Here is a 113,309-nt window from a genome sequence, read left to right as displayed (position 1 = left end):
CACCCCCGAAAAAATGTCGGGGGTGGTCGGCATGATGTCCGGGTGCAGGTGATCGCGGGACGGGAGGAGGACGGCAGCTTCACCGTGCACACGCCGTCGGACACGGTGTCCGGCCTGGACGAGGCGGCTTTCGCGGGGCTGGCGCGGGAGCTGGAGGCGTCCCTGGCGCCGCGGTGGGTGTTCCCCTCGGTGGAACGGCTCTACCCGGTGCTGGTGGCGGCCGGGCTGCGGGTGCGCCGCTGCTACGACCTCGAGCTGGCCGAGGGGCTGCTGCTGGCGTACGAGGGCGCGGAAGCGGAGTCGCGGAGCCTGCGCGCGGCCTGGGCCAGGGCGAACGGCGAGGAACCGCCACCGGACGCGGCGGCCGTCGAGCTGGCGCAGCCGACGCTGTTCGAGACGCGGGTGCCGACGCTGCCCGCGGGCGTGACGGTCGTCACGGCGGTGCGGCGCGTCCTCGCCGAGCAGGAGCGGCGGGTGGCGGCGGTCGAGCACCCGGACCGGATGCGGCTGCTGCTGGCCGCGGAGTCGGCGAGCGCGCTGGCCGCCGCGGAGATGTCGGCCGACGGCCTGCCCTGGCGCGCCGACGTGCACGAGGAGCTGCTGGCGGCGCGGCTGGGCCCGCGCGTGCCGGCCGGGCAGCGGCCGAAGGCGCTGGTCGAGCTGGCGGCGAAGATCAGCGAGGCGTTCGGCGGGCGGCCGGTCAACCCGGACTCGCCGCCGAGCGTGGTCCGGGCGCTGGCCCGAGAGGGGATCGAGGTGCCGGCGGCGCGGAAGTACCTGCTCCGCGGCATCGACCACCCCGCGGTCGGGCCGTTGCTGGAGTACAAGGAGCTGTCGCGGCTGTTCACCGCGAACGGCTGGGCGTGGCTCGAGGAATGGGTCAGCGACGGCCGGTTCCGGCCGCACTACGTCGTCGGCGGGGTGGTGTCCGGGCGGTGGGCCAGCCGCGGCGGCGGGGCGCTGCAGATCCCGAAGGTGCTGCGGACGTGCGTCCGGGCAGACCCGGGCTGGAAGCTCGTGGTGGCCGACGCGGCCCAGCTGGAGCCGCGGGTGCTGACGGCGTTGTCGGGCGACCGGCGGCTGGCGGGCGTCGCGGCGGCGACGGACCTGTACGCGCGGCTGGGCGAGGCGCTGTTCTCGGGCGCCCGCTGGGTCCCGGCCACCGGCGACGACCGCGACGACCGGGCGCGCGCGAAGATCGCGATGCTGTCGGCGATGTACGGCGGCACGTCCGGCGAGGCGGGGCCGCTGCTGGGGCTGCTGCGCCAGCGGTTCCCGGACGCGGTGTCCTATGTGGAGCGTGCGGCGCAGGCGGGCGAGCGCGGCGAGCGGGTCCGGTCCCGGCTGGGCCGGACGTCCCCGGCACCCTCGGCGGCCTGGCGCGCGCTGACCGGCGGGTCGGCCGCCGACGAAGCGGCGGAGCTCAAGGCCCGCCGCGCCTCCCGCGGCTGGGGCCGGTTCACCCGCAACTTCGTGGTCCAGGCGAGCGCGGCGGACATGACGGCGGTCATGCTGGCCACCCTGCGCACCCGCCTGCCCGCCCCGGCCCACCTGGTGTTCTTCCAGCACGACGAGGTCATCGTCCACACCCCGGCCGCCCTGGCCGCCGAGGTCTCGGCGGCGATCACGGACTCGGTGACGGAGGCGGCCCGGATGCTGTTCGGCCCGGCCTGCCCGGTCCGCTTCCCCATGCAAACCGCAGCCGTCGACACCTACGCCGACGCCAAGTAACCCGACGCAGACGGACGACACGCGTACCCGGAAGGACGACACGCGTACGCAGCCGGACGACACGGCGCAGGCCGGGGGCCAGGTCGTGTCGTCCGGCGGGGTACGCGTGTCGTCCGGAGGGGCTACGGGAACATCGGCAGGGACTGCGTTCCGACGTCCTGGTTCGGCAACGTCCGGCCCGGGTTGCCGCGGAAGTCCGTCCAGACCGGGTGCAGGCGGAAGTCCGCGCCCACCGCGGCCGCCGTGTAGTCGCCGATGAACACGCCCTGGAGCTCCTTGCCCGTCTCCGCTCCGGTCGAGACGAACTGGACCTGCGGGTTCGCCGTCTGCGTCGTGATCCGGCGCAGCGGGGACAAGCGGTCGCCCCAGCCGGTGGCGTACGCGTAGTCCAGGCCGATGCCGTTCGGGTCGTACGCGCGGGTGTACGACGTGACCGCGACCCGCCCGGCGAACGCCGCGACCGCCGGGAACACCTCGTCGGCGCCCGTGCCGACCTTCACCGGTGCCGACCAGCCGTGCCGGCCGTCCGACCCGCTCAGGAACGCGTCGCCGTTCGTCTTCACCGACTCGCCGTCGCGGTACGTTCCGTTGCGGTCGTCGGCCCAGGTCACCCACAGGTGGTCCGTCACGCGGTCGTAGGTCAGCTGCGGGAAGCTGTTGACCCGGAAGTTCTCGCCGGTCAGCGCGTTGTTGGCGACGTCTTCGTCCACCGGGAAGTCGAAGTCGAGCCCCACCTCCGCGTGCCGGAACGTCCGGCCGCCGTCGCGCGAGGTCGCCACGACCACCGCGTCGTGGTCGGCGGGCTGGTCGCACGCGGCCGTCGCGCACACCGACGTTTCGTAGGCGACCTGGAGCGTCCCGTCGCGGGTGACCACCGGGTTCGAGCCGCTGCCGAACGGCGTGATCCCGCCGGGGAAGCCGGTCAGCGACGGCGAAATCCGGCGCATCGGCGACCACGTCCGGCCGAAATCGCGGGACTTCGACAGCACGATCGGCGATTCGGTGAACGCGCCGGCCGCGTCGTAGGTGAACTGCGTCCAGGTCACGTAGACGTCGCCGGACACCGGGTCGGCGGCGATCCACTCCTTGTCGTTGAAGATCCTCGTCGGCGTCGGCGTGCCGGCCGGGGTGACGCCGTCGAGGTGCAGGATCGCCGGGTCACCGAAGCTGCGGCCGCCGTCGTGGGACACCGACACCGCGATGCCGCTGGCGAGCTGCTGGTCGTCCGGCACCGCGGCCCGGCTGAACACGAGCGTCGCGTAGTACACGGTGTTGTGCGGCCCGAAGGCGATCGCCGGGTCGCCGGCGGCGTCCATGTAGGACAGTGGGGCGGCCGCACCGGTCGGGAAGTCCAGGTGCGGCAGCTGGACGTTCGCCCACGTCCGGCCGCCGTCGAACGAGGTGTAGGCGAAGCCGCCGGAGTCGTTGCGCGCCTCCCGCGTGTTGTACAGCCGGTAGTCGTTCGACCCGGCGACGATGTTGCGCGGGTTCTCCGGGTTGACGGCGACGGTCGTCTCGTTCTGGGCCGTGCTGCAGCCGGTCTGGCTGCCGGTGGGCACGATGGTGTCGCCGTCGATGACGTCGGTGTTGGGCGCGAGCGGCCGGTACGGGTTCGGCTTGCCGATGTAGGTCTGGCAGAGCGCGGACAGCGCGGGATCGTCGCCCTCCTCGTCCTCCCCCTCCGCGAACTGCTCCTTGAGCAGCGGATTCGGGACGTTGTGCCGGGCCTCGGCCGCGTGCGCGGCGGGCGTGAGGACGAACGGCAAGAGCAGCGCGGCGCAGGCGGCGACGATTCGCCGTCTTGCGGACGAAACACCCAAGGACATCGGATAGTCCTTTCCCAGAAGGTCTCCAGCCGACCCAGGCTTGTCCCGCCGGGCAACGCGGTCAACCGACGGAAGTTCGAAGCCGGACATTCCGGTTTTTCGTTACTTGGCAACAATGATCGACTACGGCTGGAGCTAGGCCAAAGCGTCGTCGATGGCCTTCGTGATCCGCTTCAGCGACACCGGATGGGCCGTCCCCAGCGTCTGCGCGAAGAACGACACCCGCAGTTCCTCGATCATCCACCGCACTTCGCGCAACGCCGGTGACGACGTTCCCGGCGGCAGCGAAGCCAAGGCATCGGCGTACTCGCGGGTGATCCAGGCGATGTCCGCCGTGCGCTGGAGGTCGCGGGTCGGCTCGGAGGCCAGCTTTTCCAGCCGCCGGGAGATCCCCTGCAGGTACCGCACCACGTGACGCAGCCGCGGGGCGCCCGTCTCCGTCACGAAACCGGGGTACACCAGCGAAGACAGCTGGGCGCGGATGTCCGCCAGCGACTCCGCCGGGCCGCGCGCCGACGACAGCTGCACCTCGACGTCGTTGGCCGCGCGGAGGATCTTCTCCACATCCGTCAGCACCGCCAGCACTTCAGGGTGCAGGCCGGCCCGGACCTTCTCCAGCAGCACCTTGAAGCCGGTCTCGTCGAACACCGGGCCGCCGCCCGCGGCCATCAAGGCGTCCACCGCGCAGTCGACGCAGTCCTCGAGCAGCGCCGCCACGCTGCCGTGCGGATTCCGGTTCAGCACCAGCTTCGAGGAGTTGGACAGCGAGCGCGTGATGAACTTCATCGGCGAGTTCAGGTTCAGCCGCAGCATCCGCCGCGTGCCGGCCCACATCGCGTGTTCCTGCTGGGCCGGGGTGTCCAGCAGCCGCACCGCCACCGAAGCACCCTCGTCGACCAGCGCCGGGTACGCCTTGACGTCGTGGCCGCGTTGCTTCGACTCGAAAACGGGGGGCAGCGACCCGAACGACGGCTTCGTCAGGCCCGCTTTCTCCAGCGTGTTGGCCGCCTTCGAAATCGTCTCGCGGACCTTCGGGGCCAGCCGCCGCTGCAGGGCCTCGACGTCCTTGCCCTCCGCGACCTTCTTGCCGCGTTCGTCGACCACGCGGAACGTCATCTTCAGGTGGTCCGGCACCGAAGCCAGGTCCCAGTCCGCGTACGGCACGGTGATCCCGCGCAGGGCCCGTAGCTCGCGGCCGAGCACCTCCAACAGCGGACCGTCCGCAGGCGACACTCGCGAAAGGACATCGCGGGCGGTGTCCGGCGCCGGGACGAAGTTGCGGCGCAACGCCTTCGGCAGCGACTTGATCAGCTGCGTCACCAGCTCCGCCCGCAGGCCCGGGACCTGCCAGTCGAAGCCGTCCGGGGTCACCTGGTTCAGCACCGGCAGCGGGACGTGCACGGTGACGCCGTCGGCGTCCGCGCCCGGCTCGAACTGGTAGGTCAGCTTGAAGACCTGCGTGCCCTGCGTCCACGAGTCCGGGTAGTCGCCCTCGCGGACGCTGCCCGCGGACTCGTTGATGAGCATGGACTTCTCGAACGACAGCAGGTCGGGATCGGTGTGGCGGGCCTTCTTCCACCAGCTGTCGAAGTGCCGCACCGAAACGACGTCGGCGGGCACCCGGGCGTCGTAGAACTCGTACAGCGTCTGGTCGTCGACCAGGATGTCCCGCCGCCGCGCCCGGTTTTCGAGGTCCTCGACCTCTTCCAGCAGCGCGCGGTTCTCGGCGAAGAAGTGGTGGCGCGTCTGCCAGTCGCCCTCGACCAGGGCGTGCCGGATGAACAGCGCCCGCGACAGCTCCGGATCGATCCGGCCGTAGTTGACGCGGCGGTCGGCGATCAGCGGGACGCCGTACAGCGTCACCTTCTCGGTCGCGATCACCGCGCCCTGCTTGCGTTCCCAGTGCGGCTCGGAATACGACCGCTTCACGACGTGCTGGGCCAGCGGCTCGACCCACTCGGGCTCGATGCGCGCGTTGACCCGCGCCCACAGCCGGGACGTTTCGACCAGCTCCGCCGACATCACCCAGCGCGGCTGCTTCTTGAACAGCGCCGAGCCCGGGAAGACGCCGAAGCGGGCTCCGCGCGCCCCCAGGTAGTCGCCCTTGGCCGGGTCCTTGAGCCCGATGTGCGAGAGCAGACCGGCGATCAGCGACGTGTGCACGCGCTGCGGGTCCACCGGGGACGCGTTCGTGTTCAGGGAGATGCCCAGCGGCTTGGCCAGCTGACGCAGCTGGCTGAAGATGTCCTGCCACTCGCGCAGCCGCAGGTAGTTCAGGTACTCGGTCCGGCACATGCGGCGGAACTGGTTGCCGGACAACGCCTTCTGCTGCTCGGCGACGTACTCCCAGAGGTTCAGGTAGGCGAGGAAGTCCGACGTCGGGTCGGCGAACCGCGCGTGCTGGGCGTCGGCCGCCTGCTGCTTGTCGGCCGGCCGCTCGCGCGGGTCCTGGATGGACAGTGCGGCCGCGATGATCATGACCTCGCGGACGCAGCCGTTCTTCGCCGCCTCCAGGACCATCCGGCCCATCCGCGGGTCGACGGGCAGCTGCGCGAGCTTGCGGCCGATGTCGGTGAGGTCGCGGTCGGACCCGGTCGAGGAGAACGCGCCCAGCTCCTGCAGCAGGCCGATACCGTCGCTGACCTGGCGGCGGTCCGGCGGCTCGACGAACGGGAACGCGGCGATGTCCCCGAGCCCCAGCGACGTCATCTGCAGGATGACCGAGGCGAGGTTGGTCCGCAGGATCTCGGGATCGGTGAACTCGGGCCGGCTTTCGAAGTCCTCTTCGGAGTAGAGCCGGATGCAGATGCCGTCCGACGTGCGGCCGCAGCGCCCCTTGCGCTGGTTCGCCGACGCCTGCGACACCGGCTCGATCGGCAGCCGCTGCACCTTCGTGCGGTGGCTGTAGCGGGAGATCCGCGCGGTGCCCGGGTCGACGACGTACTTGATGCCCGGCACGGTCAGCGACGTCTCGGCGACGTTCGTCGCGAGCACGACCCGCCGCCCGGTGTGCGACTGGAAGATGCGCTGCTGCTCGGCCGAGGACAGCCGCGCGTACAGCGGCAGGACCTCGGTGTTGCGCAGGTTCGCCCGGTTCAGCACGTCGGCGGTGTCGCGGATCTCGCGCTCGCCGGACAGGAAGACCAGGATGTCGCCGGGGCCTTCCGCGCACAGCTCCTCGACGGCGTCGAGGATGCCCTGCGTCTGGTCGCGCTCGTCGGCGTCCTCGGCGGGATCGTCGGGGTCGACGAGCGGCCGGTAGCGCACCTCGACCGGGTACGTCCGGCCGGAGACCTCGACGATCGGCGCGTCGTCGAAGTGCTTCGAGAACCGCTCGGGGTCGATGGTCGCCGAGGTGATGATGACCTTGAGGTCGGGGCGGCGCGGCAGCAGCTGCTTGAGGTAGCCGAGGATGAAGTCGATGTTGAGGCTGCGCTCGTGGGCCTCGTCGATGATCAGCGTGTCGTACTGGCGCAGCGACCGGTCGGTCTGGATCTCGGCCAGCAGGATGCCGTCGGTCATCAGCTTGACCAGGGTGTCCTGGCCGGACTGGTCGGTGAACCGGACCTTGTAGCCGACGGCGTCGCCGAGTTCGGTCTTCAGCTCACTCGCGATCCGGTCGGCGACCGTGCGCGCGGCCAGCCGCCGCGGCTGGGTGTGCCCGATCTGGCCGCGGATGCCGCGGCCGAGCTCCAGGCAGATCTTCGGCAGCTGGGTGGTCTTGCCCGAGCCGGTCTCCCCCGCGACGATCACGACCTGGTGCTTGTCGATGGCCGCGGCGATCTCGTCCTTGAGCCTGCTGACCGGCAGCTCTTCGGGATACTCGATCTTGGGCACGCTCGCCCGCCGCGACTCGACGCGCAGCTCGGCCTTCTCGACGTCGGCGGCGATCTGCGCGAGGACGGAATCGCGGTTGCGGGCTTTGCGGGCGCCTTCGAGCCGCCGGCGCAGCCGCTGCTCGTCGCGCGGCATCAGCTCGGGCAGGCGCGCTCGCAGCGCGGTGAAGGGGGATGGCTCGGACATTCTTGGTCCCAGGATAGCCGTGCGTGACGAACCGGGCCTCCGAATATCCCCGGTACGTGACCGACCGGACACCGGACCCCCGGTCGTCCGGCCCTCACGCCCGCTGCAGCGACTCCGGGCCCAGGTCGGCGAGGGTGCGGTGGCCGGACAGCCCCATGGTCAGGTCGAAGTCCGCCAGCAGGCTGCGCAGGACGTGCCGGACGCCGTCCTCACCCGCGTGGGCCAGGCCGTACACCCACGGGCGCCCCACCAGCACCGCCCGCGCGCCCAGCGCCAGCGCCTTCAGCACGTCCGCGCCGGTGCGGACGCCCGAGTCGAACAGCACCTCCAGGCGGTCGCCGACCGCCGCGACGATGCCCGGCAGGGCCTCCAGCGCGCCGATTGCGCCGTCGACCTGGCGGCCGCCGTGGTTGGACACCACGATGCCGTCCATGCCGGCCTCGGCCGCGCGGCGCGCGTCGGCGACGTGCTGGATGCCCTTCAGGACGATCGGGCCGTCCCAGTGCTCGCGCAGGAACGGCAGCTGGTCCCAGGTCCGGTCGGTGCCGGTGAGCATGCCGATCCAGCGCAGGATCGCCATGTTCGGGTCCTCTTCCGGCGTCTTCTCCAGCAGGCCGCGGAACACCGGGTCGGTGAACGGGACCGCGCAGCCCTCGCCCTTGAGGAACGGCAGGTACGCCTGGTCCAGATCGGACGGCCGCCAGGCCAGCGTCCACGTGTCGAGCGTGACGACCAGCGCGGTGTAGCCGGCGTTCTTCGCCCGCGTCAGCAGGCTCGCGCAGACGTCGTTGTCGCCGGGCCAGTACAGCTGGAACCAGCGCGGGCCGTCGCCGTTGGCCGCGGCGACGTCCTCGATGCCGGTCGACGACGCCGTGGACAGGATGAACGGCAGCCCCACCGAGGCGGCGGCGCGGGCGGTCGCGGACTCCGCGTCCGGGTGGACGATCGACTGGACGCCGACCGGCGCCACCGCCACCGGGGCGGGCAGCCGGCTGCCGAGCACCGTCGTGGCCAGGTCGCGGTCGGTGGCGCCGGTCAGCATCCGCGGCACGACGCGCCAGCGGTCGAACGCCTCGCGGTTGGCGCGGGCGGTCGCGCCGGAGCCGGCCGCGCCCGCGACGTAGGAGAACGGCCCGGGCGCCATGACCTCGCGGGCCGACGCTTCGAGCTTCGTCGCGTCGGTCGAGCACGGCGGCAGCTGACCCCCGAGTCCCTGCAGGTAGATCTCGTTCTGGTAGCTGCCGAAGCGTTCGGTCACGGTTGCCTCCTCGCGTTCGAGGGGGCACTGTACCCGCCGGTAGTTCGCCCGGCGCCGGGAAGTGACCGACGGGTAACCTGAGCCCGACGTCCCTCGAAGGAGCAGTCATGCGCGCGTACGACGTGGTCCTGTTCGGTGCCACCGGGTTCACCGGCGGCCTGACCGCGGAATACCTGGCCCGGCACGCGCCCGCGGACCTGCGCTGGGCCCTGGCCGGGCGCAGCCGCGGCAGGCTCGAGGCCGTCCGGGCGCGGCTGGCGGAGGCCGACGACCGGTTCGGCGCACTGGACCTGCTCGTCGCCGACTCCGGCGACCCGGCGTCGCTGCGGGCCGTCGCGGAGGCCACGAAGGTCGTGATCACGACCGTCGGGCCGTACCTGGCACACGGCGAGCCGCTGGTCGCCGCGTGCGCCGAGGCGGGCACCGACTACGTCGACCTGACCGGCGAACCCGAGTTCGTCGACCGGATGTACCTCGCGCACGACCGGCGCGCCCGCGAGACCGGCGCGCGGCTGGTGCACGCGTGCGGGTTCGACTCCATCCCGCACGACCTCGGCGCGTGGTTCACCGTGCAGCAGCTGCCGGAGGGCGTGCCGCTGCAGGTGGACGGCTACGTCCGGGCCGGCGGGATGCCCTCGGGCGGCACGGTGCTCAGCGCGCTCACCATCATGTCCCGGCTGCCGGCCGGGGCCCGGGTGGCCCGCGAGCGGGCGGCGGCCGAGCCGCGGCCGGCCGGGCGGTTCGCGCGCGCCCCGCTCGGGCGCCCGCACCGGGTCGCCGCCGCGGGCTGGTGGGCGGTGCCGCTGCCGACGATCGACCCGGAGATCGTCCGCCGGTCGGCGGCCGCGTCCGAGCGCTACGGGCCGGACTTCACCTACCGGCACTTCGCCGCGGTCAAGCACCTGCCGGTGCTGGCCGGCGGCGTCGCCGGGACGGGGGCGCTGCTCGCCGCGGCCCAGGTCCCGCCGGCCCGGCGGGCGCTCTCGCGGCTGCTGGCGCCCGGCAGCGGGCCGAGCCCGCAGCGGCGCGCGCGGTCGTGGTTTTCGGTGCGGTTCTTCGGCGAGGGCGGCGGCTCGCGCGTGGTGACGGAGGTGTCCGGCGGCGACCCGGGCTACGACGAGACGGCGAAGATGCTGGCGGAATCGGCGTTGTGCCTCGCGACCGACGACCTGCCCGAAACCGCGGGCCAGGTGACCACGGCGACCGCGATGGGCGGCGCCCTCGTCGAGAGGCTCACCGCAGCCGGTATCCGTTTCACGACTCTTTGACCCTGTGCCGGGAGTGGGTCCGAACGACCTCGTAGTCGGCTTCGCGGAACGCACCCACCTGCGACCGCAGCCGCCCGGTCGAGAACGGCCAGCTGAAACTGTTGCGCCCGTTGACATCCGTGTAGTAGCTCGAACAGCCGCCCGCCTGGTACACCGTCCCGGGCAGGGCCGCCTGGACCTCCGCGTTGAACGCCGCCTGGGCCTCCGGGCGGACCGACAGCACCGTCCCTTCCGAACGCAGTGTCCGCGTCACCGCCGCCACCGTGTGGCGCAGCTGGGCCTCCAGGATCATGAACGCCGACGAATGCCCGGTGCCGAGGCTGGGGCCCAGCAGCAGGTACAGGTTCGGGAACCCGGCCACCGTCGTCCCCGCGTACGCCTGCGGGCTGCCCTTCCAGTGGTCGGCGAGACTGCGGCCGTCGCCGTCGAACACCCGGGACGACACCGGCATGTCGAGGACGTGGAAGCCGGTGCCGAAGATGATCGCGTCGACCTCGGCGCTTGAACCGTCCGCGCCCAGCACGCGCGAGCCCCGGACCGAACGCACCGCCGTCGGGTGCACGTCCACATGGGACTGCGTCAGGGACCGGTAGTACGTGTTCGACATGAGCAAGCGCTTGCAGCCCAGCGTGTAGTCCGGCGTCAGCGCGCGGCGCAGTGCCGGATCCCGCACCGCGAGCCGCAGGTGGGCGAGGCCGATCTTCTGCACCTGCCGCAGCAGCCACGGGTGCCGGAAACCGAAGCCGAGCGCCTCCATCGCGCCGTACTCCGCACTGCGCAGGGCTCGCTGCAGGGCCGGAAAGCGGCGCAGGAGGAGCCGTTCGACGCCCGGGACGGGGTGGTCCGGCTTCGGCAGGACCCACTGCGCGGTGCGCTGGAACAGGTGCAGCCGCCCCACCCGCGGCACGATCTCCGGGACGAACTGCACCGCCGACGCGCCGGTGCCGATCACCGCGACCCGCTTGCCCGCCAGGTCGTAGCCGTGGTTCCAGCGCGCGGAGTGGAAGACCTCGCCGGGGAAGCCGCCGAGCCCGGGCAGGTCCGGGATCAGCGGTTCGTGCCAGGGACCGGTGCCGGCGACCAGGACCCGGGCGCGGTACGGGCCCTGTGACGTCTCCAGCTCCCAGCGCGCGTCCCGGGCGTTCCACTGCGCCCGCGTCACCTCCACGCCGTAGCGGATCTTCGAGGTGACCCCGAACCGGGAGGCCGTGTCGCGGAGGTAGGCCCGGATTTCGGCTTGGCCCGCGAAGGCGCGCGTCCACTCCGGATTGGGGGCGAAGGAGTAGGAGTACAACGCGGACGGGACGTCGCACGCGCAGCCGGGGTAGGTGTTGTCGCGCCAGGTGCCGCCGAGCGTGTCCGCCTTCTCGAGGACGGCGAGGTCGGCGACCCCGGCCTGGCCGAGGCGGATGGCGGCGCCCAGCCCCGAGGCCCCGGCGCCGACGACGAGGACCGCGAACTCACGTTGTTCCATTTTTCGGAGACTAACAGTATTCGAATACTTGTGGTACCCCGATCCCGGGTCTCGCTAGAGTGGCCGCCATGCCCCGACTCACCCGCGCGGAAAGCCAGGCCCGCACCCGCGAGCAGCTCGTCGAGACCGCCAAGCTGCTCTTCCTGCGCGACGGCTACTCGGTGACGTCGCTGGAGAAGGTCGCCGACGAGGCCGGGTACTCGAAGGGCGCGGTGTATTCGAACTTCCGCAGCAAGGACGAGCTCTGCCTCACCGTGCTCGACCGGATCCACGACGAGCAGGTCGCCCTGGTCGCCGAGGCACTGGCCGGCGCCGAGGGGATGGAGGGCCTGCTCACGGCGTTCCAGAGCTGGGCCGAGCGGAGCATCGGCGACGAGGCGTGGACGGCCTTGGAGGTCGAGTTCGCCACGAACGCCCGCCGCGACCCGCACGTGCGGGCGGAGCTGGCGGCGCGGGACAAGGCCATCCGCGACACGATCGCCGGCCTGCTCACCGGATACGCCGAGCGGTTCGGGATCACTCTCCCGATGTCGGCCGACGACGCCGCGACGGCGCTGCTGTCGCTGGGCATCGGGCTCGGCGTCCAGCGGGCGATCGACCCGACGATCCCGGTGTCCGTGCTGCCGGACGTCATCCGGCTCTTCGCCGGGGGCCGCTGACCGTCCTCTGAGGACTTGCCGCGGTGGTCTGGACCGTTCACGAACATGAACGAATTCCGCCTCTTGTGGAGCCTGCTGACCCTTCGCTACCGTGTCGTTACGCCGCAGCTCCACCTCATCACCCGTAACGCCGTGATCCGACGGCGCATCCCGCGGAAAGGGTCCCCTCCCCATGAGCAAGAAGTTGCGGCCGGTCCTCGTCGGCACGCTCGGCGCGGCCTCCGTCGCCGCCCTCGTGATCACCACGCCGGCCCTCTCTTCGGCCGCCCCCGCGCCGCTGGCCGCGAGCAGCGCTTCCGTACTGGCCACCGGCGACCTCTCGGCCCCGGCCAAGAAGGAAATCGCGATGAAGCTGGTGTCCAGCGCGGAGAACTCGTCGCTGGACTGGAAGGCACAGTACAAGTACATCGAGGACATCGGTGACGGCCGCGGCTACACGGCGGGCATCATCGGGTTCTGTTCGGGCACCGGCGACATGCTCGAACTCGTCGAGGCGTACACGGATTCGGTCCCGAACAACCCGCTGGCGAAGTTCCTTCCCGCGCTGCGCAAGGTGAACGGCACGGATTCGCACGCGGGCCTCGGGTCGGCGTTCGAGAGCGCGTGGAAGCAGGCCGCGGCGACGACGGCGTTCCAGACGGCGCAGAACAACGAGCGCGACCGCGTCTACTTCAACCCGGCGGTGAACCAGGGCAAGGCGGACGGCCTGAGCAACCTCGGCCAGTTCGCCTACTACGACGCGATCGTGATGCACGGCCCGGGCGACAGCAGCGACAGCTTCGGCGGCATCCGCAAGGCCGCGATGAAGAAGGCCAAGACCCCGGCCCAGGGCGGCGACGAAACGACGTACCTCAAGGCGTTCTTCGTGGCCCGCAAGGTGATCATGAAGCAGGAGGAGGCCCACGCGGACACCTCCCGCGTCGACACCGAGCAGGCGAAGTTCCTCAGCGAAGGGAACTTCGACCTGCACACGCCGCTGAAGTGGAAGGTGTACGGGGACTCGTACACGATCAACTGACGCCGGTCATCGGGTCAGGAGCGCATCCGCCGTGCGGGTGTTGAGGATGCGCTCCGGCCCGATGCCCGCCTTGATCGCGCGCTCGCAGCCGTACCCCAGCCAATCCAGCTGGCCCGGCGCGTGCGCGTCGCTGTCGATCGTGAAGTCACAGCCGATCTCCGCGGCCAGGCGAAGCAACCTCATCGGCGGGTCCAGCCGCTCCGGGCGGGAATTGATCTCCACCGCCACGCCGTTCTCGCGGCACGCCGTGAACACCTTCTCCGCGTCGAACTCCGACTCCGGACGCCCGCGCCCCACCACCAGCCGGCCCGTGCAGTGGCCCAGGACCCGGACGTGCGGGTTGCGCACCGCCGCCACCATCCGGCGGGTCATGTCGCGCGCGGGCATCCGCAGCTTCGAGTGGACGCTCGCCACCACGAAGTCCAGCTGCCCCAGCAGCTCCTCCTCCTGGTCCAGCGAGCCGTCGTCGAGGATGTCGACCTCGATGCCGTGCAGCAGGCGGAACGGCGCCATCAGCTCGTTCGCCTTCGCGACGATCTGCATCTGCGTCCGGAGCCGGTCCGGGGACAGCCCGTTCGCGACCGTCAGCCGCGGCGAGTGGTCGGTCAGGACCATGTACTCGTGGCCGAGGTCGCGGCCCGCCACCGCCATCTCGCCGATCGAACTGCCCCCGTCCGACCAATCCGAATGGGTGTGGCAGTCCCCGCGCAACGCCGAGCGCAACGGCTCTCCGCTCGGCAGTTCCTTCGCGACGATCTTCCCCCGGTACGCCGGGTCACGACCGGCCAGCGCGTCCTCGATGACTCCCGCGGTCGCCTTCCCGATGCCCGGCAAGGACGTCAGGGTGCCGTTCTCCGCCAGCTGCGCCAGCTGCTCGGCGCCGGTCTTGTCGACCGTCGCCGCCGCGTTCCGGAACGCCCGGACGCGGTAGGTCGGTTCGCCCGCGCGTTCGAGCTGGAACGCGATCTCCCGCAACGCCCATGCCGGATCCATGGGACCTGTCTACCCCCTCCGGGGCAGTCGGTGCAGCTCGACGTCCACCAAGGCGCCGTCTTCGACGCGGCAGGTCTGGTACGTGCAGTACGGCTGGCGACGGCGGTCCGTCGGCGACCCCGGGTTGAGCAGCCGCAGTCCCGACGGCGCCACCGTGTCCCACGGGATGTGGCTGTGCCCGAAGACCAGCACGTCGGTGTCCGGGAACTGCGCGTCGCACCGCTGCTCGCGGCCCTGCTTCGCGCCGGTCTCGTGGATGACGGCCAGGCGCACGCCGCCGAGCTCCGCGCGGGCGACCTCCGGCAGCCGGGCCCGCAGCGCCGGGCCGTCGTTGTTGCCGTACACCCCGATCAGCCGCTTGCTGCGCGCCTCGAGCTCGTCCAGCAGGGCGACGTCGACCCAGTCGCCGGCGTGCACGACGACGTCGGCGGCCGCCACCTCGGCCCACACCTGCGGCGGCAGCTCGCGGGCGCGGGCCGGCAGGTGGGTGTCCGAGATCAGCAGCAGCCTCATCCGATGGCCTTCAGCACCCGGTCCAGGAACCCGCCGATGTGGTCGCGCAGCAGGGCGGCCGCGCCCTCGGCGTCGCCCTTCTTCGCCGCCGCCAGCACCGCCTTGTGCTCGGTCCACTCCCTCTTCCAGCTGGGGTTGGCCTCCCAGCCGACGACGCTGATCAGCGCCGCGCGGTCCTTGAGGTCGTCGAGGATGCTGACCAGCAGCGGGTTGCCGCAGCCGGAGTAGAGGGCGCGGTGGAAGCGGCGGTTCAGCAGGCTGAGCGCGGCCTGGTCCTTGTCCGCGATGGCCGTCGACGCCTCCTTCAGCGCCTCGGCCGCGTCCTCCAGCAGCTCCGGGTCGCGCCGCTCGACGGTCCGCCGGACGGCCTCGGGTTCGAGCACCATCCGCACGTCGTAGACGGACTTCGCGAGCTCGGCGTCGACGGTGATCACGGACGCGCCCTTGTACGGGCTGAACGCCACCAGCCCGGAGTTCGACAGCACCTTGAGGGCCTCGCGCACCGGCGTCTTGGACACGCCGAGCCGCGCGGCCAGCTCCGCCTCGACGAGCGGCTGGCCGGGCACCAGCTCCCGGGTCAGGATGCCGCGGCGGATCTCCTCCAGGACCACTTCGGTCCGGGAGGCGGGCAGGCTGAACGTCCCGGTCATGGCGCGCTCCCTCGATCTGTGAACCCCAATTCAACCAAACCCACCGATCGTATATCAGATGCCATACTGGACGGCATGAAGCGACCCGAGGAACTCCGCAGCCACCGGTGGTTCGGCGGCGACGAACTGCGCAACTTCAGCCACCGCGCCCGCAGCCGCCAGCTCGGCTACAACCCGGAAGAGCACCTCGGCAAACCGGTCATCGGCATCCTCAACACCTGGTCGGACATCAACCCCTGCCACATGCACCTGCGCGAACGCGCCGAGCAGGTCAAGCGCGGGGTCTGGCAGGCAGGCGGGTTCCCGCTGGAGTTCCCGGTCGCCACGCTGTCGGAGACCTACCAGAAGCCGACGCCGATGCTCTACCGCAACCTGCTGGCCATGGAGACCGAGGAGATCCTCCGCTCCTACCCGATCGACGGCGCCGTCCTGATGGGCGGCTGCGACAAGACCACGCCGGCGCTGCTGATGGGCGCGGCCAGCGCGGGCCTGCCGGCGATCTTCGTCCCGGCCGGGCCGATGCTGCGCGGGCACTGGCGCAACGAGGTCCTCGGCAGCGGCACCGACATGTGGAAGTACTGGGACGACAAGCGCGCCGGGCTGATCGGCGACGCCGAAATGTCCGAACTGGAGCGCGGGCTGGCCCGGTCACCGGGGCACTGCATGACGATGGGGACGGCGTCCACCATGACCTCGGCCGCCGAGGTGCTCGGCGTGACGCTGCCGGGCGCCGCGTCGATCCCCGCCGTCGACTCGGCGCACCACCGGATGGCCGCGGCCAGCGGCGCGCGGATCGTGGACATGGTCCGGGAAGACCTGACCATCACCCAGGTCCTGGACAAGCGGGCGTACGAAGACGCCATCACCACCGTGCTCGCGCTCGGCGGCTCGACCAACGCCGTGATCCACCTGATCGCGATGGCCGGCCGCAGCGGGATCCCGGTCTCGCTCGCGGATTTCGACGCGATCGCCCGGCGCGTGCCGGTGCTGGCGAACATCCGGCCCGGCGGCGACTGGCTGATGGAGGACTTCTACTACGCCGGCGGCCTGCCCGGGCTGCTCTCGCGGCTGACCGACCTGCTGCACCCCGAACGCCCCACCGTCACCGGCCGGACGCTCGGCGAGAACCTCGCGCAGGCGAGCGTGCACGACGACGACGTCATCCGGACGCGGGACAACCCGGTCGCCGCCGAGGGCGGGGTCGCGGTGCTGCACGGGAACCTGGCGCCGTCGGGCGCGGTCATCAAGCACATCGCCGCCGAGCCGCACCTGCTGGCGCACACCGGCCCGGCCGTGGTGTTCGAGAACTACCCGGACCTCAAGAAGCGGATCGACGACCCGGCGATCACCGCGGACTCGGTGCTGGTGCTGCGCGGCTCCGGCCCGCTCGGCGGCCCCGGCATGCCCGAGTACGGGATGCTGCCGATCCCCGCGCACCTGCTCGCCCAGGGCGTCCGGGACATGGTCCGGATCTCCGACGCGCGGATGAGCGGCACCAGCTACGGCGCCTGCGTGCTGCACGTGGCGCCCGAGTCGCACGTCGGCGGGCCGCTGGCCCTGGTCCGCGACGGCGACCTGATCACGTTGGACGTCCCTTCGCGCACCCTGCGGCTCGAAGTGTCCGATGCGGAGCTCGACCGGCGGCGTGCCGGGTGGACGGCGCCCGCGCCCCGCTTCGAACGCGGTTACGGCGCGCTCTACAGCGAACACATCACGCAGGCCGACGAAGGCTGCGACTTCGACTTCCTGGCCCGGGCCGGTCACAATCCCGAACCCGATGCCCGGTGAGTTCACCGATCCGTGCCCGGTTCATCCCCCGTTAGGGCGAGTCGTACGGCTTGTCCGGGTGCCCCGTACGCTGACCTCGTCACCGGCGCGACCCGGCGCCTGTTGAAGGGGTGGAGAGTTGCCGTACGAACCGCGCTGGCCCGACTCACACGGTGAGCAGACCGACGTCCTCCCGGTCGTCCGGCCCGAACCGGAACCGGACCCCGGTCGCACGTCGAAGCGCTCCTTCCGCAAGGCCGGCCTGATCGCGGGCGGGGTGTTCGGGCTGCTCGTCGCGGTGTACGGGATCGATCTGCTGATCAGCCAGGGCAGCGTCCCCCGCGGGGTGACCGTGGCCGGCGTCGACGTCGGCGGGATGGACCGCGACGCCGCCGAGCAGGAGCTGCGCGGGCAGATCGAGCCGCGGCTGACCCGCCCGATCACCGTCACCGCCGGCGAGTACCAGGGCACGCTCTCGCCGACCATCGCCGGGCTGAAGCTCGACTGGCCGCAGACCCTCGACCAGGCCGGCGAGCAGCCGCTGAACCCGTTCACGCGGCTGTCGTCGCTGTTCTCCAGCCGCGAGGTCGGTGTCGTCAGCCACGCCGACGACGCGAAGCTCACCGCCGCCCTCGAGCAGCTGCGTGGCCAGGTCGACCGGGATCCGGCCGAGGGCACCGTGAAGTTCGACGGCGTCCAGCCGGTCGCCGTGCCGCCGAAGGCCGGGCAGAAGCTCGACGTGCCGGCCGCGACCGCCGCCGTCGTCGAGAAGTGGGCGCGCGGGGAAACCCTGGCCCTGCCGGTGACGAGCACGCCGGTCCGGACCACGGCCGAAGGCGTCCAGGCGGCCCTCGACGGGTTCGCGCGCCCCGCCGTCTCCGGCCCGCTCGTGGTCAAGGGCGAGGGCAAGGACGCCACGGTGAAGCCGGAAGCGATCGCCGCGGCGATCACCTTCGAGCCGGCCGACGGCGGCGGGCTGACGCCGAAGATCGACAACGCGAAGATCGCCGAAGCCGCCGGGCCGCAGCTGAAGTCCACCGAGAAGGAGGGCAAGGACGCGACCATCGTCTTCGAAGGCGGCAAGCCCGCAGTCGACCCCTCCACCGACGGCCGGACCATCGACTGGGACCCGAGCCTCAAGCCGCTGCCGGACGTGCTGAAGAAGACCGAGGGCCGCGAGGTCCCGGCGATCTACAAGGACAGCCCGGCGAAGGTCACCACCGACCAGGCGAACCAGCTGGGCGTCAAGGAGGTCGTCGGCGAGTTCACGACGCAGAAGTTCGCCGCGGACTCCGGCGTCAACATCCGCGTCGTCGCGCAGAAGGTGAACGGCGCCATCGTCAAACCCGGGGAAACCTTCAGCCTCAACGGTTTCACCGGCCCGCGCGGCACCGCGCAAGGGTACGTCGAGGCGGGCGTGATCAAGGACGGCGCCCCGGGGCGCGAGGTCGGCGGCGGCATCTCGCAGTTCGCGACCACGTTGTACAACGCGGCGTACTTCGCGGGCCTGAAGGACGCCGGCCACAAGGAACACAGCTACTACATCAGCCGCTACCCACCCGCCCGCGAAGCCACGGTGTTCCAGAACCCCAACGGCTCCAGCGTCATCGACCTCAAGTTCACCAACGACTCGCCGACCGGCATCGCGATCCAGACGATCTGGACGCCGTCGTCGATCACCGTGAAGCTGTGGGGCACCAAGCGCTACACCGTCGAGTCGATCCCGGGCGCGCAGACCAACCAGAGCGAACCGCAGCCCAAGCCGGGCCCGGCGGAGAACTGCCACGCCTCGAACGGCGCGCCGGGGTTCACGACCACGGACACCCGCGTGCTCAAGGACGCCGCCACCGGCCGCGAAGTGAGCCGCTCGACCCGGACCGTCCACTACAACCCGCAGCCGAAAATCGTCTGCGGCGAGGCGCAGTGACCTCCTAACGGACGTTCACGCTGGGCGTCCGCGGCGGTACCCTGAGTGCCCATGAGCGGACGCGCGGTGGGGTTCCGGGACGTCCTCGGCGTGACCGAGTTCCGGGCCCTGTTCGCGGCGCAGCTCGTCTCGGTCACCGGCGACCAGCTGGCGCGGGTCGCGCTGTCGATCCTGGTGTACGACCGCACGAACTCACCGGGCTGGGCCGCGCTGACCTACGCGCTGACGTTCCTGCCGGACCTCGTCGGCGGCCCGCTGCTGTCCGGGCTGGCCGACCGGTACCCGCCGCGGACGGTGATGGTCTCGGCGGACGTCCTGCGGGCCCTCGCGGTGGCCGTGATGGCGACACCCGGACTCCCGCTCCCGGCGGTGGCGGCGCTGCTGGTCGGCGTCCAGCTGTTCAACCCGGTGTGGAATTCGGCGCGCGCTGCGCTGCTGCCACAGGTGCTGCCCGGCGACAGTTTCGTGCCCGGGATGGGCCTGCTGATGATGCTCGTGCAGGCGGGCCAGGTCGCCGGGTTCGCCCTCGGCGGGCTGCTCGTCGCGCGCCTCGGCACCGGCGGCGCCCTGATGGCGGACGCGGCCAGCTTCGCCGTGTCGGCCCTGTTCCTGGTCAGCGGCGTCCTCCCGCGGCCGCCGCGGGAGAACGCCGGGGTCCGCTGGTGGCGGCACGTGCGCGCGGGCTGGACGGTGGTGGCCGGCGACCGGCGGCGGCTCGCCCTGGTGGCGCTGGGGTGCGTGTCGGGGATCTACATCGCGGGCGAGGCGATCGCCGCGCCGTACGCCGCCGAGCTCGGCGGCGGGGCGGTGGTGGTCGGGCTGCTGCTCGGGGCGTACGCGCTGGGGAACGTGCTCGGCATGGCGGCGCTGTCGCGGATCCCGCCTTCGCGGCGCAGCCGGCTGCTGGGGCCGCTGGCCGTGCTGGCGTGCGCGGCTTTGCTGGGCTGCGCACTGAAACCGGACCTGGCGGCCACGTTGACCCTGTTCACGCTGTCCGGGGTGGCCAGTTCGTACAACTTGGTCGCGAACACGACGTTCGTGCAGCTGACGCCCGAGGCGCAACGGGCGCAGGCGTTCGGGTTCGCGTTGACGGCGCTGCGGGTGTCGCAGGGCCTCGGCGTGGTGCTCGCGGGCCTGGCGGCCGAACGCGTGGCTCCGCACGGCGTGGTGGCCGGTGCGGGCGGTGTGGGCGTGCTGGCGGCATTGGGGGCGGCTCGCCTGTGGCGGCAGGCGCAACCGGATCCCCGGTGACCGGCGCTGGTGCCGGTCACCGGGCACCGGTCAGGACCGCGTCCAATCGGTCGGGCACTGCGGCAGCGCTGGCGAGACGCCGGGCCGGGTCCAATCGGTCGGCAGCTCGCGCACGGTCCAGTCGGTCGGCAGTTCGCGGGCGGTCCAGTCGGTCGGCGCCTGGCGGGTGGTCCAGTCGGTCGGGATCGCCCGGGTCCAGTCGGTGGGGAGCTGCCGGGTCCAGTCGGTCGGCCGCTGCGCGCGCCGGCGGGACGGGACGATGTTGGCGTTGGGCAGGAAGTGCGACATGATTTCTCCAGTTCGTGAGGGTTTACACACGGTGCGTGACCGAACGGTAGCCTGACCGGCCTAGTGACACACCGCGTTCATTCGATTACAGTGACGATTTCCGCGAAGAGTTCCGTCCTGGGAAGAGGGGCGTTTCGTGGGATTGTCCGGGTCCCAAGGGCGAAAGCCCAGCTCAGAACGTCCACGATCAGGTATCCGTACGTGGGCGATGTGGAAGCTGGCCACTCCGGTGCTCGGCTATGTCCTCGTCGTCGACGCGCTGGCGTTGATCATGGTCGCGACGACGGCCGCGCTGGTGCCGATCACGGCCCAGTCGCTGCTGTGGTGCGGCCTGATCCTGGCCGGTGAAATCGTGCACCTCGAAGCGGCGCAACGGATCGAGCGCATCCGCGAGCTGGCCGCCGACGGCCGGCCGCACATGCACCTGCAGTCGATCTGGATCTTCGCCGGCCTCCTCCTGCTGCCCCCGCCGCTGGCCACTGTGGTCATCGTCGTCAGTTATGCCCATTCGTGGGTCCGGGTCTACAAACGGCGGGGCGTAATTCACCGGAAAGTGTTTTCCGGTGCCACGGTGATCCTCGCCTGCGCCGCCGCGGGCGGCGTGCTTTCGGCGGGCACCGGGCATGTGGCGCCGTACGTGCCCTATCTGGACGGTTTCGGCGGGATGACCGCGCTGCTGGTGTCCGGGCTCGGCTACTTCGGCCTCAACTACGTGCTGGTGATCCTGGTGATCCTGATGAGCAACCCGGGCAAGCCGCCGCGGCAGGCGTTCGGCAACCCGTCCGACGTGCTGATCGTGCTGGCCGCGGTCGGCGTCGGCTGCGGCATCGCGCTGGTGATGACGGTCCGGCCGTGGCTGCTGCCGGTGCTGATGGTGACGCCGGTGGCGCTGCACATCGGCCTGCTGCTCCCCCAGTTCCAGGCGGCGGCGCGCACGGACTCCAAGACGGCGCTGCTCGCCCCGGAGTTCTGGGTCCAGCTGGCCCGCAACGAGCTGGCCCGCGCGGCGGAGCTGTCCTCGACGGCGGGTGTGCTGATGATCGACATCGACCACTTCAAGGCCATCGACGACGGCAACGGCCACCTGGCGGGCGACGAGGTCCTGCGCGCGGTGGCGGCGGCGATCCAGGGCTCGGTCCGCGGCGGCGACTACGTTGGCCGCTTCGGCGGCGACGAGTTCGTGGTCCTGCTGCCGGGCACGACGAGCGCGGAGATCGCGTCGGTCGCGGACCGCATCCGCACGGCGATCGCCCGCATCGAGGTTCCGGTCCCGGTGATCCGCCCGGGCAAACCCGAAGTGATCACCGGCCTGACGGCCTCGATCGGCGCCGCGGTGTACCCGGAAACGGCCACGGAGTACACGATCCTGCTGCAGGCGGCGGACGACGCGGTGTTCGAGGCCAAGGCGGGCGGCCGCGACCGGGTGGTACTGGCCACCGCCCGCACGGAACTGACGCGCCCGGAGATCCCGGACGCCCTTTGACCTCCCCCGGGTTCGCCCCGCCCGATTCGAGGGTGATTCACGGGCTTCGCGCGCGCCGGGGTCACAGGTCGGACATGACCGGCCTTTTCCCCCAACCCGGCCCGAGCCCGGCGTATCATTTCACCGGATCCCCGGATCAGGGCTGACGAGGGAGGCGGTCAAGCGGGATGACTGCATCTATCATCGTGATCTACCTGGCCATCGGCGCGGTACTGGCCATGATCAGCGCCTTTTTCATGGGTCCGCGGACCTTCAAGCTCGCCGAAAAGTCGATCGACAGGGTCGTCGGGCTCGCCAATTTCCAGCGCCAATTCAAAAAAGGCTTGCTGTCGCGGCTGCGGTGGATAATAACGTACCGGCTCCTGTTCTTCCCGATCTTCACCACGGCCTGGCCGGTCACCGTCGCCTACATGCGCCGGGGGATCATCTCGAAGGACTACCGCGAGCGGACCAGAGGCGTGAACCTGGCGCCCGTGAACCTGCAGATCGCCCTGGCGCTCTTCGGGTTCGCCCTGCTGCTCCTCGTGCTGCGGATCCTGGACGGCCCGGGCTGGGCGATCGACACGGGATCCGTGTTCCTGCTGGTCGCCCTGATCGCCAACCTGATCTCGAATTCCCTGTCCGCCCTCGACCTGCCCGGTCAGCTGCGCCGGAACCTGATGCAGCCGTACGTGCAGTTCATCGCGATCGCGGCGTTGCAATACCTCACGCTCCTTTCCGGTTCCCTGCTGCTCGGCCCCCTCCAGGTGGGCGGGAAACCGACGCTCGACGTCGTCATCGACCAGATCAAGGGACTGGGTGCCTTCACCCACGTCTTCGACGTCGTTCTCAGCACGCCGCGCACGCCGTCGGCCATTCTCCTGACCCTGGCCGGGATCTGCCTGTTCGCCATGATCGGCAAGGTCCTGTTCCAGTACAAGAAATTCGTCCGGCAGCCCGCCGACCACGCGAACATCGTGGCGACGCTGAGCGTGCTGGGCCGGATCGAGGAGGCCCGGCGCTGGCTGGACACGCTCGACGAGCAGCGTTTCCGGGACGCCGCGATGCTCGGCGCCCGGGTCATGGTCCTGGTCGGCGAGAACGAACACGAGAAAGCCTATTCCCTCGCCGAGGCGCAAGTCGTCCTGCGCACCGGCGACGACGACCGGCCTCGACGGCACCACACCGTCGACGACGTCCTGATCAACCTCCTGACGACTTCGTCGTTCATGAACCTGCGGACCGGCCAGTACTGGCAGCTGGCCAGGTTCGCGGTGCGCCGCGGGATCACCGACGGCTGCCTGGCCACCCTGATCTGGCCCCTGTGCGAAGACCTCGACGTCGACGAGGTGGAAAAACTGGCCGGAATCGGGATCTCCCGCGAAAGCCACCCGATCACGCATGCGACGGCCGCCTGGCTGCTGGCCGACGGTTCCCCCGGGGAAAATGAAGCCCGGGCCCGCTTGGCGGCGGCCCAGCCGGTGTCGGACACCGACAAGATCGCGCGCGCCATGGTGGACTGCCGGATCCGCATCTTCCACCGCGACGACGTCACCCCGGCCGCCACGGAACTGCTGGACCTGCTGGCGGCCGCCGATCACCTCCCGCCGTGGTGCGGTCCGACGTTCGGCGTCGGCGTGGACGAGCTCGTCGCCTCCCGGTTGCTCGGACGGGACCTGCAAGAGCGCGCCCGGCAGTGCGAAAGGGCCTTGTACGAGGGCCTCGGCCGCGGGGAGGTCGAAATCTACAACTCCCTGAAGGCCGCGAGCCGCATCCTTTCCGGTCAGCAGTAGCACCCTCGGGTGGCGTCCGGCCGCGCCGGACGCCACCCGGGTCCGCACCTCAAGGCAGCGTCGCCAGGGAATCTTCGAGCGTGGCGTCGGGAAGCTCGTTGTCCACCATGTTCCCCGCGAGGTAGGCACCGTACGCGGGCAGGTCGAGGTGGGCGTGCCCGCACAACGCCGTCAGGATCACCTTCTCCTCCCCGGTTTCCTTGCACCGCAACGCCTCCTGGATGCACGCCGCCAGGGCGTGCGTCGGCTCCGGTGCCGGGATGATGCCCTCCGACCGGGCGAACTGCACCCCCGCCGCGAAGCACTCCTGCTGGCCGACGGCGAGCGCCTCGATCAGCCCCAGCTCGTAGATGTGGGAGATGAGTGGTGACATCCCGTGGTAGCGCAGGCCGCCCGCGTGGATCGGGTCCGGGATGAACTCGTGGCCGAGGGTGTGCATCTTCAGCAACGGGGTGAGCCCGGCGGTGTCGCCGAAGTCGTAGGCGTACTTCCCCCGCGTGAGTGACGGGCACGCGGCCGGCTCGACCGCGCGGATCACCGGGTCCATCCGGCCGGCCAGCTTCTCGCGCAGGAACGGGAAGGCCAGGCCGCCGAAGTTGGAACCGCCGCCGGTGCAGCCGACCAGGACGTCCGGGGTGTCGCCGGCCAGTTCGAACTGGCGGAGCGCCTCTTCGCCGATAACGGTCTGGTGCAGCAGCACGTGGTTGAGCACGCTGCCCAGCGCGTACCGCGTGTCCGGGTCCTGCGCCGCCTGCTCGACGGCCTCGCTGATCGCGATGCCGAGGCTGCCGGTGGAGTCCGGGTGGTCCTTGAGGATCGCGCGACCGGACTCGGTCAGCTCCGACGGGCTCGGGTGGACGGTCGCGCCGAACGTCTCCATCATCAGCTTGCGGTAGGGCTTCTGGTCGTAGGACGCGCGCACCTGCCAGACCTCGCACTCCAGCCCGTACTGGGCGCAGGCGAAGGCGAGCGCGCTGCCCCACTGGCCGGCCCCGGTCTCGGTGGTCAGCCGCGTGACGCCTTCGGCCGCGTTGTAGAACGCCTGCGGCACCGCGGTGTTCGGCTTGTGCGAGCCGACCGGGCTGACACCCTCGTACTTGTAGTAGATCCGCGCCGGGGTGCCCAGCGCCTTCTCCAGCCGTCGCGCGCGGAACAGCGGCGACGGGCGCCAGAGCCGGTAGACCTCCCGGACCTCCTCCGGGATGTCGACATAGCGATCCGTCGTCACTTCCTGGGCGATGAGCGCCTGCGGGAACAGCGGCGCGAGGTCCGCCGGCCCGACCGGCTCGCGGGTGCCGGGGTGCAGCGGCGGCGGTGGCGGCTCGGGCAGGTCGGGGATGACGTTGTACCACTGGGTCGGGAGATCGGCTTCGTCCAGGACGTACTTGGTCTGTTCAGCCATCACGCCTCCTTGGTCGGCATCCCAACCTAGGCCGCTCCCGGCCGTGGAGCCAGTACGGTGTTCGGGTGAGGAATCCGGTCCCGGCCGCCCCGGACGGGCGTACGTGTCCGCAGTAGACGGTTCCGACCCGGACGGCCGGCAGGCCGCCCCGGTCGCCGGCATCCCGGAAAGGACGTTGCGATGACCGACCTCCCGATGTGGCACCCGCCGTCCGGCCGTGGCCCGGGCCTGGTGCTGGTCCAGGAGATCTTCGGCCTGGACGACTACCTGCGCTCGGTCGCGGCCGGCCTGGCGGAGGCGGGGTACGTGGTGGCGGTCCCCGAGCTGTTCCGGCGGATCGCCCCGGGCTGGTCGTCGACGCACGACGAAGCCGGCGTCGCGGCCTCGGCGGAGGTGGCGGCGAAGTTCGACCCGGCGCTGGGGCTGTCGGACGTGCTCGACGCGGTCGCCCACCTGCGTGCGCTGCCGTCGGTTTCGGGCGGGGTCGGCGTGCTGGGCTTCTGCCTGGGCGGCTCGCTGGCCTTCGCGGCGGCGGCCGAGGGCGACCCCGACGTGGCGGTGTCCTTCTACGGCTCGAGGGTGCCGGAGCAGATCGCGGCCCTGGACCGGGTGTCGTGCCCGATCCAGTTCCACTTCGGCGGGCAGGACCCGTACATCCCGCGGTCGGACGTGGCCGTGGTGGAGGCCGCGGTGGCGGCGCACCCCGGGGCGGAGATCCACGTCCAGGAGGAGGCCGGGCACGCGTTCCACAACCACGTGGCCCCGATGTTCCACCACCCCGCCGCGGCGGCCCGCGCGTGGGAGCTGACGACGGAGTTCCTGCGCCGGACGTTGCCGGCGTGACCCGGGCGCGCACTGCACCGCGCCCGGCGTTTGTCAGAGTTCACAAGCTCCGGATCCGGTCGATGCGCGCCCGGATCGCTCTCGTCTGCGGGTCATCGGGGCCCAGGACCTTCGCGAAGCCGGCGTGAGCGCGCTGCAGAAGGGAGAGACCGACGGCGACGTCACGTTCGAGCACGTGGGCCATGCCGAGCCCGACGAGAGAGCCGAGCAGGTCGGGGTGCTCGTCGCCGAGGACGCGCGTGCGCCGCGCGACCACGTCCGTCCAGACCTGCCGGGCCTTCGCGCAGTCGCCGGCCGCGAAGTAGGCCGTGGCCAGGTTGTCCTGGGAGACCAGCGTGTCCGGGTGATCGGCGCCGAAGGTCCGTTCCCGGTCGGCGGCCACGGCCTCGAGCATCGCCGTGGCCTCGTCGAGGCGGCCGACGCTCAGGTAGGCGTGGGCGAGGTTGTTCCGGGTGCTGAAGGTGTCCGGGTGGGCCGGCCCCAGAACTCTGGTCCGGTCGGTCAGGAGGCTTTCGTGCAGCGGAATCGCGGCGGCCACGTTCCCGGCCGACTCGTGGGCGTTCGCGACGTTGTTGCGCAGGGTGAAGGTGTTCGGGCTGTCCGGCTCGAGGACCCGTTCGGCGGCGGCGAGCGCCGCCTGGTGTTGCGAGAGTGCCGTGGCGACGTCGCCGGCACGCTCGTGCGCGCCGGCGAGGTTGCTGAGGTACCCGATCGTGTCCGGATGGTCTTCACCCAGCACACGGGTCGCTTCGGCGTGAACGTCTCGGTGGATGGCCAGCGCCTCCGCCACCTTGCCGGTGGCGAGCAAGGCATCCGCGAGCTCGTCCCGGGAACCGAGGGTGGTCGGATGGCTGCGGCCCAGGAGCCGTTCGGAGGCGGCCGCAGCCGTTTCGAGCAACGGGATCGCGCCCGGGAGATCACCGGCCGTGGCCAACGCGTGCGCGAAGTTCATGCGGCACCCGAGGGAGGTCGGGCTGTCCGGGCCGAATGTCTTCTCGCAGGCGGGCAGCAGCTCCCGGTACAGGCCGATGGCGCGCGGCAGATCGCCGGATCGGGTAAGGGCGCCGGCCAGGGCCGCCCGGCAGAGGATCGTCGTCGGATGGGTGCGGCCCAGGGCCTGCTCACAGTCCGCGACGATTTTGCGGTGCTCGGCGATGGCGTCCGCCACCCGGCCCGCCGCCAGGGTCGCGTCGGCGAGCTGTTTCCGGCAGTTGATCGTGGCGGGGTGAAGCAGCCCGGATATCCGGGTGCGGATTTCGAGGGTCGCCGTGTAGCCGGCAACGGCTTTCGCGAGTTCACCCTTCGACCGGTGGAAATCGGCCAGCTCCTCGCGGGCGGCCAGCGTTTCGGGGTGTTCCCCGCCCAGGATCCGCTCGACGGTGACGACGGTCGCCTGCTGCAACTCGACAGCACGGGCCGGATCACCGAGCTGCGCGTGCACCGACGCAAGGCTGCGTTGCGACGTCAGGGTGTCACGGTGCTCGGGTCCCAGGACCGCACAGCGTCGGTCCAAAGTGGACTCATAGAGCGGGATGGCCCGCCGGAAGTCCCCTTTGGACTCGTAGCAGGCGGCGAGGCTGCTGCGGCAGGTGAGGGTGATCGGGTGATCGGGGCCGAGAACTCGTTCGTACTGCGCGAGAACGGCCTCGGTCAGCGGCAGGGCGCTCGCCAGATCACCGGCCGTGTGGAGGGCGACCGCCAGGTTGTTGCGGAAGGTCAGGACGCCGAGGTGATCGGGACCGAGGAGGCGCTCGCCGTCCGCGATGGCGTCCTTCAGCATCGGGATGGCGCGGTCCACCTTCCCGGCAGCGCTGTACGCGCTGGCCAGGTTGATTCGAGCGGTCAGCGCCGGGCTGTCCTCGGGATCGAACACCCGGCGGGTGCTTTGCTCACACCGTTCGAGGAGGTCGATGGCGCCGTCGAGGTCACCCTGGTCGCGGAGGAAGGACCCGGCCTTCGTCAGCAGCTGACAGGTCTCCGCGATGTCGGTCTCCGGGGCGGCGAAGGCGAGGAGGGCCAGGGCGTGCGGCAGGGTGGCCCGGTACCGCGCCCAGGACCGGGGATCGCGGAAGTCCTCGGCCAGGCTGCCGGAAAGCCGGGCGGTGGCGGCCGCGCGGGCGTCCGCGATGAGCCCGGGCTGCCGGTGGGGATCGGCCGGGTCCGGGGTGCGCGTGACGGCCTGGACGAGGCGGTGGACGGCGATGTCGCCGTCGGTCAGCTTGATCATGCTGAAGGCGTGGAGCCGCCCCAGGGCGTCGAGGTCGTCCGGGCTGTCGAACAGCAGGCGCGGGATGCCGGCCGAGGCGTACCAGGCCAGCTGCCGCAGCAGTGCGCCGGCCGCCGGGGTGGCGGCGAGGCGGTCGAAGGTGACGTGCCAGACCCGGGCCATGGTTCGCTGCGCGTCCCCGCCTTCGCCGGTGGCGGCGAACATGCGGGCGGGGTACCGGGCGAGCAGTTCGAGGTAGGCGGCCGGCGTGATGCGGGTCTGCGCGAGGTAGGCGCCGGCCTGCTCCAAGGCCAGGGGCAGCCAGCCGAGTTCCTCGCACAACGGCGTGGCGAGCGGGACGTCGGCCTCCGGCCAGTCCGCGGCGACGACGCGGGTCAGGAGTTCCTCCGCGTCGCCGGACGGCAGCACGTCGAGGGCCAGGGTGCCCAGGCCCCGCCAGCCGGTGCGCTGCCGGGCGGTGATGACGACGGTGCCGGCGGAAACCCGGCCGAGCACCACCTCGGCGTCGGCGGGGGTGGTCAGGTTGTCGAGGACCAGCAGCCAGTCACGGCGGCCGCCGAGCCACCGGAGGGCCACCTCGACACGCTCGCCGACGGCCAGGGCGGCGGAATCCGGCGCCACGGCCACGGCCAGCTCGGCCAGCCCGCCCCGGATCGCGGCGGGCGTGTCCGCGGTGATCCACCAGGTGAAGCGGTACCGCTCGGCGTTGAGGTGCGCATAGCGGGCCACGAGGGTGCTCTTGCCGACCCCACCCAACCCGTGCACGACGGCGACCGGCCCTGCCTCGCGGAGGAGGCGGTCGAGCCGGGCCAGCTCGGCAGAGCGCCCGACGAAGAGCCGGGACGCGGCGGGCACGCGCCCCACGGCCGGCGCCGGATCGGACCGGCGCGCGTGGAAGTGCACGCCGCCGGTGATCGTCCCGGCCTGGACGACGGAACCCGGCACGAAGCCGCCGACGGTGTTCACGACCTCAGCCACGCCCCGAGTATCGCGGGCGGTCCGGGGTTTCCGCCATGCTCGATCGCTTCCGGGACAACGCCCGCGCAAAAACCTTGCCGACCACCGTGTTCGACGCCCGAGCTGCGGCCGGCCGTCAGGAGTTCTTGCGCTGATTGGCGTTGAACCGAGCCTTCTTCTGCCGGTTCCCGCACGTATTCATGTCACACCACCGGCGAGTCCGGCTCTGACTGGTGTCGAGAAACGCCGCCCGGCAAGTGGGCGACGCGCACAATGCCAGTTTCCCGTCTCGCTCTCCCGCCAGAATACTGATCGCGTCGGCCGCGATCACCCCCAACGCATCTTCCACGCCGTCCGGTGAGCTGAGCCGCCACCGCCGGTCGCCCTCGGGCGTCAGGACGGCCACCGCCCGGCCCTCGCTGCTGCGGTGGTTGATGACCTCCACCGCCGGCGCCGGGAGGGCTTCCTGCATCGCCGCCGCTGTGGCCGCCGCGTGGATCGCTTCCCTCAGCTCACGGGCGAGCTCCAGCTGGGCCTCCGTGCAGGACTCCACGTCGAGGCCGTTCACCACCAGCCAATCGACCAGGCGCTGCGGTGTCGGAATGCGCTCCACCGCGTCGCCGCGACGCTCCGACAACGTTCCCGTGAAGCTGGTCGCCAGCACGCTGCCCAGCCGGAAACCGGGGAACCCCGCTCGCATGGAACCACCTTAGCAGGTTGCCCGCCGCCCGCGGACCGTGTTAGAACCGTCTTAGCCGGTTCAGCCAAGGAGGTCCCATGCCCACCAGCGACGTGCACCCGTTCGAAGCCCACGTCCCCGACGCCGACCTCGAGGATCTGCGTGCCCGGTTGGCCGCCGCGCGGCTTCCGGAACCGGAGACGACGTCCGGCCGCTGGGAGCAGGGTGTTCCGCTCGCCGATCTCGTCGACGTCGTCGATTACTGGCGTACCGGGTACGACTGGCGGTCGTTCGAAGCGCGGCTCGACCGCATCGGACAGTTCCGCACGACCATCGACGGCCTGGGGATCCACTTCCTGCACCGCCGATCCGCCCGCGCGGACGCCACCCCGCTGCTGTTGACCCACGGCTGGCCGGGCAGCGTCGCCGAGTTCGCCGACGTCGTGGACGAGCTGGCGGATCCCGGAACCGCCGGGGCACCGGCCTTCCACGTCGTGGCCCCGTCCCTGCCGGGTTTCGGTTTCAGCGGCAAACCCGCCACCACCGGGTGGGGGACCGAAAAGATCGCGGCCGCCTGGGTCGAACTCATGACACGGCTCGGCTACCCCCGCTTCGCGGCGCACGGCGGCGACTGGGGCGGCGTGATCACCACGATCCTCGCCGGCCGGTTCCCGGCGCACGTCCTCGGCATCCACACCACGACCGCGCAGGCGCCGCCGGGCCTGCCCACGGACGGGCTGACGGCCTCAGAACGCCGCTGGGCGGAGGAAACCCGCGATTTCTGGCGCCATCGCGCGGCGTACGCGAAGCAGCAGGCGACCCGCCCGCAGACCATCGGCTACTCGCTCGTCGACTCACCGGCCGGCCTGCTCGCCTGGATCCTCGACAAGTTCGCCGAATGGACGGACACCGAGGACAGCCCGTTCGAGACGATTTCCCGGGACCGGATCCTCGACGACGTCACGCTGTACTGGCTGACGCGGACCGGCGCATCGGCGGCCCGGATCTACTACGAGAGCCACGATTCGCTGGATCCCGGGCTCCGGGTCGACGTCCCGGCGGCGATCAGCGTGTATCCGCGCGACATCGAGAAGTGCCCGCGTCCCTGGGCGCAGGAGCGGTTCCGGCGGATCGTCCGGTGGGCGGCACCGCCGGCCGGGGGCCATTTCCCGTCGCTGGAGGTTCCCGGGTATTTCGTCAAGGACCTGCAAGACGGCCTCGCGGCGGTACTGGCCGCCGCGCGGTGAACCCGTGTCCGCCCGGCCGGAGGGATCGTCAAGGCCTGATTTCGAGCTGATCGCGGCGCCGGGTCAGGGCGGCCGTCTCGGCGGTGTTGCCCGCCAGCTCGATGGCCCGGTCGTACGCCGCGCGGGACTCGCGGCTGCGGCGGAGGCGGCGCAGCAGATCCGCCCGGGTCGCGTGGTAGGCGTGGTAGCCGGCCAGCTTGGCCTCGAGCCGGTCGACCGCCGCCAGCGCCACCTCCGGGCCGTCGAGCTCGGCGACCGCGACGGCCCGGTTGAGGGCGACGATCGGCGACGGGTCGAGCCGGACGAGCTGGTCGTAGAGCGCGAGGATCTGCGACCAGTCGGTGTCGCGCATGTCCCGGGCGGACGTGTGCACGGCGTTGATCGCCGCGAGGACCTGGTAGCGCCCCGGCGCCACGCCGGTGGCCAGGCGCTCACGCACCAGCCGGTGCCCCTCGGCGATCAGCGCTGTGTCCCACGCGCCGCGGTCCTGCTCGCCGAGGGCGACCAGTTCGCCGTCCGGTGAGACCCGGGTGTCACGGCGGGCCTCGGTGAGCAGCATCAGCGCCAGCAACCCGGTCACCTCGCCGTCGTCCGGCAGGAGGGCGTGGATCAGGCGGGTGAGGCGGATCGCCTCGGCGGTCAGGTCGCGGCGCACCGGATCGGTGCCCGGGCCGGTCGCCAGGTAACCCTCGTTGAACACCAGGAACAGCACGGTGAGCACGCCGTCGACGCGGGCCGGGAGGTCCTCGGCGGACGGCACGCGGTACGGGATGCGGGCCGCCTTGATCTTGGCTTTCGCGCGGGTGATCCGCTGCCCCATGGCGCTCTCGGCGACCAGGAACCCGCGGGCGATCTCGGGCATGGTCAGCCCGGCGACCAGGCGCAGCGTCAGCGCCACGCGGGCCTCCACCGCCAGCGCCGGGTGGCAGCAGGTGAAGATCAGCCGGAGCCGGTCGTCGTCGAGGGCACCGGGCGGCTGCGGCGGGTCGTCGTCGTACCCCACGAGAGCCTCCCTGTGCTTGTCGTCGCGCTTGCTCTCGCGCCGGATCCGGTCGATGGCCTTGCGGGTGGCGGTGGTGGTCAGCCAGGCGCCGGGGCTGGGCGGCACGCCGTCGGCCGGCCAGCGTTCGACGGCGACCGCGAACGCCTCGGCCGCCGCCTCCTCGGCGACGTCGAGATCACCGAACCGCCTGGTCAGCGCGGCCACCACCCGCGCCCACTCGGCGCGGTGAGCTCGGGAGACCGCCTCTTCGACGTCGCTCACCGGAACGGCCGGACCTCGATCTTGCGGTCACAGACCTTCGACGCCTCCGCGGCGAGCTTGAGCACCACGTCCAGGTCGGGGGCCTCCCACACCCACACGCCGGCGAGGTACTCCTTCGACTCCACGAACGGCCCGTCGCTGAACACCGCCTGCTCGCCCCGGTTGTCGACGACGGTGGCCGCGTCGGTGTCCGCGAGCCCCCCGGCGAACACCCAGTAGCCCTCGGCGATCAGGCGGTCGTTGAACTCGCTGATGGCCGGCTGCCGGTCGGTGCTGCCGGGATTGCTCTTGTCGTCGATCACGGAAACCAGGTACTGCATCCGAAACTCCCTGTGTGCGAAGGACCGCTTCACCCCTGCTACGAACGCCACCGTACGGATCCGACACGCCGCCCGGATTTATTTCGGAGGATCTTCCCGCGCCGCGGTGCCAAGCTGGTCCCCATGGGCTCGGACTGGTCATGGGATTTGACGTTCCCCGCCGGCGCGTTGGGCCGGGAAGGCGTCGAACGGCTGCTGGCCGTGGCCGGCACGGCCGGGCTGTCCCCGGAACGGCCGGGCGGCGGGTGCAACGGCTTCGGCTCGTCCCCGGGGCACGAGGGCGAGCACCGGGTGCTGGACCGGGAACAGCTGGTGCCGGGCCTGGCCACCGGTTCGTGGGGCACCAACCTGTGGCTGGGGTCCGATGTGGACGTCTTGCTGTTCACCCGTCACGGCGACTGGGACACCGTGATGCTGTCGCTGGACGCGTGTTACGGCCGGCGGACCCCGGATGCCCGGGCCGAGCCGTTCCGGGCCCTGCACCGGCGGCTCACCGGGCTGTGGGTGGCCCTCGCGGACGAGCTCGGCGCGCTGTTCGGCCGGGTCGAGGACGAGTGGTCGCTGGAGCAGATCTGGGACGCGCTGCGCGATCCGCGCTCGGCCGACGTCCCGCCGCCCCCGGGTGCCTGGCCGGAGTGGCTGAGCTGGTCGACCTACTTCGACGCCGGCCGCGGCCGGGCGCTGCCGCCCCTCCCGGCGGAGCTGGGCGCCCACGTCCGGCGGACGCCCGCCGGGGCCACGGTGATCGAGCTGGCGGACGACCCGGCCGCGGTCGATCCCGTGCGGTTCGCCCGGCTGCACCAGGTGCTGGCCGGAGCGGCCCGCGGCTGACCCTTCAGCCGCGGTCCGCCCCGATGGCGACGCCGACGATCGTGCAGGGTTCGGTGCCGTGGTTGCGCCAGGCGTGCCGGGTGCCGTTCTGGACGACGACGTCGCCCGCCCGGACCACCGTCCGCTCGCCGTCGCCGAGGTCGAGGGTGATCTCGCCCGCGACCACCACGACGTAGTCGATGCTGTCGGTGACGTGCATCCCCGGGTCGCCGGGATCCATCGTGGCCGCCGCGCCGGGCATCCGCCGCTCCAGTTCGGCGAGGGCGGCGGCCACGTCGACGTCCGGCGGCGGGGCCGGATCGCCCGGCGGGATCGTGTTGACCATGAACCGGGACCCGGCCGGCGGCGGGTAGTACGCCCCGGCGGGACGCGGCGCACCGTCGTCCGGGAAGACGGGCCGCTCGTCCCGCCCCCACAGGCGGTAGGCCGCGCAGCCGGGCAGCAGCGCGGAAGTGACCGGCTCTACGGCGCTGTCGTCGACCACGCGTGCCCGGCCCGCGCCGTCGTGGCCGGTCACCACCCGGCGGATTCGCTGGTGTTCCACCCGTCCCCCTTTGATACGCCTGCGTATGGATACGCCACCGTATCCTCCGCCTGCGAGGCCGGTCAATACGCCGGCGTATCCTCTGGCCCGTGGCGAAGGAGTCGACCCGGTTGTCCGCGCAGGACTGGGCCCGGGCCGCGGTGCGGGCGATCGCGGACGGCGGCCTGGCCGCGGTCGCGGTCGAACCGCTGGCGCGCACCCTCGGCGTGACGAAGGGCAGCTTCTACGCGCACTACCGGAACCGGGACGAACTGGTCACGGCGGCCCTCGCCGAGTGGACGCGAAGCCACGGCGACGAGGGACTCGCCGAGTTCGCCGCGATCAGCGACCCGGCGCAGCGGTTGCGCGAACTGCTGTCCGCCGTCGTGCACGCGGTCCGGCCGCTCGCGCCCTCGGTGCACCTGAGCCTGCTCGGCGACCGCAACGACCCCCGGGCCCGCGACGCCGTGCACCGGGTGAACCGGGCCCGCCTGGAGCTGCTGACCAGGACGTACGGCGAGCTCGGCCTGCCGCCGGACCGGGCGGCGACGCGGGCCCGCATCGCCTACGCGGCCATCCTGGGGCTGGTGCACCTGGCCCAGACCGATCCCCACCCGCCCGAGGCCGCCCACCTCGCCGACGAGGCGGCGGCCGTCTTCCTGCCGGCGTGACGGGTGGTCCGCGCCGCCACCGGCGCCTACGCTGAGGCCGATCGCCCGGACCCACGCGGAGGACTGCGCCATGCCCCATGCCGTCGACTTCGGGACCGTATCGATGACCGGCCTGGAAACGTCGCCGGTCGCCGATGCGCTGGCCGGCCTGCGGGCGAACGAAGCCCGCTACTTCAAGAACAAGTACGACCACGAGTTCACCGTGGAGCCGGCGGCCGACGCCCGGCCGACGGTCGACTGGGTGCACCGGATCCTCGAGGAGGAACGCGGCATCGTCATCGCCTCCCGCCCGCTCGAGGCGACCGCGTTCCAGGTCGAGAACATCCGGATGGCTTACGTGTTCTACGAAAGCGGCCTGTCGGTCAACGTGATGTACACCGTGGACGACGGCGGGAAGCGGGCGGTCGGGTTCAAGCTCTCCGACGGGATGGACGTGCCCGGGGAGCTGTCGTCGTTCAAGTTCGCCCGCCAGAAGTCCAAACTGGCCGGCACCATCCGGGGCTCGTACTTCGTCATCAAGGGCGAGTACTGACCAAGCTCGCCCGGCGATGGCCGCCGCCGGGTCCGGAGACCCGGCGACGGCCGCCGTACTACGTCCGGTAGCGGAACAGGATCCGGCCGCGGTTCAGGTCGTACGGGCTGAGCTCCACCAGGACCCGGTCGAACGGCAGGATCTTGATGAAGTTCTTCCGGATCTTCCCGCTGATGTGCGCGAGGACCTTGTGCCCGTTCTCGAGTTCCACCCGGAACGTCGCTCCGCGCAGGCACTCGATCACCGTGCCCTCGACTTCGATGCCGGCCATCAGCGCAACACCAGCTCGAGGTTGCTGCCCACCCGGCGGGCTCCGGCGCCCTCGAACAGCGCCACCGCAGCCGGGTTCGTCTCGTTCACCTCGGCCGACGCCGTCGGAATTCCCTTGCGGTGCAACGTATTCAGCACGGACGAGAGCAGCGCGCGGCCGATCCCGCGGCGCTGCCGGTCCGCACGGACCGCGATCAGCCCGATGCGCGGCTGCCGCGTCACCGCCGCCAGGCGGACCAAGCCCACGTAGCCACCCCCGGCCGCCGCCACCACGTACTTGGTGACGTCCGGCGTGTCCGGGCGGGGCAGGATCTCGGCCGGCATCTCCTGCCAGCCCACCGCCGCCGACACCTCGGCGCGGATCACGTCTTCGAACGCGCGCAGCGAACGCTCGTCGGACGGCGGCCCGAGCGTCACGCCCGCGGGAACGGGAACGGGATCGACGTCCGTCGGGACCACGTACTCCCATTCACGGCGCCGGATCGTGAACCCGGCCGATTCCCAGCGGGCCCGGAGATCCGCGTCCGCTTCGTCGACCACGGTGAACAGCGGCCTCGGCAGGGCCGGCAGCATGTCCGCCGCGAGCAGCGCGAAGCCCGCGTCGTCCCACGTGTCGATGCTGAGGAAGAGGCGGCCGTCCGGTCGCCGGGACACTTCCCCGCGGCCGGCCACGCCCGGTCTTTCGAACAGATGATTCATGGTGTCGCCTTTCGGGAGCCTCTCGAAGCGCTCCCGGCGACACCTCCGTCAGCCGCCCGCCCGTGACGACGAGAGGGAGCACCCACTGCGTACAACGTTCACGGGTCTCACCTCCTCGGGCCGGGTCACGGTCAAGGGGCAAGCTAGCAGCCCCGCGCGCGTCCCGCCCACCGGTTTTCCGCCGCCGAGACCGGTCAGGAATCGAGAAGCGCCGGTCAGCGCGCCGGACCTAGCGTTACCGGCATGACGAACAGCGAAATCATCACCCTCGAAGTCACCGACCCCGCCGCTGCCGAGCGCTTCTACGCCGACGCCTTCGGGCTCACCACGCAGCTGCGCTTCCGCGCCTCGGACGCCCCCAGCACCGGCTTCCGCGGCTTCACCCTCTCCCTCACCGTGCCGCAGCCCGCCGACGTCGACTCCCTCATCGGCACCGCCCTCGAAGCCGGCGCCACGACGATCAAGCCCGCCACGAAGTCCATGTGGGGCTACGGCGGCACCGTCCGGGCGCCGGACGGGACGATCTGGAAGCTCGCCACCTCCGCCAAGAAGAACACCGGCCCGGCGACCCGGAAGATCGACGCCGTCGTGCTGCTGCTGGGCGTCGCCGACGTCACCGCGAGCAAGAAGTTCTACGTCGACCGCGGCCTGGCCGTCGGGAAGAGCTTCGGGAAGATGTACGTCGAGTTCGAAGCCGGGTCGAGCCCGGTCAAGCTGGCGCTGTACCGGCGCAAGGCCCTGGCCAAGGACGCCGGCGTCCCGCCCGAGGGCACCGGCTCGCACCGGATCGCGGTCGGCGGCGCGACCGAGCCGTTCACCGACCCGGACGGGTTCGCCTGGGAGACGACGGCCGCCGCGAGCCTTTCCTGATCGGCCGCGCGCCGGGCCGGCGTCAGGCGCCGTTCCCGGCCGTCCGCAGCCGTTCGAGGTATTCCCGGGTGTCGCCGGCTTCGGACGCGCCGATGCGCTCGAAGATTTCCGACGCGGTCCGCAGCTCGCGGGCCGCGACGTCCGGCCGGGCCGACCGCGCGGCGCAGCGGCCCAGCCCGTCCAGCGCCCGGGCCTCCTCCAGCGGGCTGTTGACGGCCCGGGCGAGGGCCAACGCCCCTTCGTAGCGCGACGCTGCTTCGCCGACCCGGTCCGTTTCCATCAACAGCACGCCGATGTGGTTCAGGGCTTCGGCTTCGCCCAGGCGGTTGCCCAGGTCGCGGTAGATCTTCAGGGCCTGGACCTGGCTCTGCTCGGCGGCGGCCAGGTCCCCGATCCGGTGCTGGGCGGCCCCCAGCTCGTTGAGGCCGCCCGCTTCGCCGAGCCGGTCGCCCAGCGTGCGGGAGATGGCCAGGGCCTGCTGGTGGGCGTCGATGGCCTTCCGGTACTTGCCGACCATCCGCCACACGACCGCGAGGCTGTTGAGCGCGAAGGACTCGCTGAACCGGTCGCCCACCTGCTGGAAGCCGTGCACGGCCCGCGTGTGCGCCTCGATCGCGCCGTCGAAGTCGCCCATCGTGCGGCGGGCGATGCCCAGTTCGTTCCAGGCATCGGCCTGGCCGAGCTGGTCGCCGAGGTCCTCGTAGAGGCGCAGGGACTTCGTGTGCGCGGCCACCGCCGCCTGGTAGTCCCCGTCGACCAGGTGGACGATGCCCAGCTGGTTGAGCGAACGCGCCTCGCTGGAGCGGTCGTCCAGGTCCCGGGCCATCTCCAGCGCCCGGGTGTAGGCCGCGGCGGCGCCGCGGTAGTCGTCGACCAGGCGCCGGACGGCCCCGAGCTGCCCCCACGCAGCCACCTGACCGGCCTCGTCCTCGAGTCTCGTGTAGCAGTCCAGCGCCGCCGTGTGCGACTCGATGGCGCGCTTGTAGCTGCCCATCCGCCGCTGCACGTTCCCCAGCCGGTTGAGCGCGTGCGCCCGGGCGAGCTCGTTGCCGGTGCGGGCCGCGGACTCCGCCGCCGCCTCGTGCAACCGCACCGCCTGGTCCCACGGCCCGGCGAGGTAGAGGAACTTCGCCAGGCTCTCCGCCAGCCCGATCACCTGGTCGTGCCACCCGTGGCCGATGGCGTACTCGGCACAGGCGATCAGGTTCACCGCCTCCGTGCGCATCCAGGCCCAGGCCTCCATCCGGCTGCTGAGCCGCACGCCGTGCCCGGCCGGGACGCGGCCCCGGAACGCGCCACCGGAGTCGCGCTGGCCGTCCGTGGTGACGTCCCGGGCGATGTGGTGCGCGGCGACCGCGGCCGTCGCGCGGTAGTGGTCGAAGAGGCGGCCGATGGCCTGCTCGCGGTCGGCCGCGGCGTCGCCCTGGCTGAGTTTGCGGCCGAATTCGCGGATCAGGTCGTGCATGCGGTAGCGGTCGAACGCCGGCTCCTCGACGAGGTGGTCGTTGTAGAGGACCTCCAGGTGCGCGCCGGCCTCGGCCACCGGGACGTCCGCCAGTGCCGCGGCGCCGTGGGCGTCCAGTTCCGGCCCGGGGTGCAGGCCGAGCCGCCGGAAGAACCGCTGCCGGTCGGCGGTGAGCTCCCGGTAGGACAGGTCGAAGGCGGCGGCCACCTCGATGTCCTCCGCCCGCAGTTCGCCGAGCCGGTCGTGCGCCGAGCCCAGGTCGCCGGCCAGCTTGGCCACGCTCCACTGCGGACGGCTGCGAAACCGCCCGGCCAGCAGGGAAACGGCCAGCGGCAGCATCCCGCAGAGCCGGACCACCCGGTCCACGTGCTCGGCGTCGGCGGCCCCGCCGAGCCGGCCGGACAGCCGGGTGAACAGCGACGCCGCCTCGTCGGGCGGCAGGATGTCCATCGGCAGGGACACCACGCCCGTCAGCGCGGTGAGCCGGCGGCGGCTGGTGATCATCACCAGCGACCCGGGACTCGCCGGCAGCAGGGGCTCGACCTGGGCGTAGCTGACGGCGTCGTCGAGGATCAGCAGGACCCGGCGGCCCGCCAGCCGGTCGCGCCACATGGCCGCCCGCGCGTCCGGATCGGCGGGCACCTGCTGGGCCGGCACGCCCATGCTGGTCAGCAGGGCCGCCAGGACGTTGGCCGGGTCCGCGGGCTGCTGCCCGGGGGTGTGCCCGTGCAGGCGGACGAACAGCTGCGCGTCCGGGAACCGCTCGGCCAGCAGGTGCCCGGCGTGGACGGCGAACGCGGTCTTGCCGACCCCGGCCATCCCGTCGACGGCGTGGATCGCGACCGCGTCCCCGCGGCCGGCAGCGTCGGCGACCGCGTCGGTCAGCCAGGCGAGCTCCGCGGCCCGGCCGGTGTAGGCAGGCACGTCGCGCGGGAGCGTGCGCACGGCGAATTGCGGTTCCTCCTGCCGGGTGTTCGGGGCGGAATCGGGCACCGTGAAATGAACGTTGGCGTTCATCAGGTGCTGCTGCAGGTGCACCGGGTTGTCCGGATAGGGGTGGTCGGGCAGGCACACCCAGCCGATCGTGTGGGTTTCCTTGGCTTCGACGACGAACGGCCGATAAGTACCCGGCGAACCGTCCGGACTGTGCCGGACCACCTCGTCGAAGAACCACGCCGAAACCATGATCGCCAGCACCCCCGGCGAATTCGCCAGCGCCGTTTTCAGCGGCTGCGAGTCGGCCAGCCGGAACGTCAGGATCACCGACGCCGCCGTCACGCCGTGGCTGTCGTACCGGACTTCCCCGGCGTGCAGGGCCATCCGCAGCCGGATGCGTTCTTCGGGGGCCGCACGCCGGTTGTGCGCGTTCAGGCCCTCGACGAGGGCCGCGGGCAGCACGTCGGCGAAGACCGACTTCGGGGTGTCGGGCGGGGCCAGCACGAACACGCCGTCCCCGCGATCTTCGTGGTAGCAGGTGTCCCAGGAGATGCCGGCCTTGCGGAACGCCCGGCGCAGCGTCTCGTACATCGTGTCCCGGACGGCGACCTGGTGGTGGTTCGCCCGGTGGTGGTCGCCGAACCCCTCGACGTCGACCACGAGCACGGTCCGGTGCACCGCCAGGGGAAACCGCGGCGGCCGGCTCGCCGGATCGGCCGTCAGGCCGACCGGCGGCAGCACCGGGGCCTCCCCCACCGGCGGTTCCGGGTAGGCGGGCTGGCCGGTCAGCAACCGGAGCAGGGATTCGGCGCCGGCCAGGGAAAACCGGTCGACGCGGTACACCGTCGTGGTGGCGGCGGCGAGGAAGTCCGGCACGCCGTCGAGGCTTTGCCCGGGCAGCACGACGGGCACGAACCGGTCCAGGGCGTGCGGGTCGCGGTAGAACGCGTCCCGGATCAGCCGGGTTTCCCACTGCACACCGCGGCCGACGTCCGCGGCGGCGCGCCCCTCCGCGCCTTCGCGGTACTGCGGCGAGGCGACGACCAGGATGTGATCGGCTTCCCGGATCTGCTCGGCCAGCCACAGGGACCAGTCCTGGCGGTGTTCCTCGGAAAGGTCCAGCCGGGCGTCGACGCCACAGGAACGCAGGAACACCCACAGTTCCCGGACCATTCGGTCGTCGGCGGCCGAACCCGGTTCCGGGGCGTAGGAGATGAACACCCGCCGCGGTCGCGGCTTCGTGCCGGATCGCTCGCCCACCGCCAGTCCCCTCGCTTCCCAGCCCCTTCCTGCAGGGTATCCGGCGAACCGGAGCGGATGGCGGGAGAAATGCGACAAATCAAGGACAAATGACCGTCGGAGAAAGGGGAAAGATCGTTGTGCGCGCACAATACCCGGCCACCGGCGCGCGGCGGGGCCGGCGGCCGGGCAGACTGGCCGGGTGCCCGAACTGCCCGAAGTCGAACTCGCCCGCCAGGTCCTCGCCGGTGCGCTGGACCGGCAGATCCGTGACGTCGACGACCACGACGACTGGGTCTGCCGCCCGCACGCCCCCGGGGACATCGCCACGGCGTTGCGGGGTGGCCGGCTCACCGAGGCGCACCGGCGCGGCAAGACGCTCTGGTGCGCCACGGAAACCCGGGACGGGCGGCCGGGCCCGAACCTCGGCCTGCACCTCGGGATGGCCGGGCAGCTGCGGTTCGCGGGCCGGAGCGGGCCGCCGGGGCGCGCTCGCGAACGTGCCGAAAAGCCCGAGTGGTTCCGGTTCGGGATCACTTTCGCCGACGGCGAACAGCTGCGCCTGTTCGACACGCGTCGGCTCAGCCGGGTGCGGCTCGACCCGGACCTGGACGCCCTCGGCCCCGACGCCGGCGAGATCTCGCGCCGGGACTTCGCCGACCGCGTCGGCCGCGGGCGGGCGCCGCTGAAGGCGCGGCTGCTGGACCAGTCGGTGGTGGCCGGGATCGGCAACCTGCTGGCCGACGAAACCCTGTGGCAGGCCGCGTTGAGCCCGGCCCGGCCGGTGCACGAGCTGACCGGCGACGACCTCGCGAACCTGCACAAGGCGCTGCGGAAGGCGTTGCGCGCGGCGATCCGCCACGGCGGCGTGCACACCGGCGAAATCATCGGCCACCGCCGCGCGGGCGGCCACTGCCCGCGCTGCGGGGCGGAGCTGACCCACGGCACCGTCGGCGGCCGGTCGACCTGGTGGTGCCCGAAGGAGCAGTCCTAGCCGGGGGGACCGCACGCTCGCGGGCGGTTTTTGTCGGTGGCAGCCGGTACCGTCGCGGGCATGGGAACACTGGTCACCTTCCACGCCCACCCGGACGACGAGTGCCTCCGCACCGCGGGCGTCATGCGCAAGGCCGTCGAAGAGGGGCACCGGGTCGTGCTCGTCGTCGCCACCAAGGGCGAGGTCGGCGAGGTACCCGACGGCTTCCTCGCCGAGGGCGAGAAACTGGAGGACCGCCGCGTCCAGGAGTCGTACGCGGCGGCGGAGATCCTCGGCGTCGAGCGCGTCGAGTTCCTGGGTTACCGCGACTCGGGGATGATGGGCGAGCCGACGAACGACGACCCGGCGTGCTTCTGGCGTGCCGACGTCGAAAAGGCGGCCGAGCAGCTGGCGGCGATCCTGCGCGAGGAGTCGGCGGACGTCCTCACGGTGTACGACGACAACGGCGACTACGGCCACCCGGACCACATCCAGGTCCACCGCGTCGGCATCCGCGCGGCCGAGCTGGCGGGAACCCCCCGCGTCTTCCAGGCGACGTTCAACCGCGAGTTCATGCAGCGCGGTTTCGAGGCGGCGGTGGCGGAGGGGGTGATCCCCCCGGAGGCGGCGCCGAAGCCCCCGGAGAACGTCGAGTTCGGCAAACCGGAGGCCGAGATCACCGCGGCGGTGGACGTGTCGAAGTACGCGGCGGTGAAGCGCGCGGCGATGCGGGCGCACCCGAGCCAGATCAGCGAGGACATGTTCATGCTGGCGATGCCGGACGAGGCGTTCACGTTCGCGTTCGGCACGGAGTGGTTCATCCGCGCGGGCCAGGGCCCGGGCATAACGGAAACCGACCTGATGTCCGGCCTCTGACTCCCACCCGTGGCCGGCGGCCCGGCCGGGCGACGCCCGAAGGCACAGCGCACCCAGCGTGTCGACCCTCCAATCACGCATGATGACCCTCCAATCACGCGAGATGGCTCCCCGATCACGCGAACCGACCCTTCAGGTACGCGAGCCGACCGTCCGGGTACGCGAGGTGACCGTTCCGGTACGCCGCGCCCACGTGACCGGCCCCGTCACCCGCGTGATCGGCGGGCATCACGTGTGGCTGGGCGGGTTGTGGCGTTCAATGGCCGGGAACGTCGTGGTGGAGTTCGGGAGGGCGTGTGCGCAGGACCATCGACTGGGTGGACGGGGCCGTCGTCGTCATCGATCAGACCGCGCTTCCCGGGGCCTTCCGGCTGCTCGAGCTGCGGACTGTCGGTGAGCTCGTCGATGCCGTCCGGCGGCTTGCCGTGCGCGGGGCTCCCGCGCTCGGGGCGGCCGGGGCCCTCGGCGTCGCGCTGGCGGCGCAGGCCGGCGGGGACGTCCGCCAGGACGCCGAGCTGATCGCCCACGCCCGGCCCACCGCCGTCAACCTCGCCTGGGGTGTCGCACGCGCTCTCGCGAAGCTCGACGAAGGCCCCGACGCCGTCCTCGCCGAAGCGCTGGCCCTGCTCGACGAAGACGAGCTCCTCAACGAGACCGCGTCGAAGCACGCCGCCGAGGTGGTGCTCGCCGCCTGCCCGCGGCGGCCCCTCCGGCTGCTCAGCCACTGCAATGCCGGGCGGCTCGCCACCGTCGGGTGGGGCAGCGCCCTCGGGGTCGTCTGGCACCTGCACGAACGCGGGCTCGTCGAAGAAGTCCTCGTCGACGAGACCCGGCCGCTGCTCCAGGGCGCCCGGCTGACCGCCTGGGAACTCGCGCAGGCGGACGTTCCCTACCGCGTCCAGCCCGACGGTGCCGCCGCGGCCGCGATGGCCAGGGGGCTGGTCGACTGCGTGCTCGTCGGTGCCGACCGGATCGCCGCGAACGGGGATGTCGCCAACAAGATCGGCACCTACGGCCTGGCCATCGCCGCGAAGCACCACGGGGTGCCGTTCGTCGTGGTCGCCCCATCGTCCACTGTGGACGAGAGCCTGCCCGACGGGGCCGGCATCGCCATCGAAGAACGCGATGCCGGCGAGCTCACCGAGTACGCCGGGGTGCCGATCACGCCGCCGGACGCGGGCGTCTTCAACCCCGCCTTCGACGTCACCCCGCACGACCTCATCACCGCCGTGGTCACCGAGCACGGCGTCTTCAGGGGCGCGGGCCGATCTCCCGTCCGCCGTCGGTCACCGTGATCGCCATCGCCGGGCACGAGTCCGCCGCGTCGAGGACCGTTTCGTCCGCGCCGACCGCGGACGTCAGCGTGCGCGCCTTCGCCCCGTCGAGGACGAACACCTCCGGCATCAGCGCCGCGCACATCCCCGAGCCGATGCAGACGTGCTCGTCGATTTCCACCTGCCAGCTCATGGTCACCATCCGATCGGCATCGACCGCGGCCCGCGGACGAGCATCTGCGTCTTCCACACGATATCGCCCGCCAGGTGCAGCCCCGGCAGCTCGGTGACCAACGCGCGCAGCGCCTCCTGCAGCTCCAGCCGGGCCAGCGGCGCGCCCAGGCAGTGGTGGACGCCGTGGCCGAAGCCGAGGTGGTGGGTGTCCCCGCGGTCGAACCGCAGCTTGTCCGCGTCGTCGAACTGCAGCCGGTCGCGGTTGGCCGCGCCGACCGCCACCAGCACCGGCTCGCCCGCGCGCACGACCACGCCGCCGACCTCGACGTCTTCGGTGGCGTACCGCGGGAAGCCCGCCCCCGCGCCCAGCGGCACGAACCGCAGCAGCTCCTCGACCGCGGCCGGGATCAGCTCCGGGTCGGCGCACAGGCGCTCCCACTGGGCGTGCTGGTCCAGCAGCGCGTAGACGAAGTTCGGGATCTGGCTCGCCGTGGTCTCGTGGCCGGCGACGAGGATGCCGACGCACAGGTCGACCAGCTCCAGCTCGGTCAGCCGGTCCCGGACGTCGCGGGCCTCGATCAGCGCCGTCATCAGGTCGTCCTGCGGCCGCGCGCGGTGCTCGGCGATCAGGCCGCGCATGTAGTCGCGCAGCTCTTCGCGGTTGCGCTCGAACTCCTCGGGCGTCAGCCCGCTGGTCGACAGGGCCGCGTCGCTCCACACGCGGAACCGCGGCCGGTCGGCGACCGGGACGCCGAGCAGCTCGCAGATCACCGCGACCGGGATCGGCAACGCGTAGGCGTCGACGAGATCGGCGGGCGCGCCGGCCGCCTTCATGTCCGCGATCAGGCCGGCCGCCAGCGAGGCGACGCGCGGCCGCAGCAGCTCGACCCGGCGGACGGTGAACGCCTTCGCGACCAGCGTCCGCAGCCGCGTGTGATCGGGCGGGTCCATCTGCAGGATGCCACCGTCGCGCACCACGGGCGAGCGGCGCGGAGCGTCCTTCTCCTTCTCCATCGCCCGCGAAAACCGGCGGTCGCCCAGCACCAGCCGGGCGTCGGCGTACCGGGTGGCCAGCCACGCCGGCTCCCCGTAGGTCATCTTCACCCGGACCAGGCCCTCGGCATCCCGGGCGGCCGCGTACGCCTCGTTCAGGTCGAGCCCGGCCTCCTCGTTGAAGGGGTACGAGAGCGGTTCGGTGTGCGTGGCGGTCATGCGGGAACCCCCGTGCTCCGGTTTGTAAGCAGCTGCTTACAACGCTACACAGTTTCTCCCCACCTGTCACGATCCGCCATTGCCCAGTCACCGGAACCTAGGTTACGGTGACCTAGGTGTGGATCGAGATCCTCCTGCTGGCGAAACTGGCTGCCGAGCCGAGGCACGGCTATGAACTCCGCAAGTCCGTGGAGGCGTCGACCGGCCACACCCTGTCCAACAATTCGCTCTACCCGACCCTGCGGCGGTTCGTCGACGCGGGCGCGGTGAGCCGCAGCGCCGAGGAGCAGGAGGCCAAACCGCCGCGGCACGTCTACACGATCACCGATGTCGGGCGGGAACTGCTGCGCGACCTGCTCGCGGACTTCCCCGCCGACCTGGCGCTCAACGAACCGGAGTTCCTGGCCCGCGTGGGGAACTTCGCCTGGCTCAGTCCCGCGGAACGAGCAAGGGTGCTCGAAATCCGCAAGACCGCGCTGCTCGCCGAACGACAACGGCTGAGCGGGCTCGCCGCCGGGCAGGCCGACCCGTGGAGCCGGGCCGCGCTACAGCACGTGCTCGGGAAGTTCGACGCCGAACTCCGCTGGCTCGCCGGCCTCACCACCGATCCGAGGGAAGACGCATGACCACCACCGATCAGCTGCCTCGCCTCCCCTTCGCCCGTGCCAACGCGCTCGCGATCGCCCCGGACTACGAGGTCCTCCGGCAGCGGGCGCCGGTGACCCGGGTGCTCACGCCGGCCGGCGACCCGGCCTGGCTGGTGACCTCCTACGAGGAGGCCAAGGAAGTCTTCCGCGACCGCCGCTTCGGCCGGTCGCACCCGGCGCCGGAACAGGCGTCGCGGATCTCCTACGCCGCCGTGCAGGACGGCCCGAGCGGTGACTTCGAAACCGAAGAGCACGTGCACAAGCGGATGCGGCGGATGCTCGCGCCCGCGTTCTCCGCGCCCCGGATGCGTGCCCTCGGCGACCGGATCGCCGAACTCACCGACCGCTGCCTCGACGACATGGAAGCCGCGCGCGGAGCCGGGCCCGTCGACCTGACCGACTTCCTCGCGTTCCCGCTGCCGGTGCTGGTGATCTGCGAGCTGCTCGGCGTGCCGTACGCCGACCGGGAGCACTTCCGCGGGCTGTCCGAGCGGATCGCGGTGATGGACGGCGGCGCAGACGCCCAGGCGGCGATGGCGGAGTTCATGGCCTACATGACGAAGCTGGCCGACGCCAAGCGCGCGGACCCGCAGCCCGACGTCATCTCCGACATGGTCGCGGTCCAGGCCGGCGACCCGACGTTCACCGACGAGGACCTCGCCCGGATGGGGGCCGGGCTGCTGTTCGCCGGCCACGAGACGACGTCGACGCGGATCGCGATGGGCACGCTGTTCCTGCTCACCGACACCGCCCGCCGCGACCGCTTCGCCGCCGACCCCGACGGCGAGGTGAACCAGACCGTCGAGGAGATCCTGCGGCTGACCGCGACCAGCGGCACCGGCCTGCTGCGGTACGCGCACGAGGACGTCGAAATCGGCGGCGTGCGGATCATGCGCGGCGACGCCGTGCTGATCTCCAGCGACGCGGCCAACCGGGACGCGGCCGTGTTCGCCGACCCGGACGGGTTCGACCCCGACCGGACGCCGAACGTGCACCTGGCCTTCGGCACCGGCGCCCACGTCTGCATCGGCGCCAACCTCGCCCGCACCGAGCTGCGGACGGTGTTCCCGAAGCTGTTCCGCCGCTTCCCGGGCCTGCGCCTGGCCGTCGGGCTCGACGAGATCCCGGTCCGCAGGAACCGCGTGGCCGGCGGCGTCGAGCGCGTGCCGGTGGAGTGGTGAGCGTGAAGATCACCGTCGACACCGGAAGCTGCGTCTCCTCCGGCCAGTGCGTGCTGCTCGCGCCCGAGGCGTTCGACCAGGACGAGGACGACGGCACGGTCGTCCTGCTCGCCGCCGAGCCGCCCGCCGGGGCGGAGGAGGCGGTCCGGCAGGCGGAACTGACCTGCCCGGCCGCCGCGATCCGCCTCTCCGGCGCCTAGGGTCCGCCGCGCCCGCGTCCGGTTTGCCGGTTAGCCTGCTCGGATGGGTGAGCAGCCTGGCCGCCGGCGGGACGCGGCCGCGACGCGGCAGGCGTTGCTCGACGCCGGGGCGAAGCTGTTCGCCGAGCGCGGGTTCGACCGGACGACCGTGCGGGACATCGCCGAGCTGGCCGGGGCCAACCAGGCGCTGCTCTTCCGCTACTTCGGCAGCAAGGAAGCGCTGTTCGAGGAGGTGATCGCCCGCAGCGGGCGCGAGCACCTGGAAACCCACCCGCCGGAGCGGCTGCTCAGCGCGTCGCTGCGCAGCATGCTCGAGCCGGGCGGTGACCGGAACCGGACGCTGGAGACGTACCTGCGCTCGTCCGGCAGCGGCGACGTCGGGGCGGTGCTGCGCCAGGAGATCGGCGACGAGTACGCCCGGATCCTGGCCACGCTGACCGACGCCCCGGACGCCGAGCTGCGCGCCGACCTCGCGCTGGCCTGGCTGATGGGCATCGGCGTGGTCCGCGAGCTCACCGGCAAGCAGCCCCTGGCCGGCGCCGACCCCGACGACATCGTCCGGCTCGTCGTCACCGCCGTCCGGACGCTGCTGGAGCGCGCCGAATGATCAGGGCAGCGCGCGCCGGAGCAGCTCCGCCAGGTGCACCGGGGTCCGGCCGGACTCCTGGGCGATCTGGGTCCGGCAGCTGAAGCCGTCCGACACCACGACCGTCTCCGGGGCCGCCGCGCGGATCGCCGGCAGCATCCGGTCCTCCGCGACCGCCTTCGAGACGTCGTAGTGGCCGCGCTCGAACCCGAAGTTGCCCGCCAGGCCGCAGCACCCCGAGTCCAGGGTCGTGTTGCGGACGCCCGCGGCCTTCAGCGCGGCCTCGTCGGCGCCGAAGCCCAGCACCGCGTGCTGGTGGCAGTGCACCTGCGTGATCGCGTCGACGTCGAGCGCGGCGAACGGGATCGGTGCCCGTTCCAGCAGCTCGGCGAAGGTGAACGTCCGTGACGCCAGGAGTTCCGCGCGGGCGTCGCCCGGCATGAGCGCGGGCAGGTCGCCGCGGAACAGCGCCGTGCAGCTCGGTTCCAGGCCCGCGACCTCGTAGCCGTCTTCCAGGTAAGGCGTCAGCACGGACAGCGTCCGGTCCAGGACGCGGCGGGCGACGCCGAGCTGGCCCGTCGACACCCACGTCAGTCCACAACAGACTCCGCGGTCCGGGAGCACGACGTCGTACCCGGCCGCGGTGAGCACCTCGTGGGCGGCCTGGAGCACCGAAGGGGTCAGGTAGTTGTTGAAGGAGTCCGGCCACAGCACGACCCGGCGCTCCCCTGACGCCCTCCGCCGGAGATCCGCGCGCGAGGAGGTGAAGGGGGCAGGAGCGAAGGAAGGCAGCGCACGTTCCGGCGCGATCCCGCCGAGCCGTTTCACCAAGCCCGCCAGGCGGGACCGCCCGACGGCGTTGGCCAGGCGGGGAACACGCCCGCTGAGCCGCAGCCAGAGCGGCAGCCAACCCATCGAGTAGTGCGACGCCGGGCGCAGCCGCCGCCGGTAGTGCTGGTGCAGGAACTCGGCCTTGTACGTCGCCATGTCGACGTCGACCGGGCAGTCGGAGAGACATCCCTTGCAGGACAGGCACAAATCCAGGGCTTCGTGCACTTCGGACGAACGCCAGCCGTCGGTGATGACTTCGCCGTTGATCATCTCCGCGAGCAGGTGCGCGCGGCCGCGCGTCGAGTGCTTTTCTTCGCGCGTGGCCCGGTAACTCGGGCACATCACGCCGCCGCCGCTGGTGTTGCGGCACTTCCCCACGCCGACGCAGCGCCGCATCGCCTGGCCGAAGTTGCCCCGGTCTTCGGGGTACCCCAGGAAGACCGTGTCCTCGATGGACTGCGAGGTGGACCGCACCCGCAGGTCCGCGTCGATCGGCCGCGGCGCCACCAGGATGCCCGGGTTCATCCGCCCGGCCGGGTCGAAGATCGCCTTGAACCGCGCGAAGACGTCCAGCATCTCGGGGCTGTACATGCGGGACAGCAGCTCGGAACGGGCCTGGCCGTCGCCGTGCTCGCCGGACAGCGAGCCACCGTGTGCCGCGACGAGGTCCGCGGCCTCCTCCAGGAACCGCCGGAAGTCCGCGATCCCGCCCGAAGACAGCAGGTCGAAGTCCAGCCGCAGGTGCAGGCAGCCTTCGCCGTAGTGGCCGTAGACGACGCTGCGACGGCCGTGCGCCCGCATGAGTTCCTTGAACTCGCGCAGGTACGCGCCCAGCCGTTCGGGCGGGACGGCGGCGTCCTCCCAGCCCGGCCACGCCTCCGAACCGTCGGCGAGCCGCGTCGCGAGCCCGGCGCCTTCCTCGCGGATGCGCCACAGCCGGCGCTGCGCGGCCGGGTCGTCGAGGATCGCGAAGCCGGTCAGGTCGAGCGACGCCGCCAGTGAACGGGCCCGCGCAGCCGGGTCGTCGCCGGCCAGCTCGACGAACAGCCACGCCCCGCCCGGCGGCAGGTCACCCGCGCGGCCGGGAAGCATCGCGACGAGCTCGGCGTCCACGCCTTCGACGGTCAGCGGCGACCACGGCAGGATCGACGGCACCGCGTCGGCCGCCGCGATGTCGGAGGCGAAGCCCAGCACGGCGAGCACCCGCTCGCGGGGCAGCTCGGCGAGCGAAACGGTCGCCTCCAGGACGGTCACGCAGGTGCCCTCGCTGCCGACCAGCGCCTTGGCGACGTCGAAGCCGTTCTCCGGCAACAGGTGTTCGAGCCCGTAGCCGGACACGCGACGCGGCCACGTCGAAAGTTCCTTGCGCAGCAACGCCAGGTTGTCGCGCACCAGCGCGCGCAGTTCGTCGAAGATCCGGCCTTCGGCGGGCTCGTCCGGGCCGACCCGCAGCCGGGTGCCGTCGTAGAGCAGGACTTCCAGCGAGCGGACGACGTCGGCCGTGCGCCCCCACGCCACCGAGTGCGAGCCGCACGCGTTGTTGCCGATCATCCCGCCGAGCGTGCAGCGGCTGTGCGTCGACGGGTCCGGGCCGAACCGCAGGCCGTGCGGGGCCGCGACCGCCTGCAGGTCGTCCAGGACCGTGCCGGGCAGGACGCGCGCGAGCCGCGTCCCGGGGTCCAGCGAGAGCACCCCGCCGAGGTGGCGGGAGGTGTCGATGACCAGCCCCGGACCACACGCGTTCCCGGCGACGCTCGTGCCGCCGCCGCGGGCGATCACCGGCAGGTCACGATCGCGGGCGGCCGCCACCGCGGCGACGACGTCGTCGACGGTCTCCGGCAGCACCACCCCGCGGGGCACGTGCCGGTAGTTGGACGCGTCGGTCGTGTACAGCGCGAGCGTGGCGGCGTCGGTGAGGATCTCCACGCTCCCCATTCAAGTCGACCGGGCGCCGCCGTACCTCTCCAGGCGGGTATGTACCGGGTCGCCGCGCTGCACGGGTGCCGGCGCCGGGCCGGCCGACCAGGGCGTCAGCGCGCCGGCAGGGAAGCCGGGCTGCTGTGAGATCCTCGGCCGGGTGACGATCGACCTGCACGCGCACAGCACGGCCTCCGACGGGACGACGCCGCCGGCGGAGCTGCCGCGGCTGGCCGCCGAAGCCGGGCTGACGGTGCTCGCCCTCACCGACCACGACACCTTCGCGGGCCTGGCCGAAGCCACCGCGGCCGCCGACATCGAGCTGGTCCCCGGCGTCGAGATCTCCTGCCGCCTGGACGACTTCGAGGTGCACCTGCTGGGCCTCTTCGTCGATCCGGGGTACGAGCCCCTGGCGGGCGAGCTGGAGCTGATCCGCACCGACCGGGAGCGCCGCGCGGTGCGGATGGTCGAACGCTGCCGGGAGCTGGGCGCGCCGATCTCGCTGTCGCAGGTGCGGGGGATCGCCGCCGGGGCGCCGCTGGGCCGTCCGCACATCGCCGCCGCCCTGGCCGCGGTGGGCATCACCGACGCCTTCACGCCGGAGTGGATCGCCGACGGCGGCCGGGCGGACGTCCCGAAGCACGTCCTGTCCACTGTGGACGCGGTCGCGCTGGTCCGGGCGGCCGGCGGGGTGGCGGTGCTGGCCCACCCGCGTTCGGTCAAGCGGCGGGCAGCGGTCTCGGACGCGCAGCTGGGCGCACTGGCCGAAGCCGGGCTCGCCGGGATCGAGGTGGACCACCCGGAGCAGCCTCCGGAGGTTCGCGACCGGCTGCGGGAAGTGGCGGCCGGCCTGGGGTTGCTCGCGACCGGGTCGAGCGACTTCCACGGCGACCGCAAGCCGGTCCGCCTCGGCGAGTGCACGACCGCACCCGAGGTCCTGGCCGCCCTCCGCGCCCGAGGCTAAGGAGTACGTGGCCCCGCACCAGAAGTGAGCCGGCGCTCCGCCAGCGCGGCCGCCTCCCGCAGCGGGGTGGTCGCGTGGGCCTCGGCGGCTTTCAGGAGGTCCGCGACCGTCTGCTCGATCGTCTCGACGCGGGCGAGCGCGGCCTCGTGGTCCAGGCCCTCGGCTTCCCGGGAAAGTGTGTACAGGATCCCGCCGGCGCTCGCCACGTAGTCCGGGATCCACAGGATGCCGCGGGCGGCGAGAGCGTCGGCGACGCTGTCGTCGGTGAGCTGGTTGTTGGCCGGGCCGACGACCAGCGGCGTGTCGAGGCGGGCCACCGTCTCGGGGTCGAGCACCCCGCCGACCGCCGCCGGGATCACCACGTCGGCGGTGAGGGTGAGCGCCTTCTCCGGCTCGGCCCAGGTCAGGCCCTGCTTCTCGGCTCCGGGACGCTTGGCCGGGTCGATGTCCGAGACGACGACGTCGGCGCCCGCGGCCTGGAGGCTCGCCGCCAGGTGGGCGCCGACCGAGCCGTGGCCGCTGATCACCACGCGGCGGCCCGCCATGGCCGCCGAGCCGGTCGCGGCGCGGAGCGCGGCCAGCACGCCGAGGGCGGTCGGGCCGCTGGAGGAACCGGTTCCGCCCGCGGACTCGGGCGTGCAGAACGCGTACGGCGAGGCTTCGCGCAGCACCAGCATGTCGGCCGGGCCGGTGCCCACGTCCGGGCCCGCCTGGTAGCGGCCGCCGAACTCGGCGATCAGGTCGGCGTGGTCGAGCAGGACCGCCCGGCGCTCCCCGGGCGAGAGGACGCGGCCCGGCTCGGGCGCGATGACGCTCTTGCCACCGCCGAACGCCAGCCCGGCGACGGCGCACTTCGCCGTCATGGCGGCCGACAGGCGCAGGACGTCGCCGACGGCTTCTTCGAGCGTGCGGTAGGGCTTGAAACGGCAGCCGCCCACGGCGGGACCCAGCGCGGTCGAATGGACGGCGACCATCGTGGTGATGCCGGATCGACGGCCCCGGCGGGCTACGAGCTGCTCATGTGCGGTCATGAGCGCCGAAGTTAGAGTGAAGATCGGCAGCCGGACTCGGCTGCCGAACGAAATTCGGTTCGGACGCGGAGGGCCCGGTGCTGGACGAACTTGATTCGGTGATCGTGCGGTTGCTGCAGGAAGACGCCCGGCAGACCAACCGCGACATCGCCCGGAAGGCCGGCATCGCGCCCTCGACGTGCCTCGAGCGCATCCGGCTGCTGCGCGAACGCGGCGTCATCCGCGGCTACCACGCCGACGTCGACCTGGCGAGCCTCAACCGCGGCGTCCGGGCGCTCGTCACGGCGCAGGTGCGGCCGTTGAGCCGGGCGGTGATCGATTCCTTCCAGCGGTCGATCGCCGAACTCCCGGAGGTGCTCTCGGTGTACGTCACGGCCGGAAACGACGATTTCCTGATCGAAGTCACCACCCCGGACATCGACGCGTTGCACGCTTTCCTGACCGACCGGCTCGCGTTGCGCCGGGAGATCGTCGGGTTCCGGACGTCGATCGTTTTCCGCCACCTGCGCAAGACCACGCTTGAACCGCTCCCGTAGGGGTATCCCTCTCAGGACGCGACACGCCCCCTACAGGGACCCCTGAAATACCCTGGTTCGCACGCTGAAAGGCGGAAACTGTCGGTGGCGGGGCGTCTAATGAGCACGAAGGGAAGGAGGCACCGCCATGATCACCGCATTGAACCATCGTGAGCGGGCCACGTTGAGAGCAGTGGCCGAGGGCCACGCCGAGATCAGCTGCAGCTGCGAGCCCGACCTGTTCATCGACGGCCTGAGCTGCTGCGACCAGTCCACCGTGCACCGGCTCGCGCGGCTCGGCCTGATCGCACCCGCGCGCCCCGGCAAGTGCGGCGAGCGCGTGCCCGCCCTGCTCACCGAGGCCGGCTTGCGGGCGCTGGACGAGGTCCTCGCCGTCGCCGCGTAATCACGTTGCCACACACTGGGGTTACTGTCAGCATCACCCGATGCACGTATTCCTCGAAACCGAGCGGCTGATCCTCCGCCGGTTCACCGAGAACGACGCCGACGCGCTCTTCGAGCTCTACGACGACCCGGCCGTCATGAAGTACCTCAATGGGGGACAGCCGGCCGACCGCGCCGAGATCGTCACCCTGGATCTTCCCGCGTTCCTCGGTTACTACGAGCGTTTCCCCGGTTACGGGTTCTGGGCGGCGATCGAGAAACGCACCGGCGATTTCCTGGGGTGGTTCCATTTCCGGCCGCGGCCGGACGATCCGCCGGACGAGCCCGAACTCGGCTACCGGCTGCACCGGAAGGCCTGGGGGCAGGGGTACGGCACCGAAGGCTCGGCGGCACTGCTCGCGAAGGGTTTCACCGAACTGGGGGTCACGAAGGTGACGGCGTCCACCATGACGGTGAACAAGGCCTCGCGCCGCGTGATGGAGAAGCTGGGGATGCGGTTCGTCCGCACGTACTCCGAGGAGTTCCCGGAGCACGAGCGCGCCCCGGGCAGCGAGCACGGCGAAGTCGAGTACGCCATCACCCGCGAAGAGTGGGCTGCCGCAGCCGGCTCGTGAGTGGGAAACAGTGTTAGAACACTGTTTCCCACTCACGACGGGTCAGCGGTAGACCTCGAACTCGTAGATGCGCGCCGCGCCGTTGCCGTCGTTGGCGGGCGTGGTCAGGTTGAGCTTCACGTACCGCGCCGATCGGGTGCTGATCGGGTGGTAGGTGCGGCTCGCCCGGGACCCGGACACGGACGCGACCGTCGTCCACGACGAGCCGTCGGTCGACGTCTGGATCGTGAAGGCGCCCGTGTTCCAGCCCGTGGTCTCGCCGCCGAGGCCGGCGTGCTTGACCACGAACGAGGACACGTTCTGCGCCGACCCGAGGTCGACCTGGAGGAACTTCGTCGCCGCCGTGCTGCAGAACTTGCTGTTGTTCGCAAGGCTGCCGTCGACGGCCTTGTCCGCGGTCTCGGCCGAGTTGCAGCCGGCCGAGCCTGTGGCCGACTTGCCCTGGGCCAGGTTGGTCCCGAGCTCCGGCGCGGCGGCCGGCGGCGTGAACCCGTCGTTGTACGACGGCGGGACATCAGCGGTGCCAGTGCCCCACGCGCTCGGCGACGAGCCCATCGAGTAACTCAGCGTCGACGCCCCCGCGATGTCGCCGTAGCGGATCCACGACCGGGTCGTCGAGACGCCGTTGACGCTCACGCTCTGCACGTACTGGGCGCCCTGGCCGGCGCCGCTGCCGGTGATCTGGATCGTCCCGGACGGCCGGATGATCGACGCGGACGGGAACAGCGGGCCATGCAGGGCGAGGACGTCCGCGCCCGGCGTCGCCGGGTACATCCCGAGGGCGGCGAAGACGTACCACGCCGACGTCGCGCCGAGGTCGTCGTTGCCGGGCAGGCCGCCCGCGCCGGTGGTGAACGACTCGTTCATCACGCGCCGCACCGCCGAGCTGGTGCCCTGCGGGTGGGCGGCGTAGTTGTACGCCCACGGCACGCCGTGCTCGGGCTCGTTGCCGATGTAGAAGTACGGCTGGGTGAGGCCGCCGTTGAGCTGCGTGAAGTGGTGGTCCAGGCGCTGGACGGCGGTCTGGCGGCCACCCATCAGGTTGATCACACCCTGGTAGTTGTAGGGCACCATCCACGTGTACTGCGACGGGTTGCCCTCGGTGTAGCCGCTGTTGCTCGACGGCACGACCGGCCACGCCCAGGTGCCGTCGCTCCCCCGCGGCTGGATGTAGCCCGAATCGGTGCCGAACACGTTCTGCCACCACTGGGCGCGCTGCATGTAGGTGGTGTACTTCGTGGTGTCGCCGAGCGCCTTCGCGAACTGCGCGATCGCGAAGTCCGACGCCGAGTACTCGAGCGAGTCCGACGGGTCCTCGTAGACGTAGTGCCGGCTGAGGTAGCCGCTTTCCCGGCCGCGGATGGCCTGCCCCTGTGCGGTGCCGCCGTTCGAGCTCTTGTCCATCAGGGTCAGCGCCGCCGCGGTGTCGAACCCGCGGACCCCGAAGGCGTACATGCTGCCGACGATGATCGGCCCGGGGTCACCGGTCATCACGAAGTGCTCGTTGTTGTTGTGCGACCACTTGGGCAGCAGGCCGCCCTGCTGGCCGTCCAGCACCATCGACTTCGCGATGTCGCTCGCCTCGTTCGGCGCGACCAGCCCGATCAGCGCGGCCCACGAGCGGTAGATGTCCCAGCCGGAGTAGTTCTGGTAGACGGTGTGGGACGCGGTGTGGATCGCCTGGTCGAACCCGCGGTACTGGCCGTTCGTGTCGCTGGCGATGTTCGGGTTCTGGAAGACGTGGTACAGCGCGGTGTAGAACTTCTGCAGGTCCGCGGCCGCCCCGCCGGTCACCTGGACGCGGTTGAGGACGTTGTTCCAGCTCGTGTCGGCGGCACTGCGGATCCCGGCGAAGTCGAAGCCGGGGTTCTCCGCGGCGAGGTTCGCCTGGGCGTTGGCCAGGCTGACGAACGAAATGCCGACCTTCGCCTGCACGGTCGTGTTGCTCGAGGTGTCGAAGGTGACGTACCCGCCGGAGTTCGTGCCGCTGGTGCTCGCGGAGCCGGCGCTGACGGTGCCGCCGAGCCAGGTGCCGAACCCGCTGGGCGCGCGGTCGAACTGGATGACGTAGAAGATCTGGTACGTCTTCGACGAGCCGCAGAACCCGCCGCCGGTCACCGAACCGGTTAGCTGGCTGCCGCTGATGCTGATCGACCCGCTGCGGCTGCCGGTGGCACTGCGGCTGGTGTTGACGAGCAGCCGCGCGGACGTCGTGTTGGGGTAGGTCAGCTTCATGAAGCCGGACCGCTGCGTGGCGGACAGTTCGACGGTGGTGTTGTAGTTGTCGAGCTTGTTCTTGTAGTAGCCGGGCGCGGCCGACTCGTTCGCCTTGGTGTAGCGGCCGGCGTACCCGGTCCAGCCGGTGCCCGGCGAGGTGCCGATCGCGCCGGTGATCGGCAGCAGGCCGAGGTCTTCGTTGTTGGCGCAGCCGGCGCCGTTGAAGTGGGTGAGGCTGAACTCCTCGATGCTCGTGTCGCTGTAGCGGTAACCCGACGGGGACGCGGTCGGGGTGTCCGGGCTGAACTGCACCATCCCGAACGGCACCACCGCACCGGGGTACGTGCTGCCGCCGGCGCCGCCGGGCACCGGGTTGGGCGAGTTGCTGTTGTCCGTGCCGATGAACGGATTCACGTACTGCGTGAGGGCGAGTGTCGCGGCGCCGGCGGCCGGGGCGGCGAACCCCGCCCCGAGCAGAACCGCGGCGAGCGCAGCCGCGCGAACCCGGCCGGCCGATGGTCTGGGCATGACCCTTCCTCTCCTTGTCGCACGCTTCCGCCGGGCGACAACGTTGTCGGGCGTGGTGACAACGTTGTCAGTCCGGCAACTGCCGGACTGACAACATCCAGGGATCGAAGTGGTACCGGAACTCGGTGGCACGACATGGTGCCACCGAACGACTCCCCCGCGGTAGCACCGAAAGTTTGTTGCCCGCCAAGCAATCCCGGGACCGGACCACTCAGGCCCGGTGGATCACCCAGTGGTCGCCGAGTGCGGTCGTCGTCGCTTCGCCGTTGGTCAGGTCCGCCAGCCAGCCCGCGAACACCTCGTCCTCACCCGGGGCCAGGCCGACCTCGAAGCGGGCCAGCTCGTCGAAGCGGGTCGCGTGGAGCACGTACGAAGATCCGCGCAGGTCGTTCTCCAGCCGGCCGGCGCGGTCGTAGCTGACCGCCACTTCGACCAGGCTGAGACGCCGGTGTTCTAGTACACCAACAACTTCCAGAGCGTCCGAAACGGACTGACCGTACGCCCGGATGAGCCCGCCCGCTCCCAGCAGGACCCCGCCGAAGTAGCGCGTCACCACCGCGACGGTGTCGGTGACCTCGCGGCGGCGCAGGACTTCCAGCATCGGAGTGCCCGCGGTGCCGGCCGGTTCGCCGTCGTCACTGGACCGCCGGGTTCGCCCATCCGGCCCCAGAACGAAGGCGTGACAGTGGTGTCGCGCACCAGGATCCGCGCGTCGGCGGGCCGCGATGAACTCGCGCGCAGCCGCTTCCGACGTCACCGGAGCGAGCGCGCAGAGGAACCGCGAGCGCTTGATCTCGATCTCGTGGACGCCTTCCCGAGCCACGGAGAGATAACGATCAGTCATCGGGCCAGTCCGCCATGCCCCCAGCTTCCCACCCCGGCGAGGGCGTCCGGCAGCCGCCCCAGACCACTTCGGACGGACGTTTTCGCAGGTCAGCGACATAGCAGCCCGCTCTACGGGAGATCCAGCCCGGCATATGGGACTACCCCCGGCCCCGTCAACGGAAGCGTGGCATTTCCCACCCGGGCGCAACGACGTATGTCGATAACAGCGAATTCACACTATCGTCATAAGACCCGGCGAACCCGGGAGTAACACCGCGCGCTCCGGACGGCCCCCACCACAGTGGCCGGCTTGTGCGCGCTCGCAGCACCCGACATGTTCGGCTGCCCAGTGTCGTGCGGCCTCCCAGATGATCGCGCCCGGTTTCCGAGCATCGGCGCTCGGCCGGTCCCTCGCGGCATCTTGCACTTCGAACAGAGCAACTGTTCTCGACTGACCATCGCGGTCCCGGACCACTTCGTTAACCGGTTCAGCCCGAACCACTCGATGAGGTGAGTACCGGTCGCGCCGACGCCTTGGGAGGCGGCCAGCCGTGACCCACCGTGCCAGTTCCCTGTCCCCGTCCGGGGAGCAGCTCAGCAACGCCGAGGCCGAAGGCCTGTACCGGAGCGACTACGAACACGACGCCTGCGGTGTCGCCTTCGTCGCGGACCTGACCGGGCGCCGAGATCATGCGATCGTCGCCAAGGCCCTGGTCGCGTTGCGCAACCTGGAACACCGCGGGGCTCGTGGCGCCGAACCGGACACCGGCGACGGCGCCGGCCTGCTGATCCAGGTCCCGGACGAGTTCTACCGCGAGGTCGTGGACTTCGAGCTCCCCGAGCCGGGCACCTACGCCGTCGGCACGGCTTTCCTGCCGCAGGACGAAAAGCGCCGCGGCCGGGCCATGACGACCATCGAGCGGATCGCCGCCGAGGAGGACATGCGCGTCCTCGGCTGGCGCGAGCTGCCGGTGCACACCGAGCACTGCGGGCCGACCGCGGCCGAGACCATGCCGCACTTCACGCAGCTGTTCCTCGCCGCGCGCCGCCCGAAGCCGGAGCACTCGGACCCGCTGCACATCGAGCGCAGCGCGTTCTGCGTCCGCAAGCGCGCCGAGCACGAGCTCGTCGAGGACGACGTGTACTTCCCGTCGCTGTCCTCGCGCACGATCGTCTACAAAGGAATGCTCACCGAGCCGCAGGTCGAGCGGTTCTTCGCCGACCTCACCGACGAGCGGGTCACCAGCGCCATCGGCCTGGTGCACTCCCGCTTCTCCACCAACACGTTCCCGTCGTGGCCCCTGGCCCACCCGTACCGGTACGTGGCGCACAACGGCGAGATCAACACCCTGCGCGGCAACCGCAACTGGATGGACGCCCGCGAAGCGCTGCTGGAGACCGACCTGGTCCCCGGCGACCTCAAGCGGATCTACCCGGTGATCACCCGCGGCGCCAGCGACTCGGCGTCCTTCGACGAGGTCCTCGAACTGCTGCACCTCGGCGGCCGCTCGCTGCCCCACGCGGTCCTGATGATGATCCCGGAGGCCTGGGAGAACCACCAGGAAATGGACCCCGCGCGGCGCGCGTTCTACGAGTTCCACTCGACGCTGATGGAACCGTGGGACGGCCCGGCGCTGGTCGCCTTCACCGACGGCAGCCAGATCGGCGCGGTGCTCGACCGCAACGGCCTGCGCCCCGGCCGGTACTGGGTGACCGACGACGGCCTCGTCGTGCTCGCCTCCGAGGTCGGCGTGCTCGACATCGACCCGGCGACGATCGTCCGGAAGGGACGCCTCGAGCCCGGCCGGATGTTCCTGGTGGACACCGTCGCAGGCCGGATCATCGAGGACGAAGAGGTCAAAACCGAACTGGCCACCGCGCACCCGTACGACGAGTGGGTCGAGGCCGGTCTCGTGCACCTGGACGACCTGCCCGAGCGCGACCGCGAGGTCCCGCTGCACGCCGCGCTCGTGCGCCGCCAGCAGGCGTTCGGCTACACCGAGGAGGAGCTCGAAGCCATCCTCGAGCCGATGGCCCGCACCGGCGCGGAGCCGATCGGCTCGATGGGCAACGACTCGCCGCTCGCACCCCTGTCGAGCCGGCCACGGCTGATCTTCGACTACTTCATCCAGCTGTTCGCGCAGGTCACGAACCCGCCGCTGGACGCCATCCGCGAGGAGCTCGTCACCGCGCTCGGCACCCAGATCGGCGCCGAGCCGAACCTCCTGGAGGGCAACGCGGCCAGCTGCCGCCGGATCGTGCTGCCGTTCCCGGTGCTCGACAACGACCAGTTCGCCAAGCTGGTGCACGTCAACGACGACGGCGACCTGCCGGAGTTCCAGGCGGTCACCGTGCTCGGCCGGTACAACGTGCACGGCGGCGGCGACGCGCTGATCAAGCGGCTCGACGAGATCCGCGCCGAGGTTTCGGAGGCGATCGAGGACGGCGCCCGGCTGATCGTGCTGTCCGACCGCGGCGTGGACGAGCACCACGCGCCGATCCCCTCGCTGCTGCTGACCGGGGCGGTGCACCACCACCTCGTCCGCGAGAAGACCCGCACGCAGGTCGGCCTCATCGTCGAGGCGGGCGACGCGCGCGAGGTGCACCACATCGCGCTGCTGATCGGATACGGCGTCGCCGCGGTGAACCCATACCTGGCGATGGCGACGGTCGAGGAAATGGCCCACCAGGGCCTGATCCCGGGTGTGACGCCGAAGCAGGCGACGCAGAACCTGATCAAGGCGCTCGGCAAGGGCGTCCGCAAGACGATGTCGAAGATGGGCGTTTCGACCGTCGCCTCCTACACCGGCGCGCAGATCTTCGAAGCGATCGGGCTCGGCGAAGAGGTCATCGAGAACTGCTTCACCGGCACGACGTCCCGCCTCGGCGGCGTCGGCTTCGACACGCTCGCCGACGAGGTCGCGAAGCGGCACAAGTACGCGTTCCCGGCCGACGGGTTCCACGCGCCGCACCGCGAGCTGGAGACCGGCGCCGACTACCAGTGGCGGCGCGAAGGCGAGCCGCACCTGTTCAACCCGCAGACGGTGTTCAAGCTCCAGCACTCCACGCGGGCCGGGAAGTACGAGGTCTTCAAGGAGTACACGAAGGCCGTCGACGACCAGGCCGAGAAGCTGCTGACGCTGCGCGGGCTGTTCGACTTCAAGTACGGCCAGCGGCCGCCGGTGCCGATCGAGGAGGTCGAGCCGGTCTCGTCGATCGTCAAGCGGTTCGCCACCGGCGCGATCTCCTACGGCTCGATCTCCATGGAGATGCACCAGACCCTCGCCATCGCGATGAACCGCCTCGGCGGGAAGTCCAACACCGGCGAGGGTGGCGAAGACGCCGAGCGGCTCTACGACCCGGAGCGGCGCTCCGCCGTCAAGCAGGTCGCTTCGGGGCGCTTCGGCGTCACGAGCGAGTACCTCGTCAACGCCGACGACATCCAGATCAAGATGGCGCAGGGCGCGAAGCCCGGCGAGGGCGGGCAGCTGCCCGGCGCGAAGGTGTACCCGTGGATCGCGAAGACGCGGTTCTCGACGCCGGGCGTCGGGCTCATCTCCCCGCCGCCGCACCACGACATCTATTCGATCGAGGACCTCGCCCAGCTGATCCACGACCTCAAGAACGCCAACCCGAACGCGCGCATCCACGTCAAACTCGTGTCCGAGGTCGGCGTCGGCACGGTCGCCGCGGGCGTGTCCAAGGCGCACGCTGACGTCGTGCTCATCTCGGGCCACGACGGCGGGACCGGTGCGTCACCGCTGTCGTCGATCAAGCACGCGGGCGGCCCGTGGGAGCTCGGCCTGGCCGAGACGCAGCAGACGCTGCTGGCCAACCGGCTGCGCGACCGGATCGTGGTGCAGACCGACGGCCAGCTCAAGACCGGCCGGGACGTCATCATCGCGGCGCTGCTCGGCGCCGAGGAGTTCGGCTTCGCGACCGCGCCGCTGGTGGTGTCGGGCTGCATCATGATGCGCGTCTGCCACCTCGACACGTGCCCGGTGGGTGTCGCGACGCAGAACCCGAAGCTGCGCGAGAAGTTCAGCGGCAAGGCCGAGTACGTCGTCAACTTCTTCGAGTTCATCGCCCAGGAAGTGCGCGAGTACCTGGCGGCGCTGGGCTTCCGGTCGATCGCCGAGGCCGTCGGGCACGCCGAGTTCCTCGACAAGCGCAAGGCGATCGAGCACTGGAAGGCGTCCGGGCTCGACCTGTCGCCGATCTTCCACGTGCCGGACATGGCCCCCGCGGGCCTGCGGCTGCAGCAGACGCTGCAGGACCACGGCCTGGAGAAGGCCCTGGACAACACGCTGATCCAGCTCGCCGAGGGCGCGTTGAACTCCGGGGACAAGGTGCGGCTGGAACTGCCGGTGCGCAACGTCAACCGGACCGTCGGCACCATGCTCGGGTCCGAGCTGACCAGGCGGTGGGGCGGCGAAGGCCTGCCCGACGACACCATCGACGTCACCTTCACCGGTACCGCGGGCCAGTCCTTCGGCGCGTTCGTGCCGAAGGGCATCACGCTGCGGCTCTACGGCGACGGCAACGACTACGTCGGCAAGGGCCTCTCCGGCGGACGGCTGATCGTGCGGCCGCCGCGGGACGCGCAGTACGTCGCCGAAGAGCAGATCATCGCCGGCAACGTCATCGCCTACGGCGCCACGAGCGGCGAGATCTTCATCCGCGGCAAGGTCGGCGAGCGGTTCTGCGTGCGCAACTCCGGCGCGCTGGCCGTCGTCGAAGGCGTCGGCGACCACGGCGGCGAGTACATGACCGGCGGCCGGATGGTCGTGCTCGGCCCGATCGGGCGCAACTTCGCGGCCGGCATGTCCGGTGGCATCGCCTACGTGCTGGACCTGCCCGCGCACCGCGTCAACCCGGAGATGGTCGACCTCGACCCGCTCGACTCCGAGGACGCGGACTTCCTCCGCGAGACGCTGGAAAAGCACTACAACGAAACGGAATCCGCGGTCGCGCGGGAACTGCTGGCCGACTGGGACGCGGGCGTCGACCGCTTCGGGAAGGTCATGCCGAAGGACTACAAGCGCGTGCTCGCGGCGCAGGTGCAGGCGGAACGGGACGGGCGCGACGTGAACGAGGCGATCATGGAGGCCGCACATGGCTGACCCCAAGGGCTTTCTGACCACCACCCGCGAAGAGCCGAAGCGGCGTCCGGTCGACCTCCGGCTGATGGACTGGCGAGAGGTCTACGAAGACTTCGCCACGACGAAGCTGCAGAAGCAGGCCGGCCGCTGCATGGACTGCGGCATCCCGTTCTGCCACCAGGGCTGCCCGCTCGGGAACCTCATCCCCGAGTGGAACACGCTGACCTGGCGCGAGGACTGGCAGCAGGCCATCGAACGGCTCCACGCGACCAACAACTTCCCGGAGTTCACCGGGACGCTGTGCCCGGCACCGTGTGAAACCGCGTGCGTGCTCGGGATCAACGACGATCCCGTGACGATCAAGCGGGTCGAGATCTCGATCATCGACCGGGCCTTCGACGAGGGCTGGGTGACGCCCCAGGTACCTACTTCGAAGACGGGCAAGAAGGTCGCGGTCGTCGGGTCCGGCCCGTCGGGTCTTGCCGCGGCGCAGCAGCTGACGCGCGCGGGCCACAGCGTCGTGGTCCTCGAGCGGGCCGACAAGATCGGCGGGCTGCTGCGCTACGGCATCCCCGAGTTCAAGATGGAGAAGTCCCGCCTCGACCGGCGGCTCGACCAGATGCGCGCCGAGGGGACGGAGTTCCGGACGTCGGTGAACGTCGGCGTGGACCTGCCGGTGTCCGAGCTTTTGGCCTACGACGCCGTGGTGCTGGCCGGTGGCGCCACCGACTGGCGCGACCTGCCGATCCCCGGCCGGGAGCTGGACGGCATCCACCAGGCGATGGAGTTCCTGCCGCCGGCCAACCGGGTGGCTTCCGGCGAGCTCGACGTCTCCCCCTTCGACGCGAAGGGCCTCGACGTCGTGGTCATCGGCGGCGGCGACACGGGCGCGGACTGCGTCGGGACGTCGCACCGCCAGGGCGCGCGTTCGGTCACGCAGCTGGAGATCATGCCCAAGCCGCCGGAGTCCCGTTCGGACGCCCACCCCTGGCCGACGTACCCGATGATCTACCGGGTGTCCTCGGCGCACGAAGAGGGCGGCGAACGGCTGTACGCGGTGAACACACAGAAGTTCCTGGGTGACGCGGACGGCCGGGTGCGGGCGCTGAAGCTGGTCGAGGTCCGCAACGAGGGCGGCAAGTTCGTCCCGGTGCCGGGCACCGAACGCGAGCTGCCCGCCCAGCTCGTCCTGCTGGCCATGGGTTTCCTCGGGCCGCAGAAGCAGGGCCTGCTCGAGGACCTCGGCGTCGAGCTGGACGCGCGCGGCAACGTGGCCCGCGACAAGGCGTTCAAGACCAGCCTGGACAACGTGTTCGTGGCCGGCGACATGGGCCGCGGCCAGTCGCTGATCGTCTGGGCGATCGCGGAAGGCCGGTCGGCGGCGGCGGGCGTCGACGCGTACCTGACCGGCCGCGACGTCCTGCCCCGCCCGATCGCGCCGACGGACCGGCCGATCGCCTAGGACACAGCGCCGGCGGGGGTGTCACCGTCGCCACCTCCGCCGGCGCTGGACCACTTCTCAGTCGTAGTAACCCTTTTCGAGGTCGTCGAGCAGGCCGGGCCCGGTGGGCTGCCAGCCGAGCGTTTGCCGGGTCGTCTTCGCCGACGCCGGCTGGTCGAGCGCCAGGAGCCCGCCGAGGAAGCCCAGCTCTTCGGCGGTCACGGAGGTGGCCGGCAGGCCGAGGCGGCGGCCGGCCACTTCGGCGACGTCGCGGATCCGCACGCCCTCGTCGCCGACCGCGTGCAGCACCGCGCCCGCCGGGGCGTCCTCCAGCGCCAGGCGGAACAGGTGCGCGGCGTCGAGGACGTGCACCGCGGGCCAGCGCTGCGTGCCGTCACCGACGTACGCGGCGATGCCCTTCTCGCGCCCGAGGGCGATCAAGCGCGTGATGAGCCCGTGGGCGTCGCCTTCGCCGTGGACCGAGCGCGGCAGCCGCACGACGGACGCGCGCACGCCGTTCTCCGCTGTCTCGAGGACGGCGTTCGCGATGTCCGCCCGGCCGGCCACCGGGCCCGCGAAGACGGCGGGGTCCTCCTCGGTGGCCGCGCGCCCGGGCACCATCGGCGTCCCCGAGGCGGCGACGAACCGCTTTCCGGCCAGCACGCCGGTCATGGCGCCGACGGCGGCCGCGTCCATCCGGATCGCGGCCTCGAACTCGGCGAAATCGTGCCCGAAGGCGAGGTGGACGACGCCGTCGGCGGCTTTCGCGCCCTGTTCCAGGACGTCGAGGTCGGTGAGATCGCCGCGGAGGACGCCGGCGCCCATCGCGGCCAGGGTTCCGGCGGACGCGTCCGACCTCGCCAGCCCGGTGACCTGGTGCCCGGCGTCGAGCAGTTCGGGCACGAGGGCCCGGCCGATCCAGCCGGACGCGCCGGTGACGAACACATGCATGAGAGCCTCCCTATGACACTTGGTGTCATCACCATAGCACCGCAATGACACCGGGTGTCATCGCCTAGGCTGGGGGTATGAGCCGCTGGGAGCCGAACACGCGCGAGCGCCTGCTGGACGCCGCGCTGGAGCTGTTCGGCGAGCGGGGCTACGACAACGTGACGGTCGCCGAGATCACCGAGCGGGCCGGGCTGACGAAGCGGACCTTCTTCCGCCACTTCACCGACAAGCGCGAGGTGCTCTTCGCGGGCCAGGAGTTCCTGAGCCGCGTTTTCGCCGACGCCATCGCGGCGGCCCCCGAACCGGCGACCCCGGCCGCGGCGGTGGGCCGGGCGCTGGCGGCGGCCGCGGCGGAGTTCGGACCGGAGCGGCAGGCACGGGGCCGCCGGATCCGGGCGGTGGTCGCGGACCACCGCGACCTGCACGAGCGTGAACTCCTCAAGCGGGCGACGCTCAACGCGGCGATGGCGGGGGCGCTGCGCGAGCGCGGGGTTCCGGACCCGGCGGCGGAGCTCGCGGCGGAGATCGGCGGGCTGGCGTTTTCGACGGCGTTCCGGCGGTGGACCGAGCCGGGGAACGAGCGGGAGTTCGCGGTACTGGCGGCGGAGGCGCTGGCGGAACTGGTGGCGGCGACGGCCACGCTCGACTGACTGTCCTCAATGGACACTCAGCCGTCCAGGAGCGCGCTTCCCAGCGGCGTCAACGAGTGCAGCACCGTGTTCCGCTCCCGGTGCGTGATGATCAGCCCGGCCCGCCGCAGCACCGCGGTGTGCTTGCTGACCGCCGACGGTGTCACCCCGAGCCGGGCCGCCAGCTCCGACGTCGAGCACCCCACCGCCAGGATCGTCAGCGCTGCCGCGCGGGTCGGGCCGAGCAGGTCCGCCAGTGCGTTGCCCAGCGCCTTGCGACCGCTCGGGCCCCGCAGCCCCGCCGGGTGCGTCGCCTGGCGGACGCACGGGTAGTGCAGCCGGGGCGTGCCGCCGGGGAACGCCGGGACCAGGACCGGACCCACCGAAAAGTACGTCGGGACCAGCAGCAGCCCGGCACCTTCCGCCGGGAGCGTCCCGGCGATCCGGTCGTCGGTCTCCAGCACCGGCGCCGCCCAGCGCACCTTCGGCCGCAGGCCCGTCAGCAGCGCGTCGACCCCGCCGTGCAGCAGCACCTGGGTGCGCATCCCCAGGTCGGCGTCCACCTGGGCGGACACCACGTCCCAGCACGAAGCGAGCGCGAGGTCGTGGTAGTCCTGCAGGGCCTGCGCCAGCCGCGGCAGGCCCGCCGGGTCGCCGTCGGCGAGGGCGGCCGCCCAGGGCGGCAGGTCGCGGCCGGCCGGTGCGGTGCGCAACGCGGTCTTGAGCCGCACCGGTTCGGTGTCGAGCACCGCCGCGAGCCCGGATTCCAGGTCGTAGCGCCCCGCCGCGGGCAGCAGGAACGCCGGGACCGGCGCGTCCGGGCGGCACAGCCACATCAGCACCGCGGCCGAGTCCGGCAGGCTCTGCCAGACCCGGTGGCGCCACCGGTTGAACGCCGCCGACGCCGCGTTGCGGCCGCCGTCGCGCCGCTGCAGGACCTGCAGGCTCGCGGTCAGCTCGCCCATCGGATCGGCCGCCGCCGCCAGCCCGACGCGGATGAGGTCGGGCACCGTCAGTTCGATCCGCACGCTCCCCCCGGGGTGTCTGCCCGTCCATCGGCACCCGATCTCGTTCCGTTACACCGCTGACCTGCGTTCTGTCCCCTCCGGGAAATCACCTCGACGGCGGCGGGGGCGCCCTGAATGATGGTCGAAGAGACCGCTTTCGGGGGTTTGACGGTCTCGGCGAGGGGGATTCGCCGGCACCACCCACGCGCCGGGTCCACAGTGGCCCGGGGCCGGTTGCCGCCTGCGTTCTCCCGTCGTCGTCACTGGTAAGCGACGAGAAGGGGAACCATGACGAAGATGAAGCGCCTGATGGTGACGGTCGCCGCGGCGGCGGGCCTGTTCGGCCTGGTCGCCGTTCCGCAGGCCGGCGCGGCGCAGGCCGACGGCAAGGGCGGCGACGTGCCCGTGCAGACGCTCGCCGGGGGGATCAAGCTGCGGCCCGCGAAGGTCGGTGCCGCCCACCGGTCCACCTCCGGGGTCGCCGGCGCCCAGGTCGCCGAGGCCGACGCGTACCTGATCGAGTCGGCCGCGTTCGGCCGCTGCTGGGACGCGGACCTGAACACGATCAACGCCAACGGCACGATCATGGCGCTGTGGGACTGCAACGTGTACGCCGCGAACCAGGCGTTCTACATCACCCGGAACCCGGAGGGCTACCTCCGCTTCCAGAACGTGCAGAGCGGCCGGTACCTCGAGGCCGACCTGACCACGATCGGCAAGAACGGCACGAAGGTCCAGCTGTGGGACTACAGCCCGGGCGGCAAGAACCAGTGGTGGCTCGACACCGTCAACCCGGAGGGCTACCTGCGGCTGCAGAACCCCGCCAGCGGCCGCTACCTGACCGGTGAGGGCCAGGTCGGCGGCAACGGCACGCGGATGCAGCTGTGGGACTTCATGGCGGGCGTCAAGTCCCAGTGGTGGTACTGATCACGCAGGCGAGGTGAAACGCGGGCCCCGGCCGGGGCCCGCGTTTTCTTTTCCGGCGGGAGATTTCGCGCTCAACTTAAACTTTCGTGTGAACCCGGCGGACGGGTGGCATGCACCACCCCCGGCACGGCATTCTGGGTTCAGGGGACCCGGTCGGCCGAGGGGGGATTCCGGTCGGCCGGGTGCCCGCCGAGAGGCGGGCTTTTTTCACACGGGAGGGGACCCGGAATGACTGTCGATCTGTCCACCACGCTGTCCTGGACCACGGCGAGCGGTGATGCCGCCACGATGCTCGGCGAGCTGCAGCCGAACATCCTCAAGGCCCACGTCCGCGACCACCTGTCCGCGCTGTTCCTCGCGTTCGGGGACGCGGCGGAGGGGCGGGCCTTCCTGGTCTCGGTCACCGGGAAGATGAAGTCCGCCATGGACCACCTCGACGAGGTGGGCGCGTTCAAACGCGAAGGCGCGGCGGGAACGCCGTACGTCGGCGTCGGGCTCACCGCGGCCGGCTACCGCGCATTGGGCGTCGACGGAAACATGCCACAGGACGAAGCGTTCCTGCGCGGGATGGCGGCTCCGGCGACGCGGCGGAAGCTGAACGACCCGCCGCGGTCGACGTTCGATCCGGGCTACCGCGCGGAAATCCACGCCGTCGTGCTCGTCGGCGACGCCACCGACAAGGCGATGACCGCGCGCCGCAACGAGATCCTCGGCCTGCTGCCGGATTCGGCGGCGGTGCTCGCCGAGGAAACCGGGCTGGGCCGGGTCAACGCGCGCGGCGAAGGCATCGAGCACTTCGGGTACGTCGACGGCCGGAGCCAGCCGTTGTTCCTCACCGAAGACGTCGACGCGGAAAAGAACAACACCGACGGCGTCAACGTGTGGAACCCGGCGGCCCCACTGGGCCAGGTGCTGGTTCCCGACACCGCGGCGCCCGATCCCGGCGTGCATTTCGGCAGCTATTTCGTTTTCCGCAAGCTGGAGCAGAACGTCCGGCGGTTCAAACAGGCCGAAGCGGATCTGGCCGACGCGCTCGGCCTCACCGGCGAGGACCGCGAGCGGGCCGGCGCGATGATCATCGGCCGGTTCGAGGACGGCACGCCCCTGACCACCCAGCGGGAGGACGGCGCGGAAAGCCCGGTGTCCAACAACTTCACCTACGACAGCGACCGCGCCGCGCTGAAGTGCCCGTTCCAGGCGCACATCCGCAAGACGAACCCGCGCGGCTCGGGCGGCGCCGAGCAGCCGGAGGCCGAGCGGCTGCACCTGATGGCCCGTCGCGGCGTCACGTACGGGGAGCGCCCGGACGACCCGAACGCCGACCTGCCGCCCGCGGCGCGGCCGAGCGGCGGGGTCGGGCTGCTGTTCATGGCCTTCAACTCACAACTGGACAACCAGTTCGAGTTCACCCAGGCGCTCTGGGCGGACAACCCGGGCTTCCCGAGAGTCGACGGCGTCACGCCGGGCCTGGACCCGGTGATCGGCCAGGGCGAGCGCGCGCCGTCGGACTACACGGTGGACTGGGGCGGCTCGGCCCGGCGGACGGCCGAGCCGGTGCCGCAGTCGGTGACGCTGCGGGGCGGCGAGTACTTCTTCATGCCGTCGCTGGCTTTCCTGCGGTCACTCTGAGCCGAGGGGGCCGAAGGCCACCACCGGGCTCCGGTGGTGGCCTTTCGGCGTCAGGCTTCCAGCAGGTCGAAGGCCAGCAGGCCGGCGCCAAGCCGGCCGGCTTCGTCGCCCAGCTCGGCGATCCGCAGCTCCGGCATCTTCTGGAACGTCAGGTGCGCGGCCAGCCACTCCCGCACCGGCTCCAGCACGTAGTCGGCCGCGGTGAACAGGCCGCCGCCCAGCACGATCACGTCCGGGCCGAGCAGCGTCAGCAGGGTCCGGATCCCGTGGCCGAGGCCGTCGAGCGCGTCCTGGACCACCGCGACCGCGACCTCGTCACCGCGGCGGGCCAGCTCGACGACCTCGCGGGCCCCGTCGGCCGGGCGGCCGGTGCGCTCGGTGTAGCGGCGGGCGATCGCGGCCGCCGACGAGATGGCCTCCAGGCAGCCCGTGGCGCCGCAGCCGCACTTGCCTGCGTGGCCGACGTCGATGTGCCCGACCTCGCCGGCCTGCCCGTGCGCGCGGTGGATCCGGCCGTCGAGCAGCAGCGCTGCCGCGATCCCGGTGCCGACCGGGATGAACGCCGCGTTCGTCGCGCCCCGGCCCGCGCCCACCCGGAACTCGGCGATGCCGCCCGCGGTGACGTCGTGCCCGAAGGCGACCGGCAGCCCGAGCCGGTCTTCGAGGAGCTCGCCGAAGGGGACTTCGCGCCAGTCGAGGTTGGCCGAGAAGTGGCAGACGCGGGTCTGTTCGTCGACGATGCCCGGCACCACGACGCCGACCGCCGACGGCTGCCCGGTCCCCGCCTGCTCGGCCAGCGCGGCCACGATGTCGACGGCCTGCGCGGCCAGCGCGGTCCCGTCGGCGCTGCGGGCCGTCTCCGCACGCAGTGCCGCCTTCGGCTGGAGCTGCTCGTCGAGCAACGCGGCCTTGATCGTCGTCCCGCCCACGTCGAGGGCGGCCACCATTCGAGTCACCGCGGCATTGTCACATTGACGCGCGCGGAATGGCGGACCTACGCTCAACCGGCCAGACGAGGAGATTCCGGAACGCGGTGCAAGTCCGCGCGGTCGCGCCACTGTGACCCCCGCCAGGGGGAAGCCAGACCCGGACCCTCGTGACCGACCCCGATGAGGCCGCGAAAGCCCGAGGAGGCCACGCTCATGACCCAGACGGCAGCTCCCGCCGTTCCGCTCCCGATCCGCATCCCGATCCGTGAGATCGTGCCGTGGGCGGTGTTCGTGGTGCTCCTCGCCCTGATCGCGCTGTACTTCGTGAGCGCCGAGCAGGGCGCGACCGCGGTGTTCGCGAACATGTACGTCCACGAGTTCGTGCACGACGGCCGGCACCTGCTGGCCTTCCCCTGCCACTGATCGGCGGGCACGCACTCCCATGATGAAGACCCTGCTGGTCCGCGGCATGCTCGCGGGCCTGATCGCCGGTGTGCTCGCGTTCGGGTTCGCCTACGCCTTCGGTGAGCCGTCGGTCAACGCGGCCATCGGCCTCGAGGAGTCCGGCGGCGGCCACTCGCACTCCCACGACGCTTCCGCTCCCGCTGAGCACGCGGAGGAAGAAGAGCTCGTCCCCCGGGACATCCAGAGCACGCTCGGCCTGCTGACCGGCGTGCTCGTCTACGGCGTCGCGATCGGCGGCCTGCTGTCGCTGGCGTTCGCGTTCGCCCAGGGACGCCTCGGTTCCCTGCGCCCGCGGGTGACGGCGCTGCTGCTCACGGCGGGCGCGTTCACCGTGGTGTTCCTGGTGCCGTTCCTGAAGTACCCGGCCAACCCGCCGGCGGTGGGCCAGCCGGGCACGATCGGCTCTCGCACCGAGCTGTACTTCGGGTTCGTCGCGGTTTCGCTCCTGGCCGGCATCCTCGCCACGGTGTTCGGCCGCAAGCTGGCCGACCGCCTGGGCGCGTGGAACGGTTTCCTGCTGGCCGCGGCGGGCTACCTGGTCGTGATCGGCGTGGTGGCCTGGCTGATGCCGGTGGTCGACGAGGTCCCGGCGACGTTCCCGGCGTCGACGCTGTGGAGTTTCCGGACGGCCTCGGTCGGCACGCAGGTGACGCTGTGGCTGGCGCTGGGCCTGGCGTTCGGCGCGTTCGCGGAGAAGACCCTGAACCGGCGGACCGCCGTCGGCGTCTGACCGGATCGTTACCCGCGGGCGGGTTCGTCCCTCTAGCATTTTCCCATGGGGGAGATGACGGACGGGCCCGCCAAGCGGGACGGGTTCGCGGTCGCGTCGCTGGCCACCGGAGTGCTGGGGTTCTTCGGCATCACGGCGTTGCTGGGGGTGGTCTTCGGCATCGTCGCGCTGGTCCGCACCCACCGGACCGGCGAGCGCGGCCGAGGCCTGGCCATCGGCGGCATAGCGGCGGGCCTGGTGTGGGCGATCGCGTTGCCGATCGCGGCGGTGCTGCTGCTGGTCAGCGTGCTGAGCTTCTCGAACGCCCCGATCGCGGCGATGCAGGTGGACAACTGCTACGACCTGGGCCGCCTGGGCCGCGACGCGGTCCGGGTCCCGTGCGCGGGCGAGCACGACGGCGTCGTGCTGGACGCGTTCACGATCGCGGGCCCCGAGACCCCGTACCCGGGCAACCGCCAGGTGACGGCCGGCGTGGACCGCAGCTGCCAGGACCGCTTGGACACCCTGTTCGGCGGCACGTTCACGGTCCCGCCGGGCGTGGTGCTGGTGGGCTACGCACCGGACGAGAAGGCATGGAACGCGGGGGCCCGCATCGGAACGTGCGGCCTGCAGCTACGCGCCGGCCGGCTCACGGGTCCGTTTCCCCGCTGAGACGGGCGACCGGGCCAGAGCGCGCTCGGACATCGGTGCCGGGGTCGGGTCGGGCGGGCAGCGAATGCACATGCGCCGCCGCCGCGCGCACCGAAACCGCAAGCACCGGCCCCCTGTCCGCTCGGCGCGCAGCGGGCTCCTCTCCCTCTGCTCGCTAAGGCGCTCCGGGCGGGACGAACGGCAGGTCCGGCGGCGCACCGCGCTCCAGCAGCGTCCCCAGCATCGCCGTGTCGAGGTGCTCGTCCACCGCGTCCGCCAGCTTGTCCAGCATCTCCTCGCGCAACTCACCGAAGCCGGGGGCGCCCGGGGCCGGGGTCCAGGCGATCCCCGCCTGCGCCGCCGCCTCGGTGAGCCATGCGCGGCGGAAGGCGTCGTTCTCGAATGCGCCGTGCCACATCGTGCCCCAGACCGCTCCGGCGCGTACACCGTCCAAAAAGGACTCGGCCGGGTCCGTCGCCGTCACCGAGCCGTGGTGGATCTCGTAGGCGTCCACCCGGTTGCCGCGCCACGCTCCCGATGGCCGGGCGAGGACCTTCTCCGCCGCGAACGTCACCTTCCCCGGCAGCAACCCGAGGCCGGGCACCGTGCCCGCACCCGACTCGACCTCGTCCACAATGGACTGCGTGAGCATCTGGTAACCCCCGCAGATGCCGAGGACCGGACGGCCGGCCGCCGCCCGGGAGGCGACCGCCGTGTCGAGGCCGCGGTCGCGCAGCCAGGCCAGGTCACCCACCGTTGCGCGCGAGCCCGGGAGCACCACCACGTCCGCCGCCGCGACCACGTCGGGGTCGGCCGTCAGCGTCACCGTGACCCCGGGTTCGGCGGCCAGCGCGTCGACGTCGGTGGCGTTGGATGCGCGCGGGAACCGGACGACCGCCACCCCGAGCCCACCGCCGTGCGCTTCGCGGCGCCAGCCCGCCGCCGCGAGGGCGTCCTCCGAGTCGATCCACACGCGGTCGAGCCACGGCAACACCCCCAGCACCGGCCGGCCGGTGACCTTTTCGAGGCTGTCCAGGCCCGGGCGCAGCAACCCGACGTCCCCGCGGAACTTGTTGACCACCCACCCCGCGACCAGCGCCTGGTCCTCGGCCGACAGCAGCGCGAGGGTGCCGAACATCGCCGCCAGCACGCCGCCGCGGTCGATGTCGCCGACGACCAGCACCGGCAGCCCGAACCGCCGCGCCAGCCCCATGTTGACGTAGTCGCCGCCACGCAGGTTGATCTCCGCCGGGCTGCCCGCGCCTTCGCAGACGACGACGTCGTAGCGCGAGCTGAGGTCCGCGAAGGCACCGAAGGCGATCTCGGCCAGCCCGGCGCGGCCGGTCGCGTACTCCCCCGCTTCGAGGGTGCCGAACGGCTTCCCGAGCGCGACGACGTGACTGCGCCGGTCGCTGCCCGGCTTGAGCAGCACCGGGTTCATCGCCGCCTCGGGTTCGGCACCCGCGGCGCGGGCCTGCAGCCACTGGGCGCGGCCGATCTCGGCGCCGTCGGCGCAGACCATCGAGTTGTTGGACATGTTCTGCGCCTTGAACGGCGCCACGCGCCCGCCCCGGCGCGCCAGCCAGCGGCAGATCCCGGCGGTGAGCAGGCTCTTCCCGGCGTCGGACGTCGTCCCGGCGACGAGCAGGCCGCTCATCGGGCCACCACCGCCGCCAGCGCGACCGCCGCGGCCCCCACGCGACGCGACAGCCGGACCGCGCGCCGCAGGTCGGCCGGTTCCGGCTCGCGCCCGTCACCGAGCCGCGCCCGGCTCTCGACCTCGCCGCCGTAGCTGTTCGTCCCGCCGAGCCGGACGTCGAGCGCGCCCGCGAAGGCGGCCTCGACCTGGCCCGCGTTCGGGCTGGGGTGCCGCCCGCCGTCGCGGCGCCACATCCGCCAGGCCGCCCGCGCCCGGCTCCCCGCGCACAGCGCCGTGAGCGCGGCGCCGATCCGCGACGGCGCCAGGTTGACGACGTCGTCGGCCCGCGCCGCGGCCCAGCCGAAGCGGCGGTAGCGCGGCGAGCGGTAGCCGACCATGGCGTCCAGGGTGTTGAGCGCGCGGTAGCCGAGGAGCCCCGGGATCCCGGCGACGGCGCCCCAGAACAGCGGCGCGACCACGGCGTCCGAGGTGTTCTCGGCGATCGACTCGGTGGCCGCGCGGGTCAGTTCGGCGGAGTCGAGCGTCGTCGCGTCGCGGGCGCAGAGGTGCGAGAGCCGCTGACGCGCTTCGGGCACGTCGCCGCCTTCGAGCAGCCGGGCCATTTCGGCGCCTTCGGCGGCGAGGCCGCGGCCGCCGAGCACGACCCACGTACAGACAGCCGTGGTCGCGAAACGGGCGAAGGGGCGTCGCCGCGTCGCCGTCTGAAGCGCGACGCCGAGGCCTACAGCGCCGAAGGTGCACAACGCCGCGTACGCGGCTCCGCGCGGCTTCGAGTCCGCCCACAGACGGTGTTCCAGGCGGCCCGCGGCGGTACCGAACAAGGCGACCGGGTGCCCCGTTCGGGGGTCACCGAACAGAGCGTCGGTTACGTATCCGGTCACGAGTCCGGCCGTGGTTGTCCCTAGACGGAGTGGCACGTGGCGCACGGTAGCGCGTGCACCAGAATGCCGGTATGACGAAGCTGACCCACCGGCTCGCCGGGTATCTGGAAACCCTGGCTCGCGCCCTCCGCCGGTACGGGCGCGACGAAGGCAAGGTGCTGGTCCTCGGCGGGGTCCGCTCGGGGAAGTCACGGCACGCCGAGCGGCTCGTCGCCCGCCACGCGCACCTCGTCTACGTGGCGCCCGGCCTGCCCGCGGGCGAGGACGATCCCGAATGGGCCGCGCGGGTGGCCGCGCACCAGGCCCGGCGGCCGGCGAACTGGAAGACGGTCGAGACCACGGACCTGGCAGGCATCCTCCGGAGCGCGACCGAGCCGCTGCTGATCGACTGCCTCGGCACGTGGCTGTCCCGCGTGCTGGACGACGTCGGCGCGTGGCGGCAGAAGCCGGGCTGGGAGCACCGCCTGGACGACCGGCTCGAGGACTTCCTCGCCGCGTGGGCGGCGGCGCGGGTGCCGGTGGTCGCGGTCAGCAACGAGGTCGGCAGCGGTGTGGTGCCCGCAACGTCGTCCGGACGGCTGTTCCGTGATGTGCTGGGCGCACTCAACAACCGGGTGTCCGCCGACGCCGACCGGGTGGTGCTGGTCGTCGCGGGCCGGGCGCTCGACCTGTAGCCCAGGAGGCGCCCGTGTTCGACGTACCCGTGCCCGACCCTGCCGCCCGCACCGCCGCGCTGGAGCGGCTCGACGGCCTGGTCAAGCCGCTCGGCGCGCTGGGCAGGCTGGAGGAGATCGCCGCCTGGCTGTCCGCGGCCCACGGAACCGTCCCGCCGCGGCCGCTGGACGACGTCCGGGTGGTGGTGTTCGCGGGCGACCACGGCGTGTCGGCGCTCTCGGCGTACCCGCGCGAGGTGACGGCGGCGATGGTGCGGGTGTTCCTGGCCGGCAAGAGCGGCGTGAACGTGCTGGCCGCCCAGGTGGGTGCGCGGGTGCGGGTCGCCGACATCGCCGTCGACTGGGACGGAACGGACATCCCGCCCGCGGTCACCGCCCACAAGATCCGCCGGGGCTCGGGTTCGATCGACGTCGAGGACGCATTGCTCCCGGGCGAAGCGCAGGCGGCGTTCGAGGCGGGCCGGGCGATCGCGCTGGAGGAGCGCGAGGCGGACGTGCTGATCCCGGGCGACATGGGCATCGGCAACACGGCGGTGTGCGCGGCCGTGGTGGCGGCGTCCCTGGGCTTGCCGGCGACGGAGGTGGTCGGCACGGGCACGGGCATCGACGCGGCGGCCCTGGACCGCAAGACGGCCGCGGTGGCGGCGGCCCTGGCGCGGACGACGGGCCGGACGGAGGACCCGTTCGAGCGCCTGACGGCGTTGGGCAGCGCCTGCCTGGCGGCCACCACGGGCTTCCTGGTCGAGGCGGCGGTGCTGGGCATCCCGGTGCTGCTGGACGGGGTGTTTTCAGGCGCGGCGGCCCTGGTGGCGCGGGACATCGCCCCGGGTGCGGAGCAGTGGTGGCTGGCCGGCCATCGATCGACGGAGCCTTCGCAGGCGTTTGCGCTGAAGGCGCTGGGGCTGGAGCCGATCCTGGACTTCGGCCTGCGGCTCGGTGAGGGCAGCGGGGCGGTCCAGGCGGTGCCGACACTGCGGGCGGCACGCGCCATTTTGGCCGATATGGGCCTGCTGGCCGATTTGGCATGAGGATCGGGTGCGGGGCCGGTCGGCAGCGGTCGCGGATCCGGTGGGGTGGGCACGGGTCTGGGTGGCGCCGGGCGGAGTCGGAGCGCGCGGGGGCCGGGGAGCGGCCCGAGTCTGCGAGGTTGCGGCATAGGGTGGCCGGTTCGCAGCACCACGCGCTCGAGCAGCGACGCGAAGGTGCGGGGTTGCGGCGCAAGGCGGCCAAACTGCAGCACGAGGCAGCGGGGTTGCGGCGCAAGCCGGCTGCCTCGCAGGGCGAGGCAGCCGGGTCGCGGCACGAGATTGCCGGGTTGCAGGGCAAGGCGGCCGGCTCGCACCAACAGGCGGCCCAGCGGCGGCCCGAGACTGCTGCCGGATTGCGGCACAAGGTGGTCGGCCCGCAGCACGAGGGCGCCGGGTTGCGGCGCAAACCGGCAGCCGCGCAGCGAGAGGTGGCCGAGTTGCGACACGAGGTTGCCGGGTTGGAGCACGAGGCCGCCCAACGGTGGCACGAAGGCGCCGGGTTGCAGCGCAAGGCGGCCAAACCGCAGCACGAGGCACCCCGGCAGCGGTACGAGGCTGCAGGCTGGCTGCCCAGCGGGCGCACTACCCGCCGGCCGCCCGCGGGGCCGCGTCAGCCGCGCCCGGGCGACTGCACGGGCAACGCCGCATGAGCCGCGCGCTCGACTCCGTGCGGATGGCCGTGGGGACGTTGACCACCGTTCCCGTCCCCGCCCCTCAAATCATCGACCGGCGGGTTGCCGGTGGTGCCATGCTGCTCGCTCCTCTCGCCACTCTTCCGCTGGCCGTGGCCGCCGGGGTCGTTGTTGCCGCCGGCGCGGGGCTCGGCGTTCCGGCTCTGGCCGCCGCCGCCCTCGCGGTGGGGGTCGTTGCGCTCGGAAGCCGGGGGCTTCACCTCGATGGGCTTGCCGATACCGCCGACGGGCTCGGTGCCTCCTACGATCGCGCCAAGGCCCTCGACGTCATGCGCCGCGGTGACTCCGGGCCCACCGGGGTTGCCACCCTCGTTCTCGTCCTCCTCCTCCAGGTCGGCGCGCTCACCGCCGCCGGGCCCTTCACCGCGGCCGCCGCGATTCTCATTGGGCGGTGCACCCTCTCGATGGCGTGCGCGCGTGGCGTGCCCTCCGCCCGGCCCGAAGGCCTCGGTGCCACCGTCGCCGGCTCGGTTCCGCGCGTCGCCGCGGTTGCCGTCGGGGTGGCCGCTGCCGGGCTCGCCGCCCTGCTTCCCGGGCTTCCGTGGTGGCGTGGGCCGCTCGCCGTGCTCCTCGCCTACGCCACCGCCGGCGCCCTTCTCCTCCGGTGCACCCGACGCCTCGGTGGCGTGACCGGCGACGTCCTGGGCGCCGGTGTCGAAGCCGCCGTCGCCGCCGCGCTGCTGGCGCTCGTCTGAAACTGTCGTACCTGCCTCCTACAGTCGGCCGCGTGAACCGGACTGATCGTCTTTACGCCCTCGTCGAGGAACTCCGTGCCGTGTCGCCTCGCCCGCGCAGTGCGCGCTGGCTCGCGGCCCGGTTCGAGGTGAGCGTCCGCACCGTCGAACGCGACATCAGCGCGCTCCAGCAGTCCGGCGTGCCCATCTACGCCGAGACCGGCCGCACCGGCGGGTACTGCCTCGACAAGGCCCACACCATGCCGCCGGTCAACCTGACGCCCGCCGAGGCCGTCGCCATGGCGCTCGCCCTGAAACACCTCGACGGCACCCCCTTCCGGGCGGAAGGGCGCTCGGCGCTGCGCAAGCTCGTCGCGGCGATGCGGCAGGAGGACGCCGCCATGGCGCGGGACCTCGCCACCTGCGTCCACCTGCTCGGCGACGGTCCCATACCGCCGATGCCGCACGTGCTCGGCATCCGCCGTGTCCTGCGCATCCGGTACGCCGACCGCGAAGGCACCATCACCCGCCGGGAGATCGAGCCGCTGGGGTACGTGGGCAAGCCCGAGCACTGGTACCTCGTGGCGTGGTGCCGGCTGCGCGGGGCGATCCGGGCCTTCCGCACGGACCGGATCGCGTCGTTCACCGTGACCGCCGAGGTGCCTCCGCCGCGCCGGCTGCAGCCCGAGGACCTCGACATCCCGTCCGGCGACGCCGTGCCGCTCACCTTGGCGGGGTGAACACCGAGAAGTGGTTGCCCGCCGGGTCGAGCAGGTGGGCGAACTTCACGCCGACGGGGTTGACGGTCGGTGGCCGCTGCACCTGCCCGCCGGCCTCCTCGACCCGGCGGCAGGTCGCGTCGACGTCCTCGACGAGCACAGTGAACACCGCGTAGTCCTCGGCAACCGTGGCCAGCCCGCCGCGCGAACCACCGGTGTTGATCACGCGGTACGCAGAATCGGTGCTCGCCGTTTCGTCCTGCGCGACGGTCCAGCCGAAGACCTCGCCGTAGAACCGTTCGGCGGCCGCCGGGTCGGGGGTGCCGATCTCGAACCAGGCGACGTCGTTGAATCCGGGCATGGTGGTCCTTTCGCTGCCTCGCCGGGCGTTTCCCGGTCGACACCCACTCTCGGCGGCGGCAGCGACAACCCCCTGTCGGTGTTTACAAGATTTTCCGCAGCGCGGTCAGAAACCCGTCGGTGACGGCACGGTCCCGCACCGCCAGGCGCAGGTGATCCGGCCCCAGCCCGGGGAACGTGTCCCCGCGACGGACCGCATAACCCGCCTCGCGCAGCCGCGCCCGTACCGAAGCGCCGTCCGGAACCCGGATCAGCACGAACGGCCCTCGCGGGTCGCCCAGTACCGGAACGCCGAGGCGACCGAGGCCGGACACGAGGTACTCGCGGTCCGCTTCCGCCGTCACCGCCAGCTTTTCCGCTTCCTCCAAAGCGGACGGACGGCAGCACGCCACCGTCGCCACCCCGGCCAGCGTGGACACCGACCACGGCACCTGCACCGCGCGCAGCCGCTCGACGACGTCCGCCGGAGCGAGCACGTACCCGGCCCGCAGCCCGGCCAGGCCCCACGTCTTCGTCAAGCTGCGCAGCACGACGACCCCCGGGTGCCCGGCCGCCAGGCTCTCGGTCTCGCCGGGAACCGCGTCGAGGAACGCCTCGTCGACCACCAGCAGCCGCCCGGGCCGCGCCAGGGAGCGCAGCACCGAAGCCGGGTGCAGCACCGATGTCGGATTGGTCGGGTTGCCCACGAACACGAGATCCGCATCGGACGGAACCAGCGCCGGATCGAGCACGAAACCGTTTGCTTCGGACAGGAGCACGCGTTCGACCGCGTGCCCGGCGGCTCGCAACGCGGCCTCCGGTTCGGTGAACTGCGGGTGCACAACGACCGCCCGCCGCGGCCGCAACGCCGACGCCAGCAGCGTGAACGCCTCCGCGGCGCCCGCAGTGACCAGGACTTCTTCCGGAGCACGGCCGTGCCGCGCGGCCACGGCCCGCACAGCATCCACAGTGGACGGATAGGCGGCCAATGAGTCCACAGCGGACACCAGCTCCCGCCGCAGCCACTCCGGCGGCCGCGGCAGCCGGACGTTCACCGCGAGGTCCACCAGCCCGGGCCCGACCTCGCGGTCGCCGTGGTGGTGCAGGTCGTAGTCAGCCACGGGCCCGCACCCGCGCCGCGAACCGGTGGGCCAGCTCGGGGTACCCCGCCCAGTGGACGTGCAGGTAGGACGCGTGCAACGTCGGCGACGCGAAGCCGTCCAGCTGCCGGTCCCAGCCCCACGCCGCCGGCGCGCCGTGGGACGGCGTCACCTCGGTGCGGTGGAACTCGTGCCCGGTGACGCGCTGGCCGGCCGCGGCCAGGAGGTTGTCTTCGACCGCGACCGCACGCCGGTAGCCCAGCTTGCCGCGGGCGGTCATCTTGGCGTCCGCGGGCACCACGCCGGCCATCGGCACGCCGTCCAGGGACTGGCACAGGTACAGCAGACCGGCGCATTCGGCGCTGACCGGCATCCCGCGCCCGATCGCCGAAGCCACCGCAGAACGCAACGCCGTGTTCGCCGACAGCTCGGCCGCGTGCACCTCGGGGAACCCGCCGCCGAAGTACAGCCCGGCGCACCCGTCGGGCAGTGCTTCGTCCCGCAGCGGGTCGATGTCCACGACCTCGACCCCGCACGCGGCCAGCAGCTCGACGTTCTCGGTGTAGCGGAAGGTGAACGCCGGCCCGCCGGCGGCCGCGACCGTCACCGGCGGACCGTCTACACCGGACGGTTCCCAAGGCGGCGCCGAAAGCCGGGGAGCGGCCGACGCGATCCGCACGATCGCTTCCAGGTCAACACCTTCCCGCACCCAGGCCGCGAGCGCGGGCAGCACGTCCCGCGCCTCCGCGGCCCGTTCCGCCGCCGGAACGAGCCCGAGGTGCCGGCTCGGCGCGTGGATTTCTTCGTTGCGGTACAACGCCCCCAGCAGCGGGACACCCGTGGCTTCCAGCGCCGACGCGATTTCGTCGCGGTGCCGCTGCGAACCCAGCTTGTTGAGGATGACCCCGGCGAGCCGCACGCGGTTGTCGTAGTGGGCGAAGCCGAGCACCGTCGCGGCAACGCTGCGCGAGGCGGCCGAGGCGTCGACGACCAGCACCACCGGCGCGTCCAGCACCCGGGCCACGTGGGCAGTCGAGGCGTAACCCTCGGTGCCGAGCGCCCCGTCGAACAGGCCCATCACGCCTTCGATCACGGCGATGTCGGCGCCGCGGGAACCGTGCCGCAGCAACGGAACCAGCCGTTCCTCGCCCTGGAGGAAGGGATCGAGGTTGCGCGCGGGACGGCCGGTGGCGAGCGCGTGATAGCCCGGATCGATGAAGTCCGGCCCGATCTTGTGCCCGGACACGCGACGACCGGCCGCGCGCAGCGCCGCCATCAGCCCGGCGGCGATCGTGGTCTTGCCGTGCCCGGATCCGGGCGCGGCGACGACCACGCGCGCTACCACTCGATCCCCCGCTGGCCCTTCTGGCCGGCGTCCATCGGGTGCTTGACCTTGGTCATCTCGGCGACCAGGTCGGCGGCCTCGACGAGCTCCGGCGGCGCGTACCGGCCGGTGATGACGACGTGCTGGTGCCCCGGCCGCGAGACCAAAGTGGACACCACGTCGTCGACGTCGAGCCAGCCCCACTTGAGCAGGTAGGAAAACTCGTCGAGGACGTAGAAGTCGTGCGTTTCGGCGGCGAGGCGGCGCTTGATCTCCGCCCAGCCCTCACGGGCGTTCGACGCGTGGTCCTCTTCGGTGCCGGACTTGCGCGCCCAGCTCCAGCCTTCGCCCATCTTGTGCCACTCGACCGGCCCGCCCTGGCCGGTGTCGTCGTGCAGCTTCCCCAGCGCGCGGAACGCGGCTTCCTCGCCCACGCGCCACTTCGCCGACTTGACGAACTGGAACACCCCGATCGACCAGCCCTGGTTCCAGGCGCGCAGCGCCATCCCGAACGCGGCCGTCGACTTGCCCTTCATCTCGCCGGTGTGCACGGCGAGCAGCGGGCGGTTGCGCCGCTGGCGCGTGGTCAGGCCGTCTTCCGGCACTGCCGAGGGTTTGCCCTGGGGCATCAGGCGGCCTTTCCGGTCCGGGCGCGGACGGCGCCGGCCAGCGCTTCGGCGGCGACGTCGGCGAGGGGCACGTGTTCCGCGCCGAGGTGGGCGGCGAGGTCGGCGGCCAGCCCGAGCCGCATCTTGCCGCTCTCGCAGTCCATGACGATCGTCGTGACACCGGCCAGGAGCCCGGCCGCGGCCCGGGCGCGCACGACGGCGTCCGGTCCGCTGGTGGCGCGCCCGTCGGTGACGACGACCAGCAGCGGACGGCGGCGGGGATCGCGGATTTCCTCGACGCGCAGCACCCGCGCCGCCTCCAGGAGTCCCTCGGCCAGGGGCGTCCGGCCGCCGGTCGGGAGGCCTTCGAGGCGGGACGCGGCCGCGTCGACGCTGATCGTCGGCGGCAGGGCGAGTTCGGCGGCGGCGCCGCGGAAGGTGACGAGCCCGACCTTGTCGCGGCGCTGGTAGGCGTCGAGCAGCAGGGACAGGACCGCGGACTTGACCTCGCGCATCCGCGCCTTGGCGCCCATCGAGCCGGACGCGTCCACGCAGAACAGCACGAGGTTGCCCTCACGGCCTTCGCGCAGCGCATAGCGGACGTCTTCGGGCCGCAGTTTCAACCCGGCGCCGTTGCGGCCACGGGCCTTCTGGTGCGGCGCCGCGGCTTTGACGGTCGCGACGAGGTGCGGCCGTCCTTCGTGGACACTCGGCGGCTGGACGCCGATGGTCCGGCCGCTGTCGGTGATCGCACGCGAACGGCGTCCGCGCGCGCCTTCGCCCATGCCCTTGACGCGGAAGACGCGGGCTTTGAACGTCTCGCCGGCGCCGACGGTCTTCTGCTGCCCGCCCGCGCCCTGCTGCGGCTCGCCCTGCGGCGCGTTTTCGCTGCCCTGCGGCGGTTCGGGCGCCTCCGGCGGCGTCGACCCCGAGCCGGGACCGTCGTCTTCGGGTCCCGGATCCGGTTGCGCGTCCTGCAGGGCCTGCTCCAGCTGCTCTTCCGAGATGCCGGGGGCGTCGAAGGGGTTGCGACGGCGGCGGTGCGGCAGCGCGAGCCGGGCGGCGACGCGGACGTCGTCGGTGGTCACCTCGTCGCGGCCGGCCCACGCCGCGTGCGCGACCGCGGCGCGCGCGGTGACGATGTCCGCGCGCATGCCGTCGACCTCGAAGGACGCGCAGACCTCCGCGATCTGGCGCAGCGCCTCGTCGGGAAGCTTGACGGCGGGCAGGAGCCGTTGCGCGGCTTCGATGTCCGCCGCGAGCTGGGCGTCTTCGTCGGCGTACTGCGCGGCGAAGGCGTCCGGATCGGCTTCGTAGGCCAGCCGGCGCCGGACGACCTCGACGCGCTGCTCCGGGTCGCGGCTGGAGGCGACCTCGACGGTCAGCCCGAACCGGTCCAGCAGCTGCGGCCGCAGCTCCCCTTCCTCGGGGTTCATGGTGCCGATCAGCACGAACCGGGCCGCGTGCGACACCGAGACGCCTTCGCGCTCCACGGTCGCGCGGCCCATCGCGGCGGCGTCCAGGAGCGTGTCGACGAGGTGGTCGTGCAGGAGGTTGACCTCGTCGACGTAGAGCAGGCCGCGGTGCGCGGCGGCGAGCAGGCCGGGCTGGAAGTCCGTGACGCCTTCGGCGAGCGCGCGTTCCAGGTGCAGGGAGCCGATCACGCGGTCTTCGGCCGCGCCGACGGGGAGTTCGACCAGCTTGGCCGGGCGCCGGTGACTCTTCGCGCCGTCGTGCGGGCCGTCCGGGCAGAGCGGGTCGGGGGCGGCGGGATCGCAGGAGAACCGGCAGCCGTCGACGACGTCGACCCTGGGCAGCAGGCCGGCGAGCGCGCGGACCATGGTCGACTTCGCGGTGCCCTTCTCGCCGCGCACCAGCACCCCGCCGACGGCGGGTGAGATCGACGAGAGGACCAGCGCCAGGCGCAGGTCGGGCAGCCCGACGACGGCGGTGAACGGGTACGGCTTCAACAGCGCTCCTGAGGTCGGCGACCGGCCGATCATCGCACAGCGCCCGGCTCGCTTAGGGTGGGAAATCGTGCGCGAAAAATCACCTCTGACGGTCGTCGGGATCGGGGCCGACGGCTGGTCCGGGCTGTCGGAGCAGGCCAGGGCCGCGGTGCTCGCCGCCGACGTCGTGCTGGGCGCGCCACGGCAGCTGGAATACCTGCCCGAGGGGGTTCCGGCGCAGGCGTGGCCGACGCCGTTGCTGCCCGGGCTGGACGCGGTCATCGCCGAGCACGAAGGCGCCCGGATCTGCGTCCTGGCCAGCGGAGATCCGTTTTTGTCGGGGGTGGGTGCCACACTGGTGGCCCATGGATACGAGGTCGAGGCGCTGCCCGCGCTCTCGTCGGTGACACTGGCCCGGGCACGGCTGGGCTGGTCCGCCGAGGAGACCGAGGTGGTCACCATCGTCGGCCGGTCGTCGGCCCGCGTCGCCCGGGTTCTGGCGCCGCGCCGGCGGGTGCTCGTCCTGGGTGCCGACGCGCCGGCTCTGCGCTCCCTGCTCACCGTGCGGGGTTATGGCGAGAGTGAGCTGATCGCGCTGGAGAACCTGGGCGGGCCCGACGAGCGCGTCTCCGACGGCTGGACCGGCGATCCCGGTCCGCTGACGGTGTTCGCGCTGGCGTGCGCGGGTCCGGCGTTGCCGCTGATCGGCATCCCGGACGACGTGTACGCCCACGACGGGCAGCTGACCAAACGCGACCTCCGCGTGTCGGCGCTGGCCCGCCTCGCGCCGAGTCCCGGCGAGCTGTTGTGGGACGTCGGCGCGGGCGCGGGCAGCGTCGGCATCGAGTGGTCGCGGCTGAACGGCCTGAACCGCGCGGTCGCGATCGAGCGCTCGGCGGAGCGGGCGGAACGGATCGGGCGGAACGCACTGGACCTGGGAGTACCGGAACTGGAGGTGGTGACGGGGGAAGCACCGGAGGCGCTGAGCGCGCTCCCGGCCCCGGACGCGGTCTTCATCGGAGGCGGCGTGACGGCGCCCGGCGTACTGGACGCGTGCCTGGCGACAGGCGCGCGGGTGGTGGCCCACGGGGTGACGCTGGAGGCCGAGCAGGTCCTGGCGCGCGCCTACGAGGAGCACGGAGGGGAGCTGCTGCGGATCGGCGTGGAGAGGGCGGCGCCGCTGGGCGGTTTCACGGGCTGGACCCCGGCGCGGGTCGTGACCCAGTGGAGCAACCGATGACCGGCGGCTCGACGGCGGCTGCGCCCTGCCGAGGCCGGGCACCGCGGCCTGCACCCGAACCCGGGCGACCGCCGATGGCCGCGAGGCGACCGACGGCCACGGACGGCCCGGACCATGCGGCGACGGCAGGCCCGCGCCTGGCCGAGGCCCGCGGTGCGTGCCGACGACCGTGGAGCCGCCGGTGATGAGCGCGACATCGACGGCCCCTCGCCGCGTGTGGCAGCCTGCGACCGCGCGTCCCCTCAGCCTGATCTGGAGCAGTCGATGACCGTGCACTTCATCGGCGCCGGGCCCGGGGCCGCCGATCTCATCACCGTGCGGGGGCGGGATCTGCTCGCCCGCTGCGGTGTCTGCCTCTACCCCGGCAGCATGACCCCGCCCGACCTGCTCGCCCACTGCGCGCCCGGGACCGAGCTCGTCGACACGGCGAACCTCAGCCTCGAGCAGATCGTCGGGAAGCTCGTCGACGCTCACCGCGCCGGGCACGACGTTGCGCGGCTGTGCTCCGGGGACCCCTCGCTCTACAGCGCGGTCGCCGAGCAGATGCGGCGACTGGACGCCAGGAACGTCCCCTACGAGGTCGTTCCCGGGGTGCCCGCCTTCGCCGCTTCGGCCGCCGTGCTGAAGCGGGAGCTCACCGTGCCCGAAATCGGGCAGAGCCTCGTCGTCACGCGGGTTCAGGCGCGGTCCACCAAGATGCCTCCCGGTGAGACCCTCGCCGCCTTCGCCGCGACCGGTGCCACCCTTGCGCTGCACCTCGCCGTCAACCACGTCGAGCGGGTGGCCGGGGAACTCACGCCGCACTACGGCGGGGACTGCCCCGTCGCCGTCGTCGCGCTCGCGAGCCAGCCCGGGGAAACCGTCGTGCGCGGGGTACTCGGGGAACTCCCCGCCCTGGTGCGCGAGGCCGGGATGACGCGCGCCGCCACGATCTTCGTCGGGCGGGTGCTCGGCGCCACGAACTTCCCCGACAGCTTCCTGTACTCGAGTGCCCGTGACCGGGCGAACCAACCGGAGTCGTTGTGACGGAACTGCGCTGGGGCCTGCTGGCCGCCGGGACCATCGCCGCCCACTTCGCCGCGGGCGTCGACGAGAGCAAACACGGCGTGCTCGCCGCCGTTGCCGCCCGGGACAGTGAACGGGCCCGGGAGTTCGCCACCCGCTTCGACATCCCGAAGGCCTACGGCAGCTACGAAGACCTCCTCGCCGACCCGGACGTCGACGCCGTCTACGTCTCGACGCCGCACGCGCTGCACAAACAGTGGGCCATCGCCGCCGTCGAGGCCGGCAAGCACGTCCTCTGCGAGAAGCCGTTGACCATCACCGCGGCCGATGCCGAGGAGGTGATCGCCGCCGCCCGCGCGCACGACGTCTTCCTGATGGAGGCGTTCATGTACCGGCTGCACCCGCAGACGCGGCGGCTGGCCGAGCTGATCTCCTCCGGGGCGATCGGCGAGGTCCGCGCGGTCGACACCACCTTCTCCTTCGACAGCAACCCCGAAGAAACCGCCCGGCTCAGCGACCCGGCGCTCGGCGGCGGCGGGATCCTCGACGTCGGCTGCTACTGCACGTCGCTGGCCCGGCTGGTCGCGCAGGCGGCCACCGGGCAGGACGTCGTCGAGCCGTCCGAGGTGAGCGGGATGGCGCACCTGTCCGCCACGGGCGTCGACGAGTGGGCGACCGGCCTGCTGCGCCTGCCCGGCGACATCCTCGCCACCATCTCCTGCGGCATCCGGCTGACCCGCGAAGACGGCATCCGCGTGTTCGGGTCACGCGGGCAGATCCACATCCCGCGGCCCGCGTGGATCCACCCGCTGCGCCACCCCGGCGTCTCGCAGATCATCCTCACCCCGGCCGACGGCGAGCCGGAGGTCATCGAGGTCGAAGCGACCCAGGGCGTCTTCGCGCGCGAAGCGGACCACGTCGCCGCGCACGTCGAAGACCGCCAGGCACCCGAGCTGACCTGGGCCGAGACCCTCGCCAACATGCGGACGCTGGACCGCTGGCGCGAAGCTGTCGGCTACGGGCGTCGCGCGTGATCCTCATCCTCGGCGGAACCGGCGAAGCCCGGCAGCTCGCCGAAGCGCTCGCCGAGCGCGAAGTCCGCGTTGTCTCTTCGCTGGCGGGGCGGGTCGCGCGGCCGAGGCTCCCCGTCGGCGAAGTACGCGTAGGCGGCTTCGGCGGCCCGGAAGGTCTCGCTCGGTACCTGCGTGAGAACCACGTCGAAGCAGTCGTGGACGCCACGCACCCCTTCGCCGAACGCATCGGCGGCAACGCGGCGAAAGCGGCCGAGCTGACGGGGACGCCGCTGCTCAGGCTCGCAAGGCCGGGCTGGCAGGCCGGACCGCAGGACGACTGGCACTGGGCCGCCGACCTCGCCGAAGCCGCACGAAAGCTTCCTGAACTGGGCAAACGCGTGTTCCTGACCAGCGGCCGCCAGGGCCTGCCCGCCTTCGCGCACCTCGACGACCTGTGGTTCCTGATCCGCTGCGTCGACCCGCCCGAGCCCCCGCTGCCCCGTCACCACGAGCTCATCCTCGCCCGCGGGCCGTACGAGGTGGCCGCGGAACGAGAGCTGCTCGGCCGGGTGGACGTCCTGGTCACGAAGGACTCCGGCGGCGCGCAGACCAGCGCCAAGCTGACCGCCGCCCGCGAGCTCGGCAAGCCCGTCCTGCTCGTCCGGCGGCCGGAACGCCCCGGCACCGAGACCGCCGAAACCGTCCCCGCCGCCGTCGAATGGGTCCTGCACCGATGATCGAAGAGTTCTACGAAGTCCTGCGGAAACGACGGGACGTCCGCGGCGAGTTCACCGGCGCGCCCGTTCCCGAGGCCACGCTGATGCGGGTCCTCGAGGCCGCGCACGCCGCGCCGAGCGTCGGGCTCACCCAGCCGTGGGACTTCGTGCTGGTCGACGACGTCGTGACGCGCGAGAAGTTCGCCAAGCACGTCCACGAGGAGCGGGAGGTCTTCGCCGGGCAGCTCGGCGAAGACCGCGCGAGCACCTTCGCGAACATCAAGATCGAGGGCATCCTCGAGTCGAGCCTGGGCATCGTCGTCACCTACGACCCGGCGCGCGGCGCGCCCGACGTGCTCGGGCGGCACGCGATCGCCGACGCCGGCCTGTACTCGGTGTGCCTCGCCATCCAGAACCTCTGGCTCGCCGCGACCGCGGAGGGCCTGGGCGTCGGCTGGGTGAGCTTCTACCGCGAACCGTTCCTGAGCGAGCTGCTCGGCATCCCCGGCAGCGTCCGGCCGGTCGCGTGGCTGTGCGTCGGCCCGGTCAGCAGGCTGGAGACCGTGCCCGACCTGGAACGCCACGGTTGGCGCAGCCGCCGTCCCCTGACCGCGGCGATACACCACGGCAGGTTCACCCCGCGTGACCCGGGGGCTGCGTCAACCTCCGTCATCTGACCCGTTAGCGTTGCGCCGATGCGTCTGATTGCCGTAGCGCTGGGGTTGCTCTCGGCCTTGTGCGCGCTGGCTTTCCCCTTCCTGCCGGTGGTGCAGGACACGGCGGAGGTCGTCTGGCCCACCGGCAGCGACACCCGCTCCGTCAACGCGCCCTTGACCGGGTACTGGGCCGAGGACCTGCGGGCCGAGGTGCCGTGCGCGGCCATCCGCTCGGTCGACGCGCGCACGAACGGCCCCGGACTGCTGTTCGCCACCGTGCCGGACGGCCGCACCGACCCGAAGGCCGGCAACGGCGTCGGGCTGCAGCTGCGCGTCGACAACGGGGTGCTGCTCGCCTCCAGCCAGGGCCAGCAGATCGCCCAGCAGCCGCTGCCGGCCGAGAAGTGCGACGTCGAGCTGGACGTCGACGCGACGCAGATGACCCTCGCCGTGGCCGGGACGCCGATCTTCCACGCCGGCGGCGACGTCCGGCCCCGCGTGGTCGGCATCTACTCCTCGATCAACTCGAGCAAGGACCCGATCGCCGGCCTGCACGTCTCGGTCGTGCCGGACACGCGCTACCAGACCTCGCCGACCGCGCTGAAGATCGTCGTCGGCGTGCTCGCCATCCTGTCGCTGATCGGCTGCCTGATCGCGGTCTGGCGCCGTGACTCCGGCTTCGCGAGACGCGCGCCGCGCTGGGCGCCGGTCGGCTGGTGGCGGCTGACCGCGCGGGACGCCACGGTGATCGCCGCGCTCGGCGCGTGGGTCTTCATCGGGCCGGTGACCTCGGACGACGGCTACATCCTGACGATGGCCCGGGTCACCGAGGCGACCGGCTACCTGACGAACTACCACCGCTGGTTCGGCGTCGCCGAGGCGCCGTTCGGCTGGTTCTACCACGTCTTCGAGCTGATGACGCACGTCAGCACGGTGCCGCCGTGGATCCGGCTGCCGTCGTTCCTGCTCGGCGTGCTCAGCTGGCTGCTGATCAGCCGCGAGGTGATGCCGCGGCTGGGCAGCCAGATCCGCACCAGCCGCCCGGCCAGCTGGGCGGCCGCGACGGTGTTCCTGATCTGGTGGATGCCCTACAACAACGGCGTCCGCCCGGAACCGGTGGCCGCGCTCGGCTCGCTGCTGGCGATCTGCGCGGTCGAGCGCACGCTGGTGACGCGGCGGCTGCTGCCGCTGTGCCTGGGCCTGACCGCCGCCGGGTTCACCCTGGCCGCGACGCCGACCGGGCTGATCGCGGTGGCGCCCTTCCTGGTCGCCGCGCGCCCGCTGTTCAAGCTGATCCGCCAGCGCGCGAACGAGAGCGGCTGGCTGCCGGTGCTCGCGCCGGTCGCCGCGGCGGGGCTGCTCGTGCTGGTCGTCGTGTTCGCCGACCAGACGTTCGCGACCGTCCAGGAGGCGACGCGGATCCGCACCCAGGTCGGCCCGAACCTGTCGTGGTTCCAGGAGCTCGCGCGCTACCAGCTGCTGTTCGCCGACCTGCCGGACGGCTCGGCGCCGCGCCGGTTCCCGGTGCTGCTGGTCGTGCTGTGCACCGCCACCTGCCTGGTGGTGCTGCTGCGCCGCAGCCGGATCCCCGGCGCGGCGCTGGGCCCGGCGCGCCGCCTGATCGGCACGACGGCGCTGTTCTTCCTGCTCCTGGCCCTGACGCCGACGAAGTGGACGCACCACTTCGGCGCGTTCGCCGCGGTCGGCGCGTCGATGGCCGCGCTGGCCGCGCTCGCGACCAGTTCGACGGTGCTGCGCTCCAAACGCAACCGCGCAGCGTTCCTCGCGGCGCTGCTCGTGGTCGCCGCGCTCGCCGCGACCGGGCCGAACACGTACTGGTTCGTCTCGCGCCTCGGCGTCCAGTGGACGAACGTGGCACCGTCGATCGGCGGCATCCCGCTGTCGACGATCCTGCTGGCGGCGGCCGCGATCGCCGGAATCTACGCGTTCGTCGAGAACGTCCGCGCGCACCGGCCGGGCCTGCCCGAGCAGCCCCAGGAAGGCAAGCGGCGCGCGCTGCGGCTGGGGTCGCTGTCGCTGGTGGTGGTGTGCGGCCTGGTCGCGGCGGGCGAGTTCGTCACGATGGCGTGGGCGATCCACAACCAGTCCGGCAGCTACAGCCTGGGCGCGGCGAACGTCGGCCACCTGTTCGGCAAGAGCTGCAACCTCTCCGACCACGTGATGGTCGAGCGCGACGCGGCGACGAGCATCCTGCACCCGCAGGCCGAGCAGCGGACCGTGGCGGAGAAGCCGAAGGAACCCGAGTCACCGCTGCCGAACCCGGACCAGGACAACGGCCGCGTCCAGACCGGCTTCCACACCCGCCCGGTCGACGACAAGGACCCCCTCGCCGAGCCGCCGCACGGGTTCACCCCGGACAAGGTGCCGATGTGGTCGAGCTACCTCGACCCGGAGACGCGCGCCGGCCGGCTGCGCAGCGACTGGTACGCGCTGACGGAGAAGCCGGCGGACGGCCAGATCGTGGTGGCGACGGCAGGGGCCGCGCGGCGCCCGACGTCGGTCAGCCTCGACTACGGCGTCGACACGCCGGAGGGCGTGAAGGTCCTGCGCAGCCAGTTCATGCTCCCGCCGGGCTCGGGCACGGGCGGCTGGAACGACACCCGCATCAACCTGCGCGACCTCCCGCCGGAGACGAACGCGGTCCGCATCAACATCGTGGACAACGACCTGACCGAGGACGGCTGGATCGCGGCCTCGGCCCCCCGCGTGCCGACGTTCACGACCCTGACGGACCGCATCGGCTCGAAGCCGGTGTACGTGGACTGGCCGGCTTCGTTCGTGTACCCGTGCGTCCAGCCGGTGACGTCGCACGACGGGATTTCGCAGGTCCCGGACTACCGCATCACGGCGGGCGGCCTGGCGGACGAGGCCCAGTGGGCGTCCTCGACGAACGGCGGGCCGATCGGCTGGCTGGAGGAGCTGGCCGAGGAGCCGGAGGTGCCGAGCTACCTGATCGGCCAGCCGAGCCAGTCGTGGGGCCAGCTGCTGCAGATCGAGCCGTTCACCGAAGGGATCGCACCGACGGTGGTGCACGGGGAGAAGACGGTGCCGGGCTGGTGGTCACCGGGTCCGGGACCGCGGCAGCCGAACGGCAAGGACCCGACGCGCTGAGAATCGCTTGAGCACCGTGACAGGATGACGTCATGGTGCTCAAGCTCCGGAGCCTGGAACTGCAGTCCGGCGAAGAGGTGGAAATCGCCGACGGCCTCACGGTGGTCGTGGGGCCGAACAACGTCGGAAAAAGCCTGCTGCTGCGCGAAATCGGCACCCACCTCACAGGCCGACAAGCACACCCGCCGAGCAAAATTCTCCAGCAGGTGACCATCGATGTCTCCGCGAGCCGCGTTTGGCCGAGCAGGGCGATGTGTTCCGGGCGTTCGCGAGCGTCCTCTTCGCCTTGAAGAACTCGCATTACCCGATCGTGCTCATCGAAGAGCCGGAAGCGTTCTTGCACCCACCGCAGGCCTACCTGCTGGGCCGGTTCCTCGCTGAAGAGCACGCCGCGGGGTCGCAGGTGATCGTGGCGACCCACAGCGTCGACGTCATCGAGGGCATCATTTCGGTGCGCGCGGATGTCGTGGGGCCGGAAGGTCGACCGCGTCGCCGCGAAGGCGCTCGTCGAGGCGCAGTTCGCGCGAAGCAAGGCCGCCACGTTGAGCAGCGGCGAGATCGCCAAGATCAAGGAGGCCGTCAGCCCGGTGAGCGGCTGGCGGGAGTTCAAGAAATACGGCACCCACCACCTCTCGGGCGACGCCGTGACCGCCTTCGAGCAGCTCGACCGCGGCCTGCGCGAGCTGGGGATCTTCGTCGTCCCCTGCGGCGAGCTGGAACGCTTCCATCCCGACGTCTCAGGCGACAACAAGGCCGAGTGGCTGCGGACGGTGCTCGAAACCGGAAGGACCTCGGCGGCCGCCGCCGACTTCGTGCGAGCGGCCGCCGAGTTCATCGCGGCACATCAATAACTGCGGGGCGTCCAGACGATTCCGTTCTCGGACCGCGTGCGAGACGAGCCCACGATCAGCAGGCAGCGCATGTCCACTGTGGACGGATCCAGCTCCCCCAGCGTCGTGACGCGGATGTCCTCCTCCGAACCACCCACGTCCCGGGCGACCACGACCGGCGTCGCAGCGGAACGGTGGCGGAGGAGGACAGCCCGGGCGTCGGCCAGCTGGGTCGTCCGGGTGCGGGACGCCGGGTTGTACAGCGCCAGCACCAGGTCCGCCGCGCCCGCCGCGTCCAGGCGCTTCTCGATGATCTCCCACGGCTTCAGGCGGTCGGACAGCGAGAGCACGCAGTAGTCGTGCCCCAGCGGCGCTCCCACCCGGGATGCCGCCGCTTGGGCTGCCGTCACGCCCGGCACGATCCGGACCCGGACACCCGTGCCGTGTCCGAGAGACACCTGCTCCAGGACCGCCGACGCCATCGCGAACACCCCCGGGTCGCCCGAGGACACCACCGCCACCCGCGAGCCGGAAGCAGCCAGGTCGAGAGCCTCGCGCGCTCGGTCGGCCTCCACCCGGTTGCCGGACGCGTGCCGCTGCTGGCCCGCCTTCTGCGGCACCCGCGCGACATACGGCCCGTACCCGACGATGTGTTCGGCAGCCGAAAGCTCCGAAGCCGCCTCGGGGGTCAGCCACTCGGGACCGGCCGGTCCGAGGCCCACGACGACGACCTCGCCGCCGGACGCAGGCGCGGGAGCCGGCGAAACAGGAGACTGCCGTGACGCATAAGCCGGCGAAGGCAGTAACGCCAGCGAGAAATACGGCACCGTCGAAGGATCCACCGACGCCAGGGGCTCGATCCGCTGCCGGCCCCAGGTCGCGCGCTCGACGTACACGGCGTCGTCCAGCTTCCCGGCCTCCGCGAACGCCTCCCGCACCGACGAGAACGTCCGGCCCAGTTTCAGGACCGCCGCCGCGTCGGTGTCCGCCAGGCGCCGGGCCAGTTCCGGGGCCGGGAGGGTGCCCGGGAGCACCGTCAGGACCTCGTCGCGCTGGACCAGCGGACGGCCGAAGACCGACGACGCCGCGCTCACCGACGTCACCCCGGGCACGACGACCGCCTCGTACCGGCCGGACAGGCGCTCGTGCATGTACATGTACGAGCCGTAGAAGAACGGGTCACCCTCGCAGAGCAGGACCACGTCACGGCCCGCGTCGAGGTGCTCGGCCAGCCGCTTCGCGCTCAGCTCGTAGAAGTCGGCGATCGCGCCCTCGTAGCCGCCCGGGTGGTCGGTCGTCTCCGTCGTGACCGGGTAGACGAGCTTCTCCTCGATCTGCCCTTCACGCAGGTACGGCTCCGCGACCGAGCGCGCGATGCTCCGGCCGTGCCGCGCGCAGTGGTAGGCGATCACCGCTGCTTCCGAGATCAGGCGCGCGGCCTTGACCGTCATCAGTTCCGGGTCGCCGGGGCCGAGCCCGACGCCGTACAGCTTGCCCGCGCTCATTCTTCGGCGCTCGCGATGGCGTTGATCGCCGCGACGGCCATCGCGCTGCCGCCGCGCCGTCCGTGCACCACCAGGTACGGGGCCGGGGCCCGCTTGGCCAGCTCCACTTTGGACTCGACGGCGCCGACGAACCCGACCGGGACGCCGATGATCGCCGCGGGCGCGCCGACGCCTTCGTCGAGGATCTCCAGGAGGCGGAACAGCGCCGTGGGCGCGTTGCCGATCGCCACGACCGAGCCGGGCAGCTTGTCGCGCCACAGTTCCAGCGCCGCCGCCGAGCGCGTCGTGCCCATGCGCTCGGCGAGGCCGGGCACCGAAGGGTCCGACAGCGTGCAGAGGACCTCGTTGCCCGCGGGCAGGCGACGACGGGTGACGCCGCTGGCGATCATCTGCGCGTCGCACAGGACCGGCGCGCCGGCTTCGAGGGCCGCGCGGCCGGACTCGACGACGTCGAGCGTGTAGCGCAGGTCGTCGACCAGATCGACCATGCCGCAGGCGTGGATCATCCGGACCGCACACCCCGCCACGTCGTCGGGCAGGATCGCCAGGTCCGCCTCCTCGCGGATCGTGGCGAACGAGTGCCGGTAGATCTCGGCACCGTCCCGCAGGTAGTCGATCACAGGTTCCCTTCCATCTCGTCGAGCGGCACCCAGCGGCCGTCGATGCGGTAGCCCCCCGCTTCGGCGACAACGTCCACATGGGACTGCGACGGCTTCCCGCACCGCCGTTCGCAGCCCGAGAAGTGCGCGCGCAGGCCCGGCCGGAACACCGCGTCGGCCCGGACGTCGGCGCGCGACTTCGCGCAGCCCGGACGGCCGATGCACGCGGTGGTTCCCCAGGCTTCGCCGCCGAAGCCGAGCCGCTCGAAGACGTCGGCGGGCACGTCCGGCAGCACCAGGGACTTCCACGGCGTGACCAGCGCGGGACCGAACTCGGCCAGCGCCCTCGCCTGCGCCGCGGACAGTTGCCCGAAGCGCGGCACGACCCCGGCCGCGAAGCCGTCATCCCGGGGAATCAACCCCGCCGGGACCTCGGCCGAAGTTCGCGGCACCGGCGTCCCCCGCCAGGCCGGGTCGTCGAGTTCGGCGACGCGCCAAGCGGACCCGCGCACCCGGCAGAACTCCAGCGCGACCTCGACCAGCGTCGCGACGGCGTCGGCGCGCGCCACCCGCCGTCCGGTGTCGCCGCCCGCGAGCAGCAACGTGCCCTCGGCCGGCCCTGCGGCGAGCCAGCAGACGTCGGCGCCTTCGCCGGCGACGTCGCCGCGGCCGTCGTCGAAGGCGAAGAGGAACCGCCCGGGCAGCGACGCCAGCTCCGGCGTCGCACACAGCGCGAGATCCAGCGAAGCCGCCAGCCCGCGGACGTCGGCGAGGCCGCCGCGCACCCCGCTCAACGGCGACGCGAGGACGTTCCGGACCCGCTCGTGCGACGTCGACGGCAGCAGGCCGGCGTCGGTCAGCCGGTCCGCGAGGCCCGGCCGGGTGACGCCGCGCAGCTGGACGTTGCTGCGCGAGGTGAGGTGGAGGTCGCCGTCGCCGCACGCCTCGGCCGCGTCGGCCAGCGCGCGCAGCTGCGGTGCGGAAATCGTGCCGCCGGGCAGCCGCACCCGGGCCAACGGCCCGTCGGCGGCGTCGTGGGGTGCGAAAACACCGGGGCACGCGTCGGCTCGCACACGTGCTGGGGTCGGCATGAGGTCACTGTAGCTGGCGGTTTTCCGGCTCCCGCGGGTCCGGACGCGGCCGGATCCTGGCCGTTCCGGCGTCCAGGTCCACGTCACGCCAGGGTGGCGCGCCTTCGGCGTCCTGCTCGACGAGCATCGACATCGTTTCCCGGTGTTCCAGCTCACGCCGCTTGGTGCCGTAGAGGAAGGCGGTGGTCTCCTCGATGTAGGTGGCGGACAGCCGCGCCTTGAAGCGCGAGCCGTCCTTGCGCGGGCGCAGCTCGATCGCGGCCATGACCAGCAGGATCACCACGCCGCCCGGAAGGGCGAGCCCCAGCCAAGTTCCCATGTCCCGGCGAACCGGGTGACCGGTGGTCAAGTTCCCGGGACAGCAGAAGTCTCATCGAATGTAGTAGGTGTGCTACATTCGATCGCACCAGTCAGATGGGGGTATGTGCGATGAGAGATCCAGCCGATCCCGTCGTCCGCGTGCGCGGGCTGCGGATGCGGTACGGCGCGAACGACGTGCTCCACGGCGTCGACTTGGACGCGTACCGAGGAGAGGTCGTCGGCCTGCTGGGACCGAACGGCGCGGGCAAGACGACGACGATCGAGATCCTCGAGGGCTTCCGCATGCGGTCGGCCGGCGAGGTCAGCGTGCTGGGCACCGACCCGGCCCACGGCGGCGAGGACTGGCGGGCGCGGCTGGGGGTCGTGCTCCAGTCCTGGCGTGACCACGGGAAGTGGCGCGTCCGCGAGCTGCTCGCCCACCTCGGCCGCTACTACGCGCCGTACTCGACGGCGTCGCACCCCCGGCCGTGGGACACCGGTGAGCTGATCGAGACCGTCGGGCTCACCGAGCACGCGGACAAGAAGCTCAAGCAGCTCTCCGGCGGCCAGCGGCGGCGGCTCGACGTCGCGATCGGCATCGTCGGGCGGCCCGAGCTGCTGTTCCTCGACGAGCCGACTGCGGGCTTCGACCCGGAGGCCCGGCGCGAGTTCCACGACCTGGTGCACCGCCTGTCCGACGAGCTCGACACGACGATCCTGCTCACCACGCACGACCTCGACGAGGCCGAGAAGCTGGCCGACCGGATCCTCATCCTCAACGGCGGCCGGATCATCGCCGACGGCTCGGCCGACGAGCTCAGCAGGCAGATCTCCGGGGAGGCCGAGGTCCGCTGGAGCGTCGGCGGGCAGCGCTTCGTCCACTCGACGACCGAGGCGACGAAGTACGTGTACGACCTGTTCAAGCAGCACGGCGACGCCGTCGCGGACCTCGAAGTCCGGCGGGCGTCGCTCGAGGACACCTACATGACGCTGGTGCGCCGCGCGGAGACCGGCGGCGAAACGGAGCTCGGCCTCCAGGAAGCGGGTGCGCGATGAACGCCGTCGCCGTCCGGGCCGGCGTGGCCCGCGGCTGGATCGAGTTCAAGCAGACGTGGAGCAACCTCGACGACGTGGTGGGGCAGGTCGTCTTCGTGGCGCTCTTCCTCGGTACGTTGTTCTTCATGCGCAACGCCACGCTGCCCGGCACGTCGTTCTCGCTCGGCGCGGCGACCGTGCCCGGCGTGCTCGGCGCCGGCATCGTGTTCCAGGGCCTGACCGGCGCGGCGGGCTACCTGGCCGTCGACCGCGAGGACGGCACGCTGCTGCGCGCGAAGGCGACGCCGAACGGGATGCTCGGCTACCTGGTGGGGAAGACGACGGCGCTGTCGCTCGCGCAGCTCACGTCGATGGCCGCGGTCCTGGTGCCGTGCCTGTTCGTCTTCTCCTCGCTGGCTCCGGACGGCGGCTGGTCGTACCTGCACCTGCTGTGGGTGCTGGTGCTCGGCATGGCCGCGACGATGCCGATCGGTGCGGCGCTGGGGTCGCTGACCAACAGCCCGCGCTCGATCGGGCTGATCACGCTGCCGGTCATGGGGCTGGGCGCGATCTCCGGGATCTTCTACCCGATCACCGCGCTGCCGGTGTGGGTGCAGGACATCGCGCAGGTGTTCCCGATGTACTGGCTGGGCCTCGGGATGCGCTCGGCGCTGCTGCCGGACAGCGCGGTCGTCGTCGAGATCGCCCAGTCGTGGCGAACGCTGCCGACCCTGGCGGTGCTCCTCGCGTGGTCGGTGCTCGGCTTCGCGCTGGCCCCGGTCCTGCTCCGCCGCATGGCGCGGCGCGAGGCCGGCTCGTCGCTGGCCGAACGGCGGCAGAAGGCCATGCAGCGTGTGGGGTAGTCATGAGTGAGGTCGTCTACAACCGGATCGCGATGCTGCGCGCGGAACGGTCGATCTCGCGGCGGCAGCTGGCGGAGGCCCTCGGGGTGCACTACCAGACGATCGGCTACCTGGAGCGCGGCGAGTACAGCCCCTCGCTGTACCTGGCGCTGCGGATCGCAGAGTTCTTCGAGGTGTCCGTCGAGGTGCTGTTCTCGACGAAGCCGTTCCCGCGGCTGGGCGAGCGGTCCGCCTAGGGTTTGCGCAGGTCGGCCTCGGCGAGCGCGTCGACGACGGCGTCGCGGCGGGTCTCGCGGGTGGTCCGGTTGAGCTCGACGTGCAGGAACGGCGTCCCGCCGGCGGCCTGGCTCTGGACGTTCGTCGTCCCGGCCAGGCCGCGGCAGGGCTCGGCCCAGGCCCGGCAGACGCGGAACCCGGCCGCCTCGAGCCGGTCCGCCGCCCGGCGGGCCGCGTCCCCGGCGTCCGCGGCTCCGGCCGAGAGCACGACGTCGGCGGCGGGCAGGGTCCGGTCGTTGAAGCCGTGTAGCTGGACCTGCGGCAGGCCGCGGCGGGCCAGCAGCGTGGCGACGACGTGGAAGACGGTCCGCGGGTCGTGCGCGGGGTCTTCGCGGCGGCGGTGGGCGCCGTTGACCGCGAGGACCGCGCCCGGAGTCCGCCGGTACAGGGCCAGGCCGACCAGCTCGGTCCGCAGGTCGGAGGCGGCGTGCGGGACCTCGATCACCAGGGACGGCGGCGCGCAGCGGTCGATCGCGTAGAGGCCCCAGGCGCGCTCGGAGCCGGGCTCCTGGACGATCGCGTCGCCTTCGGCGGAAAACCCCAGGTCAGCGAGATGATGGGGGCGGCCGTCGAGCAGGGCGGCGAAGCCGGCCCGGGCGGTTTCGAGCTCGGCCGCCGTCGGAGGGCGGTACGGCTGGCGGGTGGACTGCGCGGCGGTGAAGCTCCGGAGAAGGGATTCCAAGCCGCCAGGTTACCCGGGGCAACGTCACCTTGACGCGCCTCGACCGGCACCGGAGAGTGGGTGCGATACCCACGCGTCGGCAGGTGGAGGAACCCGGTGGAAGCCCGGGGCGGTCCCGCCACTGTGACCGGAGAGAGATCCGGAAGCCAGGAACTCCGGCCGGCGCGCCCGTCTACCCGGGGCGCGGACCCCGAGGAGGAACCTCGTGATCCTGCTTCTGTCCACTTCGGACACCGACCTGCTCAGCGCCCGGTCCAGCGACCGCGAGTACCGGCTGGGCAACCCGTCCCGGCTCGACGTCGCCGAGCTGCCGGGCCTGCTCGACGGCGTCAAGATCGTCGTCGCGCGGATCCTCGGCACGCCGCGGAGCTGGCAGGACGGGCTGGACGCGCTGCGGGCGTCGGGCGCGCACGTCGTCGTCCTCGGCGGGGAGCAGACGCCGGACGCCGAGCTGATGAAGCTCTCCACCGTCCCGGCCGGCATCGCCGCCGAGGCCCACGCCTACCTCGCTCAGGGCGGCCCGACCAACCTCACCCAGCTGCACCGGTTCCTCTCCGACACCCTCCTGCTCACCGGTGACGGCTTCGAGCCGCCCGCCGAGCAGCCCACCTGGGGCGTCCTCGAGCGCTCCGCGAAGAGCGACGGCCCGGTCATCGGCATCCTGTACTACCGCGCGCACCACCTGTCCGGGAACACCGCGTTCGTGCACGCGCTCGCCGACGAGATCGAAGCCGCCGGCGGGCGCGCGTTGCCGATCTACTGTGCATCGCTGCGTACGCGCGAGCCGGAGATGATGGCCGAGCTGGGCAAGGTCGACGCCTTGCTGGTCACCGTGCTCGCAGCCGGCGGCACGCGGCCGTCCGAGGTGGGCGCGGGCGGGGACGACGAGGCGTGGGACGTCGCCGAGATGGCCGCGCTCGACGTCCCGATCCTGCAGGCGCTGTGCCTGACCAGCGACCGCGAGACCTGGGCGGCCAACGACGACGGCCTCTCGCCGCTCGACGCCGGGAACCAGATGGCCGTGCCGGAGTTCGACGGGCGGCTGATCACGGTGCCGTTCTCGTTCAAGGAACTCGACGAAGACGGCCTCCCCCGGTACGTGCCGGACGCCGAGCGCGCGTCCCGCGTCGCCCGCATCGCCCTCGCCCACGCCCGGCTGCGGCACACACCGCCTTCGGAACGCCGCATCGCGCTGATGCTGTCCGCATACCCGACGAAACACTCTCGCGTCGGCAACGCGGTCGGGCTCGACACGCCCGCGTCGGCGATCGAGCTGCTGCGGCGGATGCGTGAACAGGGTTACGACCTGGGGCCGGACGCATTCCCGGGCGTCGACCCGACCGGGACCGACCAGCCCGACGGTGACGCGCTGATCCACGCGCTGATCGCCGCCGGCGGCCAGGACCCCGAGTGGCTGACCGAAGAACAGCTGGCCGGGAACCCGATCCGGGTGCCCGCGGCGCGGTACCAGGCGTGGTTCGACGCGCTCCCGGCCGAGCTGCGCTCCCGGGTGGAAGAGCACTGGGGACCGGCGCCGGGCGAGCTGTACGTCGACAACGGCGACATCGTGCTGGCGTCCCTGCAGAGCGGCAACGTGATCATCATGATCCAGCCGCCGCGCGGGTTCGGCGAGAACCCGGTCGCGATCTACCACAACCCGGACCTGCCGCCGAGCCACCACTACCTGGCCGCGTACCGGTGGCTCGAGGAGGAGTTCGGCGCGCACGCCGTCGTCCACCTCGGCAAGCACGGGTCGCTGGAGTGGCTGCCGGGCAAGACCGCGGGGCTCTCGGCGTCGTGCGCGCCGGACGCCGTCCTCGGGAACCTGCCGCTGGTGTACCCGTTCCTGATCAACGACCCGGGCGAGGGCGCGCAGGCCAAGCGGCGGGCGCACGCGACGATCGTCGACCACCTGATCCCGCCGATGGCGCGCGCGGAGTCCTACGGCGACATGGCGCGACTGGAGCAGCTGCTCGACGAGCACGCGAACATCGCGGCGATGGACCCGGCGAAGCTGCCGGCCGTGCGCCAGCAGATCTGGACGCTGATCCAGGCGGCCAAGCTGGACCACGACCTCGGCGTCGAGGAACGGCCGCACGACGCGGAGTTCGACGACTTCCTGCTGCACATCGACGGCTGGCTCTGCGAGGTCAAGGACGCGCAGATCCGCGATGGGCTGCACGTCCTGGGCGCGGCGCCGGTCGGCGAGGCGCGGGTCAACCTGGTGCTGGCGATGCTGCGCGCGTCGCAGATGTGGGGTGGCAAGCAGGGCGCGGTGCCCGGCCTGCGGTCGGCGCTGGGGCTCAAGGAAGACGCTCCGATGTCCGAAGTGGACGCGGTGGAGAAGACGGCGCGCGAGCTCGTCCAGACGATGGAGATGCGGGGCTGGGACGCGACCGCGGTCGCTTCGGTGGCGCCGGACGAGGCGGTCGCCCGGGTCCTTTCGTTCGCGGCCACGGAGATCGTGCCCCGGCTGGCCGGCACCACCGCCGAACTCGACGCCGTCCTGCACGCCCTGGACGGCGGGTACATCCCGGCCGGGCCGAGCGGGTCGCCGTTGCGCGGCCTCGTCAACGTGCTGCCGACCGGGCGGAACTTCTACACCGTCGACCCGAAGGCCATCCCGAGCCGGCTGGCCTGGGAAACCGGCCAGGCCCTCGCCGATTCGCTGCTGAAGCGCTACCGCGAGGACACCGGCGACTGGCCTCGCTCCGTGGGGCTTTCGGTGTGGGGGACGTCGGCGATGCGGACGTCGGGCGACGACGCGGCGGAAGTCCTGGCGCTGCTGGGGGTCCAGCCGGTGTGGGACGAGGCGTCCCGGCGCGTCACGGGCATCGAGGCGATCCCCCTGGCCGAGCTGGGCCGGCCCCGGATCGACGTCACGGTCCGGATCAGCGGCTTCTTCCGTGACGCTTTCCCGCACGTGATCACGCTTCTCGATGACGCCGTGCGCCTGGTGGCCTCTTTGGACGAACCTCTCGACGAGAACTACGTCCGCGCCCACGTCACGGCGGACCTGGCCTCGCACGGCGACGCCCGCCGCGCGACGACGCGGATCTTCGGGTCGAAGCCGGGCGCGTACGGCGCGGGCCTGCTCCCCCTGATGGACAGCGGGAACTGGCGCGACGACAAGGACCTCGCGGAGGTGTACGCGGTGTGGGGCGGCTTCGCCTACGGCCGCGACCTGGACGGCCGCCCGGCGCGCGAGGACATGGAGAATTCGTACAAACGCATCGTGGTGGCGGCGAAGAACACCGACACGCGCGAGCACGACATCGCGGACTCGGACGACTACTTCCAGTACCACGGCGGGATGATCGCGACGGTCCGCGCGCTGACGGGCGAGGCACCGGCGTCCTATGTGGGCGACAGCACGTCCCCGGACGCGGTCCGCACGCGCACGCTGGGCGAGGAGACGGCCCGGGTGTTCCGCGCCCGCGTGGTGAACCCCCGCTGGCTGGCGGCGATGCGCCGGCACGGTTACAAGGGCGCGTTCGAGCTGGCGGCCACAGTGGACTACCTGTTCGGCTTCGACGCGACCGCCGGCGTGGTCGGCGACTGGATGTACGAGAAGCTGACCGAGTCGTACGTGCTGGACGAGGTGAACCAGGAGTTCCTGCGCCAGGCCAACCCGTGGGCGCTGCGCGGGATCGTGGAGCGGCTGAACGAGGCGGCGGACCGCGGCCTGTGGGCGGAGCCGGATCCGGAGCTGCTCGAGAAGATGCGCGAGGTGTACCTCTCGCTGGAAGGCGATCTCGAGTCGGAGTGACTGCAAGCGGATTGCAGGCCGCGGTGGCTACGCTTTGCCTTCCCCACCGAGGAAGGACGAAGACTTGAAGAAGACTCTCGGCGTGGCCGCCGCGGCTTTGCTCTCCGTGCTCACGCTCGCGGCGCCCGCCTCCGCCGCCGAACACACGAAGCACATGCACACCGGCGATGCTTTCGGTGACGTGACCGGCTGGAGCGGCGAAGGGGTGTTCACCGAGGAAGGTGACCGCGTCCACATCTGCGACACCGACGCCGACGGCCGCGGCGTCGCCATCTACGTCTACAAGGGCACCCCGGCAACCGGCGTCCAGCTGTACTGGATGCACGTCGGCGGCAACGGCAACTGCGTGACCAGGAGCGCGGCCGACGGCGGAGTCTACAACCTCCCCGAGACCCGCGTCGGCTTCAAGTTCTGCCGGTACTGGAAGGAAGCCGACGGGTACCACTCCGGCGAGTGCAAGGACTACGACTTCCTGAACGACAACAGCTGAGCGGAACGCCCGGGAAACGCGGGCCGGAGTCGGGTGGACCTGGCGGCAGTGGCCGCCCAGGTGACCCCGGCGGTGCTGCCGGAACGGCTGGCCGGACTGTTCGGCCCGTTCCACCGCCGGGAGCGGGTGGCGGCGGAGGGGACGAGGCGGGGGCGATCGTGCGGTCCGTGGTGCAGGCGCACGGCGGAGAGTGACGGTGGAAGCACGGGCTGGTGGCGGTCGTGTCACTGCCGGCGGCGAAGTCCCCTGGACAAATTTCGGATATTCCGGCCCTTTTCGCCCATGCACTCCCCCGAACCGACTTTCGCGCCTTGACTTCGTTAATGGTCTAGTCCAATGATCTGTCCACCTCGATCCCCACCGGGAGGACAGATCATGCGCAGGAGCAGACTGGCCGCCGCCGGGCTCGCCGCCGCCACCTTTGCCGCCACCGCCGTCAGCCTCGTGCTCGGCGCTCCGTCGGCGACCGCGGCGTTGAGCAACAACTGGTACGCCGCGGCGCCGTACCTGATGCCCCAGAGCAACAACCCGCCCGATCCGATCACGGTGATGAACGCGACCGGGCTCAAGGCGTTCCAGCTCGCGTTCATCCTGGCGCCGAACGGCGGCGGCTGCAGCCCGACCTGGGACGGCACGTCGGCGGTCTCCTCCGACACCGCGGTCGCGGGCGTGATCTCGCGGATCCGCGGCGCGGGCGGCGACGTCTCGGTGTCCGTCGGCGGCTACGGCGGCACGAAGCTCGGCCAGACCTGCGGCACGGTGGCCGCGACCGCCGCCGCCTACCAGCAGGTCATCACGAAGTACTCGCTCAAGGCGATCGACTTCGACCTCGAAGAGCCCGAGTACGAGAACACCGCGGCGATCGCGAACGAACTCGGCGCGGCGAAAACGCTGCAGGCCAATAACCCCGGCCTGTTCGTTTCAGTGACCATGCCGGGCACTGCGGCCGGCACCGGCTGGTTCGGCACGCAGCTCATCGACCAGGCCAAGTCGATCGGCTTCTCGCCGAACAACTTCTCGATCATGCCGTTCGACGGCGGCTTCAACGGCGGCTCGTCGCAGGTGTCGGCCCTGGAGGCCTTCCACGGCCTGCTGATGTCGCACATGGGCTGGGACAGCGCGACGGCGTACGCGCACGAAGGCTTCTCCGGCATGAACGGCAAGTCAGACGCGGCCGAGATGTTCTACACTTCGGACTTCCAGACGGTGTACGACTACGCGACCAGCCACGGCCTCGGCCGCTTCACGTTCTGGTCGGTCAACCGCGACCGCGCCTGCGTCGGCACCACGGACAACGGCGTCTGCAGCAACGTCCCGCAGAACGACTGGGACTTCACGAAGTTCAGCGTCCGGTTCGCCGGCGCGACCCCGCCGCAGACGACGCCGCCGGTGACGACCACCCCGACCACCCCGGGCGGTGGCACCTGCACCGCGGCGGAGTGGGACCGGACGAAGGTCTACGTCAAGGACAACGTCGTCTCGCACAACAGCCACAAGTGGACGGCCAAGTGGTGGACGCAGGGCGAAGAGCCCGGCACCACCGGCGAATGGGGCGTCTGGCAGGACAACGGCGCCTGTTAGCAGCTCAGAAGTCGAGGTGGGTGTTCTCGCGCTGGACCTCCGGGGTCAGCGCGGGCACCTCGACGACGTGCCGCCCGGCCTCCCGCAGCAGCTCGGTACCCCGGGCGTCGACGAAGACGGGCGGCTCGCGCCAGGCGAACACGACCCGCGGGATCCCGGCGTCGAGGATCAGCTGCGTGCAGCTGCGCGGGTGGGAACTGCGGTGGCTGCACGGTTCCAGTGAGCTGTACATCGTCGCGCCGGCCAGCCGCGGGTCGCCGGCGCACTTGGCCAGCGCGGCTTCTTCGGCGTGGTTGCCCGGGTCGCCTTCGCCGGAGTGCCCGGTGGCGACGACCTCGCCTCCGGCGTCGGTGATCACGGCCCCGACCCGGAACGTGTGGCTGGGCGGGCAAAGTGCGGCGAGCGCGATGGCTTCCTTGAGGCGCTGGACGTCCCGGCCGGCCGGTTCGTCGGCGGCGCGGTACCGGAGGATCGCCATGCCCTGCAGTTCCTGCACGCTGACCAGGGTGAGCGGCCGCGGGTAGAGCCCGGGCCCGACGAACCGAGGGGCGTCCGGCTGCCCGACGAAGAACGGCGCGATCGCGAGCCGCAGCTCGTCGGCGAGCCCTTCGGTGAGGAACCGGGTGTGGATCCCGCCGCCGCCCTCGACCAGCAGGTGCCGGATTCCGCGCGCCCCGAGGTCGTCGAGCACGCGCCCGAAATCGGACGGATTCCCGGCGTCGACGACGGTGGCGACGTGCTTCAGCCCGTCGGCGGCCCCGGGCGGCGCGTAGACGATCTTTTCGGTGTCCCCGACGGTGAAGAACTGCGCGTCCGGGTCGAGGCCGCGGGTGGTCACGGTGACCTTGACGGGCTGTTCGGGCTTGCCCTGCGCCAAGCGGTTCCGCCGCAGCTCCGGGGAGCGGACGAGCAGCCGCGGGTTGTCGGCCCGGACGGTGCCGGCCCCGACGAGGATGGCGTCGGCCTCGGCCCGCAACCGGTCCACGACGGCGAAGTCGTCCTCAGTGGACAGCACCAGCCGTTCGGGTGAGGTGTCGTCGAGGAAGCCGTCGAGCGACTGCGCGGCGGACAGCAGGACGTGCGGCCGGGAGATCACCGGGCCCAGTATGCCGTAACGCCGGGGGCGATCCCGGCGTCCTACGACGTATCCCTGTCGAGCCCATCCCCCGGAGCTTTCTGAACATGACGACGCGAGGCTGGTACAAGGAGCGGACGCTCACCACGGTCGACACGGTCGGCCGGGAGGTGTCGGTGACCACCGGGCTCACCCGCGACCCCGAAGGCCGGCTGGTCGCGGCGATCGCGATCAGCGACGGACCGACGGCCATCTACCGCTACGCCGGCGACGCCGGTGAGAGAACGGAGCTGGTGACCAACGCCGCGGACACGGTGACGGAGCTGCGGAAGCTCGCCGACCTGCCACCGGCGCGCTGACGGCCGGTCGCCTGAGCCGGGTGGAACGCCGGTGGACGTCGTCCGCCGGCGTGCACCGGCGTTCCGCCGCCTTCCCGGTTCGGGCCGGTCCGCCGCCTTCCCAGTTTCGGGCCGGTCCGCCGCCTTCCGGCGCCCGGGCCCGGTCCGCCGCGGTTCTGGTTCCGGTCGGGTACCCCACCTGCTCGCTTCGGGGCCCGAGCTGCCGCCTTTAAGCGCCCGGCCGGGTCTGCCGCCTTGAACCGGGCGAGCAGCTCCTGCCCGGCGGACGTTCGCCGGTCAGGCCGGCAGGACGGCGTACTGGCGGACGTAGAGGTCGGTGTAGGTCACCGGGCCGCGGGGGCCGGGGACCTTGTCGAGGTTGATGCCGGTTTCCGGGACGGCGAGCAGCTTGAAGCCGTCGAGGAGGCGGGTCGGGGCGTTCCAGAAGACGCCGGTGCCGGTGTAGCCGTCGAAGAACGCGTCGGCGGCGGCCTCGTCTTCGGTGGCGATGCCCGCGGCCAGGCCCGAGGTCTGCTCGTTGGCGATCCGGACGGCGTCGGCGAGCGAGCCGACCTTGGCCACCGTGACGGTCGCCTCGCGGTCGGAGTCCAGCGCCCACTCGTACCCGATCGGGTGCTCGTGCGGCGCGAGCGAAGGCGTGACCCCGCGGTCGGCGAGCGCCTCCGAGAGGGCAGGCCAGGCGTCGTCGTGGAGGTCTTCGTGGATGAGCAGCAGGTTGAGCCGGTTGCAGACGCCCAGCCGGTCGAGGCTGGCGTGGACGAGGTCCCGGGCCTTGGCGACGTCCGCGCCGCGGTCGACGTACAGGACACCGCCGCCGTCGGCGTGGGCGAGGGTGCGCACGCCGTGGACGGCCGCCTCGGTGGCGAGGGCCCGGGTGCTGTCCCCGCTGCCCCGCAGGATGACCAGCGGCACGAGGCCGGGCAACCGCACGAGCGCGGACGCGGCCTCCCGCTCGACCCGCGGCACGAGCTGGATGCAGTCGGCGTCGATGCCCGCCTCGGCGAGCGCGGGCGCGATGACGACGTCACGCAGCCGCTGGGCCGACCCGAGCGCCGCGGAGCCGGTCCGCAGCACGCCGGCGTTGCGCGACTTGACCAGCTGCGAAGCCACGTCGACGGTCACGTTCGGCCGGGCCTCGTAGTTCGCCCCGATGACGCCGACGGGCCGCCGCCGTTCGACGAGCCGCAGCCCGCCGTCCAGGGTGGACACGTCGACGGAGCGCTCCTGGTGCGGGGCACCGGCGAGCAGCCGCAGCTGTTCGGCCATGCCGGTCAGCCGTTCCGGGGTGATGGTGAGCCGGTCGAGCAGCCCGGCGCTCATCCCGTCGGCCGTGGCGCGTTCGACGTCGGCCTGGTTCGCCTCGAGGATCGCGTCCCGGTGCGCGAGCAGCCGCTCGGCCATCCCGACGAGGGCGGCATCAACGGCCTCGGCCCGGGCGGCGGCCAGCGACGGAGCGGCGTCCTTCGCCGCCCGCGCGCACGCTTCCACGGCCTTGGCGACCTCGTCCATCGTTCGTCTCCCTCCGCGCGGACCAGCGAGAGCCCAGTCTGCCGCATGCACCACCCCACCTTGGCGACGCCCCTGACCGCGGCGGCTGCGGGCGGAACGCAACCGCCGAGGGTGGCGGGCGCGTGGACGGCGGGCACCCGCGCGGGCCTTGACGAACGGCAGGCCCGCACGGCACCTGGGCGCACGTCGGCGGCGGCCGGGGCCGGTATCGCCTGGCGGATCCAGCTCCGGCCGGTTCCGCCAGGCGACGGCGGGGCAAGGCCGCGGCCAGGGACCGGGCGCCCGCGACACCCGGGGCGAGCAACCACCCGCCGACCGCGGCCGGCCGTGCTTCGAGGCCCGGGCCGCAACCTAGGACCGCCCGCAGCCCACGATGGCATCGCCGCCGACCCGCGACCGCCCTGCGCTGCAGCCGGATCCAGGCGACCCCAGTCAGCGCCCACCCGTGGCGGGCCTCCCTCGCGACCAGCTCCCGCCGACCCCGGACCGCGACACAGGACCGCCGCAGCCCACGGCGGCATCGGCGCCGCCATGGACCGACTCCAACCGGCGCCGGCCGGTGGCGGTCCTAAGCCGCGGTCGGCTCCGGCCGACCCAGGCGGCGCAGGCTACGCCGCGGCCGGATTCAGGCGCCCCAACCGGCGCCGATCCGCGGCATGCCTACGTCGCGACCGGCTCCAGCAGCCACAAGCCGCCTGCGAAGAGGCAGCTGATCGTTGCCACCGCGAAGACCAGTACCCACAGCGCCGGGGGGACCGCCGTGAGGCGGCCCAGCTGGTCTGCGTCGGAGTCGCGGGCCTGGCCGCGGCGTCGCTTGAGCTGGAGCTCGATCACCGGGCGGACGCCGCCGAACAGGAGGAACCAGGTCAGCAGGTAGCTGAACGGTGCCTGTACCTCGACCGGCGCCACGAACGCGACCAGCGCCAGCACCACCGCGCTCGCCACCACGGTGAACACCCCGTAGGCGTTGCGGATCAGCACCAGCACGCCGAGCAGCAGCAGGGCGATCAGGACCAGCACCGTGCCGACCAGGTCGGCGCCCAGCAGGCTGGCGAACAGCAGCCCGAGCACCGAGGGCGCCAGATACCCCGCCATCGCGGTGAATGCCATGCCCGGCCCTTCGGGCTTGCCGCGCGAGACGGTGACGCCCGAGGTGTCCGAGTGCAGCTTGATGCCCTGCAAGCGCCGTCCGACCAGCACCGCGGCCAGTGCGTGCCCGGCCTCGTGCACCATCGTCACGACGTTTCGCGCCCGTCGCCACGGTGTCCCGCCGACCAGCACGACCAGCAGGGCCACGCCCCCGGCGACCAGGGTGATCACCGCCGGGGTCTGGGCCTGTTCGAGCAGCGAACCGGCCGGTGAGGGGTCGGGGGTGGCTGCGCGGAACGTCGACAGGGTGTCACCGGCCGGGCCCTCGAGCGCGAGAGGAACGGGCGAGCTCACCCGGACACCTCACCACAGGCGACATCTGGCTACTGTGAGTCCCCACCGCTGGCCGTTTCGCGGCCTCCGGTATCAGTCGATGTGCTCTCCTCTCATCGCGACTCACGCATCCGTGCTTCGCCCTCGACTCGGAACAGGAACGACACCCAACTCCGGAACGGCGCCCACGCCTGCGCGATCTCCGCCAGCGCCGCCGGTTCCGCGTCCGGGAGGTGGTACGCGTCGCGCATGATCTCGTGGAGGCGGGTTTCGCCGCGCGGGAAGACGTCCGGGTGGCCGGCGCCGCGGATCAGGATCAGCTCCGCACTGAACCGGCCGATGCCCGGCAGCCCCTGCAGCTGCTTCAGCGCCTCTTCGGCCGGCATCGCCCGCAACGCCGCCGCGTCCAGCACGCCCTCGGCCGCCGCCGCGGCGATGCCACGCAGGCGGGGCAGCTTCGGGCCCGTCAGTCCCGGCAGGTACTCCACCTTCGCCAGCTCCGCCGGTGCCGGGAACGTCCGCAGCCGGATGCCGCCGACGTCGATCTCGGCGCCGTGGCGCTCGGTCAGGCGACGGCGCAGCCGGACCGCCTGCGTCATCCAGATGCGGTGGCTCAGCACCGCCCAGCACGCCGCCTCGTACGGCGACGCGAACAGGACCGGGCGCAGCCCCGGGTGGATCGCCTGCAGCAGCGAAACCACCGGATCGCGGGCGCCGGCTTCGGGGAACGCGGTGCCGTCGACGTCCAGCGAGCACATCCTCCGCACCTGCGCCACCACCGCCTCGGTCTGCCCGGGCGGGCCGTGGACCTCGACCGTGACCGTGCCGGGCGATCTCTGCCGCAGCACCCCTCCCACCGGCGTCCCGTCGCCCTCGAGCGGGAACGCCACCCGGAGCGCGCCCGGCTCCGCCTCCGGTTGCCCGGCGGGGGCGAAGCCGGTCAGGAACCGGGCCGCCGCGGCCAGGTCGAACTCCCCGCGCACCTCGAGCTCGCCGCGCCGGCGGGAAACTTCCGTCGTCGTCATCTGTCCTCCTCGGATCGGACCATCGCCTGCGACGTTAGGAAGGGGCACCGACAATTTCGGGGCTCGAACGCCTGATCCCGGCTTTGTTCACTCGATCGAGTGGCAGCCGACTTGGCATACTGCCGGTATCCGAACCTCCGGGAGGGTCCGTGCCGACCAGCCGCGCCACCGCGCTCGACCGCCTGAACGCCCTGCTCGAAACCCCCGCGGAGGCCGGCGGCGGCTACCTCGACCTGCTGGGCGCCGCGAACCAGGCCGGGCCGCCGACCGGGCTCACGCAGCGCCTGATGCGCACGACCCTCCTCCCTCGGGTCTACGAGCGGTACTGGCGCCCTGCCCTCGGCCGCGCGCTCAAAGGCCCGCTCGGGCCGAGCATGGCCGGCGAAGTCCGGCTCGCCACGGAACTCCTCGGGCTGCAACCCGCGTACACGGTTCTCGACGTGGCTTGCGGCACCGGCCGGTTCACGCGCGCGTTCGGCTCGGCCGTCGGCCCGGGCGGGCTCGCGATCGGGCTCGACGGCGCTCGCGGCATGCTCGCCAAGGCCGTCGCCGAAGACGGCCCCGCCACCGTCGCCTACCTGCGCGCCGACGCCGTACGGCTTCCCCTCAGAACATCCACTGTGGACGGTATCTGCTGTTTCGCCGCGCTCCACATGTTCGCCGAGCCGGAGACCGCGCTGGACTCCTTCGCGCGCGTGCTCAAGCCCGGTGGCCGGGTCGTGCTGCTGACGAGCGCGCGCCGCGGCTGGCAGCCGGCGCGCCTGATCGAGTCGGCAGGCGGGCTCGTGAGCGGGCAGAAGATGTTCGACCGCGGCGAAATCGCGGTGAGCCTGCGCGCCCGCGGCTTCACGGAAATCACCGAACGGTACGCCGGAGTCACGCAGATCGTGGCGGGCCGGCTCGGCTGAGCGGCCCGAACTGTCGGGGGTGGCGGTTAGCATCGCCGCATGACCCACGCCGAACCCGTCCCGCCCGACGACAGCTACCTGCGTTCCCTGGTCGAGGCCACCGCCGACGCCGTCGCGGCCGCCGAACCGCTGTCCTCGCCGCACATCGGCGCGGACGAGGCGACTCGCGCCGAAGTGACCGCCGCGGTCGAGCGTGCTTCACCTGATCTGGTGGCGTTGAGCCAAGATCTGCACGCTCACCCCGAGGAGGGCTTCGCCGAGCACCGGTCGGTGCGCGCGCTCGCCGCGCTCCTGGAACGCCACGGCCACGAGCCCACCGTCGGCGTCGGCGGGCTCGACACCGCGTTGCGGGTCAGCACCGGGGCACCGGACGGCCCGCACATCGCCGTCCTCGCCGAGTACGACGCGCTGCCCGGGCTCGGCCACGCCTGCGGCCACAACGTCATCTGCACCACCGCCGCGGGCGGCTTCCTCGGCGCCGCCACCGTCGCCGGGCGGCTCGGCGGCCGGGTCAGCCTGATCGGCACCCCCGCCGAAGAAGGCGGGGGCGGCAAGGAGATCCTCGCCCGCGCCGGCGTGTTCGACGACGTCGACGCGGTGATCATGCTGCACCCGTTCAGCCACGACATCGCGCTGCACCCGTTCCTCGGCCGGCGGCAGCTGGAGATGGTCTTCCACGGCGTCGGCGCGCACGCGAGCGCTCAGCCGTTCATGGGCCGCAACGCGCTCGACGCCGCCGTCGCCGCGTACCAGGGTGTCTCGGCCCTGCGCCAGCAGCTCCCGCAGAGCGACCGCGTCCACGGCGTGTTCACCGACGGCGGCGCCCGCCCCAACGTCATCCCGGCCCGCGCCGCGCTGCTGTTCTACCTCCGGTCCCAGAACCCTCAGACCCTGCGCGACCTCGCCGCCCGCATGGCGTCGATCGCCGAAGGCGCGGCCGCGATGACCGGCTGCGGCGTCGAGCTGGTCTGGGACGCCCAGCCGGCCTACCTGCCGATCCGGTTCAACACCGCACTGGCCGGGCGCTGGACGGCCAACCAGGTGAGCACCGGCCGCAAACCGCTGCCGCCGGGCATCGTGCCGGAGTCGCTCACCGGCTCGACCGACCTCGGCAACCTCTCCTACCGCGTCCCCGCTCTGCACCCGATGCTGGCGATCTCGGGACCGACGGTCGCGTTGCACACCAAGGAATTCGCGGCCGCGGCCGGTTCGGAGACAGGTGACGCGGGCGTCCGCGACGGCGCACTCGGCCTGGCCCTGACCGCCGCCGACTACCTCGGTGACGCCGAAATGCGCAAGGCGGTACACGACGAGTTCGAGGCGGCGGGAGGTGCGCTGGACGTCCCGTCGTTCTTCGCCTGATGCCTGAGGAACAGCTGAGTTTTCTCAGCTGATTCTTCTCAGCAAAGCCCGAGGTATTTCCACAGGTTGCTCACAAGCACGGGCGCGAACCTTGTCCCATGACCGAGAACGAGAGTCGGCCCGGCCCCGCCTCACCCGGTGGGCACCAGCCGCACCACAGCACCCAGCAGTACGGGCCGTACGCGCAGTACGCCTACCAGCAGCAGGCCGCGCCGAACCCTCTGTTCACCCCGCAGCCGCCGCAGCAGGCGCCCGGCGCCCTGAAGACCAAGCCGCGCAAGGGCGGCCGGGTCGCGATGATCGTCAGCGCGACCGCGCTCGGCGCCGCGCTGGTCGGCGGCGTCGGTGGCGCGGCGATCGTCGGGCTCACGACGACCTCGGCCGGCGGCACCACGACGTCGGTGAGCACGCCGGCCGCGAACGGGCAGACGGTCGCCAACTCGACCTCCGGTGACGTCAGCGCCGTCGCGGCGAAGGTGACGCCGAGCGTCGTCCAGATCAACGTGACGACCGACCAGGGCGAGGCGATCGGCTCCGGCGTCATCCTCACCGCGGACGGCCGGATCCTGACCAACGCGCACGTCGTCGAAGGCGCCCGGAACGTCGTGATCACCACCTCCGACGGCAAGAAGTACCAGGCCAGCGTGGTCGGCGCGGACACCAAGGCGGACATCGCGGTGGTCCAGGCGCAAAACGCCAGCGGCCTGACCGCGGCATCCCTGGGTGACTCGAGCAAGCTCGTCGTCGGCCAGGAGGTCGTCGCGATCGGCTCGCCGGGCGGGCTGCAGAACACCGTCACCGCCGGCATCGTCAGCGCGCTGAACCGGAACCTGTCCGACATCGGGCAGGGCGAGCAGCAGCAGCGCTCGCCGTTCAGCCGCACGTCGAACCAGAGCAGCGACTCGCCCAGCTACACCGCGATCCAGACCGAC

At 72.1% G+C, this 113,309-nt stretch carries 99 protein-coding genes, 1 pseudogene and 1 riboswitch (1 of these 101 only partly in view); of the genes and pseudogenes, 58 read left to right on the top strand and 42 right to left on the bottom strand.

Going from position 1 to position 113,309, the window contains the following annotated elements; translation table 11 throughout:
• The first annotated feature begins 42 nt into the window (after positions 1 to 42).
• Positions 43 to 1,731, top strand: a complete 1,689-nt coding sequence (locus AB0J55_RS34325) for a bifunctional 3'-5' exonuclease/DNA polymerase (protein WP_364258149.1) — start codon at positions 43 to 45, stop codon at positions 1,729 to 1,731.
• 122 nt (positions 1,732 to 1,853) lie between these two features.
• On the opposite strand, the gene AB0J55_RS34320 is transcribed toward AB0J55_RS34325, so the two are convergent.
• The 3 genes from AB0J55_RS34320 to AB0J55_RS34310 form a co-directional block, all read right to left on the bottom strand.
• Positions 1,854 to 3,557 (bottom strand): sialidase family protein, encoded by a 1,704-nt coding sequence (locus AB0J55_RS34320; RefSeq protein WP_364258146.1) that lies wholly within the window; start codon positions 3,555 to 3,557, stop codon positions 1,854 to 1,856.
• 135 nt (positions 3,558 to 3,692) lie between these two features.
• Positions 3,693 to 7,580, bottom strand: a complete 3,888-nt coding sequence (gene hrpA, locus AB0J55_RS34315; RefSeq protein WP_364258144.1) for an ATP-dependent RNA helicase HrpA — start codon at positions 7,578 to 7,580, stop codon at positions 3,693 to 3,695.
• 94 nt (positions 7,581 to 7,674) lie between these two features.
• Positions 7,675 to 8,838: a lactate 2-monooxygenase gene (locus AB0J55_RS34310; RefSeq protein WP_364258141.1), complete on the bottom strand. Its 1,164-nt coding sequence runs from the start codon at positions 8,836 to 8,838 to the stop codon at positions 7,675 to 7,677.
• 107 nt (positions 8,839 to 8,945) lie between these two features.
• Here AB0J55_RS34310 and AB0J55_RS34305 point away from each other — a divergent pair, with 107 nt between their 5' ends.
• Positions 8,946 to 10,106, top strand: a complete 1,161-nt coding sequence (locus tag AB0J55_RS34305) for a saccharopine dehydrogenase NADP-binding domain-containing protein (RefSeq protein WP_364258138.1) — start codon at positions 8,946 to 8,948, stop codon at positions 10,104 to 10,106.
• Here AB0J55_RS34305 and AB0J55_RS34300 read toward each other — a convergent pair.
• Positions 10,093 to 11,580 carry an NAD(P)/FAD-dependent oxidoreductase gene (locus AB0J55_RS34300; protein WP_364258135.1) on the bottom strand — a complete coding sequence of 496 codons (1,488 nt, stop codon included), beginning with the start codon at positions 11,578 to 11,580 and terminating at the stop codon, positions 10,093 to 10,095. The two genes, AB0J55_RS34305 and AB0J55_RS34300, sit on opposite strands and share 14 nt — an antisense overlap.
• A 68-nt stretch (positions 11,581 to 11,648) precedes the next feature.
• On the opposite strand from AB0J55_RS34300, the gene AB0J55_RS34295 reads away from it, so the two are divergent.
• Positions 11,649 to 12,239: a TetR/AcrR family transcriptional regulator gene (locus tag AB0J55_RS34295; RefSeq protein WP_364258132.1), complete on the top strand. Its 591-nt coding sequence runs from the start codon at positions 11,649 to 11,651 to the stop codon at positions 12,237 to 12,239.
• A 172-nt stretch (positions 12,240 to 12,411) separates the two neighbouring features.
• Positions 12,412 to 13,257: a chitosanase gene (locus AB0J55_RS34290; RefSeq protein WP_364258130.1), complete on the top strand. Its 846-nt coding sequence runs from the start codon at positions 12,412 to 12,414 to the stop codon at positions 13,255 to 13,257.
• A gap of 6 nt (positions 13,258 to 13,263) precedes the next feature.
• Here the strand turns inward: AB0J55_RS34290 and AB0J55_RS34285 are convergent, their stop codons facing one another.
• From AB0J55_RS34285 to AB0J55_RS34275, 3 genes are read right to left on the bottom strand one after another with little or no spacing between them, the layout of a single operon-like run.
• Positions 13,264 to 14,250 carry a PHP domain-containing protein gene (locus AB0J55_RS34285; protein ID WP_364258127.1) on the bottom strand — a complete coding sequence of 329 codons (987 nt, stop codon included), beginning with the start codon at positions 14,248 to 14,250 and terminating at the stop codon, positions 13,264 to 13,266.
• 9 nt (positions 14,251 to 14,259) lie between these two features.
• Positions 14,260 to 14,763: a YfcE family phosphodiesterase gene (locus AB0J55_RS34280; protein WP_364258124.1), complete on the bottom strand. Its 504-nt coding sequence runs from the start codon at positions 14,761 to 14,763 to the stop codon at positions 14,260 to 14,262.
• A complete protein-coding gene (locus tag AB0J55_RS34275) occupies positions 14,760 to 15,413 on the bottom strand; it encodes a GntR family transcriptional regulator (RefSeq protein ID WP_364258122.1) in 654 nt (217 codons plus the stop codon). Before AB0J55_RS34275 ends, AB0J55_RS34280 begins: the two co-directional genes overlap by 4 nt.
• Before the next feature lie 75 nt (positions 15,414 to 15,488).
• On the opposite strand from AB0J55_RS34275, the gene araD reads away from it, so the two are divergent.
• The 3 genes from araD (at position 15,489) to AB0J55_RS34260 (ending at position 20,358) form a co-directional block, all read left to right on the top strand.
• Positions 15,489 to 17,201, top strand: coding sequence for an L-arabinonate dehydratase (gene araD, locus AB0J55_RS34270; protein WP_364258119.1), 1,713 nt, complete (start codon positions 15,489 to 15,491; stop codon positions 17,199 to 17,201).
• Positions 17,202 to 17,319: 118 nt separating this feature from the next.
• Entirely contained in the window at positions 17,320 to 19,107 is a 1,788-nt protein-coding gene (locus AB0J55_RS34265; RefSeq protein ID WP_364258116.1) for a VanW family protein, read from the top strand.
• Between the two features lie 51 nt (positions 19,108 to 19,158).
• Entirely contained in the window at positions 19,159 to 20,358 is a 1,200-nt protein-coding gene (locus AB0J55_RS34260; RefSeq protein ID WP_364258113.1) for an MFS transporter, read from the top strand.
• 30 nt (positions 20,359 to 20,388) lie between these two features.
• On the opposite strand, the gene AB0J55_RS34255 is transcribed toward AB0J55_RS34260, so the two are convergent.
• Positions 20,389 to 20,646, bottom strand: coding sequence for a hypothetical protein (locus AB0J55_RS34255; protein WP_364258110.1), 258 nt, complete (start codon positions 20,644 to 20,646; stop codon positions 20,389 to 20,391).
• Positions 20,647 to 20,854: 208 nt separating this feature from the next.
• On the opposite strand from AB0J55_RS34255, the gene AB0J55_RS34250 reads away from it, so the two are divergent.
• Both AB0J55_RS34250 and AB0J55_RS34245 read left to right on the top strand, forming a co-directional pair.
• Entirely contained in the window at positions 20,855 to 22,129 is a 1,275-nt protein-coding gene (locus tag AB0J55_RS34250; RefSeq protein ID WP_364258107.1) for a diguanylate cyclase, read from the top strand.
• A 167-nt stretch (positions 22,130 to 22,296) separates the two neighbouring features.
• A complete protein-coding gene (locus AB0J55_RS34245) occupies positions 22,297 to 23,901 on the top strand; it encodes a hypothetical protein (protein WP_364258104.1) in 1,605 nt (534 codons plus the stop codon).
• 49 nt (positions 23,902 to 23,950) lie between these two features.
• On the opposite strand, the gene AB0J55_RS34240 is transcribed toward AB0J55_RS34245, so the two are convergent.
• Positions 23,951 to 25,303 carry a TrpB-like pyridoxal phosphate-dependent enzyme gene (locus tag AB0J55_RS34240; RefSeq protein WP_364258101.1) on the bottom strand — a complete coding sequence of 451 codons (1,353 nt, stop codon included), beginning with the start codon at positions 25,301 to 25,303 and terminating at the stop codon, positions 23,951 to 23,953.
• Positions 25,304 to 25,483: 180 nt separating this feature from the next.
• Between AB0J55_RS34240 and AB0J55_RS34235 the strand changes: the two genes are divergently transcribed.
• Entirely contained in the window at positions 25,484 to 26,146 is a 663-nt protein-coding gene (locus tag AB0J55_RS34235; RefSeq protein ID WP_364258098.1) for a dienelactone hydrolase family protein, read from the top strand.
• A gap of 40 nt (positions 26,147 to 26,186) precedes the next feature.
• On the opposite strand, the gene fxsT is transcribed toward AB0J55_RS34235, so the two are convergent.
• Both fxsT and AB0J55_RS34225 read right to left on the bottom strand, forming a co-directional pair.
• Positions 26,187 to 29,351: an FxSxx-COOH system tetratricopeptide repeat protein gene (gene fxsT / locus AB0J55_RS34230; RefSeq protein WP_364258095.1), complete on the bottom strand. Its 3,165-nt coding sequence runs from the start codon at positions 29,349 to 29,351 to the stop codon at positions 26,187 to 26,189.
• Positions 29,352 to 29,466: 115 nt separating this feature from the next.
• Positions 29,467 to 30,030, bottom strand: a complete 564-nt coding sequence (locus tag AB0J55_RS34225; protein ID WP_364258092.1) for a CGNR zinc finger domain-containing protein — start codon at positions 30,028 to 30,030, stop codon at positions 29,467 to 29,469.
• Between the two features lie 77 nt (positions 30,031 to 30,107).
• Between AB0J55_RS34225 and AB0J55_RS34220 the strand changes: the two genes are divergently transcribed.
• Positions 30,108 to 31,256, top strand: a complete 1,149-nt coding sequence (locus AB0J55_RS34220) for an epoxide hydrolase family protein (protein WP_364258089.1) — start codon at positions 30,108 to 30,110, stop codon at positions 31,254 to 31,256.
• A gap of 28 nt (positions 31,257 to 31,284) precedes the next feature.
• Here the strand turns inward: AB0J55_RS34220 and AB0J55_RS34215 are convergent, their stop codons facing one another.
• Both AB0J55_RS34215 and AB0J55_RS34210 read right to left on the bottom strand, forming a co-directional pair.
• Positions 31,285 to 32,520 (bottom strand): DUF6596 domain-containing protein, encoded by a 1,236-nt coding sequence (locus AB0J55_RS34215; protein ID WP_364258086.1) that lies wholly within the window; start codon positions 32,518 to 32,520, stop codon positions 31,285 to 31,287.
• A complete protein-coding gene (locus tag AB0J55_RS34210) occupies positions 32,517 to 32,840 on the bottom strand; it encodes a YciI family protein (protein WP_364258083.1) in 324 nt (107 codons plus the stop codon). Before AB0J55_RS34210 ends, AB0J55_RS34215 begins: the two co-directional genes overlap by 4 nt.
• Positions 32,841 to 32,963: 123 nt before the next feature.
• Between AB0J55_RS34210 and AB0J55_RS34205 the strand changes: the two genes are divergently transcribed.
• The gene (locus AB0J55_RS34205) at positions 32,964 to 33,671 is read left to right on the top strand and encodes a hypothetical protein (RefSeq protein ID WP_364258080.1); all 708 of its coding nucleotides are present in this window, start codon (positions 32,964 to 32,966) and stop codon (positions 33,669 to 33,671) included.
• 4 nt (positions 33,672 to 33,675) lie between these two features.
• Here the strand turns inward: AB0J55_RS34205 and AB0J55_RS34200 are convergent, their stop codons facing one another.
• Positions 33,676 to 34,215, bottom strand: a complete 540-nt coding sequence (locus AB0J55_RS34200; RefSeq protein ID WP_364258077.1) for a cupin domain-containing protein — start codon at positions 34,213 to 34,215, stop codon at positions 33,676 to 33,678.
• Between the two features lie 89 nt (positions 34,216 to 34,304).
• Between AB0J55_RS34200 and AB0J55_RS34195 the strand changes: the two genes are divergently transcribed.
• Together AB0J55_RS34195 and AB0J55_RS34190 are read left to right on the top strand one after the other, a co-directional pair.
• Positions 34,305 to 34,865 (top strand): TetR/AcrR family transcriptional regulator, encoded by a 561-nt coding sequence (locus tag AB0J55_RS34195; RefSeq protein ID WP_364258074.1) that lies wholly within the window; start codon positions 34,305 to 34,307, stop codon positions 34,863 to 34,865.
• Positions 34,866 to 34,935: 70 nt separating this feature from the next.
• Positions 34,936 to 35,397, top strand: a complete 462-nt coding sequence (locus tag AB0J55_RS34190) for a phage tail protein (RefSeq protein WP_364258071.1) — start codon at positions 34,936 to 34,938, stop codon at positions 35,395 to 35,397.
• A 58-nt stretch (positions 35,398 to 35,455) separates the two neighbouring features.
• Here the strand turns inward: AB0J55_RS34190 and infA are convergent, their stop codons facing one another.
• Both infA and AB0J55_RS34180 read right to left on the bottom strand, forming a co-directional pair.
• Entirely contained in the window at positions 35,456 to 35,668 is a 213-nt protein-coding gene (gene infA / locus AB0J55_RS34185) for a translation initiation factor IF-1 (protein WP_364258068.1), read from the bottom strand.
• Positions 35,668 to 36,366 carry a GNAT family N-acetyltransferase gene (locus tag AB0J55_RS34180; RefSeq protein ID WP_364258065.1) on the bottom strand — a complete coding sequence of 233 codons (699 nt, stop codon included), beginning with the start codon at positions 36,364 to 36,366 and terminating at the stop codon, positions 35,668 to 35,670. Before AB0J55_RS34180 ends, infA begins: the two co-directional genes overlap by 1 nt.
• 243 nt (positions 36,367 to 36,609) lie before the next feature.
• Between AB0J55_RS34180 and AB0J55_RS34175 the strand changes: the two genes are divergently transcribed.
• A complete protein-coding gene (locus tag AB0J55_RS34175; protein ID WP_364258062.1) occupies positions 36,610 to 37,236 on the top strand; it encodes a glyoxalase in 627 nt (208 codons plus the stop codon).
• 22 nt (positions 37,237 to 37,258) lie between these two features.
• Here AB0J55_RS34175 and AB0J55_RS34170 read toward each other — a convergent pair whose 3' ends face one another.
• Complete coding sequence (locus AB0J55_RS34170; RefSeq protein ID WP_364258059.1) at positions 37,259 to 40,897, bottom strand: tetratricopeptide repeat protein; 3,639 nt, start codon at positions 40,895 to 40,897, stop codon at positions 37,259 to 37,261.
• A 181-nt stretch (positions 40,898 to 41,078) separates the two neighbouring features.
• Here AB0J55_RS34170 and AB0J55_RS34165 point away from each other — a divergent pair, with 181 nt between their 5' ends.
• From AB0J55_RS34165 to mtnA, 3 genes are all read left to right on the top strand, one after another.
• Complete coding sequence (locus AB0J55_RS34165; RefSeq protein ID WP_364258056.1) at positions 41,079 to 41,870, top strand: DNA-formamidopyrimidine glycosylase family protein; 792 nt, start codon at positions 41,079 to 41,081, stop codon at positions 41,868 to 41,870.
• Positions 41,871 to 41,930: 60 nt separating this feature from the next.
• The gene (locus AB0J55_RS34160) at positions 41,931 to 42,725 is read left to right on the top strand and encodes a PIG-L family deacetylase (RefSeq protein ID WP_364258053.1); all 795 of its coding nucleotides are present in this window, start codon (positions 41,931 to 41,933) and stop codon (positions 42,723 to 42,725) included.
• A gap of 296 nt (positions 42,726 to 43,021) precedes the next feature.
• Positions 43,022 to 44,020, top strand: coding sequence for an S-methyl-5-thioribose-1-phosphate isomerase (gene mtnA, locus AB0J55_RS34155; RefSeq protein WP_364258051.1), 999 nt, complete (start codon positions 43,022 to 43,024; stop codon positions 44,018 to 44,020).
• Here mtnA and AB0J55_RS34150 read toward each other — a convergent pair.
• Both AB0J55_RS34150 and AB0J55_RS34145 read right to left on the bottom strand, forming a co-directional pair.
• Positions 43,977 to 44,192: a ferredoxin gene (locus AB0J55_RS34150; RefSeq protein ID WP_364258049.1), complete on the bottom strand. Its 216-nt coding sequence runs from the start codon at positions 44,190 to 44,192 to the stop codon at positions 43,977 to 43,979. The two genes, mtnA and AB0J55_RS34150, sit on opposite strands and share 44 nt — an antisense overlap.
• Before the next feature lie 2 nt (positions 44,193 to 44,194).
• Entirely contained in the window at positions 44,195 to 45,385 is a 1,191-nt protein-coding gene (locus AB0J55_RS34145) for a cytochrome P450 (protein ID WP_364258046.1), read from the bottom strand.
• Positions 45,386 to 45,501: 116 nt separating this feature from the next.
• On the opposite strand from AB0J55_RS34145, the gene AB0J55_RS34140 reads away from it, so the two are divergent.
• Genes AB0J55_RS34140 through AB0J55_RS34125 form a run of 4 tightly spaced genes read left to right on the top strand, consistent with a single transcriptional unit; the run spans position 45,502 to position 48,020 of the window.
• Entirely contained in the window at positions 45,502 to 46,011 is a 510-nt protein-coding gene (locus AB0J55_RS34140; protein WP_364258043.1) for a PadR family transcriptional regulator, read from the top strand.
• A complete protein-coding gene (locus tag AB0J55_RS34135) occupies positions 46,008 to 47,213 on the top strand; it encodes a cytochrome P450 (protein ID WP_364258040.1) in 1,206 nt (401 codons plus the stop codon). The genes AB0J55_RS34140 and AB0J55_RS34135 overlap by 4 nt, the downstream gene beginning before the upstream one ends.
• Before the next feature lie 2 nt (positions 47,214 to 47,215).
• Positions 47,216 to 47,413, top strand: coding sequence for a ferredoxin (locus AB0J55_RS34130; protein WP_364258037.1), 198 nt, complete (start codon positions 47,216 to 47,218; stop codon positions 47,411 to 47,413).
• A gap of 43 nt (positions 47,414 to 47,456) precedes the next feature.
• The gene (locus tag AB0J55_RS34125) at positions 47,457 to 48,020 is read left to right on the top strand and encodes a TetR family transcriptional regulator (protein WP_364258034.1); all 564 of its coding nucleotides are present in this window, start codon (positions 47,457 to 47,459) and stop codon (positions 48,018 to 48,020) included.
• Here AB0J55_RS34125 and AB0J55_RS34120 read toward each other — a convergent pair whose 3' ends face one another.
• Entirely contained in the window at positions 48,021 to 50,756 is a 2,736-nt protein-coding gene (locus tag AB0J55_RS34120; protein WP_364258031.1) for an FAD-binding and (Fe-S)-binding domain-containing protein, read from the bottom strand. It lies immediately after the preceding gene.
• 151 nt (positions 50,757 to 50,907) lie between these two features.
• Between AB0J55_RS34120 and AB0J55_RS34115 the strand changes: the two genes are divergently transcribed.
• On the top strand, positions 50,908 to 51,711 hold the full coding sequence (locus AB0J55_RS34115) for a PHP domain-containing protein (protein WP_364258028.1): 804 nt from the start codon (positions 50,908 to 50,910) through the stop codon (positions 51,709 to 51,711).
• Here the strand turns inward: AB0J55_RS34115 and AB0J55_RS34110 are convergent.
• Positions 51,708 to 52,742 carry a Glu/Leu/Phe/Val dehydrogenase dimerization domain-containing protein gene (locus AB0J55_RS34110; protein WP_364258025.1) on the bottom strand — a complete coding sequence of 345 codons (1,035 nt, stop codon included), beginning with the start codon at positions 52,740 to 52,742 and terminating at the stop codon, positions 51,708 to 51,710. The two genes, AB0J55_RS34115 and AB0J55_RS34110, sit on opposite strands and share 4 nt — an antisense overlap.
• An 80-nt stretch (positions 52,743 to 52,822) precedes the next feature.
• Here AB0J55_RS34110 and AB0J55_RS34105 point away from each other — a divergent pair, with 80 nt between their 5' ends.
• The 3 genes from AB0J55_RS34105 to AB0J55_RS34095 all read left to right on the top strand — a co-directional run bounded on the left by AB0J55_RS34105 (position 52,823) and on the right by AB0J55_RS34095 (position 54,276).
• Positions 52,823 to 53,278 carry an Lrp/AsnC family transcriptional regulator gene (locus AB0J55_RS34105; RefSeq protein ID WP_364258368.1) on the top strand — a complete coding sequence of 152 codons (456 nt, stop codon included), beginning with the start codon at positions 52,823 to 52,825 and terminating at the stop codon, positions 53,276 to 53,278.
• Positions 53,279 to 53,405: 127 nt separating this feature from the next.
• The gene (locus AB0J55_RS34100; RefSeq protein WP_364258022.1) at positions 53,406 to 53,663 is read left to right on the top strand and encodes a hypothetical protein; all 258 of its coding nucleotides are present in this window, start codon (positions 53,406 to 53,408) and stop codon (positions 53,661 to 53,663) included.
• A gap of 40 nt (positions 53,664 to 53,703) precedes the next feature.
• Positions 53,704 to 54,276 (top strand): GNAT family N-acetyltransferase, encoded by a 573-nt coding sequence (locus tag AB0J55_RS34095; RefSeq protein ID WP_364258019.1) that lies wholly within the window; start codon positions 53,704 to 53,706, stop codon positions 54,274 to 54,276.
• A 42-nt stretch (positions 54,277 to 54,318) separates the two neighbouring features.
• On the opposite strand, the gene AB0J55_RS34090 is transcribed toward AB0J55_RS34095, so the two are convergent.
• Positions 54,319 to 57,021 (bottom strand): GH92 family glycosyl hydrolase, encoded by a 2,703-nt coding sequence (locus AB0J55_RS34090; protein ID WP_364258016.1) that lies wholly within the window; start codon positions 57,019 to 57,021, stop codon positions 54,319 to 54,321.
• A 211-nt stretch (positions 57,022 to 57,232) separates the two neighbouring features.
• Positions 57,233 to 57,865: a YigZ family protein gene (locus AB0J55_RS34085; RefSeq protein WP_364258013.1), complete on the bottom strand. Its 633-nt coding sequence runs from the start codon at positions 57,863 to 57,865 to the stop codon at positions 57,233 to 57,235.
• A 532-nt stretch (positions 57,866 to 58,397) separates the two neighbouring features.
• Here AB0J55_RS34085 and gltB point away from each other — a divergent pair.
• Entirely contained in the window at positions 58,398 to 62,969 is a 4,572-nt protein-coding gene (gene gltB / locus AB0J55_RS34080) for a glutamate synthase large subunit (RefSeq protein ID WP_364258010.1), read from the top strand.
• Positions 62,962 to 64,410: a glutamate synthase subunit beta gene (locus AB0J55_RS34075; protein ID WP_364258007.1), complete on the top strand. Its 1,449-nt coding sequence runs from the start codon at positions 62,962 to 62,964 to the stop codon at positions 64,408 to 64,410. The genes gltB and AB0J55_RS34075 overlap by 8 nt, the downstream gene beginning before the upstream one ends.
• A 57-nt stretch (positions 64,411 to 64,467) precedes the next feature.
• Here AB0J55_RS34075 and AB0J55_RS34070 read toward each other — a convergent pair whose 3' ends face one another.
• Complete coding sequence (locus AB0J55_RS34070) at positions 64,468 to 65,340, bottom strand: SDR family oxidoreductase (protein WP_364258004.1); 873 nt, start codon at positions 65,338 to 65,340, stop codon at positions 64,468 to 64,470.
• Positions 65,341 to 65,417: 77 nt separating this feature from the next.
• Here AB0J55_RS34070 and AB0J55_RS34065 point away from each other — a divergent pair, with 77 nt between their 5' ends.
• Positions 65,418 to 65,990: a helix-turn-helix domain-containing protein gene (locus tag AB0J55_RS34065; RefSeq protein WP_364258001.1), complete on the top strand. Its 573-nt coding sequence runs from the start codon at positions 65,418 to 65,420 to the stop codon at positions 65,988 to 65,990.
• 17 nt (positions 65,991 to 66,007) lie between these two features.
• On the opposite strand, the gene AB0J55_RS34060 is transcribed toward AB0J55_RS34065, so the two are convergent.
• A complete protein-coding gene (locus tag AB0J55_RS34060; RefSeq protein WP_364257998.1) occupies positions 66,008 to 66,997 on the bottom strand; it encodes a winged helix-turn-helix domain-containing protein in 990 nt (329 codons plus the stop codon).
• Between the two features lie 267 nt (positions 66,998 to 67,264).
• Here AB0J55_RS34060 and AB0J55_RS34055 point away from each other — a divergent pair, with 267 nt between their 5' ends.
• Together AB0J55_RS34055 and AB0J55_RS34050 are read left to right on the top strand one after the other, a co-directional pair.
• Complete coding sequence (locus AB0J55_RS34055; protein WP_364257995.1) at positions 67,265 to 67,903, top strand: RICIN domain-containing protein; 639 nt, start codon at positions 67,265 to 67,267, stop codon at positions 67,901 to 67,903.
• Positions 67,904 to 68,131: 228 nt separating this feature from the next.
• Positions 68,132 to 69,532, top strand: a complete 1,401-nt coding sequence (locus tag AB0J55_RS34050; RefSeq protein WP_364257992.1) for a Dyp-type peroxidase — start codon at positions 68,132 to 68,134, stop codon at positions 69,530 to 69,532.
• 50 nt (positions 69,533 to 69,582) lie between these two features.
• Here AB0J55_RS34050 and AB0J55_RS34045 read toward each other — a convergent pair whose 3' ends face one another.
• A complete protein-coding gene (locus AB0J55_RS34045; protein WP_364258365.1) occupies positions 69,583 to 70,479 on the bottom strand; it encodes an ROK family protein in 897 nt (298 codons plus the stop codon).
• Between the two features lie 195 nt (positions 70,480 to 70,674).
• Between AB0J55_RS34045 and AB0J55_RS34040 the strand changes: the two genes are divergently transcribed.
• The 3 genes from AB0J55_RS34040 to AB0J55_RS34030 are packed head-to-tail and all read left to right on the top strand — an operon-like array spanning position 70,675 to position 72,307.
• A complete protein-coding gene (locus AB0J55_RS34040) occupies positions 70,675 to 70,884 on the top strand; it encodes a CbtB-domain containing protein (RefSeq protein ID WP_003069169.1) in 210 nt (69 codons plus the stop codon).
• Positions 70,885 to 70,903: 19 nt separating this feature from the next.
• Positions 70,904 to 71,656, top strand: coding sequence for a CbtA family protein (locus tag AB0J55_RS34035; protein WP_364257989.1), 753 nt, complete (start codon positions 70,904 to 70,906; stop codon positions 71,654 to 71,656).
• A 45-nt stretch (positions 71,657 to 71,701) separates the two neighbouring features.
• Positions 71,702 to 72,307, top strand: a complete 606-nt coding sequence (locus AB0J55_RS34030; protein ID WP_364257986.1) for a DUF4190 domain-containing protein — start codon at positions 71,702 to 71,704, stop codon at positions 72,305 to 72,307.
• 154 nt (positions 72,308 to 72,461) lie between these two features.
• Here the strand turns inward: AB0J55_RS34030 and AB0J55_RS34025 are convergent, their stop codons facing one another.
• The gene (locus tag AB0J55_RS34025; protein ID WP_364257983.1) at positions 72,462 to 73,943 is read right to left on the bottom strand and encodes a cobyric acid synthase; all 1,482 of its coding nucleotides are present in this window, start codon (positions 73,941 to 73,943) and stop codon (positions 72,462 to 72,464) included.
• Positions 73,940 to 74,863 (bottom strand): cobalamin biosynthesis protein, encoded by a 924-nt coding sequence (locus AB0J55_RS34020; RefSeq protein ID WP_364257980.1) that lies wholly within the window; start codon positions 74,861 to 74,863, stop codon positions 73,940 to 73,942. The genes AB0J55_RS34025 and AB0J55_RS34020 overlap by 4 nt, the downstream gene beginning before the upstream one ends.
• A gap of 35 nt (positions 74,864 to 74,898) precedes the next feature.
• Between AB0J55_RS34020 and AB0J55_RS34015 the strand changes: the two genes are divergently transcribed.
• The 5 genes from AB0J55_RS34015 (at position 74,899) to AB0J55_RS33995 (ending at position 78,635) form a co-directional block, all read left to right on the top strand.
• On the top strand, positions 74,899 to 75,501 hold the full coding sequence (locus AB0J55_RS34015; protein WP_364257977.1) for a bifunctional adenosylcobinamide kinase/adenosylcobinamide-phosphate guanylyltransferase: 603 nt from the start codon (positions 74,899 to 74,901) through the stop codon (positions 75,499 to 75,501).
• A 14-nt stretch (positions 75,502 to 75,515) separates the two neighbouring features.
• Positions 75,516 to 76,529: a nicotinate-nucleotide--dimethylbenzimidazole phosphoribosyltransferase gene (gene cobT, locus AB0J55_RS34010; RefSeq protein ID WP_364257974.1), complete on the top strand. Its 1,014-nt coding sequence runs from the start codon at positions 75,516 to 75,518 to the stop codon at positions 76,527 to 76,529.
• Positions 76,530 to 76,660: 131 nt separating this feature from the next.
• On the top strand, positions 76,661 to 77,179 hold the full coding sequence (locus AB0J55_RS34005; protein ID WP_364257971.1) for a hypothetical protein: 519 nt from the start codon (positions 76,661 to 76,663) through the stop codon (positions 77,177 to 77,179).
• Positions 77,176 to 77,916 carry an adenosylcobinamide-GDP ribazoletransferase gene (locus tag AB0J55_RS34000; RefSeq protein WP_364257968.1) on the top strand — a complete coding sequence of 247 codons (741 nt, stop codon included), beginning with the start codon at positions 77,176 to 77,178 and terminating at the stop codon, positions 77,914 to 77,916. The genes AB0J55_RS34005 and AB0J55_RS34000 overlap by 4 nt, the downstream gene beginning before the upstream one ends.
• Positions 77,917 to 77,948: 32 nt before the next feature.
• The gene (locus AB0J55_RS33995) at positions 77,949 to 78,635 is read left to right on the top strand and encodes a YafY family protein (RefSeq protein WP_364257965.1); all 687 of its coding nucleotides are present in this window, start codon (positions 77,949 to 77,951) and stop codon (positions 78,633 to 78,635) included.
• Here the strand turns inward: AB0J55_RS33995 and AB0J55_RS33990 are convergent.
• The 5 genes from AB0J55_RS33990 to AB0J55_RS33970 form a co-directional block, all read right to left on the bottom strand.
• Entirely contained in the window at positions 78,619 to 78,975 is a 357-nt protein-coding gene (locus AB0J55_RS33990; RefSeq protein ID WP_364257962.1) for a VOC family protein, read from the bottom strand. The genes AB0J55_RS33995 and AB0J55_RS33990 overlap by 17 nt on opposite strands.
• Positions 78,976 to 79,057: 82 nt before the next feature.
• Positions 79,058 to 80,074, bottom strand: coding sequence for an Rv2231c family pyridoxal phosphate-dependent protein CobC (gene cobC / locus AB0J55_RS33985; protein WP_364257959.1), 1,017 nt, complete (start codon positions 80,072 to 80,074; stop codon positions 79,058 to 79,060).
• Entirely contained in the window at positions 80,067 to 81,398 is a 1,332-nt protein-coding gene (locus AB0J55_RS33980; protein ID WP_364257956.1) for a cobyrinate a,c-diamide synthase, read from the bottom strand. Before AB0J55_RS33980 ends, cobC begins: the two co-directional genes overlap by 8 nt.
• A complete protein-coding gene (cobO, locus tag AB0J55_RS33975) occupies positions 81,392 to 82,006 on the bottom strand; it encodes a cob(I)yrinic acid a,c-diamide adenosyltransferase (RefSeq protein WP_364257953.1) in 615 nt (204 codons plus the stop codon). The genes AB0J55_RS33980 and cobO overlap by 7 nt, the downstream gene beginning before the upstream one ends.
• Positions 82,006 to 83,955, bottom strand: a complete 1,950-nt coding sequence (locus AB0J55_RS33970) for a putative cobaltochelatase (RefSeq protein WP_364257950.1) — start codon at positions 83,953 to 83,955, stop codon at positions 82,006 to 82,008. Before AB0J55_RS33970 ends, cobO begins: the two co-directional genes overlap by 1 nt.
• Before the next feature lie 67 nt (positions 83,956 to 84,022).
• Between AB0J55_RS33970 and cbiE the strand changes: the two genes are divergently transcribed.
• The 9 genes and pseudogenes from cbiE to AB0J55_RS33925 all read left to right on the top strand — a co-directional run bounded on the left by cbiE (position 84,023) and on the right by AB0J55_RS33925 (position 92,547).
• Positions 84,023 to 85,174, top strand: a complete 1,152-nt coding sequence (gene cbiE, locus AB0J55_RS33965; RefSeq protein WP_364257947.1) for a precorrin-6y C5,15-methyltransferase (decarboxylating) subunit CbiE — start codon at positions 84,023 to 84,025, stop codon at positions 85,172 to 85,174.
• A 264-nt stretch (positions 85,175 to 85,438) separates the two neighbouring features.
• Positions 85,439 to 86,200 (top strand): precorrin-4 C(11)-methyltransferase, encoded by a 762-nt coding sequence (cobM, locus tag AB0J55_RS33960; protein WP_364257944.1) that lies wholly within the window; start codon positions 85,439 to 85,441, stop codon positions 86,198 to 86,200.
• On the top strand, positions 86,197 to 87,213 hold the full coding sequence (locus AB0J55_RS33955; protein WP_364257941.1) for a Gfo/Idh/MocA family oxidoreductase: 1,017 nt from the start codon (positions 86,197 to 86,199) through the stop codon (positions 87,211 to 87,213). The genes cobM and AB0J55_RS33955 overlap by 4 nt, the downstream gene beginning before the upstream one ends.
• Positions 87,210 to 87,929, top strand: coding sequence for a cobalt-precorrin-6A reductase (locus tag AB0J55_RS33950; RefSeq protein ID WP_364257938.1), 720 nt, complete (start codon positions 87,210 to 87,212; stop codon positions 87,927 to 87,929). Before AB0J55_RS33955 ends, AB0J55_RS33950 begins: the two co-directional genes overlap by 4 nt.
• Complete coding sequence (gene bluB, locus AB0J55_RS33945; protein WP_364257935.1) at positions 87,926 to 88,585, top strand: 5,6-dimethylbenzimidazole synthase; 660 nt, start codon at positions 87,926 to 87,928, stop codon at positions 88,583 to 88,585. Before AB0J55_RS33950 ends, bluB begins: the two co-directional genes overlap by 4 nt.
• A gap of 18 nt (positions 88,586 to 88,603) precedes the next feature.
• Positions 88,604 to 91,696: an arabinosyltransferase domain-containing protein gene (locus AB0J55_RS33940; protein ID WP_364257932.1), complete on the top strand. Its 3,093-nt coding sequence runs from the start codon at positions 88,604 to 88,606 to the stop codon at positions 91,694 to 91,696.
• A gap of 32 nt (positions 91,697 to 91,728) precedes the next feature.
• Complete coding sequence (locus AB0J55_RS33935) at positions 91,729 to 91,986, top strand: hypothetical protein (RefSeq protein ID WP_364257929.1); 258 nt, start codon at positions 91,729 to 91,731, stop codon at positions 91,984 to 91,986.
• Positions 91,950 to 92,072 (top strand): annotated as a pseudogene (locus AB0J55_RS33930) (hypothetical protein); the annotation flags it as partial. The gene AB0J55_RS33935 and the pseudogene AB0J55_RS33930, both read left to right, overlap by 37 nt.
• Before the next feature lie 85 nt (positions 92,073 to 92,157).
• Positions 92,158 to 92,547, top strand: a complete 390-nt coding sequence (locus AB0J55_RS33925) for a hypothetical protein (protein ID WP_364257926.1) — start codon at positions 92,158 to 92,160, stop codon at positions 92,545 to 92,547.
• Here AB0J55_RS33925 and AB0J55_RS33920 read toward each other — a convergent pair.
• The 4 genes from AB0J55_RS33920 to AB0J55_RS33905 are packed head-to-tail and all read right to left on the bottom strand — an operon-like array spanning position 92,541 to position 96,040.
• Positions 92,541 to 94,031, bottom strand: a complete 1,491-nt coding sequence (locus AB0J55_RS33920; RefSeq protein WP_364257923.1) for a precorrin-2 C(20)-methyltransferase — start codon at positions 94,029 to 94,031, stop codon at positions 92,541 to 92,543. The two genes, AB0J55_RS33925 and AB0J55_RS33920, sit on opposite strands and share 7 nt — an antisense overlap.
• Positions 94,028 to 94,651, bottom strand: a complete 624-nt coding sequence (locus tag AB0J55_RS33915; protein ID WP_364257920.1) for a precorrin-8X methylmutase — start codon at positions 94,649 to 94,651, stop codon at positions 94,028 to 94,030. The genes AB0J55_RS33920 and AB0J55_RS33915 overlap by 4 nt, the downstream gene beginning before the upstream one ends.
• Positions 94,648 to 95,721 carry a precorrin-3B synthase gene (locus tag AB0J55_RS33910; protein WP_364257917.1) on the bottom strand — a complete coding sequence of 358 codons (1,074 nt, stop codon included), beginning with the start codon at positions 95,719 to 95,721 and terminating at the stop codon, positions 94,648 to 94,650. The genes AB0J55_RS33915 and AB0J55_RS33910 overlap by 4 nt, the downstream gene beginning before the upstream one ends.
• 4 nt (positions 95,722 to 95,725) lie before the next feature.
• Complete coding sequence (locus AB0J55_RS33905; RefSeq protein ID WP_364257914.1) at positions 95,726 to 96,040, bottom strand: DUF6191 domain-containing protein; 315 nt, start codon at positions 96,038 to 96,040, stop codon at positions 95,726 to 95,728.
• A gap of 110 nt (positions 96,041 to 96,150) precedes the next feature.
• Between AB0J55_RS33905 and AB0J55_RS33900 the strand changes: the two genes are divergently transcribed.
• From AB0J55_RS33900 to AB0J55_RS33890, 3 genes are read left to right on the top strand one after another with little or no spacing between them, the layout of a single operon-like run.
• Positions 96,151 to 97,077 (top strand): ABC transporter ATP-binding protein, encoded by a 927-nt coding sequence (locus AB0J55_RS33900; RefSeq protein WP_364257911.1) that lies wholly within the window; start codon positions 96,151 to 96,153, stop codon positions 97,075 to 97,077.
• Positions 97,074 to 97,919 (top strand): ABC transporter permease, encoded by an 846-nt coding sequence (locus AB0J55_RS33895; protein ID WP_364257908.1) that lies wholly within the window; start codon positions 97,074 to 97,076, stop codon positions 97,917 to 97,919. Before AB0J55_RS33900 ends, AB0J55_RS33895 begins: the two co-directional genes overlap by 4 nt.
• A gap of 2 nt (positions 97,920 to 97,921) precedes the next feature.
• Positions 97,922 to 98,155, top strand: a complete 234-nt coding sequence (locus tag AB0J55_RS33890) for a helix-turn-helix transcriptional regulator (RefSeq protein WP_043784651.1) — start codon at positions 97,922 to 97,924, stop codon at positions 98,153 to 98,155.
• Here AB0J55_RS33890 and AB0J55_RS33885 read toward each other — a convergent pair.
• Complete coding sequence (locus AB0J55_RS33885) at positions 98,152 to 98,877, bottom strand: hypothetical protein (RefSeq protein ID WP_364257904.1); 726 nt, start codon at positions 98,875 to 98,877, stop codon at positions 98,152 to 98,154. The genes AB0J55_RS33890 and AB0J55_RS33885 overlap by 4 nt on opposite strands.
• 86 nt (positions 98,878 to 98,963) lie before the next feature.
• Positions 98,964 to 99,033, top strand: a riboswitch (cobalamin riboswitch).
• Between the two features lie 49 nt (positions 99,034 to 99,082).
• On the opposite strand from AB0J55_RS33885, the gene cobN reads away from it, so the two are divergent.
• From cobN to AB0J55_RS33870, 3 genes are all read left to right on the top strand, one after another.
• A complete protein-coding gene (cobN, locus tag AB0J55_RS33880) occupies positions 99,083 to 102,646 on the top strand; it encodes a cobaltochelatase subunit CobN (protein WP_364257901.1) in 3,564 nt (1,187 codons plus the stop codon).
• 64 nt (positions 102,647 to 102,710) lie between these two features.
• Positions 102,711 to 103,136, top strand: a complete 426-nt coding sequence (locus AB0J55_RS33875) for a hypothetical protein (protein ID WP_364257898.1) — start codon at positions 102,711 to 102,713, stop codon at positions 103,134 to 103,136.
• Positions 103,137 to 103,511: 375 nt separating this feature from the next.
• Entirely contained in the window at positions 103,512 to 104,717 is a 1,206-nt protein-coding gene (locus tag AB0J55_RS33870) for a chitinase (RefSeq protein ID WP_364257895.1), read from the top strand.
• 4 nt (positions 104,718 to 104,721) lie between these two features.
• Here the strand turns inward: AB0J55_RS33870 and AB0J55_RS33865 are convergent, their stop codons facing one another.
• The gene (locus AB0J55_RS33865; protein WP_364257892.1) at positions 104,722 to 105,813 is read right to left on the bottom strand and encodes a dihydrofolate reductase family protein; all 1,092 of its coding nucleotides are present in this window, start codon (positions 105,811 to 105,813) and stop codon (positions 104,722 to 104,724) included.
• Between the two features lie 86 nt (positions 105,814 to 105,899).
• On the opposite strand from AB0J55_RS33865, the gene AB0J55_RS33860 reads away from it, so the two are divergent.
• Positions 105,900 to 106,151, top strand: a complete 252-nt coding sequence (locus AB0J55_RS33860; protein ID WP_364257889.1) for a hypothetical protein — start codon at positions 105,900 to 105,902, stop codon at positions 106,149 to 106,151.
• Between the two features lie 276 nt (positions 106,152 to 106,427).
• On the opposite strand, the gene AB0J55_RS33855 is transcribed toward AB0J55_RS33860, so the two are convergent.
• From AB0J55_RS33855 to AB0J55_RS33845, 3 genes are all read right to left on the bottom strand, one after another.
• A complete protein-coding gene (locus AB0J55_RS33855) occupies positions 106,428 to 107,660 on the bottom strand; it encodes an aldehyde dehydrogenase family protein (protein WP_364257886.1) in 1,233 nt (410 codons plus the stop codon).
• Between the two features lie 660 nt (positions 107,661 to 108,320).
• Entirely contained in the window at positions 108,321 to 109,103 is a 783-nt protein-coding gene (locus AB0J55_RS33850; protein ID WP_364257883.1) for a M50 family metallopeptidase, read from the bottom strand.
• Between the two features lie 92 nt (positions 109,104 to 109,195).
• A complete protein-coding gene (locus AB0J55_RS33845) occupies positions 109,196 to 110,107 on the bottom strand; it encodes a DNA-3-methyladenine glycosylase 2 family protein (protein WP_364257880.1) in 912 nt (303 codons plus the stop codon).
• A gap of 149 nt (positions 110,108 to 110,256) precedes the next feature.
• On the opposite strand from AB0J55_RS33845, the gene AB0J55_RS33840 reads away from it, so the two are divergent.
• The 3 genes from AB0J55_RS33840 to AB0J55_RS33830 all read left to right on the top strand — a co-directional run.
• A complete protein-coding gene (locus tag AB0J55_RS33840) occupies positions 110,257 to 111,015 on the top strand; it encodes a methyltransferase domain-containing protein (RefSeq protein WP_364257877.1) in 759 nt (252 codons plus the stop codon).
• 39 nt (positions 111,016 to 111,054) lie between these two features.
• Positions 111,055 to 112,377 carry a M20 family metallopeptidase gene (locus tag AB0J55_RS33835; RefSeq protein ID WP_364257874.1) on the top strand — a complete coding sequence of 441 codons (1,323 nt, stop codon included), beginning with the start codon at positions 111,055 to 111,057 and terminating at the stop codon, positions 112,375 to 112,377.
• A gap of 98 nt (positions 112,378 to 112,475) precedes the next feature.
• Positions 112,476 to 113,309, top strand: the 5' portion of a protein-coding gene (locus AB0J55_RS33830) for a trypsin-like peptidase domain-containing protein (protein ID WP_364257871.1). Its footprint extends 186 nt past the window's final position; the window shows 834 of its 1,020 coding nt (coding positions 1–834); the start codon lies at positions 112,476 to 112,478; the stop codon falls past the right edge of the window.

Source organism: Amycolatopsis sp. NPDC049688 (assembly GCF_040674975.1).
Lineage (GTDB): Bacteria > Actinomycetota > Actinomycetes > Mycobacteriales > Pseudonocardiaceae > Amycolatopsis.
Note: the sequence above shows the minus strand (reverse complement) of the source record. Positions and strands in the feature narration are given on the sequence as shown.

Bases quoted from the DNA above. Each gene is read 5' to 3' on its own strand.
- hrpA (WP_364258144.1), bottom strand. From the start codon at position 7,580: ATGTCCGAGCCATCCCCCTTCACCGCGCTGCGAGCGCGCCTGCCCGAG.
- AB0J55_RS34040 (WP_003069169.1), top strand. From the start codon at position 70,675: ATGACCCAGACGGCAGCTCCCGCCGTTCCGCTCCCGATCCGCATCCCG.
- AB0J55_RS34160 (WP_364258053.1), top strand. From the start codon at position 41,931: ATGGGAACACTGGTCACCTTCCACGCCCACCCGGACGACGAGTGCCTC.
- AB0J55_RS34305 (WP_364258138.1), top strand. From the start codon at position 8,946: ATGCGCGCGTACGACGTGGTCCTGTTCGGTGCCACCGGGTTCACCGGC.
- AB0J55_RS34245 (WP_364258104.1), top strand. From the start codon at position 22,297: ATGACTGCATCTATCATCGTGATCTACCTGGCCATCGGCGCGGTACTG.
- cobM (WP_364257944.1), top strand. From the start codon at position 85,439: ATGACCGTGCACTTCATCGGCGCCGGGCCCGGGGCCGCCGATCTCATC.
- AB0J55_RS33925 (WP_364257926.1), top strand. From the start codon at position 92,158: ATGTCGTGGGGCCGGAAGGTCGACCGCGTCGCCGCGAAGGCGCTCGTC.
- cobO (WP_364257953.1), bottom strand. From the start codon at position 82,006: ATGCCCCAGGGCAAACCCTCGGCAGTGCCGGAAGACGGCCTGACCACG.
- AB0J55_RS34285 (WP_364258127.1), bottom strand. From the start codon at position 14,250: ATGGATCCGGCATGGGCGTTGCGGGAGATCGCGTTCCAGCTCGAACGC.
- AB0J55_RS34135 (WP_364258040.1), top strand. From the start codon at position 46,008: ATGACCACCACCGATCAGCTGCCTCGCCTCCCCTTCGCCCGTGCCAAC.
- AB0J55_RS34100 (WP_364258022.1), top strand. From the start codon at position 53,406: ATGATCACCGCATTGAACCATCGTGAGCGGGCCACGTTGAGAGCAGTG.
- AB0J55_RS34300 (WP_364258135.1), bottom strand. From the start codon at position 11,580: ATGGAACAACGTGAGTTCGCGGTCCTCGTCGTCGGCGCCGGGGCCTCG.
- AB0J55_RS33990 (WP_364257962.1), bottom strand. From the start codon at position 78,975: ATGCCCGGATTCAACGACGTCGCCTGGTTCGAGATCGGCACCCCCGAC.
- AB0J55_RS34320 (WP_364258146.1), bottom strand. From the start codon at position 3,557: ATGTCCTTGGGTGTTTCGTCCGCAAGACGGCGAATCGTCGCCGCCTGC.
- AB0J55_RS34250 (WP_364258107.1), top strand. From the start codon at position 20,855: ATGTGGAAGCTGGCCACTCCGGTGCTCGGCTATGTCCTCGTCGTCGAC.
- AB0J55_RS34050 (WP_364257992.1), top strand. From the start codon at position 68,132: ATGACTGTCGATCTGTCCACCACGCTGTCCTGGACCACGGCGAGCGGT.
- AB0J55_RS33860 (WP_364257889.1), top strand. From the start codon at position 105,900: ATGACGACGCGAGGCTGGTACAAGGAGCGGACGCTCACCACGGTCGAC.
- AB0J55_RS33870 (WP_364257895.1), top strand. From the start codon at position 103,512: ATGCGCAGGAGCAGACTGGCCGCCGCCGGGCTCGCCGCCGCCACCTTT.
- AB0J55_RS34095 (WP_364258019.1), top strand. From the start codon at position 53,704: ATGCACGTATTCCTCGAAACCGAGCGGCTGATCCTCCGCCGGTTCACC.
- araD (WP_364258119.1), top strand. From the start codon at position 15,489: ATGAAGCGACCCGAGGAACTCCGCAGCCACCGGTGGTTCGGCGGCGAC.
- AB0J55_RS34220 (WP_364258089.1), top strand. From the start codon at position 30,108: ATGCCCACCAGCGACGTGCACCCGTTCGAAGCCCACGTCCCCGACGCC.
- AB0J55_RS33905 (WP_364257914.1), bottom strand. From the start codon at position 96,040: ATGGGAACTTGGCTGGGGCTCGCCCTTCCGGGCGGCGTGGTGATCCTG.
- AB0J55_RS33935 (WP_364257929.1), top strand. From the start codon at position 91,729: ATGGTGCTCAAGCTCCGGAGCCTGGAACTGCAGTCCGGCGAAGAGGTG.
- AB0J55_RS34175 (WP_364258062.1), top strand. From the start codon at position 36,610: ATGACGAACAGCGAAATCATCACCCTCGAAGTCACCGACCCCGCCGCT.
- bluB (WP_364257935.1), top strand. From the start codon at position 87,926: ATGATCGAAGAGTTCTACGAAGTCCTGCGGAAACGACGGGACGTCCGC.
- AB0J55_RS34000 (WP_364257968.1), top strand. From the start codon at position 77,176: ATGAGCCGCGCGCTCGACTCCGTGCGGATGGCCGTGGGGACGTTGACC.
- AB0J55_RS34260 (WP_364258113.1), top strand. From the start codon at position 19,159: ATGAGCGGACGCGCGGTGGGGTTCCGGGACGTCCTCGGCGTGACCGAG.
- AB0J55_RS33845 (WP_364257880.1), bottom strand. From the start codon at position 110,107: ATGACGACGACGGAAGTTTCCCGCCGGCGCGGCGAGCTCGAGGTGCGC.
- AB0J55_RS34190 (WP_364258071.1), top strand. From the start codon at position 34,936: ATGCCCCATGCCGTCGACTTCGGGACCGTATCGATGACCGGCCTGGAA.
- AB0J55_RS34240 (WP_364258101.1), bottom strand. From the start codon at position 25,303: ATGGCTGAACAGACCAAGTACGTCCTGGACGAAGCCGATCTCCCGACC.
- AB0J55_RS34205 (WP_364258080.1), top strand. From the start codon at position 32,964: ATGGGCTCGGACTGGTCATGGGATTTGACGTTCCCCGCCGGCGCGTTG.
- AB0J55_RS34290 (WP_364258130.1), top strand. From the start codon at position 12,412: ATGAGCAAGAAGTTGCGGCCGGTCCTCGTCGGCACGCTCGGCGCGGCC.
- AB0J55_RS34025 (WP_364257983.1), bottom strand. From the start codon at position 73,943: ATGAGCGGCCTGCTCGTCGCCGGGACGACGTCCGACGCCGGGAAGAGC.
- AB0J55_RS34065 (WP_364258001.1), top strand. From the start codon at position 65,418: ATGAGCCGCTGGGAGCCGAACACGCGCGAGCGCCTGCTGGACGCCGCG.
- AB0J55_RS34235 (WP_364258098.1), top strand. From the start codon at position 25,484: ATGACCGACCTCCCGATGTGGCACCCGCCGTCCGGCCGTGGCCCGGGC.
- infA (WP_364258068.1), bottom strand. From the start codon at position 35,668: ATGGCCGGCATCGAAGTCGAGGGCACGGTGATCGAGTGCCTGCGCGGA.
- AB0J55_RS34090 (WP_364258016.1), bottom strand. From the start codon at position 57,021: ATGCCCAGACCATCGGCCGGCCGGGTTCGCGCGGCTGCGCTCGCCGCG.
- AB0J55_RS34180 (WP_364258065.1), bottom strand. From the start codon at position 36,366: ATGAATCATCTGTTCGAAAGACCGGGCGTGGCCGGCCGCGGGGAAGTG.
- AB0J55_RS34055 (WP_364257995.1), top strand. From the start codon at position 67,265: ATGACGAAGATGAAGCGCCTGATGGTGACGGTCGCCGCGGCGGCGGGC.
- AB0J55_RS33890 (WP_043784651.1), top strand. From the start codon at position 97,922: ATGAGTGAGGTCGTCTACAACCGGATCGCGATGCTGCGCGCGGAACGG.
- AB0J55_RS34275 (WP_364258122.1), bottom strand. From the start codon at position 15,413: ATGACCGGGACGTTCAGCCTGCCCGCCTCCCGGACCGAAGTGGTCCTG.
- AB0J55_RS34015 (WP_364257977.1), top strand. From the start codon at position 74,899: ATGACGAAGCTGACCCACCGGCTCGCCGGGTATCTGGAAACCCTGGCT.
- AB0J55_RS34255 (WP_364258110.1), bottom strand. From the start codon at position 20,646: ATGTCGCACTTCCTGCCCAACGCCAACATCGTCCCGTCCCGCCGGCGC.
- AB0J55_RS34210 (WP_364258083.1), bottom strand. From the start codon at position 32,840: ATGCAGTACCTGGTTTCCGTGATCGACGACAAGAGCAATCCCGGCAGC.
- AB0J55_RS33895 (WP_364257908.1), top strand. From the start codon at position 97,074: ATGAACGCCGTCGCCGTCCGGGCCGGCGTGGCCCGCGGCTGGATCGAG.
- AB0J55_RS33920 (WP_364257923.1), bottom strand. From the start codon at position 94,031: ATGAGCGCGGGCAAGCTGTACGGCGTCGGGCTCGGCCCCGGCGACCCG.
- AB0J55_RS34145 (WP_364258046.1), bottom strand. From the start codon at position 45,385: ATGACCGCCACGCACACCGAACCGCTCTCGTACCCCTTCAACGAGGAG.
- AB0J55_RS33910 (WP_364257917.1), bottom strand. From the start codon at position 95,721: ATGCCGACCCCAGCACGTGTGCGAGCCGACGCGTGCCCCGGTGTTTTC.
- AB0J55_RS34125 (WP_364258034.1), top strand. From the start codon at position 47,457: ATGGGTGAGCAGCCTGGCCGCCGGCGGGACGCGGCCGCGACGCGGCAG.
- AB0J55_RS34075 (WP_364258007.1), top strand. From the start codon at position 62,962: ATGGCTGACCCCAAGGGCTTTCTGACCACCACCCGCGAAGAGCCGAAG.
- AB0J55_RS34035 (WP_364257989.1), top strand. From the start codon at position 70,904: ATGATGAAGACCCTGCTGGTCCGCGGCATGCTCGCGGGCCTGATCGCC.
- AB0J55_RS33940 (WP_364257932.1), top strand. From the start codon at position 88,604: ATGCGTCTGATTGCCGTAGCGCTGGGGTTGCTCTCGGCCTTGTGCGCG.
- AB0J55_RS34280 (WP_364258124.1), bottom strand. From the start codon at position 14,763: ATGAGGCTGCTGCTGATCTCGGACACCCACCTGCCGGCCCGCGCCCGC.
- AB0J55_RS34045 (WP_364258365.1), bottom strand. From the start codon at position 70,479: ATGGTGGCCGCCCTCGACGTGGGCGGGACGACGATCAAGGCCGCGTTG.
- AB0J55_RS33835 (WP_364257874.1), top strand. From the start codon at position 111,055: ATGACCCACGCCGAACCCGTCCCGCCCGACGACAGCTACCTGCGTTCC.
- AB0J55_RS34110 (WP_364258025.1), bottom strand. From the start codon at position 52,742: ATGACCGCACATGAGCAGCTCGTAGCCCGCCGGGGCCGTCGATCCGGC.
- AB0J55_RS34085 (WP_364258013.1), bottom strand. From the start codon at position 57,865: ATGACTGATCGTTATCTCTCCGTGGCTCGGGAAGGCGTCCACGAGATC.
- AB0J55_RS34225 (WP_364258092.1), bottom strand. From the start codon at position 30,030: ATGCGAGCGGGGTTCCCCGGTTTCCGGCTGGGCAGCGTGCTGGCGACC.
- AB0J55_RS34295 (WP_364258132.1), top strand. From the start codon at position 11,649: ATGCCCCGACTCACCCGCGCGGAAAGCCAGGCCCGCACCCGCGAGCAG.
- AB0J55_RS34070 (WP_364258004.1), bottom strand. From the start codon at position 65,340: ATGCATGTGTTCGTCACCGGCGCGTCCGGCTGGATCGGCCGGGCCCTC.
- AB0J55_RS34150 (WP_364258049.1), bottom strand. From the start codon at position 44,192: ATGAGCTGGCAGGTGGAAATCGACGAGCACGTCTGCATCGGCTCGGGG.
- AB0J55_RS34030 (WP_364257986.1), top strand. From the start codon at position 71,702: ATGGGGGAGATGACGGACGGGCCCGCCAAGCGGGACGGGTTCGCGGTC.
- AB0J55_RS33855 (WP_364257886.1), bottom strand. From the start codon at position 107,660: ATGGACGAGGTCGCCAAGGCCGTGGAAGCGTGCGCGCGGGCGGCGAAG.
- AB0J55_RS33900 (WP_364257911.1), top strand. From the start codon at position 96,151: ATGAGAGATCCAGCCGATCCCGTCGTCCGCGTGCGCGGGCTGCGGATG.